Genomic DNA, 111,167 nt, shown 5'->3' on the forward strand with positions numbered 1-111,167 from the left:
GTGCGCGGCACGGGCAAGAGCTCGATGACCAAGGCCGCCTTCATGGCCGTCAGCGCCGCCCACGCCGACCTGAAGCTTGTCGAGGTGGATCGCGACGAGATCGCCGCCCTGCCCCCGCTGTTTGATCTGCTGCGCGGCCGGAGCGAGCGCTTCGTGGTGCTGTGCGACGACCTGTCGTTCGAGGACGGCGCAGCGGCGGCCAAGGCCCTGAAGTCAGCGCTGGAGGGCGGCGTGGCCGGCCCGCCGGAGAACGTGCTGTTCGTCGCCACCTCCAACCGCCGCCACCTGATGCCGCGCGACCACGTCGAAAGCCAGGGCGCCATCGCCGCCGCCGAGGACGCCGAGGAGGAGATGAGCGTCTCCGACCGCTTCGGCCTGTGGATCGGCTTCCCGCCGATGGACCAGCCGACCTATCTCGAGGCCATCCGCGTCTATGCCGAGCGCTTCGATCTGGTCGTCGAGAACCTCGACCGGCGGGCCTTGCAGTGGTCGCAGCTGCGCGGCGCGCGCTCGGGTCGCGTGGCGTGGCAGTTTATCCGCGATCTGGCGGGAGAGTTGGGGAAGAGCTTGCCAGGGTAGGCGTTTGGCGCTGGGACGCCCCCTCCGTCACGTCGCGTATTCGCGCCACGCCACCTCCCCCGCTTCGCATGGGAGGAGAAGCTCTTCATCTCCTCACCCGTGAAACGGGGGAGGTGGCGCGCTCGAATACGCAGCGCGCCGGAGCGGGCGTTCCGACATTGGACGTGGCCCTGCCGCCTGACATATAATGGCCGCCAGAAATCAACCCGGAGCACCCCATGGCCAAGCCGTGGTTTCGGACCAAGCAATACGGTTACGGCGCGAGTCTGCCGTGCAGCTGGGAAGGTTGGGCGGCCTTCATCCTGTTCATGGCCGTGATGATCGGCCTGTCAGCTCTGCCCGAGGCCCTCACCCAGCCTCGCCCCTGGCTCGGCATCGCCGTACGCGTGAGCCTGACCGTCGGTTTCATCGTGCTGGTCTGGCGCAAGAGCGACAAGCCCTGGGGCTGGCGCTGGCGCAAATAGCAAAACGGCCCGCCTGTCTTGAGGCGAGCCGTCTGTAGTCTCTAGTGGTGAGGTTCAGTCGCTTGGAACCCGCCTAAATCCTTCTTGGGAAAGGGATCGAGCGATTTCCAGAGGGACTCAAGCGTCGCGTTCTATCCACTAGCGCGGCAGGACCAGCCCCGGATCAACCGGGCGAGCCTTGTCCTTGACCGTCGGCGCATAGCGCATTTCGAAGTGCAGCTGGGGCTCGTTGACGCCGCCGGTCGAACCCACAGTGCCCAGTTGTTGCCCCTTCGACACCTGTTGGCGCATCTTCACGTCGGTGGAGCCGAGGTGGGCATAGGCCGTGACCCAGCCGTCGGCATGCTTGACCAGCACGAGGTTGCCGAAGGTCGGGACCTGATTGCCGGCATAGGCGATCTCGCCGTCGGCGGCGGATACGACCGGCGCTCCGGCATTTGCGCGGATGTTCAGGCCGTCGTTACGCTGACCCGTGCCCTTGACCCCGAAGCTGGAGATGATGTCGCCGCGCAGGGGCCACGAGAAGCGACCCTTGCCCGAGGCGATGATCTCAGCCTCGGTCGGGGCGGCGCTGCTTTCGATGATCGGACGCACAGAGGTCGACGGTGGCGGGCTGACCGGCATGGCAGCGACCGGACCGCTGGGACGCGGAGTCGAGGGGCCCGGACGATAGGGGATCGGCGCGGCCGGCGTGGTCACCGGAGGCTCCACACGGGCCAGGGTCGGCGCCGGAGCCAGAGCCGGGGAAGGCGCCTGGGCGAACGTCGTCGACGGAGCGGCGGGCCTTGTTGTCGTTGTCTTGATCGGACCCTTATCCTTGTAGCCGTCGGGCAGAAGAACCTTCTGGCCCTTCTTCACGGACGCCGTGGTCTTCAGGTCGTTCTCGGCGGCCAGCGCCTTGGGGGTGACGTTGAAGCGCTTGCCGATGGCGGTCAGGGTGTCGCCGGTCTGGGCGACATAGGCCTTGGCCGTCGTCGCCGGACCCTTGATCTTTGCACCCAGCCTCAGCGCCTTGTCGGCGTCCAGATCATTGGCGTCGGCCAGTTCCTTGACGCTCATGTCGAAGCGCTTGGCGATCGCCGTCAGGGTGTCGCCCGACTTCACCGTGTAGACTTGGCGCGGACCCGCTACGCTGACCACCGAGCCGGTGACGCTGGTCGTCGTCGTGGTGACACTGGCCGAACTGGCGAACGGCGTCGAGGCCGGCTGGGTCATGGTCGGGGTCGAGCCGCGCGGCGTCTCGACGGGGCGGGTGGCCGGCGTCGGCGTCGCGCCGGCGAGCGTCGTCGTCGGAACGCTGGAAGGCGGCGCGGCGATGGCGGTCCTGGTAGGCCCCTTGTCCTTGTAGCCCTCGGGCAGCTGCAGCCTCTGGCCGCGCTTGATGGCCGCGCCGCTTTTGAGGTCGTTCTCGTCAGCCAAAGCCGCGGCCGTGACGCTGAAGCGCTTGGCGATGGCGAACATCGTGTCGCCCGTCTGAACGACATAGGCCTTGGACTTGGGGCCGGCCGGGCCGACGATCTTCTGGCCCAGCTTCAGGCGGTACGGCGGCTCCAGATCGTTGAGCTTGACCAGTTCGGCGCGAGTCGCGCCAAAGCCACGCGCGATGGTGTCCAGGGCGTCGCCCGACGCCACGACGTGGGACTGCGGCTTGCCGGGGACATCAACCACGGGACCGCCAACGGTCGTGACGATGGTCGGCGCGGCCGGACGGACCCGGGCCGGGGGTGGCGGCGAATAGACGGGCGCGGGCAGTTCGGTGCGGGTGACCGGGGGTTCGTTATAGGTCGGCGCGGGCGGCGCGGCCTCGACCGGGATCGACTCGCGACGAATCGTCTCTGAAGGCTGCGGCGTGGTGTCGAGCGGCGCTTCCTGAATGATCGGGAAGTTGGGCGTCTGCGCCCTTGGAGCGGGTCCGCTCGGCTGCCCGTCTCGCGCGGGATACTGCGGCGACGAGGTCGTCTCGCAGGCGGCGAGCGTTCCAGCCGTCAGGGCGATCACCGCCGCGCGCGTCCACAACTGCCTCATAGCCTCTCCTTTCCTCACGGAAGACCAGACGGCCCCGCGAGGGTAAATCAATCATTAACCGCAAGAGCGCCGCGCAAGCCTCGCCCCATTTCCCGCTTCACTGGTCGCGGGCCACGCCGTCGAGCAGCGGCACGAACCGCACGTCGCATAGCGCCTCGACCTTGAAGCCGCCCTTGCCGTCGCCCGCATATCGGCGAAGGCTCTGCACCGGCCCCTTCCCGATCGGCGCCACGAGGACGCCGTTGGGCTTGAGCTGGGACAGCAGTCGTTTCGGATCATCCTCGGCGGCGGCCGTGACCATAATACGGTCAAACGGCGCTTGTTCGGCCCAACCTTCGCCGCCATCGCCGAACTTGGTGATGACATTGGTCAGACCCAGCTTATGGAACCGCGCCTCGGCCTCCTTCATCAGGGTGCGATAGCGCTCGATCGTATAGACGAGGCGCGACACCTTGCTGAGGATGGTCGTCTGGTAGCCCGACCCCGTGCCGATCTCCAGCACGCGCGAGCGCGGCTCGATGGTCAGGGCCTGGGTCATCAGGCCGACGATATAGGGCTGGCTGATGGTCTGGCCGCAGGCGATGGGCAGGGCCGAATCCTCCCACGAGCGTTCCTTGAAAAGGTCCGGCGTGAACAGGTCTCGCGGCGTCTTTTCGATGGCCGACAGCACCTGCGGATCGGTGATCCCCTGATCGCGCAGGGCCTTCATCAGGCGGGGCAGATCGGCGGCCGCCACGGCCTTGGCCTTGCCGGTCATGCGTCCACCCGCTGCTTGGGAGGCGCGCCGCCCAGCACGCCCTTCAGGGCATGGACGGTCTCGTTGTGCGTCAGGTCGATGTGCAGCGGCGTCACCGAGATCTTGCCGTCATAGACCGCTTTCAGGTCGGTGCCCTCGGCCGGGTTCGAGGCCTTGTTGACGAAGCCCATCCAGTAATAGTCGCGGCCGCGCAGGTCCGTGCGCTTGTCCCAGTTGCGCAGGTGACCGTCGCGGAAACCCTGGCGCGTGACCTCGACCGCTGTGACCTGCTCGGGCGGCAGCGGCGGGAAGTTGACGTTCATGATCACGTCGGCCGGCCAGCCCACCTCCAGCAGGCGCTGGATTATTCCAGGAGCGTAGGTCTCGGCGGTCTCCCAGTGGGCGACGACCTCGTCGTGGAAATAGGTCATGGCCTGGGACAGGGCGATCGACCGGATCCCCAGGGCCATGCCCTCGATGGCGCCGGCCACTGTGCCCGAGAGAGTGACATCCTCGGCGAGGTTCTGGCCGCGATTGACGCCCGATAGCACCAGGTCCGGCGCGGGGCCGTCGATCAACTGCTGCACGGCCATCATCACGCAGTCGGTGGGCGTGCCCTCGACGGCGAAACGTTGCGGGTCGATACGGCGCACCCGCAGCGGATCGGCCAGGGTCAGGGCCCGGCTGGCGCCCGACTGCTCGTATTCCGGCGCGCAGATCCAGACGTCGTTGCTCAAGGCGCGGGCGATCTTCTCAAGCGTGACAAGGCCAGGAGCGTGGATACCGTCGTCGTTGGTGAGGAGAATTCTCACGATGCCCTTCTCCCCTTGCGGGAGAAGGTGTCGCGCAGCGACGGATGAGGGATCGCGCGGACAAGGTTGGTAAACCCCTCATCCGACCTGCTTCGCAGGCCACCTTCTCCCGCATGGGGAGAAGGACAGTTAGGCGTAAGGATCACTTCTCGCCCCCGATATGCGTCACGCCGCCCAAATAGGGAACCAGCACCTCGGGAATGGTGATCCGGCCGTTCTCGTCTTGATAGTTCTCCAGCACGGCCACCAGGGTGCGGCCCACGGCCAGGCCCGAGCCGTTCAGGGTGTGGACGTACTGCGTGCCCTTCTCGCCGGCCTTCTTGAAGCGGGCGTCCATGCGCCGGGCCTGGAAGTCGCCGCAGTTGGAGCAGGAGCTGATCTCGCGGAAGGTATTCTGCGAGGGAAGCCAGACCTCAAGATCGTAGGTTTTCTTCGCGCTAAAGCCCATGTCGCCCGTGCACAGCAGCATGGTCCGGAATGGCAGGTTGAGAGCCTTCAGCACCGCCTCGGCGCAACCGACCATGCGTTCGTGCTCGGCCTCGGACTGGTCCGCCGTGGTGATCGAGACCAGCTCGACCTTATAGAACTGGTGCTGACGGATCATGCCGCGGGTGTCGCGACCCGACGCGCCGGCCTCTGAGCGAAAGCTGGGGGTCAGGGCGGTCATGCGAAGAGGAAGCTCTTCCTCGGCGGTAACCTGCTCGCGGATGATGTTGGTCAGCGAGACTTCGGCCGTCGGAATGAGGTAGCGGGCACCTTGGCCGCTCAAAAGCAGGTGTCGGTGACCGCCGTCAGTCGTTGGAACGACTTCGGCAATTTTAAAAAGGTCTTCTTCAAATTTTGGAAGTTGACCTGTGCCATACAGTGCATTTCCACGCACCAAAAGCGGCGGCGACACCTCGATGTAGCCATGCTCGACTGTCTGCAGGTCCAGCATGAACTGGCCCAGAGCCCGCTCCAGTCGGGCGATTTGCCCCTTCAGCACAACGAAGCGCGCGCCGCTCATGCGGGCGGCGGCTTCGAAGTCCATGCCGCCGAGGGCCGCGCCCAGGTCGACGTGGTCCTTGGGGGCGTTCAGGCGACCGGCGGGCAGCTTGGAGGCGTCGCCCCAGCGGCGCACCTCGACATTGCCGGCCTCGTCCTCGCCTGCCGGCACGTCGGCGGCGGGGATGTTGGGCAGGGCCGACAGCAGGTCCTTCAGCTTGGCGCCGGCATCGGCCTCTTCTTCCGAAGCGGCGGCCATGACGCCCTTCAGGGACTCGACCTCGGCCATCAGGCGCGCGGCCTCGGCCTCGTCCTTCTTGCCCTTGGCCTGGCCGATCAGCTTGGAGCTTTCGTTGCGCTTGGACTGGCTCACCTGCAGCGCCGTCTGGGCCGCGCGCAGCCGAGCGTCCAGGGCCACGGCCTCGGCGGCCGCGCCCGAGCGACCCTTGGCCGACCATGCGGCTTCAAAGGCTTCGGGATTGTCGCGGATGGCCTTGATGTCGTGCATCGCAGAGCGCTCGAAAACTAGCGTAGGGAAGCGCCCTCTCTAAGGCGCGTCGGTCAAGGCGCCAACCTTTTCAGGGACCCCATACGAGGCCGTGAACAGGGGCTTGGACCAACAGAGGGCCGGTGGGTCGATTCGTCCAGCAACCCCTTCGCTGCGAAATCGCAGGAACTCGCGTCGACCTAACACGTCTGTATGTATTTCGAAAACCTGATTCCCGTAACGCCGTTATTCTCGAAGACCTCGAAAGCATTGAAAGTGGATAACCAACATTAAGCCCGTTTCTGCACTTCAATTTAATTCCGAGATGAAAAAGGAAACGCCAACAAAACGACCCAACGTTCCTCACCCGGAATTTACAGGATTTACACCGTGAAGAAGTTCGCCGCTCTCGCCGCCCTCGTCACCGTCTCGGCCGCCATCGCCGCCCCCGCGAGCGCCGCCACCCTGGTCCGCGTCTCGCTCGCCGGCAAGAACAGCGTCGAGATCACCAACGAGATCAAGGCCGCCGCCCAGGCCGTCTGCGCCACCGAGAAGGCGACCTCGGTGCTGGCCTGCGTCGAAGGCGCCACCTACGACGCCAACCGCCAGTTGGCCGGCATTCTGAAGGCCCGCACCGGCGCCGTGAAGGTCGATGCGCGTCGCGAGACCGTCTCGGTGGTCCGCGTCTCGCTGAAGGGCAAGTCGACCGAACAGATCCACGCCGAGATCAAGGCCGCCGCCGAAGCCGTCTGTAAGGCCTCCAGCGACTACGTCAGCCGTAACGAACTGCGCGCCTGCGTGGGTGGCACCGTTCGTTCAGCCAAGGCTCGCCTGCAGGCCATGGCTGTCCAGACCAAGCAACAAGCCTAAGCTCTACGGCTTGAGCCCCCAACGGGGCTCGCCTGAAACAGCAAAGCCTCCGCTCCCTTTCGGGGCGGAGGCCTTTTGTTGTTCCATCTGGCTGTCATCCCGGCTCGGCGCGCTTCGCCCCCGGCTCAAGGCCGGGGCTGGATGACAGGTTTAGCGGACTAAACCGCCACGATCTCGGTGCTCTTCTTCTCGTCCTTGGCCTTGCCGCGTTCGATCAGCCACACGCACCAGATGCCGATCTCGTAGAGCAGGCACATCGGAATGGCCAAGGTCAGCTGGCTGATCGGATCGGGCGGGGTCAGGATGGCCGCAGCGATGAACACCCCGACGATGGCGTAGCGACGGCCCTCGCGCAGCATTTTGCTGCTGAGGATCCCGGCCAGGCCCAGCAGCGACACCACCACCGGCAACTGGAAGCACAGGCCAAAGGCCAGCAGCAGCGAGGTCACCAGGGTGAGGTAATCGCTGACCTTGGGCAGAAGCTGGATCGAGATGCCGGCGGTCTGCACCTGCTGGCTCAGCGAGAACCACAGGACGAACGGCAGCATGATGAAATAGACCAGCGCCGCGCCCAGGAAGAACATGAACGGCGAGGCGAGCAGGAACGGCAGGAATGCTCCGCGCTCGTTCTTGTACAGGCCCGGCGCCACGAAGCGATACAGCTGCCAGGCCAGGACCGGGAAGGTCAGAACCACGGCGCCGAAACCGGCCAGCTTGATCTTGGTGAAGAAGAACTCCAGCGCCGCCGTATAGACCAGATCGAGCGCCTTGGTCTGACCCAGCGGGATCTCCTTGAGGCCAACAAGGGCCAGCAGCAGGTCGAACGGACCATGCTTGCCGCCCGAATGCTGGGCGCTCAGCAGCTGCTGGGCCACCGTGAACGGCTTGACGAGGAAGAGGAAGATCTGGTCGGCGAAGGCGAAACAGACGCCAAAGCCGACGAACAGCGCCAGCACGCAGATGATCAACCGCATGCGCAGCTCGACCAGATGGTCCAGCAGCGGCGCGCGCGAGGATTCGATCTCGTCCTCGGGTTCGTGTCCGATAGCGTCCGTCACGAGGCAATATCCGAAGAGGTCGAGGCGCCAGCCTTCACTGTGCGCTTGCGCGGGGCGCGGGCGGCCTTGGGGGCCTCAATGGTGATCTCGGTCTTCGGCGCGCGCTTGCGGGCAGGAGCCTTGGCGGTGGCGGGTTCCACAATAGCCGGAGCCTTGGAGGCCGCAGCCTTGACGGCGCGCGGCTTGCGAGGCTTGGCGCCGACACGCTCGACCGTCGTACCGGGCGGCAGGATCGACGGCTCGCCAGAGGGCTGGGGCGGCTGATAGCCGGCATAGGGGTGAACCTGCATGGTTCCGCTGTTGAGACTGGCGTCGATGTCGGCGAACACTTGGTCGACGCCAACGTCCTTGGCCTGATCGGCGGCCTCGCGCAGCGGCGCAGTGTACTGCCCCGAGCGCATGGCCTCGACCTCGCGGCGCAGGTCGTCCAGCTCGGACTGCCTGGCCATCTCGTCGAAGCTGGCGCGGAATTCCGAGGCCATGCCCCGCATCTTGCCCACAAACTGGCCCAGCTTGCGCAGCAGCATGGGCAGATCCTTGGGCCCCACCACGATCAGAGCGACCGCAGCAATGACCAGAAGTTCTAAGCCGCCGATATCAGGAAGCATGGACGCGCCTTAGAGCGACGCAAGCCGCTGGCCCGCTGTCGCGAAGTGGATGGGACGCGCGCGACGGGCCCCGCCCGCGCGCCCGGAGAAACTTTAAGACTTACGCAGGTCTTCTTCTTCAGCCTTGGTGCGCGGAAGGGCGCCCGTAGCCTTGTTGTCGGCGACTTCGCTGCTCGTGTCGTCCTTCAGGCCGTCCTTGAACGCGCGAATGCCCTTGGCTGCGTCGCCCATGATTCCCGACAGCTTGCCGCGACCGCCGAACAACACGAGGATCACGATCGCAACGATGACCCAGTGAATTGGTCCAAAAGCGCCCATCATCAAACTCCTTGCCGCACGGCCGAATAGCGGGTGCAGCGCTCAGTTACAATATCACTTCGATATAGGCGTTTGAATGGCGTCAGAACACCATCAAAGCGGTGCTTCGGACGGGTTCGTCCCAAGCGGCCTAATTGGCCAACGCCCAAAGGCCAGCACCCAAAGCCCCACAAGGTTGGCAATTGGGACAAAGGCCAGAACCGACCACCATCCGGAAAACCCTATCCGCTTCAGAATCATACCGACAGGTATCCCGATAACTGCCAGCCAAGCCAACACTATGGCCCAGTGGGCAATTGACATGCTGCCCATCGGGCTTTCCCTCTATTGATGTAAGTCCCCCAGGAAGTCCTGGGCAAATTCCGGCGCCTCGTCGCCGTCTTCCAGCGGATCCTCGTCCTCGCCAGGACGCAGGCCCAGCGGGTCGGGGACCGAGAATCCCGGCGGCAGGTTCATCTCCAGCAGACCGGCGGCTTTCATTTCGGTGACGCCAGGCAAGTCGGACAAAGTCGCCAGGCCATAGTGTTCCAGGAAGGCGTCGGTGGTGCCGAAAGTCACCGGCCGGCCCGGCGAGCGGCGCCGGCCGCGCATCCGCACCAGACCCAGCTCCAGCAGGACGTCGATAGTACCCCGGCTGGCCTGAACGCCGCGCACCGCCTCGATCTCGGCCCGGGTGACCGGCTGGTGATAGGCGATGATCGCCAGGGTTTCCTGGGCAGCCTTGGACAGACGGCGCGGTTCCTCGCGCTCCTGCGTCATCAGGAAGGCCAGATCGGTCGCCGTTTGAAACCGCCAGCGATTGGCGACGCAGACTAGCTCGATCCCCCTGCCCTCGTAACGGGCTCGCAAGGCGGCGATTCCGGCCTGGATATCGCAGCCCTCAGGCAGGCGCTTGGCCAGGTCGATATCGCTCAGCGGCTCGGCGGCGGCGAACAGCAGAGCCTCGATGCAGCGCTCGGTGAACAGGAGATCGATCGTCACGCCAGCGGTTCCAGCTCGTAGTCAGGTTCGGGCTCGGCCCGGTTGCGCAGATAGACGTCCGAGAACGCCTCCATCTGCCGCGCTTCCAGCACACCTTCCTTCACCAGCTCCAGGCTCGCGGCCAAGGTGGAGGCCATGTAGGAGGCCGGTGACGGGCCGTCATCCACTTCCAGATAGCGTTCGATGGGCGCCACGGTCGACAGGGTGGTCCAGTCTTCCATCTTTGGCAGCAGGGACCGTAGCCGGTCGCGGGCGTCTTCCAGCGGATAGGCGGTCGGCGGGCGCGGGGCGTAGTGGCGACTGTGCTCGCGCTTGCGCTGGGTGATATAGGCGTTCATCAGGCCATAGAGGTCGCCTTCGAGCCGCGTCGACGAGACGATCTTCACCGCCCCAGGGTCACCGCGCATGAAGACCTCGCGCTTCAGCACCGGCCGGTCCTTCAGAGCCTCCACAGCCTTGCGCATGACGTCCAGCTTGGCCAGGCGAAAGGCCAGTTGCGCCGCCATTTCCTCGGCCGGCGGCTCCTCGGCCTTGGCGCGTTCAGGCTTGGGCAGCAGCAGGCGCGATTTCAGATAGGCCAGCCAAGCGGCCATGACCAGATAGTCGGCCGCCAGCGAGAACCGCACCCGCCGGGCCTGCTGGACGAAGGCCAGATACTGCTCGGCAAGCTTGGTGATCGACAGCTGCAGCAGGTCGACCTTCTGGCTGCGCGCCAGGGCCAGCAGCACGTGCAGCGGCCCTTCGTAGCCGTCGATATCGATGACCAGCGCCGCGCCGTCTTCCGCCGCCTCGTTGGCGGCCTCGAAGTCTAGCGTGGGCTGAAAGCCCGTTGTCACGCAAAGCGGCCATTAAAGGCGGCGTCGAACCGGGCGCGGGCCCCGGGGACATCCAGGGGTTCGACCACCTTCACGAGCCGGCTCATCACCGCCTGCGAGCGACGGCGCGCTTCCTTCGACAGACCGCCGACGCCGGACATCACGGCCTTCATCTCGTCCATGTCGCCATTGCAGTGCAGGACGACATCACAGCCAGCCGACAGGCTGTCCTTGGCGCGCTGCTTGAAGTCGCCCGACAGGGCCTTCATCGACAGGTCATCGCTCATCAAAAGTCCGTCGAAGCCCAAGGATTCGCGGATGATCTTCTTGATGGCTTTCTTGGAGGTGGTGGCCGGGCGCTTGCGGTCGATGGCCGTGTAGACGACGTGCGCCGTCATCGCCATCGGCATGTCGGACAGCACGCGGAACGGCGCGAAGTCGCGGGCGTCAAGTTCGGCCAGCTTGGCCTTCACGACCGGCAGTTCCAGGTGGCTGTCGCTCAGGGCGCGGCCGTGGCCGGGGATGTGCTTGATGATCGGCAGCACGCCGCCGGCCAGCAGGCCTTCGGCCGCCGCGCGGCCAAGCGTGGCCACCTGCTCGGGCGTGTCGCCATAGGCGCGGTCGCCAATGATCTCGTGGCCCAGCGGATCGGGCACGTCCAGCACAGGCACACAGTCGACATTGACACCGATGGCCCGCAGGTCGTGGGCAATCAGGCGCGCGCCGAGACGGGTGATCTCGCGGGCCACCAGCGGGTCATTGGCGACCAGCTCGCCATAGGCGCGGCCGGGCGGATAGGTCTTCCAGTGCGGCGGCTGCAGGCGGGCGACGCGCCCGCCTTCCTGATCGATCAGGATCGGGGCGTCGGGTCGGCCGACCGTGTCGCGCAAAGCCTGGGTCAGGGCCAAAGTCTGTTCGGGCGTGTCGATGTTGCGCTTGAACAGGATGAAGCCCCAGGGTTTCACGTCCCTGAAGAAGGCCACTTCTTCGGCCGAAAGGGTGGTCCCGGCGCAGCCGAGGATCGCGGCGGAAATGCTCAAGCGCCCGCTCCTACTTTACAAAGCAGGACTTGCCCGCAGCCGAGATCGCATCACAGAAGGCCTTGGCGGCTTCGCGGCTGGAAAAGCCGGTCACCGAGGTGCGGTAGAGCGTCGTGCCGTTCTTGTCGATCGCCTCAACCTTCTTGCCCTTGCCCGCAGCCAGGCCAGGGGCCAAACGCGCGGCGTCGCTCCAGGCCTTGTCGGCCAGGGCGGGCGAAGACAGGGCGCCGATCTGGACCATGGCCGAGCCGCTGGCCGAAGCAGCCGGCTTGGGCGTCGTCGCCGCAGCGACCACCACCGGCTTGGGCGCGGGGGGCTTGGGCGCGGGGGGCTTGGGCGCGATGGCGGCGGTGGCGAGGGTCTCGATCGTCGGAACTGGAGCCGGCTTGGCGGCGGCGGGCTTGGCTGCGGCCGGCAGGGCGGCGGGTCGGAGCGGCTTGGCGTCGACCGGCGCGGTCGGACGCGGCAACGGCGTCTCCGGCTGGGCGGCATAGGTCGGCGACGGCTGGTTTTCTTCGTTCTTATAGATCTGCAGACCCGAAGCCGGATCGGTCGGCTGGCTGCCGGCGGGCGGCGGGGTCTTCATCTCGGCGACCTGCGAGCCCACCGTGCGCGGCGGCTCGTTGGGGCCGCGCACGCCGCCGCGATAGATCATCACCACCGCCACGACGAGCGTCATCAGCACAACCGCGCTGATGATCAGGGTCATGGGCAGAGGGCGGGAACCGCGCACCGGCTGACGCGCATCGAAAGACAGCGGCGCATCGGTCGGCGGCGTATAGGCGCCGCGGTGGGGATCGGACATCGCAATTAGGCTCCAGAAGACGACGCACGCGGCTCGGCCCGCCGAATCACACGTGCGCGAACATAGTTTACCGAAGGGACAGCTCAGCCATAACCGCCTGCGCCGTCACGGTTGCAAGGAAACGTCCTTCGCTCCCCAAAAACCGAGAGCATTCGTCGACGGACCCTAGTTCCAGACGTCGAGCTGGAACAGCTTCCTGTGTTCCTCGATCGCGAACCGGTCGGTCATGCCCGCGATGTAGTCGCAGACCACCCGCGCACGCCCGGCCTCGTCGCGGTTCTGCGACTTCTCGAACCAGACGCTTGGCAGAACATCCGGCTCGGCCAGAAACAAGCTGAACATCTCGGCCAGAATGCGACGCGCCTGACTGCGCGTGCGGTTGACGCGCCAGTGGCGATACATGCGGGCGTGCAGGAACTGCCGCAGACGGGCCAGATCTTCGGCCATGTCCGGCGAGAAGGCGACCAGGGCGTGATCCAGCGCCCTCACCGCGTCCGGGGTCTGGACACCGGTGGCGGCGGCGCGCTGCAGGGTTTCGCCCATGACGTCATCGACCATGGCCCCGATCATCCGGCGCACGGCTTCCAGGCGGGTCAAGCGGGTGTCGAGATCAGGACGCTCGCTTTTCACCGCGAACAGGATCGGTCCGATCAGCGGCACGTCGAGCAGTTCGTCCAGATTGAACAGGCCGGCCTCGACGCCGTCGTCGACGTCGTGGTTGTTGTAGGCGATATCGTCGGCCAGGGCCGCGACCTGGGCTTCCGCCGAGGCCCAGGTGCCCAGGCCCAGATTATAGTCGTTGTCGTACTTGGAGATGGCCTTCCACGAAGGCTTGCCCAGCTTCTCGGTCACAGGGCCGTTGTGCTTGATGATGCCTTCCAGCGTTTCCCAGGTCAGGTTCAGGCCCAGGAAGTCGGGATAGCGGTGCTCCAGCTCGGTTACGACGCGGAAGGTCTGGACGTTGTGGTCGAAGCCGCCATAGGGCTTCATCTTGTCTTGCAGCTCGTCCTCGCCCGCATGGCCAAACGGCGGATGGCCGATGTCGTGACCCAGGGCGATGGTCTCGGCGAGGTCGGAGTCGAGCCCCAGAGCCGTCGCCAGCGAGCGGGCCACCTGGGCCACTTCCAGCGAATGGGTCAGGCGCGTGCGAAAATTGTCGCCCTCATGCGCCACGAAGACCTGGGTCTTTTCCTTCAAACGGCGAAAGGCCGAGGTGTGGATGATCCGGTCGCGGTCGCGGGCGAAGGGCGTGCGGGTGCGGCTCTCATCTTCCTTGAACCGGCGTCCGCGCGACTTGGCCGGATCCTCGGCATAGGGAGCGCGCGCGACAAGGTAAGGAGAAGACGTCATGAACAGCTCTTGGACCGCATCTGGACTTTCGCCCCTTCCGTTGGAGCGTCGATATCCTCATATAGGTCAAGGATGAGTTTTCCACAGCCATGACCGACATAACCGTAACCCTTTCCACCAACGCCGCGCGCCGCATTCACGCCATCGGGCAGACCGAAGGGCGGCCCGTCATGCTGCGCGTCGCGGTAGATGGCGGCGGATGCTCGGGTTTCCAGTACCGCTTCGACCTGGTCGAGACCGCAGAGGCCGATGACCTGCGGATCGAACGTGACGGGGCTGCGGCCCTGGTCGACGAGATGTCCCTGGTCCTGCTGAAGGGCTCGGAGATCGATTTCGTCGATGAGCTGGCCGGGGCGGAGTTCAAGGTTCGCAACCCCAACGCCAAGTCCAGCTGCGGCTGCGGCGTCAGCTTCTCGATCTAGCGCGCGCTTTCCGACGAAGTGGACGCCGGTTCGTCGACGAGAAGGCGCGCCGCTATAGTCGTCGCAGGGCCACTGGCCCTACGAGGGAACAAATTGCAGGACGGTCAGGGTCAGAGCCGCCCAGGCGGCCGGCGCGGCCATGGCGGCCCAGGCTTCGGTGCGCTTGCCCTTGCGCCATTGCATCCAGCCAACCAGCGGGGCCAGCATGCAGACCGCCCAGAACAGCGCGCCCAGCACGAAGCCCAGCCAGGCTACGGGGTTGGCCAGATTGCCCGGACCGTCGAAGACAAGCGGAGAGAACACCGCCAGGATGGCCCCGATCACCGCCGCCGCCGACCAGACGAGCGTGATCAGGACCAGCAGCACCTGCTGTCCCTTGTCTGAAATCTTGAAGCCTGGCTTGAGCGTGGTCGTCATGCGCCCTAGCCTTCCGCGCGCCGCCTGGAGCCGTCAATGCGTATCGCCACCTGGAACGTGAATTCCGTCAATGCTCGCCTGGAAGGGGTGCTGGCCTGGTTCGAGGCGCAGGCTCCGGACGTCGCCGTTCTGCAGGAAATCAAGTGCATCGACGAGAAGTTCCCGACCGAGGCCTTCGAACGGCTTGGCTACAATGTCGCCGTGCACGGCCAGAAGACCTATAACGGCGTCGCCCTGCTCTCCAAGCACCCGTTGGAGGACGTTCGGCGCGGCCTGCCCTTCCTGCACGAGGACGGGGTCGATGAGCAGGCGCGCTATATCGAGGCCGTGATCGCCGCGCCGACGCCAGTCCGGGTCTGCGGCATCTATCTGCCCAACGGCAATCCGCTCGGCACCGAGAAGTTCGACTACAAGCTGGCCTGGATGCGTCGCCTGCACGCCCACGCCAAGACCCTGCTGGCCCTTGAGGAGCCCCTGGTCATACTGGGCGATTATAACGTCATCCCCGAGGACGAGGACGTCCACAATCCCGAGGCCTGGCTGGGCGACGCCCTGTTCCAGCCCGAGAGTCGGGGCGCGTTCCGGGCCCTGAAGAACCTGGGCCTCACCGACGCCTATATGCAGGTCGACGGCGCGCCGGGCGGCTATACCTTCTGGGACTATCAGGCCGGCGCCTGGCCGCGAAACCTGGGCATCCGCATCGACCATCTGCTGCTGTCGCCCCAGGCCAGCGACCGGCTGGTCGATGTGGTCATCCACCGCGACGAACGCGACAAGGAAAAGCCATCGGATCACGTTCCGGTGGTCGCCGAGCTGAACCTGTAGACGGACGCTGCGCCTCATGATTGTGTGAGCAAGCCCTCACCCCTCAAGGTGCTCACATGCTGCTGGCCTTGCTTCTGATCGCCGCCGCAGAGGGCCCCCCCAATCATCCAGCGCCCAGCCCTTCACCACCCTATTCCGCTCTGGCCTCACCGACGGAGTCAGCTCGCTACGCACTCGTTCACGGATGTCTGCTGGCCCGGCAAAAGGGCGTGGGCCTCACTCAGGTCCCCAATCACTTCATCCGACTGGACAAGAAAACCGGCGCATATCGGATGACGGGCGCTGGGCGGGTCGAGCTGTCCGAGAAGAACGGTCCGGGCTGTTATATGCGCGTGGGGCTGGGCAATCCCGATCAGCTTCGCGTCATGGTTCTGGGAGTCCTCGCCGCCGAGGGCCGGGTCGGAAAGCTCTTTGACAGCGGTCCCGGCTCACGCGACGGCGGCGGATCGTTCCGCCAGGAAACCCACTGCGCGACGCTCGGCGGCAAGACGACCGTCGCACTGATCTCCACCTCCAACGACCGCAAACGACCGCGCCTGCAATTGAGCCTCGCCGACGACAGCGACGGGTCCTGCGCCCAGATCGCCTGGCCCTAGCCCGCGCCCCCTGTCGCGAATCCCGGACAGCGTCTAGCCTCGTAAGCCATGAGCGACCTCGCCCGCCTTCTGCTGTTTGTCGCTATCGCTGGCTCGGCGGTGACGTTCCTGGGCAGCGCGGCCATCTGGTTCATGGACGAGGACCGACGCATCCGCCGCGCCCTGCGCCATGTCCTGAGGGGCGATCCCGAAGTGCTGATCCTGGCTCGTGGCCGAGGTCGGGGCGCGGGCTTTTCCTTCGCCACAGGCTTGGCCGCCGTCGCCTGGGACAGCGGGGCCTGGTGCCTGATCTATCGCATCGATGAGCTGATGGGCGCCGAGCTGCTGGTCGATGGCCAAGTGGTCGGCCGGGTGTTCCGGGGCGAGAACCGGCGAGCGGTCGATCAGGTCGCGCCGCAATCGGTGCACACCGTCACCCTGCGCCTGGTATTCGACGATCCACGCCATCCCGACTTCGATCTCGACCTGTGGGTCCCCGGCGACGAGCAGCGCCGCGAAAGCCGCTCGCCGGCCGACGCCATGCAGGAGGCCAACCGCTGGCTGGCCCGCTGCGAGGCCATCGTACGCCGGCCGCTGGCGCCGCGTCCGGCCCCCGTCGTAAAGGCGGCGCCGCCCCCGCCGGAACCGCCGCCGGCCCCCGCGCCTCCGCCGAGGCATGAGCCTCCCCGGCCAGCGCCGACGCCTGCCCCGGTCCTCGCGGTCGAGGAGGTCTTCGAAGACGAGGATGACGAGCCCAGTTTCGATCTGGACGAGCCGCCGTGGGAGATCGATCCCTCGCCGCCGCTGACGCCGAGCTACAAGCCCGTGTCCAAGACCAAGCGCGAGCCCGGGGCCAGACAGGACGAGCTGCCCTTTGATCTGGACGACTAGCGGCGCCTTGCATGCTCAATGTGAGGGCGTAAGCTGACGGCCCTCATCGGGAGATTGCCTCATGAAACAGATCGCCATCGCGTCGCTGGCCCTGATCCTGGCCACGCCCGCCGCCGCCCAGCCCCCGCGCCTGACGCTTTCGCTGGCCGACGCCAATCGCGACGGCGCCGTCAGCCAAGAGGAAGCCGCCGCCGTTCTTGTCCAAATCTCCGGCGTCGCCGACTTCAAGATGACCCGGCCACGCGCCGCCGCGCCGGAACCCCAGCCCTCCGTGCTCGAACCGGGCCCGCTGGACCTGGATCGCCGCATCGTGCCCGCGAGCGAGTTCGAGAGGGCCAACGAGCAGGCGTTCCTCATCGAGAAGCGCAGGCGGGACTGACTGGAAGGCCGCGGCCCTCCAGCCATCAAGCTTTACAGATCCGCGTAGATGTGCGTCTCGCCATCCGCGCCCGGATGGGTGGTCGCTCCCAGGTGAGCCGGACCCACCAGCTGGGCGAATTTCCAGATGGCGCCGGAGTTGTAGTTGGTCTTGCGCGGAGCCCAGGCGGCCTTGCGGCGGGCCAGTTCCTCGGGCGCGACTTCCAGATCGATGGTGCCGGCGTCGGCGTCGATATTGATGATGTCGCCATCCTCGACGAGAGCGATGGGGCCGCCGGCCTGGGCTTCCGGACCGATATGGCCGATGCACAGGCCGCGCGTGCCGCCCGAGAAACGGCCGTCGGTGACCAGGGCCACCTTGTCGCCACGTCCCTGACCGGCCAGGGCCGCCGTGGTCGACAGCATCTCGCGCATGCCCGGACCGCCCTTGGGGCCTTCGTAGCGGATGACCAGGACGTCGCCGTCCTGATAATCGCCGGCCGCGACGGCGTCGAAACAGGCGTCCTCGCCCTCGAAGCAGCGTGCCGGACCGCGATGGCTGCGGTGCGAGGTCATGCCGGCCACCTTAACGATGGCGCCATCGGGAGCCAGCGAGCCCCACAGCCCCACCACGCCGCCGGTCGGCGACAGAGGATTGGAGACCGGGCGGATCACCACCTGGTCGTCACGCCATTTCACGTCTTTCAGGTTCTCAGCCATGGTCTTGCCGGTCACCGTCATGCAGTCGCCGTGGATGAAACCGCCTTCCAGCAGGGTCTTGAGCAGCACAGGCATGCCGCCGGCCTCGCCCATGTCCTTGGCCACGAACTGGCCGCCCGGCTTCAGGTCAGCCAGGTAGGGCGTGCGGAGGAAGATCTCGGCCACGTCGCGAAGCGTGAACGAGATGCCGCACTCATGGGCCATGGCCGGCAGGTGCAGGCCGGCATTGGTCGAGCCCCCGGTGGCCGCCACCACGACGGCGGCGTTCTCGAACGCCTTGCGGGTGCAGAGGTCGCGCGGCCGCAGATTGGTCTCGATCAGCCGCATCACCGCCTCGCCCGAGGCCACGGCGTATTCGTCGCGGCTCAGATAGGGCGCGGGCAGCGAGGCCGACAGCGGCAGGGCCAGGCCGATGGCTTCGGAGACGCAGGCCATGGTGTTGGCGGTGAACTGGCCGCCGCACGCGCCGTCCGACGGACAGGCGTGGGTTTCCAGGTCGCACAGGTCTTCCAGCGTCATCTTGCCGGCCGAGTGCATGCCGACGCCCTCGAAGACGTCGACCACGGTGACGTCCTTGCCTTGCCAGCGGCCGGGCAGGATCGAGCCGCCGTACAGGAACACGCTGGGCACGTTGAGGCGCAGCATGGCCATCATCATGCCCGGCAGGCTCTTGTCGCAGCCGGCGACGCCGACCAGGGCGTCATAGCCGTGGCCGCGCATGGTCAGTTCCACCGAGTCGGCAATCACGTCGCGGCTGACCAGGGAAGAGCGCATGCCCTCGTGACCCATGGCGATGCCGTCGGTGACGGTGATGGTGCAGAACTCGCGCGGCGTGCCGCCGGCCGCCTTGACGCCCTTGGACACCGCATGGGCCTGACGCATCAGGGCGGTGTTGCACGGCGCGGCCTCGTTCCAGCACGAGGCGACGCCGACGAACGGCTGGGCGATCTCGCGGGTGCCAAGACCCATGGCGTAATAGTAGGAGCGGTGCGGCGCACGGGCCGGACCCTCAGTCACGTGCCGGCTCGGCAGTTTGGACTTATCCCAGCTTCCGTCGGGTTTCCTGGTCATGGCGCACGCCCTTTAGAATGAAGAGTGGTGGGATTAGCCCACGCGGCGGGCCGACGGAAGGGTTTGACGCCGAGTTTTTGCCCTCGAGAGGCGCTCGAAGGTCGATTTCATTGCGAGTGGTTCGCGATGGACACCCGCATGGCGCATGATCGAACCCTCTTGGCTCCGGGCATGGCCTCGCGACCTCACGCGGAAAACCGCCGAGCTGGTGGGAAGGGTCGCGGAGCGTCCGGGGGCTCTTCTTTCCTTTGAGGACAGATGAGCCAACCCCCGAACGTGTTTTGAGCGCTTGTGTCGTGCCGTCTCGGCTGACGACGAGGACCCAGCCCCGGCTGCGCTGTTTAGTAGTTCTGATGGAGAGCCAATCAGTGAGCCTAGAAGACGCAAGCAACTTGGGCGACCAGCGCCGCACAGCTGGTTAGGCAACGCCAGGGCACTGGCGCCGACAAGTGGACGTCGCCAACTTCTCAGAAGGGTGGAAAGCGGACGTTTCGACGTGATCATCCTAGTCTTCTAGTCCGCCAGAGGCGTGGCGACGACCGATACGTTGCTCAACGCCAAGCGGCGATAGAGACGTCGTCGTCGGACGATCGGCCACCAGTCGTAGAGGAATGTTTCTAGAGCCCGCCAGTTTGCGACCCATCCCAGGATGATGAGACCTTCATCGAAAAAGCGGCCCAAGTAGCCGGCGCCCAGAAGACCCTCGGCCAGTTGTCCGATCAAAATGCACGCAGCAAGAACGACCAGCCCGATGGCCAAGGTCGCTCTGCCAGTTCGGAAAAGCTCTCGAAGCTCCCATCCGAACACCTCGGCGCGATACGCAAAAAAGCTCCGGATTGCGTCCTCGATCAACAGTGCGTCCGGGCGCAGCGTCTCAGAAGGTGGCAGGTGGATAACAATCGAGACCGGATGTCGCCTGGCCATCTCGCCCGCCCAGCGGACAATGAACTGCTCTACCCCTGCATCGAGGTCGCGCTCGCGAAATGGGAGGGGGTCGAGCGTGTGAAAGATTTGCCCGATATTATGGACACGGATCTCGATGCACGCGGGATGTGCCCTGCCATGCAGGCTGGCGCGACGTGAGGATGCCGAGATGATCAGCTCGTCTCCGTCCTAGGGATGCGCCCGGTCATTACCCCTGCCGCAACAGGCGGGACGATGCCGGACCCTGTCCTAGTGAGCAAGGAACAACGGAACCTTCGGATCTCGCAGCATGTGCTCCGTCGCACCGCCGAGTATGAACTCTCTCACGCGAGACCGACCGTAGGCCCCCATCACCAGCAGGTCCGAGCGACAGTCTGAGGCATAATCCTCCAGCACCTGGCCTATGCGTCGGCCGCCGGCTTCCACCTCGTGCGGCACAGCGTTCACGCCATGAGCCTGCAGGTGTCGGACGGCGTCACCACCAAGGCCGGATCGGGCGTCAGACTTCTCGCCGACGACGGTCAGCACTCGCACTTCCCTGGCTTTCAGCATGACCGGTAGTGCGTTCGCCATCGCGCGCGCCGCCGATCGACTGCCATCCCAAGCCAGCACCACAGCGCTGAGCCCCTCGTCGAGGAGGTTTGCGGCCCCCGGACGGAACAGCAGCACAGGACGTCCAGAGCCGAACACGACAGCCTCGGCTACTGAACGCTGTCCATCAGCCCCGTCAGCAACCGGCACGAGACACAGGTCGCGCGTCCGGGCAGCCTTGGCGACAAACTCGCCGACGCAATCCATGTTCGCCTTGCCGTGCAGAGCGGCGCCAAAGACGCCCATTTCGCGGGCTTTGGCAGAGAATATCTCAAGCGCAGCTTTGCAAGACTGACGGCTCTTTTGTTCCTCGTCCTCAGCCAAACGGCCCAACCCGATAAGGTAGTCGGCCAGCGCGTTTTTGGGCGCGCGGATGTCGATCTCGACAGCGAGCCCAGTCAGCAGACCGCCTACGGCAGCCGTAAATCTGGCGGCTTGATCTATCGCTTCAACAGAAGTGGCCTCCGGATAGCTGTCGATCTGTAGCAAGATATCGTTGAAAGGCATAACGGTCGTCCTAAAATGGCAGCGCTGCCTCGGCAAAATTGCTGCACACAGCGAGTAATCGGGGGCGCGGCCATGCGCGCTATTACGGTGAAAGGTTCATTCTTTCTGTATTGGCGCTCGGAATAAGCTGTCGGGCGAGGGACAGAGAAGGGTGGGTGGCGGACCTTCCCTTAACTGAAAGAGGACGAGCCGCGCCTTATGCTTAGTCCATCATCGCCTTGATCCGGTACAACCACTTCTTAGCTAGCTTCCCGTTCTGGAATTCCAGCTTCATAGGCGGTGCGTCTGGATCGCAAAGTCCAAACACGAGGGTCGGAGGTCCATCGACCATCTTGGTGTCCTTCACTTTGGTGGTGTGCTCTACAATTTTGCTAGGGGGCGCTATTTCGGATGCTGCACCCAGCGCTAGAGCCCTTTCCGACCTGATGGCTTCATCAGGGTCGGGCGAAAAGGGCTCTAAATCATAAGTTTAGAGCATTTTTCGATCCGATAACCGTTTCACACTTATCGGAAAATGCTCTAGTCCAACAGGTCCCGCGACCGCTAAGCCCACGACGCCGCGGCCAATCGCGTTTTTTTCTTTTCAACTGCAATTGGGGTTGTGACGGTCCGAGTGAAGTGGATTTCCTTGCTGTCTCTGCGAAGAGCTAGTTCCATAATCGAGTCCAAGGAAATCTCTTTGTCGCTCACCAAGGTCACTTCTTCGCCGGGCGGTAGCTCATAACCCGCAAGACGTTGGCCTCGGCGTTTAGAGCCAGCCAAGCGCGGTGATTTCCAATCCGAACGTCGTCCTCATCTGCAAGTCCGTTCTTTTCCTTGTACTTGTACAAGGCCCGCCGTTCCCGTTTCGCTGCTGCCTTGCGATCTTTCTGATTGGCACTTTGGTTCTCGTTCTCGCGATAGCCGAGATACAGGAAGGCACTACCGAACAGCGCCGTAACGATGACAAGGAAGGTAGCAAGCACTGTCGTCCTCTCTGGCTGCTGGAATCGGCTATCGGCGGCTGGACTTCACCGGCGCAAGGGTGAGCCCAAGGGGCGCAATCACGGCGCCGGGCGCAGGCAGCGCTTCGAGCCGCGATCGCCTGTGAGCGAGAAACCTTCGCGTCCGGACGCGGCGCGCCCACCGGACGGTCAGGGACTTCAGCGCCGCCTGGAAGCGCCCGAGGAGGCGAACGAGTATGATGGACATACAGCCATTCCTTCTCGAAGAGAGCGCGGTCGACGCCAGGCGCCGGTTTTCGGAGGAGGGAAAACCGGACCCCGTCATCGAGCGCACCCGATGCGGTCCGACATCACGATCACGATGATCGCCAGAGGGGCCCGGTCCGCATGGTCAAGATGGCGACCGCGACATGGCATTGCCAATGACAAGGGACGAGACGGCCGATAACCCGTGCTTATGAAAGCCCCTCAGCTTACCGCCGGCCCGCGCTCCAGAGCGCGGAGCACTTCGTGGGCTAGCAGACCCGCCGGACCCTCGGCTGCGCCCCGGGCCGTCACCAGGGCAATTTCGCTGTCCGCGAGGACCGGCAGCGGATCGCCGATCACCACAAGGTCGCGCGGCGCCATGGCTCCGGGCAAGATGCCGACACCGAGGCCCGCGCGCAAGGCCGCCATCTGGCCCGCAAGGCTGGGCGAGGTGAATGCAGCGCGAAACGGGATATCCGCCTCCTGCAGGGCCGCGAGCGCGCGCTTGCGGTAGATGTCGGGCGCGGGCGCGATGATCAGCGGGAGTGGGGAGGCCTCAAGGACGGCGACGTCCAGGGCTACCCAGACGAGGGGCTCACGCCAGACGCGAACGCCAAGCTCCGGGCCCACCGGTTCCCGCTTGATCAGCGCCAGGTCGAGTTGTCCGCGCGAGAGCTGGTCGAGCAGGTTGGCGGTGTAATCCGCCGTCACCGCCAGCGTGATGCGCGGATGGCTGCGCGCGAAGGCGCCCAAAATAGAGGGCAAGTGCAGGGTGGCGATGTCCTCGGGTGCGCCGAACCGCACCTCGCCTTCGAGGTCGCCCTCGCCAAGGCTGGCCACGATCTCGTCGTTCAGTCGAAGCAGCCGCCGAGCCTGCGGCAAAAGTCCGGCGCCTTCAACGGTTAGGCCGGCGCCGTTCCCGGCGCGATCGATCAGGGGCGCGCGAAGCAGGCCTTCCAGGCGGCGGATCTGCAGGCTGACCGCCGGTTGGGTTCGTCCCAATAAGGCCGCAGCTTTGGTGAAGCTGCCCGTCTCCACAACGGTGATGAAGGCGCGCAGGAGCGTGATGTCGAGGTTCGCTATGCGAGGCATTCATAATCATTCTTTATGACAATCATCACCCGAATAAACTGGATTGAGGCTCAGGTCGAGGCCACACAGCGCCGCCTTCAGTCCTCCTGGTGACCTATGCTCGATTTCGCGCCCGGCCTCGCGCTCCTGACTTCGCCGGCAATTCTGTTCTTCTTTCTCGGCGCTGTGGCGGCGTTCGCGCGATCCGACTTGGTCGTGCCGGAGCCCGTCGCCAAGGCCACTTCGCTCTACCTGATGCTGTGCATCGGCTTCAAAGGCGGCGCAGAGGCCAGGACGGCAGGCCTTCACGTCGACTTCATCGTAGCCGCCATAATAGGCGTCGCCTTAAGCGCTGCGATGCCGCTTTTGGTCTACGCGATCCTAAAACGTGTAACGCGCCTCGACCGCGCGACCCTCTGCGCGCAGGCAGCGACCTATGGTTCGGTCTCGGTCGTCACCTTCGCGGCGGGCCGTGATTACCTGACCGTTCTTGGCATGGCGCCCGGCGGCTACATGGCCGCGGTGCTCGCGCTGATGGAAACGCCCGCTATCCTCACGGCGCTGCTGCTGCTGAATGGCGCTGCCGACAAGAGCCCTGGGCGCGGGCGAGCCATTTTGAGTGAGGTGTTCTTCGGCGCCGCGACGGTCATGCTGCTGGGCAGTTTTATCATCGGCCTGGCGTCAGGCCCGGTCGGCATGGCCAAGCTCGATCTGTTTGTCGGGCCTCTGTTTCAAGGCGCCCTGTGCTTCTTCCTGCTTGACATCGGACTGGTCGCGGCACGCCGGTTGATGGCTGGGGGCGGCAAACTAACGCCTACCTTGCTCGGATTTGCCTTGGTGTTTCCCGTGGCGTTGGCGCTCCTGACCCTTGCCATCGCACGGGTGGCCGGTTTGTCGGTCGGGGATGGGGCGCTGCTGGCGATCCTGGCCGCATCCGCCTCCTACATCGCCGTCCCAGCGGCGATGCGCCTGGCCGCCCCGCAGGCCGATACCGGGATCTATATAACCTCGTCCCTGGCCGTGACGTTTCCCTTCAACCTGACGGCGGGGATCGCTTTGTGCGCCACAGCGGCGGCGTGGCTCTGGAGACAATGACTTTCTAAGAGCAGGACGCCCGGCGGGGCAAACCGACCCTTTCGATCGACCGATCACGACCCGCGAACTTTCGCAAACCGACAGCAGACTGACGAACTGGAACGCCTAAAAATGGTAGCTCTCATGGCCTTGGCCTCGGACCCCACGGTCTGGGCTGCCCTTGTCACCCTCATCGTCATGGAGGTGATTTTGGGGATCGACAATCTCGTCTTCATCTCGATCCTGTCCAACAAGCTCCCCGTGGAACAACGCGCAAAGGCGCGCCGGATCGGGATCGCGCTGGCCTTGATCATGCGGTTGGCCTTGCTTTCCACCCTGGCCTTCATTGTCGGCCTGACCGCCCCAGTTTTCGCGCTCCCCTGGCAGGGCCCTGCCAATGAGCACGGCGAACCGGCTTGGGAGCTTATCTTCTCCTGGCGCGACCTCATCCTGATCGTGGGCGGCCTGTTTCTGATCTGGAAGGCGACGACTGAAATTCACAATAGCGTCGATACCAAGCCAGCGCCGGGCCCGCTCAATAAGGGCCGCGTCGTGGCGGTGGGGTTTGGGGCCGCGATCGTCCAGATCCTCCTGCTCGACCTAGTGTTCTCAGTCGACTCGATTTTGACCGCCGTTGGCATGACCGATCATGTGCCGGTGATGGTGATTGCGGTGGTGTTCGCGGTTCTCGTCATGCTCTTGGCCGCCGACCCGCTGTCCAACTTCATCCACAAGAACCCGACCGTTGTGATGCTCGCGCTGGGGTTCCTGCTGATGATCGGCGCCACATTGATCGCCGACGGTTTCGGCGTGCATGTCCCCAAGGGTTACATCTACGTTGCCATGGCCTTCTCGGCCCTCATCGAGGGACTGAACATGGCGTCCCGTGGGGCGGGGGAAAGGCGCCGGTTGGCGCAGGAGACGCAAGGGTAACGAGGCTAGACCATGCTTCAGGCTTGGAGGCGGCCCCCTTCTCCACGGTTTTCGATCAGGTCCGCTTGCGTAGCGGAAGGTCACTTCCAGCGAAGGACCAAACAGCCTTTGTCAGCGCCAAGTCCCGAATAAACCTCTGACTTTGTTCAACAACTGATGGAATCCGGGACTCGACCGATCTCGTAGGTCTCGGAAATTCTCAAACACCATCTAGGACATGGACTTGAAAGGTCCCGGCCCTTTAATCTCGCCATCGCGGCCGAAGACTCACTGAGATGCATATATTTAGTCAAATCAATGGAATGCGGCCGGCGAGACGCCCTGGCGAGGCATTGGGTTTACCTTCACGCCCGACGCCAAGGGTCTGCATGTCACCAGCGTGGAGCCCGGCTCCCCTGTACAGAAAGCCGGCATTGGTCCGGGGGCGCTCCTGCTCCAAATGCGTCTTGATCCGCCGCGTGATGTGTTCGCCCACTTCGAAGGTCGCTTTGAGGTCGCGCAACTTGCGCCGCAGCAGGTAGACTTTCGCTTTACGGTCAAGCCGGGCGGGCCCGAGCGCGAGGCGCGCCGCCTCAATCGCGGCGGGCTATATCTCCGTTTCGATCGCTTCGACCATGACAGTGTCAGCTGGGTGGTGGGCAATCTCCGCACCGCCGGCGATGGACCGGTCATCCTCGACCTTCGCCAGAACGCCGGCGGACCGACAGACGAGCTGAGGCTGTTGGCCGGTGTCTTGTTCGATCGCGATCTTGCCATCGGCTATCGCGTGGCAAGTGGCAAGACGCCCCTGAACGCCAGGTCGCGGGGCGCGGCGTACAACGGGCCGCTGGCCTTGCTGGTCGGGTCCGGCACGGCGAGCGCCGCCGAAGTGCTCTCCGATGCGGTCCTGCACTACAAGCGCGGCCTTGTCGTCGGGGAGAAGACGCAAGGCGCTGTGCTCGAGGCCGAATTTTTCCCGCTGCCGGACGGCGGGCGGTTGGAAATTCCGATCAACGATTTACTCGGGGCAAGCGGGCGGCGGCTGGAGGCGAGGGGCGTTGAGCCCAGCATCCCCGTGACCCTGGACGGCCGATCCTCCGATCGGGATCTGGTGCTCGAAAAGGCCGAGAAAATGCTCGACGCGAGGTGATACCCGCAGGCGCAGGGATCTCGGACGCTCAAATCGCCACGACGAGCGAGTGTCGTTCTCGGTGAACACCCGCCCTGAGGCGCGGACCCGCCGGGCGTCCACAAAGGGTGGAATGCGGCCCGTTAGACCGCTCTAGAAATCGGACATCCACAGTCGGGCTAATCGGACACGGGCGGCGCAACGCGCTGAAACTCAGCCCCCTGCCGCCCACTCCACCGCCAACGCCAAGTCCAGCGCCCGCGCTGCCTCTTCCCCGGTCACCACCGGACGCGGGCTCTCGCCGCGCACGGCGGCCAGGAAGCCGGCGACGCTTTGGCCTAGGGGGTCCTTGCCGGCCGAGGTTTCGGTGAAGTCCTCGATCAGCGGAAACGGGGTGGTGTTGCGGAAGGTGCGGGCCAGGAAGTCGATCTCGACCTCGCCGGAGGGGTAGACGACCTTCATGGTCCGCTCGCGGGCCTCGGCGACGCGCGAGGAGTCGAACACGGCGATGAAGCCGTTCTCGAACATGGCCTCGACCTTCACCCAATCGAGCGATTCCGAGCGGGTGATGGCCCCCTCGCCGTCCACGGTCATCGGCTGGGCTTCGCACAGGGCCAGGGCCAGGTCGATGTCGTGGATCATCAGGTCCAGCACCACCGAGACGTCGAGATTACGGTCCGACGGCGTGCCGCGACGCACGGCTTCCAGGCGCAGCGGCTGTTCGGGAATATCAAGCAGGCCCATGGCCTGGAAGACCACCCGCTCCTGATGGCCACAGGCCAGGGGCACGCCGGCCTTCATGGCGGCGGCGACCAGGGCGTCGCCGTCTTCGGGCGTCACGGCCAGAGGCTTTTCGCAATAGACCGGCTTGCCCGCCTTAAGCGCCGCCAGCGCCGCCTTGGCATGGTGGACGGCCGGGGTGGCGACGGTGACCACGTCGACGGCAGCCAGGAAGGCGGCCATGTCGTCATAGGCGGTCGCGCCCAGAGGCTCGGCCAGGACCCTCGCGCGCTCCAGATCAATGTCGAACACGCCCACCAACTCGACGCCGGGCAGCTCGACATACTTCTTGGCGTGATAGCCGCCGAACACGCCGGCGCCGACAACACCTGCCTTTAGAGTGGGGGCCTTGAGGATCGCTTGGGTCATGGCCGTTGTCTAAACCGCTTCGCCCTTGCTCGGAAGCGCTGGAGCCGCGCGCCGGGACGCGCTAAACAACCGTTTAAATTAGAAACGCACTTCCAATTAGCAACGCACAGGGAGCAGACCCAATGACCGTCTCGCGTGAAATCCGCCTGAAGAACCGCCCCGTCGGAGTGCCCACCCAAGCCGACTTCGAACTGGCGTCCGTCGATCTGGCCGCGCCCGGTCCCGGCGAGGTGCAGGTCAAGAACCTGTGGATGTCGGTCGATCCCTATATGCGCGGCCGCATGTACGACCGGCCCAGCTATTCGCCGCCGTTCGAACTGGGCAAGGCCATGCAGGGCGGCGCGATCGGCGAAGTGGCGGCCTCCAACGATCCGGACTATGCGGTCGGCGACATCGTTAATTCGATGTTCGGCTGGCGCGAGGCTTTCAACGTTTCCCCCAAGGCGATGGCCGCCGCCGGTCCAATGGGCGCCATCACCAAGATCGACACTCACGGCCTGCCGCCGCAGAGTTTCCTGGGCGTGTTGGGCATGCCCGGCATGACCGCCTATGCGGGCTTGCTGCGGATCGCCGCCCTGAAGGACGGGGATGTGGTGTTCGTCTCTGCCGCCGCCGGGGCGGTGGGCTCGATCGTCTGCCAGATCGCCAAGCTGAAGGGCCACACCGTGATCGGCTCGGCCGGCGGACCCGAGAAGGTGGCGTTCCTGAAGTCAATCGGCGTCGACCATGTCATCGACTACAAGGCCACTCCGAATGTGGTCGCCGAGTTGGCCAAGGCCGCGCCCAAAGGCATCGACGTCTATTTCGAGAATGTCGGCGGGGTGCACCTGGAGGCTGCCATCAATTCGGCCCGCCCGTTCGCTCGGTTCGCCCTGTGCGGGATGATCTCGCAATATAACGAGACCGGCACGCCGACCGGCCCATCCAACATCATCCAGGCGGTGGGCAAGAGCCTGCGGCTGGAAGGCTTCATCGTCTCCAACCACTATGACCTCTATCCGGCCTTCGCCAAGGACCTGGCCGAGTGGATCAAGGCCGGCAAGATCACCTGGAAGGAGACCGTCGAGGACGGCGTCGAGCGCGCGCCTGACGCCTTCATCAAGCTCTTCGCCGGCGAGAACATGGGCAAGATGCTGGTGAAGCTGGCCTAGGACGATCAGCGGGCCTTGAGTTCGGTGAGCTCAAGGCCCTCGTCGTTGCGGCGGAACTTGAAGGCCACGCGCGAGCCCGGTTCCAGTGGAGCTTCGGACAGCACGTCGGCGAAGGCCACGAAATCATTGCGGCCCGGCGGCAGGTTCGCGCCGCTCGCGCCGTCGTGATCGAGCGTGAGAATCGAGCCATCCACAGCCGAGATCACGCCCGCCGAGTCGTACTGCGGCGTGGTTTCAAGGGCATGGGCAGCCCTTTCCGAACCATTTTCCTGGGGGGAACTTCCAGGGCCGGGTCCGCAGGCGACTAGTGAAAAAGCACCGAAAATTGCCAAAACAATTTTGTTTTTCATGATCTTACTAACTTTCTCCGTTCGAGCGAGCTAGGCTCGCCCATCACGGATCCCAAGTTTTTTGCCGGAGCTGCGAGATAAGCGTGATTTCTGGTAGCGAATTCGTGATCGAAGTTTTACTCTAGGAGCGCCGGCGGCTCTCCACGTCGGGAAATCGAGCGTCATGAACCCGTCACACGCCGCGACGACCGATCCCTAGCGGACGGTCGCCCGAGCGGAAAGCGCGAACCTCATGCGGCGATGCGCCGGAGAGAGCCCGGCCCCGGCCGGACAGACCGAGACGATGACCACATGAGCGACCGCTCTTCCCTCTTCGACCTGCGCACCTCGACGAGCGTCTCGTTCGATCAGGTCGTTCAGCGCCGCGACACGGTGGAGATCCCCACCGAGGCGCCGTTGGCCATGCCGGTGCAACATCTGTCGATCTGGCAAGGCGGCGCCCGTCGCGCCACCGAGGTCATCAACACCATGACCGCCCGTCGCTGGATGGTGTTCCTGGCCACCGCCTTCATGGGCGTCGCGGGCTGGAAAGCTACCTTCGACACCATCGCCCTGGGCGGCGTCACGCGCCTGGAATTCATTTGCCTGGTGCTGCTGGCCCCGCTGTTTCTGGCCCTGTCGCTGTGGTTCTGCACGGCCGTCGCCGGCTTCGTGATCCTGCTGGGTAAGCCCAAGGATCCGCTGGGCATCGACAGCGCCAAGCCGATGCCCAAGCTGCGCGCCCGCACCGCCATACTGATGCCCGTGCACAACGAGGACGCCACCGCCGTCTTCGCCCGTCTGCGCGCCATGGACGCCTCGATAAGCGAGACTGGCAACAGCCGCGCCTTCGACATCTTCATCCTCAGCGACACGCGCGACGCCGCCGTGGCCCTGGCCGAGCAGGCCTGCTTCGCCCGCTTCCGCCGCGAGGCCAATTCGGCCGTGTTCTACCGCGTCCGCCACGAAAACAAGGGCCGCAAGGCCGGCAACATCGCAGACTGGGTCGCCCGCTGGGGCAGCGCCTATGAGCACATGCTGGTCCTCGACGCCGACAGCCTGATGACCGGCGACGCCATGGTCCGCCTGGCCGACGCGATGGAACGCCACCCCGGCGCCGGTCTGATCCAGACCATGCCGATGCTGATCAACGGCCAGACGATCTTCGCCCGCACCCTGCAGTTCGCCACGCGCCTGTATGGCCGCGTTTCGTGGACGGGCCTGGCCTGGTGGTCGGGTTCGGAGAGCTCGTTCTGGGGCCACAACGCTATCGTCCGCACCCGCGCCTTCGCCGAGACCTGCGGCCTGCCCTCGCTGGACGGCCCCAAGCCGTTCGGCGGCGAGGTGATGAGCCACGACGCCCTGGAAAGCGCCCTGCTGCGCCGCGGCGGCTGGAGCGTCCACCTGGCTCCCTATCTGGAAGGCTCCTACGAAGAGAGCCCCTCCAACCTGCTCGACTTCGCCACCCGAGACCGTCGCTGGTGCCGGGGCAATGTCCAGCACATTCCGCTGGTCGCCCTGCCCGGCCTTCACTGGCTGAGCCGCATGCATCTGGTGATCGGCGTGCTGAGCTACGTGCTATCGCCCCTGTGGTTCATGGCCCTGACGGCCGGCGTCGTCTCGCGCCTGCTGATGCCGTCGCTGAAGAAGGCGGCTTTCACCATGGCCGACCTGCAGGCCGCGGCTCACGCCCTGATCGACTGGAGCGAGATCCAGGCCACCGCCTGGGCCATGATTATCACCTTCGTGCTGCTGTTCGGCCCCAAGATCCTGGGCTCGATCCTGGTCTTCTCGCGTCCCAACGAGCACAAGGGCTTTGGCGGGCGCCGTCGCATCGCCGCCGGCCTCGGCGTGGAGATGCTGCTGTCGGCCCTCGTCGCCCCCATGCTGATGTTCACCCAGACCCGCGCCCTGGTCGAGATCCTGGCCGGCAAGGTCGGCGGCTGGGCCACTCAGCGCCGCGACGCCGACAAGGTAACCGGCAACGAAGCCTTCCGCGCCATGGGCTGGATCACCGTCACCGGCACGCTGCTGGCCTGCGCCTTCTGGTTCACGCCCGACCTGCTGACCGGCACCGCGCCGATCCTGGCCGGCCTGATCCTGGCCGTCCCGCTGACCATGCTGGGCGCCCACAAGGCCGCCGGCCTGCGGGTCAAGGCCAACGGCCTGTTCATGACCCCGGAAGAGCGCCGCCCGCCGGCCATCGTCCGCGCGGCCCTGGGTCCGGTCTGCGAGCCTCCCGCCCGCTGGTTCGCCCGCGACGGCCGCATCGCGCTGCCGGTCGAGGTCGCCGAGCAAACCGCCGCCTAATACGCTTCATGCGCGAACGGCGGCTGGCTCTTGCTGGCTGGGCGGAGTAGAAGCGCGGCTTCGTTCGTTTTCCGACGGAGCCTGCCGTGTCGCGCCTTTTCAGCGCCTATGTGATCGTCGACTGGAGCGCGGCCGCCAAGCCGACCACCGGCGCGGACTCCGTCTGGATCGGCGTGCTCAAGCGCGACGTGCGATTCCGGCTGACCTTCGAGAGCTTCAATCCGGCCACCCGTCAGGAAGCCGAGACCAAGCTGGCCTCCATCCTCGACGACTTCAAGAAGCGCAGCGAGCGGGCCCTGGTGGGCTTCGACTTCCCGCTGGGCTTCCCGCGCGGCTTCGCCAAGGCCCTGAGCCTGCCGGGCGAGCATCCTTGGCGCGCCGTCTGGGACCAGATGAACAAGATGGTCAAGGACAAGGCCGACAACACCAATAACCGCTTTGGTGTCGGCTCCGAGATCAACCGCCGCCTGACCGGCGGCCCCTTCCCGTTCTGGGGCTGCCCGCCCAAGGACGCCCTAACGACCCTGCAGCCTAAGCGCACACGCGAGCATGGCGAGGACGACCTGCCCGAGCTGCGTCACGCCGATGTGGCGGCTAAAGGCGCGTCGTCGATCTGGAAGCTCTATTATAACGGCTCGGTCGGCGGTCAGGCGATCGTCGGCATCCCGGCCGCGCGCCGGTTGAAGGATGCGCGTGGCGACGCCGCTCGGGTCTGGCCGTTCGAGACAGGCTTCAAGGCGCTGACCGAAGCCGATCTGGAAGGTGTGCTGGTCGTGATCGCCGAGGTCTATCCCTCACTGCTCAAGGCCGTCCCTGCAACTGGCGAGGTCAAGGACCTCGCCCAGGTTCGCGCCCAGGCCGAACACTTCGCCAAGCTGGACGAGGCAGGGAAACTGGCGGCGCTGTTTGCTGGCCCGAAGGCTTCGGACGAGGTGGTCGAGGCGGCGCAGAGCGAAGAGGGCTGGATTCTGGGGGCTTAGCAGCAGCTGGTCCCCTCTGGTGGATCTGCGCATATGACCCAAAGAGGTTGTCGTCCCGGACAAGCGCGCAGCGCGCAGATCCGGGACCGACGCCTGAACTTAGCGCTTCCGGCGGTCCCGGATCTGCGCTTCGCTTGTTCCGGGATGACAGCCTTTTTTGCCGCAACTCCGTAGGCGATAGCCCTGCCCTAAAGAAGGAGGAGCTAGAGATCGCGATCCTTCAAATCCAAGATCCGAAACCGCCCCAGCAAAAACGCCGCCGACACAAAGCTGGTCACGATCACCGACCAGACGATACCATCGACGCCCATGCCCATCGGAATGGCCAGCCACCAGGCCAGCGGACCCATGATCACGCCATAGCTGATCAGGTGGGTGATGGTCGGGATCCAGACCTCGCCGCGTGCCCGAAGGGCCTGGGCCGCCACCACCTGCACGGCGTCGGGCGCCAGGAACAGGCAGGTCAGGGCCAGGGCCGGGGCGATCAGGGCGATGGCGTTCTGGTCGGCGGTGTAGGCCGAGGCCACCCACTCGCGCAGCGGGAAGAGCAGCAAAGCCAGGACCAGACCCACCACTGCGGTGAAGGCGAAGGCCACCCACCCGGCGCGGGTCATGGCGGCCGGATCGCGTGAGCCGAAGGCCCGGCCCACCTGCACGGAAGTGGCGGTCGAGATGCCCAGCGGCAGCATGAAGATCACGGCGGCAACATTTATCACCACCGCCCAGGCGGCGATCGACAGTCCGCCGATCCAGCCGGCAACCAGGCTCATGCCGGCAAAGGCGGCGACCTCGAAGAAGTTGGACGCGCCCGCGCCATAGCCGATGCGGCGCTGCTCGATCGAGGACGGACGATCCACAGCCGGCTTGTCGAAAATCCCCAGCGCCCGGGCGTCCTTCAGCCGTACCACGTAGATCGCGAGCATCACCAGCAGCGCCAGCCGCGCCACGAAGGTCGCCCAGGCGCCACCGACCGCGCCCAGGGCCGGCAAGCCGAAGGTTCCGGGCACCAGCACCAGGTTGACCGCCAGGTTGACGAGGTTGGCCACCCACATGGCGATGGTCACCGGACCCGGGCGCGACAGCCCCTCCAGCCAGAAGCTGATCACCACGGTCAGCGCATAAAGCGGCAGCGACAGCGAGAAGACGATCATCGGCGCGGTCGCCCCATCGGCCAGCGCCTTTGGCAGGTGAACCATGTGCAGCAACGGCGGCCCCAGCACCGCCAGGGAAACGCCCGAGGCCATGCCGATCCAGAAGGCGTAGACCAGCCCCCGCCGCAGCACCGCGCCGGTGTCGTGCGGATTGCCGGCGCCAATGGCGCGCGAGGTCATGACCTGTGCCCCGACCAGCAGGCCGACGGTCATGGTCACGAAAACCGAGGACGGCGCCCAGGCCATGGCGTGGAAGCCCAGCTGTTCCGCCGAAAACCGCCCGACGACGATGGCGTCGGTCAGGCCCATGACCATGATGCCCAGGCGTGACAGCACTACTGGCCCCGACAGGCGCATCAGTTCGATCAGATCGGACATCACGGCGCCGCGGGGCGCCGAAGCAGCCGCGTCGCGGGGCATTGGCAGAGGCCTTTCAAAAGGGCCGGCAAGGTCGCTCACAGGACCCCCGGGGGCAAGGCTGCTTTTAAGCCGGCGGGAACATCCCCCTCCGCCAGTGGTTTTCGGGTCGCAGCTTGGAAAGATCCGTGATGGCCGAAACCCAGACCCCACAATTCGAACGTGACGCCGCCGAGGTCGCCGACGCCCAGCGCAACATCCAGGCCCCGCTGGACGCCAAGGAGCAGCGCTCGTTCAAGCCTTCGGAGGACGACAAGCCCGCCATGCAGGCCGGCGCCCGTCCCTATCCAGCCCCGCCATTTCCCGAGCAGCATCAGGTCAAGCCCGGCCTGGAGTCCCGGCTCGATCCCGCCCCCATGTACGACGCACCGTTCTACAAGGGTTCGGGCAAGCTGAAGGACAAGGTGGCCCTGATCACGGGCGCCGACAGCGGCATCGGCCGGGCCGTGGCGGTTCTGTTCGCCCGCGAGGGCTGCGACGTCTCCATCGCCTATCTCGATGAAGAGAGCGACGCGCTGGTTACCAGAGCCGCCGTCGAGGCCGAGGGGCGTCGCGCCATCCTGGTGCCCGGCGATGTCAGTGACCCCGCCTACGCCAGGCTAGCCGTCGCCGCGACGGTCAACGCCCTCGGCAAGCTGGACATCCTGGTCAACAACGCCGCCTTCCAGGAACACGTCATGGACTTCGAGGACATCACCGAAGAGCATTTCGACCGGACGATGAAGACCAACCTCTACGGCTATTTCCACATGGCCCAGGCGGCCGTGAAAGTGATCCCGCCGGGCGGCGCGATCATTAATACGGGCTCGGTCACCGGCCTGCTGGGCAACAAGGATCTGCTGGACTATTCGACCACCAAGGGCGGCATTCACGCCTTTACCCGTTCGCTGGCCACGCACCTGATCGACAGGGGTATCCGCGTCAACGCCGTGGCTCCAGGCCCGGTCTGGACGCCCCTGAACCCGGCTGACAAGCTGGGTCCGCAGGTGGCCGAGTTCGGAGCCAAGACGCCGATGCGCCGCCCGGCCCAGCCGGAAGAAATCGCGCCGGCCTATGTCTTCCTCGCCTCGCCCCAGACCTCCAGCTACATCACCGGCGAGGTGCTGCCGATTATCGGGGGTTATAGCGGGGGGTAGCGCCCGGAACCGGCGCGGCTACGGACCGTTGCTCGTCCAGCATCAACGCCGGCTACCGGCGATATCTCAGGGAAAACCCCATGATCAACCGACACAAGCTGGCGGCGCTCTGCGCTGTCTCCGCCTTGGCGCTCGTCACGGCGGCCTGTTCGAAGACGACCGACGAGCCCAAGACGTCCAGCGAGGCCCCGGCCGCCGCCCCTCCAACACCAGCATCTGGCACGGCCGACGCCGACATGCAGGCCGTGCTGGACAAGCTGGCTTCGCTGGGCGGCAAGCCGGTCGAAGGCCTGTCTCCGCAGGACGCCCGCCTGCAGCCGACGCCCGCCGACGCCGTCAAGGCGCTGATGGCCGAAAAGGGCATAGCGGCCGACACGACCGTCGCTACGCAGGACGTGACCTATCCGACCGCCGGCGGCGTGCAGAAGGCCAGGGTCTACAAGCCGGCCGGCGTCGCGGCCAATGCGCCGGTGGTGTTGTACATCCACGGCGGCGGCTGGGTGATCGCCGACATCGAGGTCTATGATTCCTCACCCCGCGCCCTGGCCAAGGCGACGGGCGCCATCGTCGTCTCAATCGAATATCGCCACGCGCCGGAAGCCAAGTTCCCGGCCGCCCACGACGACGCCAATGCGGCCTATCAGTGGGTCGTGGCCAATGCCGGCAAATGGGGCGGCGACGCCAAGAAGATTGCTCTGGTTGGTGAAAGCGCCGGCGGCAACATGGCGGTCAATGTAGCGATCGCCGCTCGCGACAAGGGTTGGTCCGCGCCTCTGGCCGTCGTAGCGGTATACCCCGTCGCGGACAGCAGTATGGCGACGGGTTCCAAGGTGACGCACGCCGCCGCCAAGCCGCTCAACACGCCGATGCTGGCCTGGTTCTTCACCCACACTCTGAGCAATCCGGCCCAGGCCACGGATCCTCGCCTGAACCTAGTTGGCGCGGATCTGAAGAACCTTCCGCCCACCACCATTATCCTGGCCGAGATCGACCCGCTGCATGATGACGGCGTCAATCTGGCCGACAAGCTAAAGGCCGCTGGCGTGACGACCGATGTGAAGGAATATGCCGGCGTCACACACGAGTTCTTCGGCATGGGCCCGGTGGTCGCCGACGCCAAGGATGCCGAAACCTATGCAGCCGGCAAGCTGAAGGCCGCGTTCGGGATGTAGAAGGATGGCCGCCCGGGCAAGGCTCGGGCGGCTTCAATTCTCAGTGCGGCCAGGTCTCGGTCAGCAGCTTGGCCTCGCCGTTCTTCAGGCTGACCTCGACGGCCGGGGTCTTGGGCTGGCCGGGGGCGAACAGCTCGTAGATCACCATGGCGTCGTTCTGGGTGCTCTCGATGACCCGGACGGGCTGGGCCTTGCCGGCTGCGGCGTGGACGGCGTGAGGCGCATCGGCCCAGGCGATATCGCGCTGGGTCTCGACGATCTCCCAGGCGCCGTTCTTCTCCAGCAGGTCGAACTCGATCTCGGCGCCGCTCGGCAGCACCCCCTCGACGTCGAAATAGCGGCGGTCTTCCCGCTCCTTCAGTTCGGCCTCGACGACCTTCAGGCCCGGAGCGGCCTTGGTGACGACAGCCAGCACGGCGGCCGGCAGGTCGGCGGCGGCCACGGGCGTAATTTTGGTTTCAGGCGCGCCGGCGACAGCGGCGGAGCCGGCCATCGCGAGGGAAAGGGCCAGGGCAAGACGGATCGACATGACGGACATCCTCGAACGGCGGTGGGCCGGTGACAGGCATCATGCACCACCGCGCCCTTCACCAGCGATGCTAAGACTGGATCGCTGACGGTATGAACGCGCCTCTTCAAGGAGTCGCCATGGCCCGCCACCTCGCCCTCACTTCCTTACTCGTCGGCGACTATGAGGACGCGTTGAGCTTCTATGTCGGCAAGCTGAGCTTCGAGCTGATCGAGGACACCGACATGGGCGAAGGCAAGCGCTGGGTCGTGGTCTCGCCCGGCGCGGGCGGCTCGCGCTTCCTGCTGGCCAAGGCGGCCGACGAGCATCAGGCAGCCCGGATTGGCGACCAGGGCGGCGGCCGGGTGTGGCTGTTCCTTCACACCGACGACTTCGCCGCAGACCACGCCCGAATGAGCGCCGCCGGGGTTCGCTTCCTGGAGGCGCCCGCCACGAGCCCTATGGCAGCGTGGCGGTGTTCGAGGACCTCTACGGCAACCGCTGGGACCTGCTTCAGCCCCGCAATTGATATCGATCTAAACGGACGTATCGTCCGCGCCGAACGCCTCGGCTGCGAAGGTGCGCAGCTGGGCGGCGATGTCGGCGGGCCAGGCCGTGATCCGCGCCTCGAACGCCGCGTCGTCGCCCGCGAATAGGGCCCGCATCGCCGCCTCGAAACCTTCGCGGTCTCCGGCCATGACATTGGCGAAGCGATAGGCCGCCTCGCGCGAGCGGCGGATACGGTCGGGGCCCTCGCTCTGCCGGCGCGCCGCCTCGACCAGCTTGCGCAGCGCGACCGAAGCGCCGCCGGGTTGACTGGCCAGCCAGTCCCAGTGACGGGGCAGCAGGGTGACCTCGCGTGGCGTGACGCCCAGCTTAGGCCGACCACGACCACGCGGCGGAGCTTCCTCGGCAGGCTCCAGCCGGACAGTCAGGTCGGCAGGGCCGCCGCTGAGGTCGAAGTCCACCTGCCGGCCCTCGGGATCGAAGATCAGCACCAGCGCGCCCGACGGGTCGCCCGCCAGCCGCAGGGCGGCGAGGGCCACATCAAGACTGGACCCCGCAGCGATGCGCTCGGCGCCCTTGAAGACCACATGGCTCATCGGTTCAGCCCCTTGGCGCCCAGGCTTTCGATCCAGGCGGCGCGACGCTCCTTCAGCAACGAGGACTTGCCGAGCGGGACCAGGTTCTCGTCGTCGATGACTTCCAGCTGCTCGTAGCTGAACGCCGCCTCTCCATGCGCGGTCCAGGCGGCCTGCAGGCTCTTCTCCGGGTGCCCGCCGTGCTTGAGCTCGAACCAGATGCCGTTCTGGCGGATCGCGAGGTCCGGCGTGGCGCCGACCCAGGTCTCGCCGCTCGCGGCGCAGCGCACCGCATAGATCCCGGCCTCGATCTTGCGGTCACGATAGTCGCGCACCAGCGCCTTGCGTCCGTTCATGGGACCCTCCTGCGGCGCGATTTCTACCCGGATAAATTTAGGAGTCAATATTACCCGGATATATATCTTGAGGGCTAGGTAGGACCGGATGCTGGGCGGAACATCACATAGCCCCGCTCGACCATTCGCCGCAGGGCCTCATAGGCTTCGGCGAGTTCTTCATAGGCGATGCGCATCTGGGCCAGCTTCGCAATCTGGTCCGGCGAGGGCGTGTGCGCTGTTTCGGTCATGGCTACGGCAGCCGCCACCCACTGGGCGCGGGCCTGGGCGGCGGCGACAGCCATGTGCTGGAAATGGGCCGCATCGATATGGCCCAGCGATTGGCCGATCAGCGCCTTGTTGGAAGCAAAGGCAGTGTAGTCGATCTGCTCCAGCGTGCCGCGCAGGCGACGCTGGACCTGGGGATCGACATCCTCGGGTTCGAAATGATCCAGGCCGCGACGGCGGAAACTGGATGTGACGGTCGACGACATGGCGTCCTCCCGCCCGGCCATGATGTCTGACGAGAGCCGGGTCTGGGACAGAGCCTGCGCCCGACAACTTAAAAGGTTATTGCCAATCGACCGATTGCCGGCCGCTTGACGCCTCGCGCATCAGATTAATATAACCTACTAGTTATGTAACCGATGAGCTATCGATTATGACGCCCGCCAGCCTCGACGCCACCTTCGCCGCCCTCGCCGACCCCACCCGGCGGGCGATTCTGGCGCGGCTGGCGATGGGCGAGGTATCGGTCATGGAGCTGGCCCAGCCGTTCGCCATGAGCCAGCCGGCGATCTCCAAACACCTGAAGGTGCTGGAGCGCGCCGGCCTGGTCTCACGCGGCCGCGACGCCCAGCGCCGTCCGGTGCGCGCTGAGCCCAAACCGATGGCCGAGGCAGTCGCCTGGCTGGAAAACTACCGGCAGGTCTATGAGGCCCGGTTCGAGGCCATGGACGCCCTGCTTGAGGAACTGAAGGCAAAAACACCCCTAGCGACAAAAGGACCCACGCGATGAGCAAGATGCAGATCACGACCCCGACCGACTGCGAACTGGTCGTCACCCGCGCCTTCGACGCGCCGCGACATCTGATTTTCGACTGCCTGGGCAAGGCCGAGCTGGTGAAGCGCTGGCTGCTGGGTCCGCCGGGCTGGACCATGCCGGTGTGCGAGGTCGACTTCCGGGTTGGCGGCAAGTTCCGCTATGTCTGGCGCAACGCAGATGGTCGCGACATGGGCATGGGCGGCGAGTTCATCGCCATCGCGCCCGAACGGATCGTGCACGAAGAGATGTTCGACGACGACTGGACCGGCGGCCGCACCCGCGTGACCACCGACCTCGTGGAGGGCGGCGGCAAGACGACCATGGTCATCACCGTTCTCTATGCTTCGAAGGAGGCCCGCGACGGCGCCAAGGCCAGCGGCATGGCAGACGGCATGGAGTTTGGCTATGCCCGCCTCGACGACCTGCTGGGCGAGCTCGTCTGAGCGATGGCGGAGCCCCAGTCTCAAGAACGCGCTGCGCGATCTGACCCGTCCGACCAAGATGCGGAAAGGGAGCTATCCAATTGATCCGTATACACAATTTTGCGCGCGGCGCCCGAGGCCTGCGGGTCTTCTGGACCTGCGAAGAGATGGGTGTGCCCTATGAGGCCGTCGCCATCCCGTACCCTCAACCCGCCGACTATCTGGCCATGAACCCGTTGGGCACAGTACCGTTCCTGGAGGGCGAGGAAGGGGTGGCGATACACGAGTCGGTGGCGATCATGCTCTATTTGGCCCAGCGCTATGGACCCACGCCGCTGCTGCCCGCGCCGACCGATCCCGTCCTGGCCAAGGTGTTGCAACTGACGGTCTTTGGTGAAGCCTCCATCGGCGCGGCCCTTAACACCCTGCTGGCCGCCAAGTTCGGCGCGCCCGAGGCCGAGAAGGACAACTGGTCGGCTCGCATGACCCAGGGTCGCATGGGAGACCTGATCGCCGACGTCTCGGCCAACCTGGGCGACAAGCCCTTTCTGGTCGGCGACCACCTGACTCTGGCCGACATCTCGGTCTCCTGCGGCCTAGGCATCTGGGCCGGGGCGTTCGGCGGAGTGCTGCCGGATAATCTGGTATCGTGGCGCGCGGGACTGGCGGCGCGCTCAGCCTATCAGCGGGCCCGGGCGAAGTCGGTCTAAAGTTTCGGAGTTCTCGAATGCCTTTCGCCATCCATCGCGGACAGCGGATCCATTATACGGTCGAGGGCGCCGGCCCACTCGTCGTCCTGCAGCACGGCCTCCTGATGGACGCCGAGAGCTGGAAGCCGAGCGGGATCGTCGAGGCGCTGGCTGGCTTCCGGGTCGCCTGCGCCGACTCGCTGGGTCACGGGCTCAGCGACAAGCCGGTCGATCCCGCGCTCTATGATCAGGACCAGCGCGCTGGCGACATCGTCGCGGTGATCGACGACCTCGGCGCCGATCGCGCTCACCTGATCGGCTATTCGATGGGCGGGTGGATTTCGGTCGGCGTGGCCAGACGGTATCCGCAGCGCCTGTCATCCCTAATCGTCGGCGGCTGGGACCTGATCAATGGCCTGCCGCCGGGGCCCAAGGGGCCTGTGAGTTTCGACATGTTCATGGCGTTTGCCGGGCGAGCGGCACCGGATCTGGTCGCATGGGTCACGCCGGATATCGAGCCCGGCGTTCGCGCCTGCTTCGACGCCCTCGGCAAGCTCCAGGGCGCATCGGAAGCCGTGCTGACCGCGGGCGTTCCCGTGATGCTCTGGGACGGCCGGGACGATCCTTATCACGCCCAGATGCAGGCCTTCGCGGCGGCCAACGGGCTGCCGTTTCTGTCGGTCGCTGGCGACCATCTGGCGGCGAACCTGCGTCCCGATGCAGAGACCCTCACGGCGCTTCGCGCCTTCTTGGACAAAGCCTAGGCCCGCAGCGCCTTCCAGCCGAATTCCAGCAGCGGCCGAGCGTGGACAGCGAAGTCGGCAATGATTGCGGGCAGCGCCGTCCCGCCTATCTCCGGGCCGGTGAGGTCGCGGCGCACCAGCCAGCGGGTGCGCTTGATCGCCGCCTCCAGCGGACCGCCGACCTGGTCCTCGAAGCCCTTGGGCATGCGCTTGGTCGGCTCGCCCGGTTCGAATGGCAAGCCCTTGGCGGTCAGGGCCTGCTCGACCGCCTTCCAGCCCTTGGGGTCAGCGACGAGGGCGCGGCGGAAGGCGTCGATGTGCGGGCGCTCCGACAGGTAGAACCCCGCCGCCGCGAACGGTCCGTGGCCGGAATAGCCGGCATCGGCGTCGTCGCCCGACGGGAAGGTGGTTGGGTCGAGGGGATCGATGGTCTCGGGATCGAAGGCCGGCTTGCTGCCACCTTCCGGCTCGATGTGCACATAGAGCATGCCCGGCGACATCTTCTGCCCGTCGCGGGTCAGGGTGGCCGAGACGTGGGTCTTGTAAGGGCGCTTGTCCTTGGAAAACCGCACGTCGCGATGGATGCGGAACACCGTGGTCTTGGGATGGCCCGCCAGCGGCAGCCCCCGGTCGTCGAGCGCCTCATTCAGGGCCAGGATCAGGGTTGCCAGGGTGGGCTTGAGGCCCTCGTCATAGGGCGCGCGGTTGGCGGTGAACCACTCTCGGTCATTGTTGACGGCAAGGCCAGTCAGGAAAGCGAGGTCGGCGGGCGCGAAGCCGGGAAACGGGGCCTGAATCATAGGCAATAGCTTAGCGTTCAAATCGCTGGATGCAGCAGACTGGTGGGTGTACGCCCTCGCCCGGCAGGGCGAAGGCGTCTGCTCGGATAGGTCTAGTAGTCGCGCGTCGCCGAAGGGGTCGCGGCCGGACGATCCGTACGGCCATTGTCGTCATCGGTCAGCCCATCGCTACGGTCGCTGCCGGCGAAAGAACGGTCTTCGCTACGGTAGAGATCGCGCTCGCGTGTGACCTGTTCGGTGCTGAAGGGGCCAGCGTTGTGGTCGAACTGGGTCCAGCCGGACTGGCGATAGGCCTCGCCGCGTTGACCAGCATCGACGCCGCGTCGGCCATCCAGAACCTGCTGGATTTCGACGGCCCGATCCTCATCGGCCTTGACGCTGACCAGCGTACCGCCACGGCGAACGCCTTCGGAATAGACATTGGCCTCTTCGTCGGTGTGGCCTGCCTCTTTCAGCGCGCCCAGCAGGCCGCCAGCCGCACTGCCCGCCGCTGCGCCAACCAGCGCGCCGACCGCCGTCGAGGCCAGCCAACCGGCTGCGACCACGGGACCCAGGCCGGGAATGGCCAGCATGCCGAGGCCGGCCAGCAGGCCAGCGCCGCCGCCGAGCAGGCCACCGGTCGTGGCGCCCTTGCCTGCGCCATCGGCGACGTCGTTCTCACCGTCGCCATTGGCGTCACCGAGCGGGCCGGATTTGCCGTCATGCCAGTTGTCGCTGTTGTTGGAGACCAGGCTGATCTGGTCGCGGTCGACGCCTGCGCGCTCGAGATCCTGAACGGCGCTCAGGGCTTGGGCGCGATCGTCGAACAGGCGGGTGATGGTCTTGCTCATCGGATTTCCAATCTTGCTGATGTTCGAAGGCGGGATCAGAGCGCGGTGACCGCGCCCTTGTAATCGACGGACACGGTGACGGCCTTGCCGTCCTTCATCGCCGAGCCCTGCCAGATGCCGTTGGCGTTCTGGGTCAGGGAGCCGATTTCGGCGTAGCCGGCCGACTCGATGGCGCTCTTGGCCTGGGCTTCAGTGTAGGAGCTGGCGCCTGGGGTGGGGCCGCTCTCGCCGGTGGTGGGCGTGGTGTCGACCGCTTCGTTGCGCGGGGCTTCCGAGGTCGAGACCACCGGACCTTCGGTTCGCGAGGCGTCGCTGGCGTTGGTGTCGGTCTTGGGACCGCAGGCGGTGAGCACGGCAGCGGCGGCCGCTACGATGGCGATAGATCTGATCATGACTTGTCCTCCCAGAAGGTGGAAGGAAAAGCCTTCAAGTCATGACCAGTTCCTTGGAAATCGAATGGTTAGCAAAAAGCCTCAACGTCACCATTAGCTTGACCATAGACATCTCTTCCGATGCGAAAGATTTGCCTTTGATGTCGAGTTACTGTTCCGCACCGTGCCCGATCACGGTGACGAAGCCCCACCCGCGCTAAAGCGCTAGGAAAGTCTCGAAACCGCCGGTAATCATGCGTTTGCCGTCGAAGGGCATGTTGTCCATGTCCGGCTTCATGCGCTCGTCGGCCATGACCTTGGCTATGACGGCGTCGCGCGAGGCGCGGTCTATATAGGTGATCCAGGAAAAGACGATGAACTCGTCGTCCGTCGCCTGCACGGCGCGTGGGAACGAGGTGACCTCGCCATAGGGCACGTCCTCGCCGAAGCATTCGACGTAGGACAGGGCGCCGTGCTCCATCCAGACCTTGCCGCCCAGACGGGCCATGTCCTTGTAGGCCTCGAGATTGGCCTTTGGGACCGCGAGTACGAAACCATCGACGTATGCCATGGGAAGTCCTCCATATCGTTGTTGACGATACTAGGACGACTGGCGGCGGCGTCGTTCCGACGAGGCGGCTTAAAATCCTTCTCCCCTTGCGGAAGAAGGTGGCCGCGAAGCGGACGGATGAGGGGTTTCCCTGATCCGTCCGCGCGACCCCTCATCCGTCGCCTGACGGCGATTCCTTCTCCCGCAAGGGGAGAAGGAAGCCCCTACTCCGTCTTCAGATAGATCTCCGAGCCCTGTTCGCGGAACTTGTCGCTCATCTGGGCCATGCCCAAGGCTGCCGCTTCGTTCGGGGCCTGAGCGGCCGCGAACTCCCGCACTTCGTGGCTGATCTTCATCGAGCAGAACTTGGGACCGCACATCGAGCAGAAGTGCGCGGTCTTGTGCGCCTCCTTGGGCAGGGTCTCGTCGTGGAACTTGCGGGCGGTTTCCGGGTCGAGGGCCAGGTTGAACTGGTCTTCCCAGCGGAACTCAAACCGCGCCCGGCTGATGGCGTCGTCCCACATGGCCGCGCCCGGGTGACCCTTGGCCAGATCGGCGGCGTGGGCGGCCAACTTGTAGGTGATGACGCCGGTTTTTACGTCGTCGCGGTCGGGCAGGCCCAGGTGCTCCTTGGGCGTGACGTAGCAGAGCATGGCCGTGCCAAACCAGCCGATCATCGCCGCCCCGATAGCGCTGGTGATGTGGTCGTAGCCAGGGGCGATGTCGGTGGTCAACGGACCCAAGGTGTAGAAGGGGGCCTCGTGGCAGTGCTTGAGCTGCTCGTCCATGTTGGCCTTGATCTTGTGCATGGCCACGTGGCCCGGCCCTTCGATCATCACCTGGACGCCCTTGCTCCACGCCACCTTGGTCAGCTGCCCCAGGGTGCGCAGTTCAGAGAACTGGGCCTCGTCATTGGCGTCGGCGGTCGAGCCCGGACGCAGGCCGTCGCCCAGTGAGAACGACACGTCATACTCGCGCATGATGTCGCAGATCTCGTCGAAGCGCTCGTAGAGGAAGTTCTCCTTGTGGTGCGCCAGGCACCACTTGGCCATGATCGAGCCACCGCGCGAGACGATGCCCGTCACCCGCTTGGCGGTCATCGGAATGAACGGCAGGCGCACGCCGGCGTGGATGGTGAAATAGTCCACGCCCTGCTCGGCCTGCTCGATCAGGGTGTCGCGGAAGACTTCCCAGTTCAGGTCCTCGGCCACGCCGTTGACCTTTTCCAGCGCCTGGTAGATCGGCACTGTGCCGATCGGGACGCTGGAATTGCGAATGATCCAGTCGCGGATGTTGTGGATGTTGCGGCCCGTCGACAGGTCCATGACCGTGTCGGCGCCCCAGCGGGTGGCCCAGACCAGCTTGTCGACCTCGTCGGCGACAGTGCTGAGCACCGCCGAATTGCCGATATTGGCGTTGATCTTGACCAGGAAGTTGCGGCCGATCGCCATCGGCTCCAGCTCGCCGTGGTTGATGTTGGCCGGGATGATGGCGCGGCCGCGGGCCACTTCCTGGCGCACAAATTCGGGGGTCACGAAATCGGGGATCGAGGCGCCGAAGTCGTCGCCGTCGCGCACGCACGGGCGGTCCTGCTCGCGGCGCAGGTTCTCGCGGATGGCAACATATTCCATCTCGGCGGTGATCTTGCCGGCGTTGGCATATTCGTACTGGGTGATCAGCGCGCCCGGCTTGCCGCGATAGATGGTGCGGCCGATGGCGGGAAACTGCGGGGCCAGATGCTTGCCTTGGGCGAAGCCGTTGTCCTCTGGCTTCACGGCGCGGGGCTGGGCCACCACATCGACGTCGCCGCGGGCGACCACGACGGCTTCGCGCGTGCGCTCCAGGCCCTTCTCGATGTCGATCGTGACGGTTTGGTCGCTATAGGGACCGGACGGGTCATAGATCGTCACCGGCGGCTCGTTGGCCGACGGGTGGACGGCCACCTCGCGGAACGGCACGCGGATATCGGGGAACAGCTCGCCGGCCTGATAGACCTTGCGCGAGCCCGGGATAGGGCCGGTCGAGATGGTCTCAGCGACGGACTTGATGGTGGTCTGGACGTTCATTTCGGGCGCTCCTCAAGCGATAAGGAGACCCGGACGTGTCGTGCTAAGTCGGTGTGCGGACGGACTGTAGGCCCCGCTCGCGTTCCCTCCCTTCGCCGGCATGACCCGGATCAGGTTCGACGGGTCAGGGCGAAAGCCCAATCTCAGCCGCGCGAAGCGACCCCCCGGTGAACAGGTCGGACACTAGGCCGACTGACGTAAGGGTCAAGGCATAAGCCCCACATCCGCCGGAGCGATCATGGGCGTATACCCTCTCGCCCTAGAGCCGCGACGCGCTGAAGGTGTCGCAAACAGACGGCTCGCCGCGCTCATAGCCGCGGGTGAACCACCGCATCCGCTGCTCACTGGTGCCGTGGGTAAAGCTGTCGGGCACCACCCGGCCCTGGGTGCGCGACTGGATGGTGTCGTCGCCGACCGCCGCCGCCGCGCCCAGGCCGTCCTCGATGTCGCCCGGACGGATGACGATCTGGCCGTTCGAGGTCTCGCCGGCATGCGAGGCCCATACACCTGCGTAGCAGTCGGCCTGCAGTTCCAGCCGCACCGCTCCGCTCTCGGCGCCCTGCGCGCCCATCCGGCGCGCCTCTTGGGAGGCGCCCAGCAGGGTTTGCACGTGGTGGCCGACCTCGTGGCTGATCACATAGGCCCGGGCGAACTCACCCTTGGCTCCGTACTTGGATTCCAGCTCGTTCCAGAAGGTCAGATCCAGATAGACCTTGCGGTCGGCCGGACAATAGAATGGCCCCATGGCCGATTGGCCCGTGCCGCAGCCCGTTCGCGTGGCGTTGTCGTAGATCACGACCGACTCCGGCGGAGCATATTGAACGCCCTGCTTGGCGAAAATCGGACCCCAGACCGCAGTATTGGAGGTCTCGATGGCGTCGACGAACTGGCCATTGGGATCCTTGACCTGCCCCTCCGCGACCTCCTGCTGGGTCTGGCCCTGCAAATGCTCGGTCACTTGCATCGTGGTCTGCGGGTCGATGCCGAAGACGAAATAGCCGATGGCCGCCAGGACCACCGCCCCGATGCCGCCGCCCGCTATGCCGACGCGCCCCATGCCTCGCCGGTCCTCGATATTGCCCGAGCGACGCGCGCCTCTCCATTCCATGCGGTTGTCCTTGTTGCTGTCAGTGATCGCTGGCCGGGCGAACGGCCCGGACGGGCGCATTGCTTCGCGCCAACGCATTCTGCGTCAGGCCTTCCATCCGGTCCATTTGCGCGTGAAACGAGTCCGGCCCGGTTTCGGGCGGCGGCGCGGGCGGCGGGATGATCAATCCATTCGATCCAGGCGGGGTTGTGCGCGCCGTGTCGAGCTCGCGCAGCATCAGGGTGGTTTGCAACTGGTCCTGGCGAGCCACGATCTCGCGCTGGGCCGCAAGCGCGTCCCGCCACGCGATTTCCGCGCTTTGCTGGGCGGCGTTCCGGGCGCGCAGTTCGCGCAAGGCGTCTTCCTGCGCCGTCGCGCCGCTGGCTGCGGCGAAAACGGCCAGGCTGGCGCCCGTGGCCCATCCGATCCTGCGCATCACGCTCCTCGTCTCACAATGCCGGCGCGGAGCGTCAGACGCTTAAGGCCGCTTGACGGTGAAACGCATAAGTTCCTTTTTCGGCGCATCCCACTCGGGATCCAGTTCAGCCGCCTTGGAATAGTCCTGATAGGCCGACTTCAGATCGCCCAGCCCCTCATTGGCCATGCCCCGGTTGAACCAGGCCTTTTCAGGGTCCTTGACGCCCAGCGACAGCCCCTTGTCGATCTGGCCGAGGGCGTCGTTGTAGCGCTCCTCGCCGACATAGGTCGCCCCGCGATTGACCCACGCTTCGCCGAGATCCGGATCGATTTTCGACGCGGCGTCGAAGTCGGCGCGCGCGGTCGGAAAGTCGCGCTGCCGCATTTGCAGCACGCCCCGGTTCACATAGGTTCGCGCCCGGTCGCGGAAGTTCAGGTTTTCGGTCTCCAGCGCCGTCGTGCACATCAGCACCGACTTTTTGTCGGAACGCCCGCCGATTGCGGCGATCGAGCAATCCTTGGCCGCGCCGCCGCCGAGGACCAGGGTCGAGGCCACCGCCCCGCCGCTTGCGAAAAGGGTCGCGGTCAATGCACCGGCGACCAGAAGGCTTCTTGACGTCATGTCTTCCTCCCTTGTGTCGCGGTCCTTCTGACGGCGTCTGGCGGGAGATGACTTCAGGTCCGCCAAGGCGCGCCGGGCCGCGCTCCACGATGGCCAACCATGCTCCGGTCAAGCCTCATCGTCGATATGGATAATACGCCCCTGTCGCGCCACGTGCTAACAGAACCGCGAGTCATTTCAGGGACCCGCTCGATGCACCTTGCTCGCTTTCCTCGCGCCCGTTTCGCCCACCTGCCCACGCCGCTGGAGCCCCTGCCCCGACTGGGCGCGGAGATTGGGATCGACCTTTGGGTCAAGCGCGACGATTGCACGGGACTGGCCGGCGGCGGAAACAAGACCCGCAAGCTGGAATTCCTGCTGGGCGAAGCCCTGGCCCAGGGCGCCGACACCCTGGTGACCCAGGGCGCCGTGCAATCCAACCATGTACGCCAGACCATCGCCGCCGGCGCGCGCCTTGGCCTGGCCTGCGAGATCATCCTGGAGGAGCGCACGGGATCGAAAGCCCACGACTATGTCGGCAACGGCAATGTGCTGCTCGACCGCCTGATGGGAGCCTCGATCCGGTTCGTGCCTGGCGGGACCGACATGGTCGCCGAACTGGAAGCCTCGGCCGACGCCGTTCGCCAGCGCGGCGGCAAGCCCTATGTGATCCCCGGCGGCGGCTCCAACACCATCGGGGCCCTTGGCTATGTCGACTGCGCACGCGAGCTGGTGGTTCAGGCCGACGAGCGGGATCTCAGGATCGATCGCCTGGTCACCGCCACCGGCAGCGCCGGCACCCATGCAGGCCTGGTCGCCGGTTTCGCGGCCCTGTCGATCGACATCCCGATCCTGGGCTTTGGCGTGCGCGCGCCCAAGGCCAAGCAGGAAGAGAACGTCTATAATCTGGCCGTCGCCACCGCCGAGACCATCGGCGCGGCCGGTCGCGTGACGCGCGAGATGGTCTTCGCCGACTGCGACTATGTCGGCGAAGGCTACGGGCTGATCGACCAGGGCGTGATCGACGCCCTGACCCTGGCGGCTCGCACCGAGGGCCTGCTGCTGGACCCTGTCTATTCGGGTAAGGCGATGAAGGGCCTGATCGATCAAGCTCGCAAGGGCGCGTTCGAGGGCGAGCGGGTGGTCTTCCTGCACACTGGCGGCGCCCAGGGCTTGTTTGGCTATCACACCCAGATGGAACCGGCGCTGCTCCAGGCCCATCAACCATGACCAAGACCCTCGGCGTACTGGGCGGCATGGGGCCAGCCGCCACTCTGGACTTCCTGGCCAAGCTGCAGGCGGCGACGCCGGCCCAGCGCGAACAAGACCACCTGCGGGTGTTGGTCGACATCAATCCCAAGGTGCCGGACCGCAACACCAGCGACTCCGATCCGGGTCCAGTACTGGCGGCCATGGCGGCGGGCCTGCGCGATGGCGGCGCCCAGGTCCTGACCATCGCCTGCAACACGGCCCACGCCTTCGCCAATGATGTCCGCGCCAGCGGCCTGCCGCTGGTCGACATGCTGGAAGTCGCTGGCCAGGCCGCCAAGGCCGTCGGCGCAGCACGTGTCGGGGTGCTGGGCACCGGGCTGGCGCTCGGCCTCTATCGCGACAGGCTTGCGCACCAGGATCTGGAGGTCGTCACACTCGACGACCACGAACAGGTCGAGTTCATGGCCCTGCTCTACCGGATCAAACTGGGCGCCCTGGGCCAGGAGTCGCGTGAGACCATGACCGCCCTCGCCCGTCGCCTGATCGGCAAGGGCGCCCAAGCGGTGGTCGCGGGATGCACGGAGGTTCCGCTAGTGCTGGGCGCCGAGGACTTGGCCGTGCCGTTCATCGACGCCACCGAGGCCCTCGCGCGGGCCTGCGTCGCGGCGTGTCTGGAAAACTAGACGTTAGAGAAGCGCGCCTGCGAAATCCTCGTCGCACGCCTCGATCATCCCCACCAGCGCGGCGGCGCCGCGCGAGGCTTGGGCCATGCGGCGCAGCGCGGCGCGAGCATGGGCGTTGTCGGCGATTTCCGCCTGACGTTCCAGCCGCTCGGCTTCGTGGATGTGTTCAGTGCGCGTCGGCATGAGATGAATGTTTACTGAACGAAAAACTTTTCGCCATGCGACCGCTGGACGCACGCCATTCGGAATTTCAGCAACTTCCCAGATAGCGCCCTGAAATCAAAACACCCCCGAACCCTGTGCGGGTTCGGGGGTGTCGTCCTGTTCCCCAACAGGACGGCGTCGCGCGCGCTAGACAGGGCGCGGCGGCGTCGCCTCAAAGCACCACTGTTCTTCGCCGAACACGGGTCGTCGCGCAAGGTGACGCCCTGTCGCAGCGGAGCGGTCGGCCGAACGCTGTTGCGTGAAAACCACCTAGCCAAGACGTGACACCGGTGTCACAACAGGTCAAGAATTCGCCGCCTGAAGGTGGTGGAATCGACTTGTCTGGTCCGGGAGGACGCAACGGAACCGCCAAAGGCGCTGGTCAGGGAACCAGCCTATGACGGCCCACCGCCCCCGAACCGGCCAAGATCAACGCCAGTTGGAGCGCCACATGCCGCTTAGCCCCATTTCCCGCCGTCGCCTGTTGGCAACCTCGGCCGCCGCCTTCGCCTCGATCGGAGCTTTGTCTCCGCTCAAGGCCTTCGCCGCAAAGGTCCCGACCAAGGCCCAGGCGTTGGAGACCATGAAAAAGGCTACGACCTTCATGGTTGAAAAGGCCGCCTATAATGGCGGCTATGTCTGGAGCTACTTGCCCGATTTCTCGCGCCGCTGGGGCGAGATGGAGGCCTTCCCGACGATGATCTGGGTGCAGCCGCCCGGTACGGCCACCATGGGCCATCTCTTCCTCGACGCCTATCACGCGACTGGCGACGAATACTATTATCAGGCCGCCAGGAAGGCCGCCAAAGCACTGATCGCCATCCAGCATCCGGCTGGCGGCTGGAACTATCTGGGCGACCTGGCAGGCGAGGCCTCGCTGAAAAAGTGGTACGACACCATCGGCAAGAACGGCTGGCGCCTCGAGGAATTCCAGCACTATTACGGCAACGCCACCTTCGACGACGCCGGCACGGCCGAAAGCTCGCAGTTCCTGCTTCGCCTGTATGTCGAGAAGAAGGAGAGGCGCTTCAAGCCGGCGCTGGACAAGGCCCTGGCCTTCGTTCTGAACAGCCAGTACCCGGTCGGCGGTTGGCCCCAGCGCTTCCCGCTGAGGGACGAATTCCATCATCATGGCAAGGCCGACTACACCGGCTTCATCACCTTCAACGACGACGTCGCGGGTGAGAACCTCAAGTTCCTGATCATGGTCTGGCAGGCCTTGGGCGACGCGCGCGTGCTGCCGTCGATCCGCAAGGCCATGGACTCCTTTGTCGCCTGCCAACAGCCGCAGCCGCAGCCAGCCTGGGGCCTGCAACACCGGGTCAGCGACCTGAAGCCGACCGGCGCCCGCACCTATGAGCCGGAAGCCTTCGCTACCCACACCACCGCTGGCAACATCGCCTCGTGCATGGACTTCTACGAGCTGACCGGAGATCCGAAGTTCCTGGCGCGCCTAGGCGAGGCCCTAGACTGGCTGGACAGCGTGAAACTGCCCGCCGAGCAGATCAAGGGCGGCCGCGCCTATCCCACCTTCGTCTCGATCGGCGAAGGCAAGCCTCTGTTCATCCACCGCACCGGCAGCAATGTGGTTAACGGCCGCTACTATGCCGACCACAATCCCGAGAACACGGTCATCCACTATTCCTCGACCCGCTCGGTGAATGTTGAAGGCCTGCGCAAGCGGCTCGCCAAGCTGCAGGCCACGCCGCCCGAGATCGCCAGCAAGGACTCGCCGCTAAAGGGCGGTCGCAAGGCCCTGCCCCGCTATTTCACTACCGGTGACATCTCGGTGTCCGACCTGAACGTTGACACCCTCAAGGCCGACGCGGGCCAAGCTTCACCTGACAAGGCCGCCGCCCTGGTGGCCACGCTGAACAGCGAAGGCTGGTGGCCGGCCGAACTGAAGGCGACAAGCAACCCCTATATCGGCGACGGCTCGCCCACCCCCGCGCCCGGCGACTTCAGCCAGACCCGGGTTGGCGACGCCACCGACACCTCGCCGTTCATCACCGACACTCCGAAAATCGGCATCTCGACCGGCGGCTACATCGAGAACATGACGGCCCTGATCAAATACATCGGCGCCGCCTAGCCGCCTTCGCAGGCCCTGCGCAGATTGCCCAAGACCTTGGGCGTATCCTTGCGCAGGGCTTGGCGCATCATGCCCTTGGGCACAGGCCAGTCGACGGCCAAGCGGTTCTCATAGAACACTCGCGTGCGCTTGCCGCCAGCCAGGGGCTGCAGCCGCCACTCGCCCTGCTCGACCTTGAGGTCACCCTCCACCAGCTTGAAGCGGATGCGGCTGACGGGTTCGTAGTCGGAGCGGAACACGATCCGCATACCGGGAAAGATCAGGTTTCGCTTGGTGATGTGCTCGCGTACGTCCCAACCGCGTTGCTGGTCACCCGACAGCACCTTGCAACTGGCCAGATTGGTCATCAGCTTTCGCGCCGTGGCGCAGTCGGTCATCACCGCCCAGACACGCTCAGGCGGCGCGTCGATATCCACCACCCCGCGCACCCGGCCCGAAATCCCGTCGGGATCGGCTGAGACATCGGCCCAGGCCTCGCCCCGCGCCAGCGCCTCTTGGGCCTTGGTCGAGAGTTCGTAAGCGCGACCGCCGCCAGCCATAACCACCGCCGCCGCCAGCCCCATGACCGCCGTCACCCATTGCCTTGCCATGTCGCATTGCCTGAGAAGGGCGCCGGTGTGCGCTCGGGACAGCTACGCGCTCTGCCCGCCCCCGGACGCTGCAAAACGTGCGCTGGTCACCCGACCGAGGGATTTCAGAGCGAGGCGATCCTTCGATTCCATTCGCGCGAAAGAAGAGCGGAGAGGCGCGAATCGTCCGTCTATGCGTGTGTCGAGCGCGTCTTTTCCTAGCGGAAATCAGGCGTGAGCGAGCGCGTCGGTGAAGACACGGGAGGCTGGATGCCGGGACGGATCACCGACGTAACCCAGCTCGAAGGATACATCCTGCACTCTCGCCGGGTCGCCCTGACCCGGCTGGTGCTGGTCGCCTGTTTCGTCGTCCTGCTGGCGATCTTCACCCCGTGGCGCATAGCCATGCTGGGGGTTCTGGAATTTGGCCTGTATCTGGCCCTGTTCGCCGCAGCGGAAATCGCCGCCCGCGAGCCGACCAGGACAAGGCTTTCAAGCGGCTGTGCTGGCAATCGGATGTCCTGATGTTCCTGCTGGTCAGCAACGCCTGCTGGCAGGCGGTTCAGATCCGCCTGTACGAGGGCCCGGTCGCGCAGGTCGAGGCCGGACTACTGGCGATCTGCGTCCTGCTGTTCGTGGCCCTGCGCGTCCACATCACCCCTATCAGCTATGTCATCGGCGCCGTTCCGCCAGCCCTGACCCTTATCTGGAGCGCCATCGACTGGGGCAATCCCCTGGCCCTCAACCACTACGCCCTGTCGATGATCCTGTTCGTGGCCGCTGGGCTGCTGGTGACGTGGCGTCAGCAGGCCACCGACCGGACCTTGACCCAGGCCCTGCGCGACCTCACCCGCAAGAACGTCGCCCTGACCCAGGCCATCGACGAGGCAAAGGCCGCCAGCCGCGCCAAGACCGATCTTCTGGCCGTGGCCAGCCACGAGATCCGCACTCCCCTGAACGCTGTGCTGGGTTTCGCCCAGATCCTGCGCGAAAAGGACCTGACCCCCGAGCAGGCCGACCTGTGCAGTGGCGTACTTGAGGGCGGCGAGCAACTGACCCGGCTGCTGGACGGCATCCTTGACCTGGCCAATCTGGAAGGCCGCCAAGCGCGTCTAAATCCCGTTCCGGTCGATCTTCGCCGCATGATCCACGCAGTGATGCGCGTGTGGAGCGCTCATGCGCGCGACATTGGGGTGGACTTCAGGTTCGAGGACGCCGACCCGACCCTGTCCTTCCATGTGCGGGCGGACGAAGTGCGGGTCGAGCAGACCCTGGTCAATCTGGTCTCCAACGCCATGGGCGCGGCGGCGTCTGGCGGCCGGGTCGCCGTGCGCCTGGCCGGCACGCCGAAGGGTGAGGACCTCAGCGTCCTAATCGAGGTGAGCGACACGGGTCCGGCCGTGCCACCCGAAGACCGCCTGCGCCTGTTCGAGGCCTTCCACCAGACGGCGCGGGGTCTCCAGCAAGGCGGTAGCGGCCTGGGTCTGTCAATCTGCGCCCGCAACACGGCCCTGATGGGCGGGGAGATCGGGATCGCCGATCCTGCTTCGGCCGCGACCGGGGGCGCGGTGTTCTGGTTCGCCTTCGCCGCGCCGGTCCACATCCCGCCCCTCGCCGCCCCGGCTGGGACGGCGCGCGACCTGAGCCAGATCCGCCTGCTGGCCGCCGAGGACAACCCCGCAAACCGCAAGGTGCTCGCGTTCTTGCTCAAAGAGACACCGGTGTCCCTGACCTTCGCCGAGGACGGCGCCCAGGCGCTGGACGCCTGGCGAGCCCAGCCGTTCGACCTGATCCTGATAGACGTCAACATGCTGGTTCTCAGCGGCCTGGACGCGGTGCGCGAGATCCGCAAGGCCGATTCGCCCGGGACGCGCACGCCGATCTGGATGCTGACTGCCAAAGTCTTCGACGACGATATCGCCCTCTATCGGGAGACCGGCGCTGATGGCGTGCTGCGCAAGCCGATCAACCTGCCCGCCTTGTTCACGCTGCTGGCCCAAGTCGCCGAAGGTCTGACGGAGACACCCGCCTGACCTTGCGTCAGCGTTGCCCACTAGGCGCCTCGTGCTAGCCTGCTCGCAAACACAAACGGGAGAACGCGCATGGCGAAGGTGTCTTACTACACGGTCGGGTCTAACAAGCTCGAAGAGGCCAAGGTCTTCTACGACGCCCTGCTGGGCTCGATCGGCATGACGCCCATGTTCGAACATCCCTCGGGCGGCCGCCTCTACCGCGGCAAGGGCACGGGCCTGTTCGGCGTACTGGGTCCCTATGACGGCAATCCCGCCTGCGTCGGCAACGGCTCGATGGGCGGCTTCAGCTTCGAGACGGTGGAAGAGGTCGCGGCCTTCCACGCCAAGGCTCTTGAACTGGGCGCTACCGACGAGGGCCCGCCGGGCGACCGCATGCCCGGCGTCAATTTCGCCTATTTCCGTGACCTCGATGGCAACAAGCTGTGCGGGTACAAGTTCGGTTAGACCAACCCGACGTCTACAGTCCGGCGCGCTCCAACGCGTCGCGCACCACGTCCGGAGCATGGTCGATGACCCTCAGATAGGCTGTCAGGGCGGCGTCGGGGCGGGCGTCGCCATGCTCGAGCGCATCAAGCGTGGCGGGATCGATATGAAAGGCGCTGGCGAACTGGTTGGCCGACAGGCCGCTGCGCCAGCGCACCGCGCGCACCAGGGCACGGGCCGAATAGGCCTGGGCCGGGGTGGCGGCCTCGTCGATGGCGGGATCCGTCGAATGGGCGGGCATGATCATTGGGACGCTCCTCTACTGGAGCCCTTGTAGGCCGCCTCGATTGCAGAAATTCGACGGCTTTGAGTCCGACTTGAGATCAGCGCTGGGAGATCATCGAGCGCGCCTTCAGCTCGACCTGTTCGACCCCGCGCTGAGCGTCGCCCGAGGCTTCCAGAAGGGCGTTGAAGGTCTTGAGGTCCGCGGTCTTGATGCGCTTGATCCGGCGGTCCCGGGCCCATTCCATGCCGATCATCTGGCCCAGACGACAGGCCTTTGGCAGCAGGGTGGCGCGTTCGGCCGGGCCGCCCTTGATCAGCAGCTTGCCAACGATGTCGTTCCAGTTGGGCGAGCCAGACATGCACATGCTGAGGTCCGCGCACGATCCCGTCCAGAACCGCTTGTACCAAAGCGCATGCTTGGGATCCTCGAACTTCAGCGCATGGGTCGCCTGCACCGTCGAGCGGCAGTCGTTACGGACGAATTCCTGTGCGTTGGCCCCGCCCGCCACCAGAGTCGCCGCAAGGACCAACCCGAAAAATCGAACCACGCAACCTCCCAACACCTTCCCCCCGGAAGGAACACTTTACCGAGCGACCACTAAACCGACGCTTCCGTCAAAAATGCGGCGGTGGCCTCTATGGCATCAACCAGACACAACCGCTCGACGGTAACACCCTCGGGCAGGCCAGAAAAAAGGCGCGTCGGCGCCGCGGCGTCAAGCATCACGAACATGCCGCGATCATCCGCGCGACGGATCAATCGGCCAAAGGCCTGGCTGATGCGCGCCCGCGCCGTGGAGTCGTCATAGCCCTTGCCGCCGAACCGGGCGCGGCGGGCCTTGTGAAGGATGTCGGGCCGGGGCCACGGCACCCGGTCGAAGACCAGCAGGCGCAGCGACCGGCCCGGCACGTCGATCCCATCGCGGATGGCGTCGGTGCCCAGCAGACAGGCGTCCTGCTCGGCCCGGAAGATGTCGACCAGGGCTCCGGCTTCCAGAGGATCGACGTGCTGGGCGTAAAGCGCCAGACCCCGGTCGGCGAGAGGCGCGGCGATCATCTCGTGCACGGCCTTCAGACGTCGGATGGCGGTGAACAGCCCCAGCCCGCCGCCGCCGGCTGCCAGGAACAACTCGCGCATCGCCGCCGAGACCTGGCGAGCGTCCTCCTTGTTGACGTCGGTGACCACGATGGCGCGGGCATTGTTCTCGTAGTCGAAGGGCGAGACCAGCCGCAGCACCTTGGGTGACTGTGGCATCCGCGCCGCGCCGGTCCGCATCTCGGCCAGGGCAAAGGGGTCCTCAAGAGCCGGATCGGTCAGGGTGGCGCTGGTCACCAGCACGCCATGGGCGGGGCTGAGCACCGCCGCCCGCAGCGGTTCGGTGGGATCCACCCAATGACGTCGGCAGGCGGCGTCCACCACACGCCCGTATAGGAACGTGGCCTCGAACCAGTCGACGAAATCGGGATCGTCCTCGGCGTCCTCGTCAATAGCCTTGAGGATCGAGCGCCAGGCCGGCAGGGTCATGCGCGCGCGCCGGTCGAGACCGCGGAGCGCGCCTTCGATACGGGCGCGTTCGGACGCCCCCAGATGCTCGGCGTCCTCGTCGAGCACGTCTTCCAGCTGGCGGGCCAGGGCGAGCAGCGGAGCCTCGACCCCGGCCAAGGCCTTGGCTGCTTCTCCGGCTCGCTCGCGGACGAGGTCGATCGCCGGGCGGGCAGCGCACTGCAGTCCCTGCTCCACACCGCCCCGCTCGCTGCTGCGGGCTCGCAGCTGTTCGATCACCGCCACCAGATAGGTCTCGATGGGTCCGATCGGATTGACCTGACCGTCCGGCGGCGCGACCCGGCCCGACCAGCCTTCGCCCGGCAAGGCGGCAGCGGCGTGCAGCACGGCGGTCAGAGCCTGACGCGCCCCTTCGCGGTCACCGAGAATGTCGAGCAACCGCGCTTCCAGCCCCCGGCCGCGACGGCCACGGCCTTCAGGCCCCCGGATCCAACGGCGAAGCTCGGCCGCCTCGGCGCCGGATAAGGCCGCCGAGAAGGCGCTGTCGGCCGCGTCGAACAGGTGGTGGCCCTCGTCGAACACCACCCGCTTGACCGCCGTGGTCTCGTTATCGCCCTTCAGCCCCCGCGCCGCCCGCGCGCCATCGAAGGCGGCCTGGGTCAATACGAGCGCATGGTTGGCGATGACGATGTCGGCGCGCTTAGAGGCCCGCACGGCCTTCTCGATGTAGCAGATGCGATAGTGCTGGCAGCCCGCGTGCACGCACTCGCCGCGCCGGTCGACCAGGTTGGCGGGGCTGGCCTGCAGGGACGGCGCGATGGAAAACAGCGTCGGCAGCCAGGCCGGAAAATCGCCGCCGGTCATGTCGCCGTCGCGCGTCGCGCGCGCCCAGCGGGCGGTCAGGGCCAGGCCGATCAGGTCGCCATTGCCCAGTTGGGCGCCGTTGACCTGCTCCTGGAAATTCAGCAGGCAGACATAGTTCTCCCGCCCCTTGCGAACCACCGCCTTGCGGGCGCGGACGGCGGGGTCGGGATAGATCGACTGGCTCTCGCGCTCGATCTGGCGCTGCAGAGCGCGGGTATAGGTGCTGATCCAGACCGAAGGCCCGTTCATCTCGGCCCACAGCGAGGCTGGCGCCAGATAGCCGAGCGTCTTGCCGACGCCGGTCCCGGCCTCGGCCAGCATCATGTTCGGCTCGCCCTCGCGGTCGCGCGGCTGGAAGACGAAGGCCGCCTCGCGGGCATAGGTCGCCTGGGCCTCACGGACTTCGTCCAGACCCGAGCGTTGCAGCAGCTCAGTCAGGCGCTCGCCGGCTCGCTCGGGGTCGATCGGCTTGGAGCCCGGCTCGCCCAGAGGCGCCTGGTCTTCCCACTCGACGATGCGCGACCAGACATCCAGACCAGAGCTACGAAACTGGTTGCCCGTTGGGGCCGACCGCAGCGCGCCGATCACGGCGGGACCCCAGGCCCAGCCGGCCTTGGCCAGGGTTTCGGCGACCGCCAGAGCCTCCTCCCGCGAGGGCTGGGGCGTCAGGCGAAGTTCGCCCAGCAGCGCGTCGGCCGAGATCCGCAGGCTGGCCGCCTGCTCGGCCGCGCCCTTCGGCTCGGCCAGGCCCAGCGCCATGGACAAACCCACCGCCGACGGGGCGCAGAAGGTCGCGGGCCGGGTGAAGGCATAGAGCTCCAGCACGTCGAACGTTCGGCCGCTTCGGGCCGGCGCATACAGGTTTAGACGTTTGGCGGTCATCGCCGCGTGGGCGACCAGGACCGGGCCGTGCTCCAGCAGGTCTCGCGCGTCGGGCGCACGCAGCATCCGGCCTTCGCCCTCGCCGTCCGCGTATCCGGCGCGGGGCCCGGGCAGAACGACGAGCGCGGGAGCAAGATCGAGAGTCGGCGGCGAAGCGGTCACGCGAGTCTGTTAGCACCTTGGCGGCGGAAACAGAATGCGAACAGCGTCACACTATGCGCGGGTCTTCCTCGTCGCCGCGTTCCAGCCGGTCGATGGCCTTCTGGGCGCTCTGACGGACGGCGGGGTCGTCGCTCTCGGCGGCGCGGCGATACATGCTCAGCGCGGTTTCCCGGTCGAATCGGACGCCTTCGCCGGCTTCGCACATCGCGCCCAGTCGGTAATAGGCAGGCAGATAGCCGTGATCAGCCGCAAGTTGATACCAGCGGATCGCCTCGACATAATCGACCGGCACCCCCTCGCCGTTGTGGTGCACCACCGCGACATTGGCCATGGCTATTGCCCAGCCGTTGCGGGCGGCGGCGGTGAACAGCCTCAGCGCCTCAGTGTCGTCCTGGGGCACCCCCTCGCCGTTGGAATAGAGCGCGCCGAGGTCGTTCATGGCGGACGATGAGCCCGCCGTGACAGCCTTGTTTAGCCAGAACACGGCCTTTTGCATGTCCACACGCACGCCGCGCCCGTGATGATAGGCGTTGGCTACCTGGAACATGCCGACCTCGGATCCCGCGTCGGCCGCTTTTCGATACCAGCGCAGAGCCTCGGCGAGGTTTTCCTCTATGCCTCCACCGCCTTCAAAGACGATGCCGACATTGTAGAGGCCGTCCAGATCGCCCAAGGCCGCGGCGCGGCGGTAAAGGTCCAGCGCCTTGCGGCGGTCCTGTGGAACGTGTTTGCCGTCGAAATGAAGGTTGCCCAGCTCGAGCATGGCCTCGGAAATGCCGGCAGCCACGCCCGTCGTGAGCCACAGCTCGGCGGCTTTAACGTCGTGTCGACCGCCGTCTTCGTCGAGATATTCGAAGGCTAGATCGACATAGGCCGCAACGTCCCCCGCCTGGGCGCGCTTCAGCAAGGCCAGGAATGCCGGATCCTGGACCTGTTTTTCTCCTGGTGGAGGTGCGGGCTGACGCGCCTGGGCCGGGATCGCTCCCCCCATCGCGATCAGTCCCAACAGGACCACGAGCGCCTTCGAAATCATGACCACCCCGGACAACTCCAGCGATTGTTGGCGCCGGGCGGCGGGCGTCAAGCGTTGCAGCCTCACAGGCGAGTAGCGCCCGGTCTGGCGCACGCCGACTGGAAACGGAACGGGAACATGCTATATCCACAGGCAATGCATGCGGCCGCCGCCCTACCTCCCCGTTTTCGCAACTGGTTCGCCGCACGCGGCTGGTCGCCGCGTCCTCATCAACTGGAGATGCTGGCCAAGGCGCGCGAGGGTCGCAGCGCCCTGTTGATCGCGCCCACCGGCGGCGGCAAGACTCTGGCAGGCTTCCTGCCCAGCCTGATCGAGCTGTCAGAACGCGCGCCGCGCAACACGCCGGCCGGTATCCACACCCTCTACATCTCGCCGCTCAAGGCCCTCGCGGTCGATGTCGAACGCAACCTGATGACCCCGATCCGCGAGATGGGTCTGAAGGTCATGGCCGAGAGCCGAACCGGCGACACCGGCGAGTCCCGGAAGGCTCGCCAGAAAACCCGGCCGCCGGACATCCTGCTGACCACGCCAGAGCAACTTGCGTTGTTCTGCGCCTGGGAAGGTGCGCGGGAATATTTCGCCGACTTGTCCTGCGTGATCATCGACGAGGCCCACGCGATCTGGCCCTCCAAGCGCGGCGACCTGCTGTCCCTGCACCTGGCGCGGCTGCAGAAGTTCGCGCCGAACTTGCGGCGGGTGGGTCTGTCGGCGACCGTTGACGATCCGGGGCTGGTGCGGCGATGGCTGGGCCCCGGCGGCGAAGACAGCGTCGACCTAGTCCTCGGCTCCGGTGGCGCGCCGCCCCTGGTCGAGGTGCTGGTGTCCGGCGGACGCGTGCCGTGGGCCGGACACACCGCCGAGCACGCGATGGCCGAGGTCTATGAGATCATCAAGGGTTCGAAGACCGCCCTGGTGTTCGTCAACACCCGCTTTCAGGCCGAGTTCGCCTTTCAGAAGCTGTGGGAGCTGAACGACGCGGACCTGCCCATCGCCCTGCATCACGGCAGCCTGTCGGCCGAGCAACGCCGACGGGTCGAGGCCGCCATGGCCAAGGGCGAACTGCGAGCCGTGGTCTGCACCTCGACGCTGGACATGGGCATCGACTGGGGCGACGTAGATCTGGTCATCCAGTTGGCCGCGCCCAAGGGCGCCTCGCGGATGGTCCAGCGCATCGGTCGCGCCAACCACCGCCTGGACGAACCCAGTCGCGCCCTGTTCGTGCCCGCCAGCCGCTTCGAGATGCTAGAATGCCGCGCCGCCGCCGACGCCATCCTGGAAAACCATCTCGACGGCGAGCCCGAGCGGATCGGGACCCTGGACGTGCTGGCCCAGCACATCATGGGCTGCGCCTGCTCCGAACCCTTCGACCTCGTGGCCCTGCACGACGAGATCTGCACCGCCGGACCCTATGCCGACCTGTCGTGGGAAGATTTCGAGACGGTGGTCGATTTCGTCTCGACCGGCGGCTACGCCCTGAAGACCTACGACAAGTTCCGCCGCATCGTGCAGGGAACGGACGGCCTTTGGCGCGCGCGCAACGCCCAGACCGTGCAGCGCCATCGTATGAACGTCGGCACGATCGTCACGGCGGCCACGGTCAATATCCGCGTCGGTGGAGGGCGCAAGCCGTCGCGCCCAAGAGGCGCGCCAACCTTCAGTGGCGCGCAATCAGCCGCAAAACCAGCATCCACTTTTGCTGATGGCGCGCGCGGCGGACGCAAGATCGGCGAGGCCGAGGAAGGCTATTTCGAACAGCTGACGCCCGGCGACACCTTCGTCTTCGCCGGACAGGTCTGGCGGTTCAACGGCATCGTCGGCGCCGACGCCTTCGTCTCGCCAGCCCCCAATGATGACCCCAAGATGCCAAGCTGGGGCGGCTCGAAGTTTCCGCTATCGACCTATCTGGCCAGCCGTGTTCGCACGATGATGCACAACGAGTCCGAGTGGACCGCCCTACCCCCGGATGTGCAGGAATGGTTGGCGTGGCAGAAGGTGCGCTCGGCCCTACCCGAGGAACACGAGATGCTGCTGGAGACCTTCCCGCGCGGGAAGCGCTTCCACATGGTCTGCTATCCCTTTGATGGTCGCATCGCCCACAATACCCTCGCCATGCTGCTGACGCGCCGGCTGGACAGACTGGGTGTCGGGCCTCTCGGCTTTGTCTGCAACGACTATGCCCTGAATATCTGGTCTCTGAAACCGATGGACGACCTGGATCTGGACGAGCTGTTCGACGAGGACATGCTGGGCGACGATCTCGAAGCATGGCTGGAGGAGAGCTTCATGATGAAGCGCACCTTCAAGGCCTGCGCCCTGATCGCCGGCCTGATCGAGCGGCGCTATCCGGGCGAGGAGAAGTCCGGCCGGCAGGTCACCTTTTCGACCGACCTGATCTATGACGTCCTGCGTCGCCACCAGCCAGATCATCTGCTGCTGCGTTGCGCCCGCCAGGACGCGGCCAGCGGCCTGCTGGACGTCGCGCGCCTGGGCGACATGCTGGCCCGCGTGAAGGGCAATGTCCGGCATGTTCGACTGGATCGCGTCTCGCCCTTCGCCGTGCCGCTCATGCTGGAGATCGGTCGCGAGCGCGCGCCCGGCGACGCGGCCGGCGAGATGATCCTGGCCGAGGCCGAGGAAGACCTGATTGCAGAGGCCATGGCTTGACCCGTTTTGAAACCAGCGCCTGCGGTGGGCTGCATATCGAGCTGTTTGGCGCCACCGTGACCTTGCGCGGGTCCGGAGCCATGTGGCTGGAGGTCGAGCGGACCTTGGTGGTCGCTGACCTGCACTTCGAGAAGGGCAGCAGTTACGCCTCCCGCTTTGGCCAGATGCTGCCGCCCTACGACACCCGCGATACGCTCGACCGGCTGGATCGGGAGATCACCGCGCTCGCGCCAGCGCGCCTGATCTTCCTGGGCGACAGCTTTCACGACGGCGCGGGCGAGGCTCGGTTGGCCGACGACGACGCCCAACGTCTGTGTGGACTGGCCCGGGGCCGAGAGCTGGTCTGGGCAGTCGGCAATCACGACCAGGACGGTCCCCGCGTCTTGCCGGGAGAAGTCATCGTCGAGGCGAACATCCTGGGCCTGACCCTGCGCCATGAGCCCGAGGCGGGCGATCAACCCGGGGAAGTCGCCGGCCATTTGCACCCGGCGGCCAAGGTTTCGAGCGGACGCGGCAGTGTGCGGCGGCGCTGCTTCGTGACTGATGGCTCGCGGCTGATCCTGCCGGCTTTCGGGGCCTATGCGGGTGGGCTGAATGTGCTGGATCGGGCCTTTTCCGGCCTGTTCGGCGGTCCCGTTCTGGCGGCCGCGTTGGGAAAACAGAAGGTTCACGCGATCGGGCCACGCTCCCTGCGTCCCGACTGAAGGCTACATGTGAAGGGCCTGCTCGAGCGCGAAGGCCAGGGAGATGGCCGCGCCCGAGGTGAGCACGGTTCGCATCCGGGGTCGCCAGGCCGGACCATCATGATCGGTCACGTCCCAGACCCATTGCAGCAGGAAGACCAACAGGAAGCCCGAGAGTTGCCAGGCCGGCTCAAAGCGAATTTCGCCGAGCAGAAGACCGAAACCCGCCAGCGGGAAAAGCAGGGAAAGGCCGAGAACCACCCAGCGTGGGCTAGGATTTTCGATCTCGAGCCCGGTACGCACGCCGCCGAAATACGACACAATGGCCGTCGAATAGGCAAGTAGCGCGAGCAGCGCTCCGCTACGCGCCGCAGGCGGCCCGTAGCAGAACAGGCCCGAAGCCACGAAGAAGGGTATCAAGGTCGCGAGCCCGAACACCCAAACCGCCGGCGGCGCCGGTACGCGATCCGCCACTGGCTCGCTCATGAATCAACTCCTCCGGAAGGCCGCCCCCGCGACCTCCCTTACCTCGGGCGCGACTATAACCAGACGCGCTCAGAGGTCCACGGACGATATTTGACGAATGGATTCAGCGCGCCCCGCGAACGGCTCGCGGCGCGGCGATCAGCGCGTGTAGACCGAAAGCCGGTTCAGGGTCTCGCCGTCCAGCGCGCCCGAAGATGGCAGGCCCTGATCGCGCTGGTAGGCGGCGATGGCCATGCGCAAGGCGGGCGAAGCCACGCCATCGCGCGGTCCCTGGTAATAGCCCAGCTGTGACAGCACACGCTGGGCGGTGCCAAGTCCCGCTGACGCAGGCGCCGCGGCGGTGTTGGCCGCGACCGAGGCGTTCACGGTCTGGGCGCGGAAAGCGAGCGCCGAACGGTCGGCGGTGCGCTGGGCTTCGGCGGTCAGTTGTGAGCGCAGGGCGGTGGCGCGAGCTTTGGAGGTGCCATCCCCGGCCCGGCCGGCGATCACGTACCACTTGTAGGCCTCGGCCGAGTTCTGGCTGACGCCCCAACCCCCTTCATAGAGCTGGGCCAGGTTAAACTGGCTGTCGACCAGACCCTGGTCGGCGGCCTTGCGGAACCAGCTGGCGGCGGTCGTCGAGTTCTTCGCGCCGCCTTCGCCCTTGAAATAGAACAGGGCAAGATTGTGCATGGCGCGCGGATCGCCTGCGGTGGCGGCCCGTTCGGTCCAGCGGCGGGCCTCAAGGAGATCCTTCTTCACGCCGCCCTCGCCCATCTCGTACATCTTGCCGAGATAGAACTGGGCGCGCGGCAGGCCGAGATTGGCGGCCCTGCGCATGATCTCGACGCCGGAGCGATCCTTCGCCTCGATCTTGCGGACGCCGTCGTCGAACAGCGCCTGGGCGTTCTCCTGCGGCGGCGCGGGCGGCGGCGGGGTGGCGTCGGTGGTGGTCGAGGTCAGCAGTTGCGGCGACAGCGCGACGGCGGCGCGTGGCAGACCGGGCGTGGTGTCGGCTTCCGCCGTGCGAATCTCGACCTCGGACTTGCGGCCAGCGATAGATTGCGCCACGCGGTCAGGAGTCTGGCTGGCGCCGCCGGTGGGAAGCAACAACAGGCCCACGCCGCCGCCCAGGGCGCCGGCGACGCCGAACACGATCAGGGCTGTGGTCCAGGACGAGCCGATCCGGCGCTTGGACTTGGCCTTGGACCCGAAACCCGCGAACAGCGAGGTGCGAGCGGGCTTGTCCCTGGTCTTGTCTTTCTTGTTGTCCTTCTTGGCCTTCACGTCGATTACAGCCGCGGCGCGAGCGGCGGCGCGAGCCTGCTCGATCACTTCGCGGGTCGACAGCGGACGCGACGGATCGGTCGGCTCTGGCGCCGAGAAGGTGCCAAAGTCGGAGGCCGGCGGGAAGCTTTCGACGGCTTCGGAAGGCTGCTGGCCAACAAAACCGTCGGCGGACTCATAGTCTTCGTCATCGAAGCTCGGGGGTTCGGGATCGACCGCCGGGAAGGCGGCGACCTCGAACACGGGCTTTCGGGCGGCCGGGGGCGGAGGCGCGTTGAACACGTCCTCGTCCACTGCGGGCTCGCCACCGAAGGAATAGCTGCTGGTTTCGAACGGCGAGACAGCCGGGGCGCGAAGGACGGAGGCCGCCGCGGCGATAGCCGGCTGGACTGGAGTCTCGGCCAGCTTGCGCTGGGCGTCGCTCAGGCGGGTGTCGATCTTCTCGCGCGCCTCGTCGAGCATCCGCGCAGTGCGCTCTTCGCTTTGGCGGATGCGGTCGATCAGTTCCTGCGACGAGCGCTCGTGGCGCTGGTTCAGACGGTCGGTGACACGGGTAACCTGCTCGCCGACATCGTCGATGGCCAAAGCGTTGCGGCGTTCGGCGTTGCCGATGCGCTCGGCCAGCTTCTCGGTAATGCGGGCGATTTCCGTGCCCAGCTTTTCCAGAGCCTGAGCCTGGACGCTGTCAGCGCGGTTCAGCTTGTGCTCGACGGTCGAGGCGATGCGAGCGACTTCACCGCCCACTTGCTCGATGGCGGCGGCGTTGCGGCTTTCGGCGGCCTGGACGCGACGATTGAAGGCCTCGGCGACGCCGACAACTTCGCGGCCCATGCGCTCGATGGCCTGGGCCGAGCGCTGCTCGGCGACCTGGACGTGCGCGGCCATCTCGCCGAGCTTCTTTTCCATGCGGTCGAAACGGCCATCGGCGCTCTCGCGCAGCTTGGTCGCCATTTCGAGGCGTGCGGCTTCCATGCGCTTGGTCAGGTCGCCGGCCAGTTGGTCGAGGCGTTCCTGCACGCCTGACGTTGGATTGACCCCCTCAACCGCTTGGAGGCGGCCATCCAGAGCGGAGAAGGAGGAGCCTAGGTCGCGCAGGGCGTCAGCCGTGCGAGATTCGGCGGCTTCCAGACGTTGGCCCAGACGCGCGACGACCTCTTCGACGACAGCCGTCGGATCGCTGGCGGCGGCGACCGGTTGGGCGTCCAGGCGAGCTTCCAGAGCTGCGATAGCTTCGCGGGTGCGAGCCTCGCCGTCATAAAGATGCCCGGCGACCTTGCCGAGCGCGCCCTCGAGAGCGCGCATGCCCTCGGCCGAGCGGGGTCCGACCGCCTCGGCTTCCATGCGGCGCAGGCGTTCGGCGGAACGGGCCTGTTCGGTCTTGATCTCGTCGACCGCGCCCTCGAAACGGGCGGCGACGGCGATCTGTTCGCGTTCGGACAGGGCCAGACGGCTGAGCGCGCCGCGCACCGACTGGTCGATGCCATTGATAGCAGCGGCCGAACGGCCCTCGGCGGCTTCGATGCGGTCGGTCAGACGGTCCAGGGCGATCGCTACGCGACCGACTTCGTCAGCGGGATGTTCTGCGATCTCGATGCGGGGCGGCGTGTCGCCTTCCGTCGCGATATGCAAATAGGGTTTGGGCGAACGATCCTGCGCGCCGCTGCCAAAGGCGTCGACAACAGCAGCGGTCTCGCCCTGCCCTTCACCCTCGATAATCATGCGGTTGAGCCACTCGCCCAACGTCATGCCGGAGCGACGCGCGAGGTCCTTTGCGACCTCACGTGCCTTGGGATCAATTCCCTTTACGCTCCATGGCGCTGCGGCCGTCATACGAATCGTTCTCCCCGTACTTGGGGACCAACGCTAGTCATCGATTCCTGGGGTGTAAACGCGACCAAATAGCTAAATCTAGTAGGTTTGCGATTCACAGGTGGAGGAATCGGGACACAGCTTTAACCATGTTTACCTTGGTTAAAAAGCAAGAGGGTTAACGCACGTTAACTGTTTGCAAGGCCGATTGTCGCAGGGCATGGAAGGCCATGGACCTTCCGGTAACCGTCACGACCCTGATCGTTCTGCTCGGCCTCGCAGTGTTCTGCGGATGGCGCGGCGCGCGCCCGGCCAATATCCTCAAGGATCCGCGCATGGTGCCGTGGCGGCCGCTGATGATGGTTTGCGTGGTCGCGATGATGCTGTTTCTGGTCCACCTGCTGAACCTCCTGGGCATGCAAACCGGCAATCAGACGCGCTATTAGGTCGCGGGCCGTTTTGGACGCTTGGTCAGGCCGCTAACGCCGCCTGACGACAGCAGACCGATGTCGGCGAGCAGAAAAGGGATGGTCCACTTGTTCGGCGCGGCAATATAGCGCGGCTGCCAGACGGGGTCGTACTTGTCCTTGTAGCGGCGCACGCCCTGGAAATTGTAGATTTCTTCTCCGCGCTCATAGAGCAGCCGGCCCACGCGCGACATGATCGGAGCCAGCGGACGATCCTGCAGACCCGCCAGCGGCGCCATGCCGAACTCGAACGCCAGATAGCCCTCCTCGCGGCCCCACTGCAAAAGCTCGACGAACAGATAGTCCATGACGTTCTTGGGCGCGTCGTCGGAGTAGCGCATCAGGTCCATAGAGAAGGCGGACTTGTGCGCCGTGGTCCACAGCGTGGCGAAGGCGACGATCTTTCCCTCGGACCTGACCAGCGCCACCGGGAATTCGGCCACGTAGCGTGGATCGAAACCGCCCATGGAAAAACCCTTTTCACCGCCTGCGTGATGGCTGAGCCAGGCGTCGGAGATCGCCTTCAACTCTTCCATCGACGCCTGACCGGCGGGCAAGACCTCGAAGGCTGCCCCGCCCTCGCCGGCCTTGCGCCAGTTGCGGCGCAGGACCTCTCGGCGTCGGCCAACCAATGAAAAGGCGGCCAGCGGCACGGCGGCGCTTTCGCCGGTTTTCTGGATGGCCAGTCCAAGATCGACCGTGTCGGGCAAATCGTCGGGACCCAGGGCGTAGAAGCCGGCTCGCGCCGCGTGGGCGTCGGCCAGTTCTCGGAAGCGCCAGAACAGCTCCATGCGCTCATCGCGTCTTCCGATCGGCGGCCCCAGGGCGATCCACGAACGGCGCCGCACGCCGAACATCAGAAAACTCTCGCCGGAAGCCGAGAACAGGAAGCGCTTGTCACCCAGCAGGGCCAGGTTCGAACCGGGCTCGGCGTCCTGCGCCTTGGCCAGGATCGCCCGGACGCGATCGAACTGCGGATCGGTGTCATCGACCACGGGCGGGGTGGCCGGCGTCGAGATCATGCGCCAGACGCCGATGGCCAGTAGCACGATGGCCGCCGCCACCGACGAGCGGATCGCGCGCGCGGCGTCCTGGTCGCCCATCAGGCGCATCCAGGATTTGTCGGCGTATTCGGTGTGAGTGAAGGTCCACCAGCCGCAGAAGCCGACATAGACGAGAGCGGCTGCAGCAGAGAGAAGCCAGGCTGGCGTAATCTCCATGCGAAAGAGCGCCGCCTTGCGAAAAAAGGCCTCGTGGAACGGTACGATCAGCAGGAAACACGCGGTCAGCGCCGTGGTCTCTTCCCAGTTCAAGCCCTTGAAAAGCGCTAGCACCGCGGCTGCGGCGAGGGTGATGACGGCGGCCCACCACGCCGCGTCGAGACGTGAGCGCAGGCCGAACGCCAACACCAGCAGGACGAGACCCAGGATAGACGAGACGAAGTGGCTGATCTCGATCAGCAGATCCGGCGCGAAGGCCAGCAGCAGCGCGAAACGGGTCGGTTCAGACGGCGTCGCCCCCGAGGCCAGCAGCATCACGCCAGCTGAGACTGCCAGAATCGCTGACAGGGTCGGCGCGATAGCCAGCATCGCAGGTCGTAGTACAGGCGCGGACATCAAGATCCCGGATCGGCGAATCCCCTGCGGGATCCCACGGCGTCGTTCTCTATAGTCCTGAATAGGTGAAGCGGTCGCCCGCCCTCACGATAAACGATTGTTTGAATCGACTTGCCCGCCGCGCGCTGTCGCGTAGTCTGGCAGAAGCGGCGTGGTCCAAAACGCCGAAAATGGGAGAGACGACCATGGCCGACTTCGGTGGAACCGAACTCGACGCCTTCCGCGCCGAAACCCGCGCCTGGCTGGAAGCCAACTATCCGCCGTCGCTGCATGCCCCGATGGGCGAGGACGACGCGCCGTGGGGCGGTCGCAAGATGGTCTGGAAAAATCCCGACGCCAAACTGTGGCTGGACCGCATGGCCGAACGCGGCTGGACCGCGCCGGTGTGGCCCAAGGAATACGGCGGCGGCGGCTTGTCCAAGGCCGAGAACAAGGTGCTGGAGCTGGAACTGCGTCGCATAAAGGCGCGCCCGGCATTGATGAGCTTCGGCGTCTGGATGCTTGGCCCCGTGCTGCTGGAATACGCCACCGAAGAGCAGAAGCAGAAGTTTATCCCCTTGATCGTGCGCGGCGAAACCCGGTGGTGCCAGGGCTATTCCGAGCCAAGCGCGGGCTCCGACCTCGCCGCCCTGCAGACCAAATGTGAAGATAAGGGCGACCACTATCTGATCAACGGCCAGAAGGTCTGGACCAGCTACGCCGACCAGGCCGACTGGATCTTTTGCCTGGTACGCACCGATACGACGAAAAAGCACGAGGGTATCTCGTTCGTGCTGTTCGACATGACGACGCCGGGGGTCGACGCCCGGCCGATCAAGCTGATCAGCGGCTCCTCTCCGTTCTGCGAGACCTTCTTCGACAATGTAAAGGTTCCCAAGGACCAGTTGGTCGGCAAGTTGAACGGCGGCTGGGACATCGCCAAGCGTCTGCTGCAATACGAGCGCCAGAACATCTCGGCCAGCGGGTTCGGCGGCGGCGCCGGGCTGGACCTCGTGGATGTGGCCAAGAAGGAGATCGGCGTCGACGAGACCGGCCGCCTGGCGGATGGCGACCTGCGCGCCCGGATCGCCGCCCATCGGATGGACGCCCACGCCTTCGCCCTGACGGTGCGCCGCGCCGAGCAGGAGTCCAAGACCGGCAACGGTCCCAGCGCCGCCGTCTCGATCATCAAATACGCCGCCGCCAAGATGAACCAGGAGCGCTATGAGCTGATGGTCGAGGCCATGGGCCTGCAGGGCCTGGGCTGGGAAGGCGAAGGCTTCACCAAGGACGAGTTGACCGTGACGCGCGGCATGCTCCGCTCGAAGGGCAATTCCATCGAGGGCGGCACCAGCGAGGTCAATCTCAACGTCGTCGCCAAGCGCGTACTTGGCCTGCTGGACCATCAGTAGTCATGCTGACCTTCTGGTACGAATTCGCCTCGACCTACTCCTACCCGACGGCCATGCGCATCGAGCGACTGGCCGCCGAAGCCGGGGTGGCTGTTGCATGGCGTCCGCTGTTGATCGGACCGCTGTTCCACGAACAGCAGGGCCTGACCGACAGCCCCTTCAACACCTACCCCGTCAAGGGTGCCTACATGTGGCGCGACATGGAGCGGGTCTGCGATCTCGAGAACCTGCCGCTGGTCCGCCCCACGCAGTTTCCCCGCAACGGAATGCTGGCGGCCCGGGTGGCTATCGTCGGTCTGGAAGACGGCTGGACGCCCGCCTTTAGCCAGGCCGTCTATCAGGCCAACTTCGTCGATGATCAGGACATCAGCGACCCCGCCGTCCTCGCCCCGCTGATCGCGGCGGTCGGTGCAGGTCCCGAACATGTGATGGCCGCGGCAACCAGCGACCCCATCAAGGCTCGCTTGAAGGATCATGTCGCCGAGGCCCGTCGTCAGGGCGTGTTTGGCGCGCCAAGTTTCGTCACAGCAGACGGCGAGCTCTTCTGGGGCAACGACCGTCTCGAACAGGCCCTCGACTGGGCCGTCCAACATCAATCGAGGGAGCACGCCTGACATGGCCGTCCTGACCGAAGAACAGACCATGCTGCGCGACGCGGCCAAGGGCTGGACCACCGACAGCGCACCCGTCGGCGCGCTGCGTAAGCTCCGCGACGGCCAGTTGGGCGCGAGCTTCGACCCCGCCGCCTGGGCCGAAATGGGCCAGATGGGTTGGGCTGGCGTGATCGTCCCCGAAGAGCACAACGGCTCGGCCTTTGGCTATCTGGGCCTGGGCCTGGTGCTGGAAGAGACCGGCCGCAATCTGGTGGCCTCTCCCCTGCTCTCCACCGCCCTGATCGCGGCTTCGGCCCTGAACCTGGCTGGCACGGAAGCGCAGAAGTCGGCTTGGCTCGACAAGATCGCCTTGGGCGAGGCCGTGGCGACTCTGGCTATCGACGAGGCCTCGCACCACGCCCCGGCCAGAACCGCGCTTGCCGCTACCAGGAACGGCGACGCCTTCACGCTGACCGGTTCCAAGACCTTTGTCATCGATGGCGAAGCCGCCGATCTGCTGATCGTGGCGGCGCGAACCAGCGGCAAACCGGGTGACACCGACGGCCTGACCCTGTTCCTTGTGCCGGGCGACGCAGCCGACGTTACCCGGACGCACCTGGCCCTGGCGGACTCGCGTGGCGCGGCGCAGATAGTTTTCGCAGATGTCTCGGTCGGCGCCGACGCCGTCCTGGGCGAAGTCGACAAGGGCTGGGCTGTTCTGGAGCCGACGCTCGACCGCGCCTATGCCGGCCTCGCCGCCGAAATGCTGGGGACAGCCAACGCCGCCTTCGAGATCACCCTGGAATATCTGAAGACCCGCACTCAATTCGGCCAGGTCATCGGCACGTTCCAGGGGCTGCAACACCGCGCTGCCAAGCTGTTCACCGACCTGGAGACCACCCGCTCCTGCGTCGAAGCGGCCCTCGAAGCGATCGACGCCGGTGGTGACACCCGCGCCCTGGCTTCGCTGGCCAAGGCCAAGGCCAGCGAGGTGTTGCACCTGGCATCCAACGAGATGGTCCAGATGCACGGCGGCATCGGCATGACCGACGCCCACGACTCCGGCCTTTATATGAAGCGCGCCCGCGTGGCCGAGGCGCTGTTTGGCGGCGCTGCGTTCCATCGCGACCGCTACGCGCGGTTGCAAGGCTTCTGATCCTCTCCGCCCATCCCCCCTGAACGGGGGATGGGCGGCCCCGGGCTCCCCACATACCGTCGTTCTGTATCGGCCAGCGCGACGCGTTCCGCGCTCGTGGCCAAACCGGGGAGCTACCAATGAACACCACCACCACGCGGATCATCGCGGGCCTTGCGGTTGCCAGTTCTGTCGTTCTGTCGGGCGTCGCGAGCGCCCAAACGCTGCAACTCAGCTATCCGACCGACGGGACCATGACCTGCGAGCAGATCAACGCCGAGATCGCTCGCATGGACCAGCTGACGAGCGCTTCCAATAGCGCCATCGCCAGTGCAGACGGCACGGCGAAGGCGGCCAATCTCGGGGCCACCGTCGCGGTTGAAGCCGCCCTTCGCTCGGGCGCGCTAGGGCGGATGCCGGGCTTGGGCCGGTTCGCCAGCATGGCCGCCGCTCAAGCCCAGTCCTCGGCCGCCGCCAGGGCCGAGCGTGAAAACCAGAACATCCAGCTTGCCCAGCAGCGTCGCGCCATCATGGGCGGTCTCTATCAGGGGCGCAGCTGCAACACGCTGGCGGCGACGCCGGTGTCCATGACCATGACCACCACCACGACAGCAGCGCCGGCCGCGCCCACGTCGCTCTCCGCCAGTCAGGACGTTTCCCTGCGCGCCTCGGCGGCGCCGACTGCCGCCGTCGTTGGCGCGGTCAAGAGCGGCGGGGCCCTCTATCCCACCGGCAACCGCAACGGCGTCTGGATGGAAGTCGACGACGAGAACGGCGAGCGGGGCTGGATGTCGTCCGCCTTCGCCAAGCCGCGCTGAGGGTTTGCCCCGGCCAGTTACGCACGGGCCGGGGCAAGCGTGCATGGGACCAGGCCGGGTCACCCCCGGACTCGACCCGACCTGGAGCGTCGGAACCGCCATCCGCGCTGCTGGCTCTTCCTTGCGATCTCACGGTCGCGAGGAAGACCCCCATGTGGCGCCGTACGGCGCGGCTACGAGCGGTTACTACCAGCGCCTTTCGGCTAGCGTTTGCGGATCGGCATCGGCGCGTGGGCCAGACGCAGCAGGTTGGCCGCGCCCGGCGCGCCAAACGGCGTGCCCGCCACGATCAACAGGCGCTCGCCTGGCGCCACCAAACCCAGTTCCAGCGCGCGGCTGGCGGCGTCGGTGGTGACGACCTCAAGACTGTCGGGCTGGGCGCTGACGCGGGGCTCGATGCCCCAGACCAGTGTCATACGGCGTACCGCGTTGATCTCGGGCGACAGGGCCAGCACCGGTTGCAGAGGCCGCTCGCGCGCCAGACGGCGTGCTGTGGCGCCGGTGGTGGTGAAGGCCACCAGGCACTTGGTCGATCCGGCCTTGGCGGCGCCCGCAGCGGCGACCACCAGCACGTCGGCGTCGTCGTCCTGATGGGGTTGTTCAGCCTGCATCAGCTCGGGCCAGCGCGGATCGCGCTCAACCCGCTCGATAATGCGGTTCATCATCGAAACAGACTCTTCGGGATAGTCGCCAGCAGCAGATTCCGCCGACAGCATGACTGCATCGGCGCCCTCATAGACGGCGTTGGCGACATCGGACGCCTCGGCCCGGGTGGGGGTCGGCGAGCTGGTCATGGATTCGAGCATCTGGGTCGCGACGATCACCGGGATGCCGCGTTCCCGCGCGGCGCGCAGGATGATCTTCTGGGCGACCGGCACTTCTTCGGGGGCCATCTCGACGCCCAAGTCGCCACGCGCGACCATGACGCCATCACAGAGATCCATGATCGCGCCGAGGCATTCAAGCGCCTGGGGCTTCTCGATCTTGGCCAGCACGGCGGCGCGGCCTTCGACGATGCGGCGCAGTTCGGCCATGTCCTCGGGAGCCTGCACGAAGGACAGGGCGATCCAGTCGACGCCCAGGCGCAAGGCAAAGGCCAGGTCCTCGCGGTCCTTCGGCGTCAAGGGTGACATCGGGATCACCACGTCAGGCACCGCCACGCCCTTGCGCTCCGACAGCTTGCCGCCGTTGACGACCTTGGTGTCGGCGTAGCCCGGGCCGGCGTCGGTGACCGTCATGCGCAGCTTGCCGTCGTCCAGCAGCAGGGTGGCGCCGGGGCGCATGGCCGTCAGGATTTCCGGGTGAGGCAGGTGTACGCGGGTCTCGTCGCCCGGCGTCGGATCGGAGTCGAACCGGAACGCCTGGCCAGCCTGAAGTTGCACCGGCCCATTGGCGAACTTGCCGACCCGCAGCTTGGGGCCTTGTAGGTCGGCGAGGATACCCAGCGGTCGGCCAACAATCGGCTCGGCCGCGCGGATCGCCGCATAGACGGCCGCGTGGGTCTCGTGGGCGCCGTGGCTGAAGTTCAGGCGGAAGACGTCAGCCCCGGCCTTGGCCAGGGTAATGATCATCTCCGGCGAACTGCTGGCCGGGCCGACAGTGGCGACAATGCGGGAACGACGCGCGCGGATCATGCGCCCGCTCCTTGTGTGACTAGGGGCAGACGGCGTCGCCCTCGTTGGAGGCGAGCCGGATTTCGGTGAAAGCCAGAGCGAACCGCCCCGTCGTCGACAAGGCGAAGGGGGACGAAACATGCTCCATGTCCGCGCCCTTGGCCTTGAAACAGGAAAGTTTGATCTTGGCAGTACGCCATTCGCCGATTTTCGCGCTTGAGAAAGTTGACGTTACGTCTAGCTCCGCGCCGCAGGATTCGCCACAGCCGATCGCGAGGGTAACCGGTTTCTGTGGGGCGGCGTCGACCCGGTAGCGGATCATCACCGCCATATCGCCGGTGGTCTGGCGCGACAGGTCGACCGGTTGGCCGATGACGTTCAACGATCCGACGCCCTCCCCGCTCCATTCGGCCAGGCGCGCATTTTCCTGAGCTCCGGCATCGATAGGCTTCACCGACAGCGCGCCGCCAACGTTCAAAGTCCAGGGCGGCGGTGCGCGACCGGCGACGAAATAGCGATCGACATTAATCGCAGCCGAAACCACGCCCGGATCTTCCGACAGCTTCTCGACCTTGCCGGGCTTGGCGTAGCTCAAGCCGTAGCCATAGGCGAACTGCGGGTCATAGCCGGCGTCGCCACGATTGAGCGGAACCTGATTGGCGCGCTTGGGCCAGGAGAACGACAGTTTTCCCTTGAAGTCGTTACGCGGCTTGCCGGCCTTGTCGCCGACCAGCACGTCGGCCACCCCTGCGCCTTCGCTGCCCGGTAGCCAAGCGGCGACGAAGGCGTCGGCGGCGTTGATCTCCGGATTGGTCCACAGCGGGCGGCCGCTCAGAAACACGGCGACCACGGGGATGCCTTGGGCTTTCAACTTCCGGATCAGCGCCAGGTCGGTCTTGTCGCCCGGCTGGTATTCGAGATTGGTCAGGTCGCCCTGGAACTCGGCATAGGGGTTCTCGCCGAACACCACCACCGCGACATCGGGCTTGTCCTTGAACGCGCCGTCCTTGCCCAGTTCGGCCTGACCGCCGCCGGCCTTCACAGCCTGCGCGATGCCGGCATAGATCGACTGGCCGTGCGGGAAGTCGCTGTTCTTGTTGCCCGTGCCCTGCCAGGTCAGGGTCCAGCCGCCGGCCTGTTTGCCGATGTCGTCGGCGCCGTCGCCGGTCACCAGCACCTTGGCCGAGCTCTTGACCGGCAACACGCCCTGGTTCTTCAGCAGCACCAGGGACTTGCGGACAGCCTCCCGCGCCACGGCGCGATGCTTGGGCGCGCCCAGCAGCTCGAACTTGCCTTCCAGCGGACGCTTGCCCTCGAACAGGCCGGCCTTGACCTTGACCCGCAGGACGCGGCGCACAGCGTCGTCCAGCCGCGCCATCGGGATCGTGCCGTTCTTGACCTGGGCCAGGGTGTTGTCGAACAGACCCTTCCAGCTGTCGGGCGCCATGACCATGTCCATGCCCGCGATATAGGCTTGCGGGCAGTTGGTGTTGGTGCAGCCCTCGACTTGGCCGTGGGCGTTCCAGTCGCCGACGACGAAGCCTTCGAAGCCCATCTTGCCCTTCAGAACGTCGGTCTGCAGGCTCTTGTTGCCGGTGAGCTTCACGCCGTTCCAGCTGGAGAACGAGACCATCACCGTCAGGATGCCCGCGTCGATGGCGGGCGGGTAACCTTGGGCATGCAGGCGGATCAGGTCCTGCTCGGAGATCAGGGCGTCGCCCTGATCCTTGCCGCCCTCGGTGCCGCCGTCGGCCAGAAAGTGCTTGGCCGAACCGACCACGCGGTTGGTCGCCAGCGGCTTCCCGACTTTAAGTTTGCCCTGCAGGCCCAGGGTCATGGGGCCCGCATAGGTGCGAACGACTTCCGGATCCTCGGCATAGCCCTCATAGGCCCGGCCCCAGCGCTCGTCGCGTGGCACGGCCACGGTGGGCCCGAAGGTCCAGTCAGCGCCGGTCGCAGCGACTTCGGCGGCGGTGACCTCGCCGATCCTGCGGATCAGGTCCGGGTCGCGCGCAGCCCCCAAACCTACATTGTGCGGAAACACCGTCGCCCCGACGATGTTGTTGTGACCGTGCACAGCGTCGATGCCGAAGATGATCGGGATCGCGTTGTGGCCTTCGCGTTTCTCAAGCGCCACGGCGCGATAGGCCTTGATCCAGTCGACCCACTTCGTCGGCGCCGCGCGGTCGTCGCCGCCTGGCGCGGTGTTGCCGCCGGCCTCGACCGAACCGAGCGGATACTTGCGTAGCTCATCCGGGGTGATCGAGGCGCCGTCGGCCTGGATGGTTTGCCCGACCTTCTCCTCGATGCTCATGCGCGACATCAAGTCGGTGATGAACGCCTCGGTCTTGGTGTCGGTGATCGCCTTGGGGCTGGCGGCCTTTGGCCAGAGTTCGGGATGTGCGACCGCCGACGGCGTCTGGGCGAACACCGCGCCGCCGAGACTTCCGGCCAGCAGAAGAGCGAGAACCGAAGCGTGGGCATAACGGCGATAAGCGGACATGAAACTTCCCGTGGTGTGCGGAGCCGGCCCTATCGAGCCGGCAGACAGAAAAGGCTCGACGCAGCGCGCAGGTGCGCCGCGTCGAGAAGCACGCGCCTAGGCGTCCCCGACAGGAGACGCCGACCAGCGACGAGCGCGGTCCGGCGAAAAGAGCGACGAGATCAAGGTCTCCTCCAGACGTCGCTTGAGAGCGACGTTCTTGCTTGAACGCATGACAACGTAACCAGACAGCGCTGTCAACAATGAACTTCTACTCCGTCGAAGGGTCGCCTCAGCTCGCCGCAGGTCCTGTGGATTCGCGGACCACCAGTTCGAAATCCAGCAGCTTAGAGGGCGGAAGCTCCCCTTCCTCCCAGGACACACCGTTCAGCAGCATGTCGGCCGCCGCCCCCGCCATCGCCGCGATAGGCTGGCGAACCGTGGTAAGTTGTGGCCAGACGACCTTGGCGCCCGGCGTGTCGTCGAAGCCGGCCACGGACAGGGTTTCAGGGACGTTGAGGCGAAGGCGGTTGGCGACGGCCATGACGCCCAGCGCCATGTCGTCATTGCTGGCGAAGACCGCAGTAGGCCGGTCGTCGCTGGTCAGCAGACGCTCGGCGGCCTCGAAGCCGGAGCGGAACGAGAACCAGCCCTGCTCTACCCGCTCCGGACGCACGGCCAGACCGCTGTCGGTCATGGCGGCCATGAAGCCCTCGTGACGCAGATGCGAGGCGCCGTGATCGGGGTGACCGATGATGAAGCCGATATCGCGGTGGCCCAAGTCGATCAGGTGCTTGGTCATCTCATACGCGGCCAAGCGGTCGTCCATGCCGACCCGGGCTGAGCGATCCAGTTCGCTGCCAGGCGAGATGCGGACATAGGGCACCTCTTCCCGCTCCAGCGCCGCCAGCACCACGGGGTGGTCGCAAACCGGCGCGGTCAGGATGACGCCATCCATGCGCAGGGTCGCCAGCATGGGCGCGACCTGTTCCTCGACATTGTCGGCGGTGGAGTCGAGAGGCTCGACGATGAGGTGATAGCCCTCCTCCCGACACCGCGCGATGGCGCCCAGCTGGACATCGGTGATGTAGCCGGGGCTGGGGTTGTCGAAGAAGACGCCGATCAGATAGGCCTTCGAGCCCGCCAGGCTGCGGGCCGAGATGTTGGGGCGGTATTTTAGCGCGGCCACCGCCGCCTGCACCCGATCACGGGTGTCGGCCTTGACGTTGGGCTCGCGGTTGAGGACGCGCGAGACAGTCTTGATCGAGACGCCCGATTGCCGGGCGACGTCATGGATCGTGATCTTCGAGCTCAATTCCGCCCCTCGCGCTTAGAGTCTTTTGAAAAAAGGCTCTAAATCTATAGTTGGAGCGTGGCAGGCGCCGAAACCGGCATCCACTTTCGGCTGCCACGCTCTCACCGATTCATTCGGCTTGGCAGGCAATAAGCCATGACAGCCTTGTCATGGCGAGACCTTCCGCGCGCGGGGGTGCTAAAGCTTTGCTAGGAGATCGAGGCTCGCCCGTCCGGCGTCATCGCCACGGCGGCGCCGATCAAGGCTGTATGGGGATGCAGGATCACGTGGGTCGGGATCGCCTGCATGTAGTCGACGAACCGGCCCTTGGCCTCGAACCGTTCGCGGAATGGGCCTTTTTCCAGCAGATCGATGATCTTGGGTCCGATACCGCCGGCGATGAACACTCCGCCTCGCGCGCCCAGAGCCAGGGCTAGATCGCCGGCCGTCGAGCCGAGCACGGCGCAGAAACGGTTCACGGTCGCCAGGCTGTCGGCGCAGCCTTCCAGCGCGCGCTCGGTGATCTGCTTGGCCTCGAGCGGAGCGACATCTCGCCCTTCGGCGTCGCCGAGGGCGACATGCAGGTCTTCCATGCCGGGACCCGACAGGATGCGCTCGACCGATACGCGGCCATACTTCTTGGTCAGCAGGCGCAGAATCTCGATCTCGACCTCGTCGGTAGGCGCGAAAGCGATGTGACCGCCCTCGGTGGTCAGCGGCGTGTCGACCCCATGACGACGAGCCATGCCGGCGACGCCAAAGCCAGTGCCAGGGCCGAGGATTGCCAGATCCCCTTCACCCGAGGTCGGCAATGGACCGATCTGGCGCAGATCCCTGGGCGAGAGGCGCGGCGCGGCCAGGGCCTGGGCGGTGAAGTCGTTGATCAGCGTCGCCTGCCGGAAGCCGCCGGCGCGACGCAGGCTGTCCTCGGAAATCCGCCAGTCCAGATTGGTCATGTGGACCGAGCCATGGTCGATCGGCCCCGCGACGGCGACTACCGCCTGGTCGGGATGCTTGACCCCGACCTTATGCAGGTACTCTTCGATGGCGTCCTCGGCCGTGCCGTAGTCCTCGCCCTTATAGGTGGTCGGCTCGATCAGCCGCGGATCGGGTCCGTCGAATTCCACCAGGGCGAATCGCGCATTGGTTCCGCCGATGTCGCCGACCAGGCCAAGCCCGCCGCCATTCAAACCGCTCATCAAGACTGCTTCCTCAAGCAAACAGCACGGAGGCGCCGTGGTCGGCGGGGCCGACTCCCGCGCGCATCCAGCCGAACAATTCCCGCCCAAAGCCCGGCTTGGACGCCGGGACGTTTGCCGGCGTGCGAGCGCGAAGGGTCGCGTCGTCCACCAGCAATTTCAGATCGCCATTCGCGGCGTCGACCGTGATCAGGTCGCCGTCCTGGACATAGGCCAGCAGGCCGCCCTTGGCCGCTTCCGGCGTCACATGGATCGCCGCCGGCGTCTTGCCCGACGCGCCCGACATCCGGCCGTCGGTGACCAAGGCCACCTTGAACCCGCGGTCCAGCAGCACCGAGATCGACGGCGACAGGTTGTGCAGCTCAGGCATGCCGTTGGCGGCCGGCCCCTGGAAGCGCATCACCACCACGACGTCGCGGTCGAGTTCGCCGCGCTTGAAGGCGGCGATGAAGTCTTCCTGCTCCTGGAAAACCGCCGCCGGGGCGGTGATCGTGTGGTGCTCGGGCTTCACGGCCGAAATCTTCATCACGCCGCGACCGATATTGCCGCCCAGCATGCGCAGGCCGCCTTCGGGGCTGAACGCGTCGGAGACGGGGCGGACAATGGCGGTGTCCAGCGACTCCACCGCGCCGTCGCGCCAGCTCAGTTCGCCGTCCACGAGGACAGGCTCCTGGGTGTAGCGCGACAGGCCGGGGCCGGCGATGGTCAGGACATCCTCGTGAGCCAGACCGGCCTTCAGCAGTTCGCGGATCACCAACGCCATGCCGCCGGCGGCATGGAAGTGGTTAACGTCGGCCGAGCCGTTGGGATAGACCCGGGCCAGCAGCGGGGTTGCCTTGGAGATCTCGTCCAGGTCTTCCAGCGTCAAGATCACCCCGGCGGCGTGGGCCATGGCGACCAGGTGCAACGCCAGATTGGTCGAGCCGCCAGTGGCCATCAGGCCGACCACGCCGTTGACGACCGACTTCTCGTCGATCATCCGGCCGACCGGGATGAATTCGTTACCCTTGTTGGTGACGGCGGCGGCGCGACGTGCGGCTTGCCTGACCAGGGCCTCGCGCAGCGGCGTGTTGGGATGGACGAAGGCCGAGCCGGGCAGATGGAAGCCCATCAACTCCATCAGCATCTGGTTGGTGTTGGCGGTCCCGTAGAAGGTGCAGGTGCCCGGGCCATGATAGCTGGCGCTCTCGGCCTCCAGCAGTTCAGCGCGACCGACCTTGCCCTCGGCATAGAGGGCGCGGATGCGGGCCTTTTCCGAATTGGGCAGGCCCGAGGTCATCGGACCGGCGGGCACGAACAGCGCCGGAAGGTGGCTGAAGGTCAGGGCGCCGATCACCAGACCCGGCACGATCTTGTCGCAGACGCCCAGATACAGAGCGCTGTCGAAGGCGTCGTGGGTCAGGGCGATGCCCGTGGCCATGGCGATGACGTCGCGCGAAAATAGCGACAGCTCCATGCCCGGTCGGCCTTGGGTCACGCCGTCGCACATGGCCGGCACGCCGCCGGCGAACTGGGCGGTGGCCCCCACTTCGCGCGCGGCGACCTTGATCAAGGCCGGATAGTTTTCCAGCGGCTGGTGGGCCGACAACATGTCGTTATAGGCCGAAACGATGCCGATATTGGGCGCGTTGGGATCCATCGCCCGCACCTTGTCGACGCCCGGCGAGGCGGCGAACGCGTGGGCCCAGTTGGCGCAGGACAGCTTGGCCCGGCCCGGTTGGTTGGCGATCGCGGCTTCCATATTGGCCAGATAGGCAGCGCGGCTGTCTCGGCTACGCTCGATGATCCGGGCCGTGACCCTGGCGATGACGGGATTGAGGCTCATGGCGCTTACTCCGCCCACAGGATGCGGACCATGGCGCGGTCCTGCTTCAGGATGGACGCGACAGGCAGGGCCGGATCAATGGGGCCTTCCAACAACGCGCGCTTGGCCTCTCCGGTCACCAACAGCATAATCAGGTCGGCGCGGGTCAGGGCGGCGAAGGTCAGGCTCAAACGCGGAATATCTGGCGCGGGGTGTCCAGCCGGAGCGGCCAGCACCAGACGATGGGTTTCCGGATCGAGGCCCTGAGCCAGCACCGGCGAGCCTGGGAAGAGCGAGGCGAAGTGGCCGTCGGCTCCAACGCCCAGCAGAACGGCTCCGAACGGTGAGGCGGCGGCGACGCCCTCCTCCGCCTTTAACGCGGACTCTTCCTGGCTGGCGCCCTCGAAATAGAGCGGCGCGAACTCGGCCTTGGCGGCCTCGCCGACCAGCAGGTGGCGGCGAACCAAGCCTTCATTGCTGCCGGCGTGCGAGGGCGGCACGAAGCGGTCGTCGCTAAGCGTCACCACCACCTTGTCCCAGGGCGCGGTCATGGTCGCAAGACGGTCATAGACCGGAGCAGGCGTGGTGCCGCCCGTGGCCGCGAATCCCGCTTGCCCGCGCTCGGCGACAGCCGTTGTCAGGGCCGAGACAAGAACCGAGGCCGCGGCGTCATAGAGGTCTTCGCGCGAGCTGAAGGCTTCAATCGGGGGTCGGTTCATGATCAAGCCTTCCACGAGCGGCCGCCGGGCGCGATCAGCCCGTTCGACGATTGGGGACCCCAGGTGCCAGCCGCATAGGGCGCGGGCTCGATATTGGCGGCGGCCCAGGCGGCCGAAACGCCGTCGATGAACTTCCAGGCCTGCTCGACCTCGTCGCGACGCACGAACAGGGTGCGGTCGCCGCGGAAGACGTCGAGGAACAGCTTCTCATAAGCGATCCGGCGGCGGCCGCCGCTCTGGCTGAAGGACAGGGACAGAGGCAGCGACTGTAGACGCATGCCCTCCTCCGACAGGCCCGGACGCTTGTTCATCAGGGTCAGGACGATATTCTCGTCCGGCTGCAGGTCGATGACCAGGCGGTTGGAGACCAGATCGCCGTCGGTCGCTTGGCCGAAGATGTTGTGGGGCAGCGGCTTGAACTGCACGACGATCTGGGTGCGTCGGTCGGGCAGGTTCTTGCCGGTGCGCAGGAAGAACGGCACGCCGTCCCACCGCCAGTTGTCGATCGCCACCTTCATGGCCACGAAGGTCTCGGTCCGGGTGGCCTTGCCGACTTCCTGCAGATAGCCTTCGCGCGCGCCACCTTCGACCACGCCGGCCACATACTGGCCACGCACGGTGTCGTGGGCCACGGTGTCCTTGGTGAAAGGCCGCAGGCTGCGCAGAACCTTGACCTTCTCGTCGCGGACAGCGTCGGGATCGAAGCCGGACGGCGCCTCCATGGCCACGAGACAGAGAAGCTGCAGCATATGGTTCTGCACCATGTCCCGCAGTGCGCCGTATTCATCGTAATAGGGCCAGCGCTCGCCGACCTTTTCGGTCTCGGCAATGGTGATTTGCACATGGTCGATCGTGTTGCGATCCCAAAGGGGCTCGAACAGCACGTTGGCGAAGCGCAGGGCCGTCAGGTTCTGGACGGTTTCCTTGCCCAAATAGTGGTCGATCCGGAAAATCTGCTCTTCGCCGACCACCGCGCCCACGGCGGCGTTGGTCTTGCGTGAGCTTTCCAGGTCCCGGCCGATGGGCTTTTCGAGGACGAGACGCGACTTCGGACCCGTCAGGCCGGCGGACTGAAGCGCGTTGCAGACCGGGCCATAGAGGCTGGGCGACAGGGCGAAGTAGATGACCAGTGAACCATGCTCACCGACGCGCTCGGCCAGCTTGGCCGCGCCCTCGTCCTTGGTGATATCGACCGCAAGGTAATCCATTCGGGCGGCCAGACGGTTCCAGGCGGCCTCCTCGACGGCGGCGCGCTTGCCGAGTTGCTCGCGAACCAGGGTCTTGTAGCTTTCGCCGTCACCTTCGCCGCGCGCGACGCCGATGATCCTCAGGTCATGAGGAAGGAGGCGATCGACCTCCAGAAAATAGAGCGAGGGCAGCAGCATGCGCAGCGCCAAGTCCCCGGCGCCGCCGAGCAGCACCAGAACTTCGCGGCCATTTTCGCCGTCGTTGGTCATATTCACTAAATCTTCCACCCTATGACAACGTTGTCATGACATGCCTGCTAACGCTTTGCAAGCGGCCGTCGACCGACGTCCCGCCCGGGAAGTCGGGCGGCGCACTAACTAGGCCAAACGCGCGTAGCTCGCCATAAGACCAATCGAGTTTTGCGGATGTTTGACGCGCGCGGGCAATGGGGGCGAGCAGGGTTCGCGCGGGCGGGGCGTTTTTGGACAGTTAAAGACTGCCTTACGGACTAACCGCGAGCCGGCGAGCCGGCGGGACGCGCTGCCCGGAAGCGGTCCTTCATCTTGGCTACCCAGCCTCCGAAGGCTTCGTTGTCGGCGGTGACTCGGCCGAAGTCGGCGCTGGACAGCGATTCGACGTTCATGCCCGAAAGGGCGATGCGCAATCCTTCGGGGTTGCGAGCGCCCTCGACGAAACCCGTATAGCGCTGGCGTAACCGGTCCAGCGAGGCGTTGTCATCAGCCAGACTATAGGCGACACCGGCGCGCAGCAGACGCGCCTCCTCGCCGACAGCCAGCGCCCCCTGTCCCTTCCAACGCTCGCCTAGCGACTTCTCATAAAGCGCAGCCGCTGCCGGCCAGGTGCGCTGCTTCCAGGCGATGTCGGCGCGGATATCCTGGGAGTCGCGACTGTTGTCGTTCTCGACCAGTTCCAGCGCCGCGTCATAGCGGCCAAGACTCATATAGGCCCGCGCCGTGGCCAGGCGACGCTCGGCGTTCAGGGCCGGCGGCAGGATCGTCGTGCGGGTCTCGTTGATCGCCTGCAGCGCGCTCTCAGGCTGCTTGTTCATCAGGTAGATCCAGGCCAGATCGGTGGCCACCTGGGCTTTGGGCACGCCATCCAGACGATTGTTGACCTGGTACTTCAGCAGCTTGCCGGCTTCGTCGAGCAGGTCGACATCCACCAGACGCCGCACGAGATTGCGCACCATCTGGTCGCCATCGGCGCCCAGCGGGGTCAGGTCCTGAAAGTCGTAGAACAGGCCCACGGCCTGGATCGGTTGCATGCCGTCGGCCAGACCGTCAAGGAACAGAGCCCGGAACGCGCCACTGAGGTCGCTGCGCAGCGCGATAGCCTCGGGGTGATCGGGCTGGTTGTTGCCTGCCGAATGCAGAACTTCCAGCGCCTCGCGATAGCGACCCTGGTCGATGAAGAGCTTTCCAAGACCGCGAATGGTTTCCAGCTCGACGCCGTCGCCCCGCCAGCGGAAGCGAAGCTGATTGAGCTCGTTTGCCGCCGCAGTCGCATCGATCTGCCCCTTGGCCAGACGGATCTGCGTGGCGTGCAGCATGGCCGGCGCGGCGATGCGATCGATCGGAGCCTTGGCGATGGCCTGGAACATGCGCAGGGCGCGAGTCTTCTCGCCCTTGGCTTCGAAGATGCGCGCCTGGGTCAGACGAATGTCGAGTTGGTCCCCAACGGGAACCTTGGGCTGCTTCAGGGCGTCGGCGACGAGACGGGCGGCCCCGACGAGGTCGCCGGTTCCCAGCGCGGCCTCGGCCTGGGCGTGCAGGAAGCGAGCGCGCCAGAGCGCGGGGAAGAGGTCTAGCGCGCGGCCGCCGGTGGCGAACTTGGCCCGCGCATCGGTCCATTCGCCCTGCTGGGCGGAAATGTAGCCGCGCCACTGTGCGCTAGAGGCGTCGTCGGCCAGGACCGGCGAGGCAAAATCGGTTTCGGCTTCGGCCAGGCGATTGGCCATGGCCCGGGCCACGCCGCGCAGACCGCGGAACTCGGCGTCGCCCATCAGGGTCTGATGCTTGCGGGCGGCGGCGTTGAGCACGCCGATGGCTTCATAGGACAAGCCCGAGCCGACCAGGAACCGGGCCAGAGCCATGCGCGCGCCTATGTCGCCGTTCTTGTCCTCGCCCTCGCTGGCGGCGGGGATGGCGCCCTGCAGCGCGTTATAGCGCGCAAGGAAACCACCTGAACCGGTCTTGGGCCAGTTTTCCAGGTCGATCAGGGCCGGCATAGCCATGGGCTGAGGCGCACCGGCGGCGGCCTCTTCCGCAGGTTTGGCGGCAGACAGCGGCGAGAGCACCAGCCCCTTGGGCCGGCCGATCCGCAGCAGGTCCCCATCGGTCGAGACCATCAGGTCGCTGGCATAGGTCTCGGCGGCAAGGCCTTGAGCTGAAGGCAGCAGCGCCATCTCGACATATTCACGGCGCGACGGCAGGCCCTTGGAGGGCGCAAGCGCCGGTGCGACCAGCAGACGGTCGCCGACAGCCGGGTCATTGACCCAGACCGCCTTGGTGACGCCGGCTACGGCGGCCGTCAGGGTGGCGGGGGTGACGGTTTCGTCGCGGGCCACGCGGATGGCGTCGGGCGTGGCTTGCGAGCCAGCCCCCAAACTGATCGTCCAAAGGCCGCCCTGCCCTTCGGCGTAGTACGGCGTGCCATGCGGAGTGACGATGCGCAGGGCGCTATAGTCTGCGCCCTTGAAGACCTGGATCCTGGAATAGTGGGCGCTGGCGCCCGGGATCTTCGAGATGTCGAGGCGCGCGGGAGTGTCGAACACCACCCAGACCGCCTCGCCGCGACGGAACACGGCGGCGCCAGAGGGCGCGGCCCAATTGAAGGTCAGCCGGGCCTGGCCATCGGCCTTTTCGTATCCGCCCTTGACCACGCCGCCCGGCGGCATCGGGTTGGGACGACCGACCGGCGCGACATGCGCCGCCGGCGCTGCGGCGCTGGCCATGGCGCCCGCGCGGGGAAAGATATTGACGAAGTCGGCGCCGTCCGCGTTGCCCACGCGGGCCTCGGCGTCGTCGGCCAGGGTGATGACGATTTCCAGCGCGCCGCCCGTGTGACGAGCCTCGGCGGATTTCACCCAGCGCGGCGGGTTCAGCCGCAGGGTCGACATGTCGGGATTGGCGTCGCGGCTGAAGCGCAGGGTCAGGACCTGACCATCGCGCTTTGACGTCATGCGGGCGCCGCCGGCCCAGTGGAATTCCAGGCGGCTGAACTCCGCCGCCTGGGCGACGCGCAAGTCGAGAGATCCGCGCGATGCGGCGACCGGGCCGGCGGCATAGACCGACGGCGCCGCCACGCTGGCGATGCAAACCGCCGCGACGCTGGACCGCAGGATCGCGCTAAGGCCCATCGAGCGCCCTAACCGGCCTTCTTGGGCGCGGCGGCCCCGGCCAGCGGCGCGGCCGCGGCTTGCTTGCCCTGGGCGTCAGCCGGAGCAGCCGCTCCGCTGTCGGCGATGGCGGCCTTGCCCTTGTTGATGGCGTCGTTGGCGAAGCGATTGGCCAGACGCTCGGTCAGGACCTTCGCGTCGATGGGGGCCATGTTCGCCAGGATCATGCTGAGCGTCCGCTCCTTCATTTTGGCGGCGATCGGCAGACGCACGTTGTCGTCGAGGATCGTCATCCGGGCGGCGGCGTCCTTGGGCTTCATGCTTGAGAACACGGTGACCATGCGATCGACCTCGGCCGACTTCCGGGTGTCGGCCTGACCGAGCAGGCCCTGGATGTCGCCTTTCAGGCCACTCAGAGCCTTGACCTTGGCGTCGAGCTTGGCCTCGGCGGCGGCCAGCAATTGCAGTTGCACGTCGATGTCCTGTTCGCGCTGGTCCAGCTGACCGCGGCGGGCGCCCAGGCTTTGCAGGATGCGCAGTTCGGCGGGCGACAAGCCGGCTTCGCGAGCCAGATCCGTAGAGGACGGTGCGCAGACACGCGGCGGAAGCGACGAAGCCGCCGAAGCGGCGGCGTTTTGACCGGCCGACTCGGCCGACTTGGCCTCTTCGCCATGCCCGGCCTTGGCGTCCGGCTTGGCGATGCCCTCGGCGAAAGCCTTGGCCCCACCCAGCATGTCGGGCAGCGACTTGGCGCCGGCCAGGGCGTTGACGGCCAGGACGCCGCCGACCGCGACGCCGACGAGCGGGAGGATACGAGGCATGTTCTTCATCACCGGGCTCTGAAACTGGGTCCGGGACGCGGCGGATCGACCGGGCCCTCGAAGAGGTCATCATCAACCCGCGCTCGTGAACGCGGGGTTTCCGTGGCGGCACTGGGTCGCGAAATGGGGGCCGGACGCACGGCGGGCTCGATCGGCCGGCTGGCCTGAGCCTCGCGGTCTAGCAGGCGCTCGAAATCCTCCGCCTTCAGGCGGCGATCCGCCTTGGGTTCCGGCGGCTCCTTGCGCGCAGCCACCGGGGCCGCTGCGGCGGGCGGCGGCGTGACCGTCGGACGGTTCAGCCGCTCGTCGAGCTTGGCGGCCAGGGCAGTGGCGCGCTCGATGCGGTCGGCGAGGGCCTCAGAAGCCTCGTCGGTGGCGGCGCGCAGATCGGCTAGGCCCTGCTCGGCCCGCGCGGCGGCGTGATCCAGATCGGCCACGGCCTTGGCGAAGCCGACATGGCTGTCGCGCAAGGCCTTGAGCCGGCGTTCCAGGCGCCAGCCAAAGCCCAACGCCACGATCAGCAGGATCGCGAGCAGAACGTTCATGGCGACGGCGATCAGGCTCATTTCAGTTTCTGAACCGCTTTCTTGGCCGCAGGTGTCAGCGGCGCCTCGGCCCGGATGGCGATGGAGTGGTTGCGACGGCCCATGCGGCCGCGCGTCAGCGGGATGGCCCCGGCGCGCAGTTCGACCAGGCTGTCGGGCGTGGCGTTCAGCATCATCGTGTCGCCGACTTTCAGGTCCAACACGCGCGACAGCGGCAGTTGCTGTTCGTCGAGCACGGCGCGGACCTCCATCTGAGTAGTCCAGAGTTCGGTGGCCAAGTGGCCTTCCCAGATGTTGTCGCGGCCGAACTTCTCGCCCATGAACTGCTGCAGCAGCATCTTGCGGATGGGTTCCAGCGTCGCATAGGGCAGCAGCAGCTCGATGCGACCGCCACGGTCTTCCATGTCGATGCGCAGCTTGACCAGGATGGCGGCGTTGGCGGGCCGCGCGATAGCGGCAAAGCGCGGATTGGTTTCCAGGCGGTCCAGCGTGAAGCCGACCGGATGCAGCGGTTCGAAGGCGGCCTTCAGGTCGTGCAAGACCACCTCGATCATCCGCTGCACCAGCACCCGCTCGATGGTGGTGTAGGGCCGACCCTCGATCCGCATCGCGGCGGTGCCGCGACGGCCGCCCAGCAGCACGTCGACGATCGAATAGATCAGGTTGGAGTCGACGGTCAGCAGACCGTAGTTGTCGAGTTCCTCGGCCCGGAACACCGCGAGGATGGCCGGCAGCGGGATCGAATTCAGGTAGTCGCCGAAACGGATCGAGCTGATGTTGTCGAGGCTGACTTCGACGTTGTCGGAGGTGAAGTTCCGCAGCGAGGTCGTCATCAACCGCACAAGGCGGTCGAAGACGATTTCGAGCATCGGCAGACGCTCGTAGCTGACCAGGGCCGAATTGATGATCGCCCGGATGCCGGTGCGGTCGTCATTGCCGTCGCCTGACAGGTCGAAGCCCAGCAGGCTGTCGATTTCGTCCTGGTTCAGGATCCGCTCGGATCCCGCCATGTCGCCGCCGCCATCGTCCCAGCCGCCGCCCATGCCACCGCTGAAATCGCCAAATTCGCCCGGCTTGTCGCCGCCGGCCGGTTGCTCGAAAGCGCCCGGAGGGTTCTGCGAAGCCCATTGGGCCATCGCGGCCTGGTCGTCGAGTTCGTCCGCCATGTTGGTTTGCCCAACCAGCTCCCGAAGGGGCTAGTTAATCAGCATCTCCTCGATCAGGACAGCGTTCACCTTTGACGGCGCGGCAACGAGATTGACCCGGCGCAGCAGCTCGACACGAAGCTGGAAGGTGCCCTGACTGCCGTTCAGGTCTTCCGGCCGCAGCTCGCGCAGGAAGGTCTGGAACATGTCCTGCAGCCTGGGCAGATTCGGCGTTAGAACCTCGGCTGTTTCCTCGTCGGGCAGCTCGAAGGTCAGCTTCAGCTTCAGGAACGTCGACTTGCCGTCGGCGGTCTGCATGTTCACGACGATGTCGGGCAGGGTGTAGAAGACGATCCCGTCGGGACCTTCCTTGATCACCGGCGTTCCGGCCGCCCCCTCGGCGGCGGCGCCTTCGCCTTCCTTTTTCTTTTCGTCCTTCTTCTTTTCCTTTTTCTTCCCGTGATCCTCCGCGCCCTTTTCGCCTTGGGCTTCGGGCTTTGGCTTCATCAGGAAGAAAGCCGCGGCTCCGCCGCCGCCCAGCACCAGCACGCCAGCAGCGGCCGCGATCAGAACGATCGGCGGCTTCTTCTTGGCAGGAGCTTCGCCCTCGACAGCGCCCTCTTCACCTTCGGGGGCGGGAGCTTCCTTGGGGGGTTTCTTGGCCACGCGCGCGGTTCCTTGGAATCTACCCGCATACTCATGCTCGACCATGGTTAACGATGTGTTTTGGCGGCCATTTCGCCGCAGGCAGAATCCACCCGGCAGACTCCGACCAATACCCTCGCGTTAACCTTGTTGCTCCTTGTTTTCACTGATCTTTTCACGTTGGCACGATGGTTGCTAACAGGACTGCGGCGCATTTGTCGCGCCAGCCGCCCGAGTTAACTCGTCATGGACAACGCGCTGTATGTCGGCCTTTCGCGCCAGATGACGCTCCGTCGTGAGCTGGACATCGTCGCGAACAACATCGCCAACGCCAATACGACGGGCTTCAAGACCGAGGACCTGATGGTCCGCACCGAAGCCGCCAAGCCGGCCCGCACCCTGGGCGGGACCAACCCCGTCAAGTTTGTGCTCGACGACGGCGTGGCGCGGAACTTCTCGCAAGGCGCCATGACCAAGACCGGCGGCGACTTCGATCTGGCCATTGAGGGCCTGGGCTTCTTCAAGGTCCAGACCGCCGGCGGCGAGCGCTACACCCGCGACGGCCGCTTCACCACCAATCCGGAAGGCAAGCTGGTCACCCAGACCGGCAACCCCGTGCTGGACGAGGGCGGCGGCGAGATCCTGATCGATCCCAAGCAAGGCCCCGTCACCGTCGGCAAGGACGGCATCGTCAGCCAGGGCCCGCTGGCCCTCGGCAAGATCGCCGTGGTTCAGGCCGATGACTTGGCCTCGCTGAGCAAGGACGGCGACAACCTCTATCGCAACACCTCCAACGCCACGCTCCAGCAAGCGCCCAACGCCGTCGTGCACCAGGGCATGCTGGAATCCTCCAACGTCCAATCCGTCGTCGAGATCACCAAGCTGATCGCGGTGCAGCGCGCCTACGAGAGCATGGCCAAGATGATGGACAACGCCGCCGAACTGACGCGCTCCGCCGTCGAACGCCTCGGCAAAGCCAACTAAGGGAACCTAGACCATGCAAGCTCTGCGCACCGCCGCGTCCGGCATGTCGGCCCAACAGCTGAACGTCGAAGTCATCTCCAACAACATCGCCAACATGAACACCGTTGGCTTCAAGCGTCAGCGGGCCGAATTCCAGGACCTGCTCTACCAGACCATCGAGCGGGCCGGCGCGCAGTCGTCCAGCGACGGCAACGTGGTGCCCACCGGCGTCCAGATCGGCGGCGGCGTGAAGGCCGGCTCGGTCTATCGGATCACCGAGCAAGGCACGCCCACCATGACCAACAACGAGCTGGACGTGGCCATCCAGGGCAAGGGCTACCTGCAGATCCTAATGCCCTCGGGCGAGACCGCCTATACCCGCGCCGGCAACTTCTCGTCCAATGACCAGGGTCAAGTCGTCACCGACGACGGCTACGCGGTCCAACCGGGCATCACCATCCCGCAGAACGCCACCGCCATCACCATCGGCAAGACAGGCCTGGTGCAGGTGACCCTGTCCGGCCAGACCGATCCCCAGACCATCGGCCAGATCGAACTGGCCAACTTCATGAACGAAGGCGGCCTGGAGGCCATCGGCGACAATCTGTTCCTGGAAACCGGCGGCTCCGGCCCAGCCAACATCGCCGCTCCCGGCCAGCCGGGTTTCGGCACCCTGCTTCAGAACTACACCGAATCCTCGAACGTCGACGCCGTCAGCGAAATCACCGCCCTGATCGTCGCCCAGCGCGCCTACGAGATGAACTCAAAAGTCATCACCACGGCCGACCAGATGCTCCAGGCCACCTCGCAGCTGAGGTCCTAAGCTCATGAAGCGCCTCCTGATCACTGTCTGCGCCCTGGCCCTCGCGGGTCCCGCGTTCGCCGGTCAAGCCGTATCGTTGAAGATGGACACCACCGACGCCGATGGCCGCGTCACGCTGGGCGACCTGTTCGACGGCGCTGGCTCGGCCTCGAACGTCCTCGTCGCCACCCGGGTGGGCTCTACCGCCGTACTTGACGCCGGTCAGGTGCAATCGGCCGCCCGCCGCGCAGGTCTAAACTGGACCAATTCGCAAGGCCTGCGCCGGATCATCGTTCGCCAGGGTATCGACGGCGGCGGCAATGGCGTCGGTGTGGTCCGCGCCCGGGGCAATGTGGAAGTTCTTGCCTATGCGCGCAGCCTCTCGGCTGGCGAGATCGTGCAGCCCCAGGACCTGATCTGGGTAAAGATGGCCGCCTCGCCCAGCGACGCCCCCCAGGACGCCGACGCCCTGATCGGCATGAGCGCCAAGCGCCCCCTGCGTGAAGGCGCCGCAGCCTCGCTTCGCGATGTGTCCGCCGCCCAAGTCATCAAGAACGGCGACATCATCACGGTGACCTACGAAAACGGCGGCATTACCCTTGCCCTGCAAGGAAAAGCCATGACCGCCGCCGCCGCGGGCGAGGTCGTGTCCGTCCAGAACACGCTGTCCAAGAAAATCATCCAGGCCGTCGCGACGGGTCCTGGGTCGGCAATGGTGGGCCCGCAGGCCCAGTCCTTGCAAACCCGCTCTTCCATCCGTTACGCCGCTCGCTAGAGGTCCCTCGCATGCGCCCCGCCCTGATCGCCGCCCTCGTTCTGCTCGCCCCGCTCGCCGCCTGCTCGACCGTCACCGAAGCGGTGAGGGGTCCTGAACTGGCTCCCGTCGGCTATCCCGCCCAGCTGGCGCCGATGACCCAGCAGTTCGCCTCGAATCGCGAGGCTGCGCCGCAGGCCGCCTCGGCCAACTCGCTGTGGCGGGTCGGCGCCCGCGCCTTCTTCAACGACCAGCGCGCCGGCAAGGTGGGCGACATCCTGACTGTCCAGATCGATATCGACGACAGCGTCAGCACCAAGAACACCACGGCCAGTTCGCGGACCTCCAGCACCCAGGCCGGCGTCAGCAACTTCCTGGGACTGGAATCCAGCCTCGGCAAGATCTTGCCGGGCGGCTTTGATCCGGGCAACGCCATCGGCACCAACTCGACCTTCAGCAACAACGGCGGCGGCAGCGTCAGTCGCTCCGAGAAGATCAGCCTGACCATCGCCGCCGTGGTCAGCCATGTCATGCCCAACGGCAACATGGTCATCCAGGGCACGCAGGAAGTGCGCACCAACGCCGAGCTGCGCCAGCTGACCGTCGCGGGCATCGTGCGGCCGGAAGACATCTCCTCGGCCAACACCATCAAGCACACCCAGATCGCCGAAGCCCGCATCAGCTACGGCGGCCGCGGCGATATCAGCCGCGTGCAAAAGACCCCCGCCGGCCAGGCCCTGGTCGAGCGCTTCTCGCCCTTCTAGATCGCTGGCAAGACCCTCAAGACCTTCAGGCGCGGCCCTCGCAGGGTCCGCGCCTGAAGCATTTTTGGAGCGCGCGAAACCACAGCGCCCCCGCCGCGTTCTCCCCGGTAGGAGAAGCGCTAATGGCACGCCCGACCGCCGCACTTGCCGTTCTGGGGCTGGCCGCCAGCCTCGCCGGCTGCGCCCACGAGAGGGTTGCGGACAGTGGCTATCGCTGGGCGTTCCTAAGCGATAGCAGCGAAGCGCCCCGCCTAGCCTATGGCCGGCCTCACAGCGACGACGTCGTTCTCATGCTCAGCTGCTCGCCGGGCGCCGATAGCGTACGGATTTCGGCCGTCGGTCTGAATGACCGCGAAATCGTTCTGGCGTCGAACCGCATCGAGAGCCGCTTTCCCGCCCAGAAGGCCGAAAGCGCCCTGGCCGAGACTGGCCTGCTGGAAGCGCGCGGCAGGATGAGCGCGCCCGCCCTCGTCGGCTTCCAACATACCGGTGATCTGGCGGTGCTGACGAAGGGCCAACGCCATAATCTCCGCGCCAAGCGTGAAGACGAAGGCCAGGTGAAGGCCTTCTTCAGGTCGTGCGCGGCGGCCTGATCAGGCCCGGCGGCCCGCTGCCGAGATATTGTCGATGCCGAGCGCCGACAGCGCTCCGCGCATGATGCCCTCGGCGTCGAGACCGGCCTGGGCGTACATGACCTCGGGCTTGTCCTGGTCCTGGAAGATGTCGGGCAGGACCAGGGTGCGGATCTTAAGGCCGCGATCCAGCGCGCCATGCTCGGCCAGGGCCTGCAGCACAAAGGCGCCGAAGCCCCCCATGGCGCCTTCTTCCACCGTGATGATCGCTTCGTGCTCGCGAGCCAGACGTAGCAGGAGATCCACATCCAGCGGCTTGGCGAAACGGGCGTCGCAGACGGTGGCCGAGAGGCCGCGCGCGGCCAGCAGATCGGCGGCCTTCAGGCTTTCGGTCAGACGTGTGCCGAACGAGACGATGGCGACGCTGGTTCCTTCGCGGACTATGCGGCCCTTGCCGATCTCCAGCGGGTCGGCGCAGCCCACCGGCATTTCAAGGCCAAGGCCCTCGCCACGCGGATAGCGGAAAGCGCTGGGGCGGTCGTCGATCTCGACGGCGGTAGCGACCATCCGGGCCAGTTCCACCTCATCGGCGGCGGCCATCAGGATCATGCCGGGCAGAGCGCCCATGAAGCCGATGTCGAAGGTGCCGGCATGGGTCGGGCCATCGGCGCCGACCAAACCAGCCCGGTCCATGGCGAAGCGCACAGGCAGGCGCTGGATGGCCACGTCGTGGACCACTTGATCGTATCCGCGCTGCAGGAAGGTCGAATAGATCGCCGCGAAGGGCTTCATGCCATCGGCAGCCAAGCCGGCGGCAAAGGTCACCGCGTGTTGCTCGGCGATGCCCACATCGAAGGTGCGCTCGGGAAAGGCTTTCTGGAACAGGTCAAGGCCCGTGCCAGACGGCATGGCGGCGGTGATGGCGACGATCTTCGTATCCCGCTCGGCCTGCTTGACGAGTTCCTGAGCGAAAACCTTGGTGTAGCTAGGCGGACCGGCGGCGGCCTTTTGCTGTTGGCCGGTAATGACGTCGAACTTGACCACGGCGTGCAGCTTGTCGGCAGCGCCCTCGGCAGGGGCATAGCCCTTGCCCTTCTGAGTGACGACGTGGACCAGCACCGGCTTGTCCTCGAACTGGCGGGCGTTCTTCAGCACGCTGACCAGGGCGTCCATGTCGTGGCCATCGATGGGGCCGACATAGTGGAAGCCCAGCTCCTCGAAAAAGGTGCCGCCGGTGACCATGCCGCGCGCGTATTCCTCGGCCTTGCGGGCCGCTTCACGCATCGGGGTCGGCAGTTTCTCGACGACGGTCTTGCCGAGCTTGCGAACTTTTCTGTAGGCGCCGCCCGAAACCAGATTGGCCAGATAGGCGCTCATCCCGCCGACCGGCGGGGCGATCGACATGTCGTTGTCGTTGAGGATGACGGTCAGTTGCTTGGTGGTGTCGGTCGCCGCGTTCATCGCCTCATAGGCCATGCCGGCGCTCATCGAGCCGTCGCCGATCACGGCCACGACCTTGTTGGTCTCGCCCTTCTGGTCTCGCGCGGCGCAGAAGCCCAGCGCCGCCGAGATCGAGGTGGCCGCGTGGGCCGCGCCGAACGGGTCGTATTCGCTCTCGGCCCGCTTGGTGAAGCCCGACAGCCCGCCGCCCTGGCGCAGCGTCTTGATACGATCGCGGCGGCCAGTGAGGATCTTGTGCGGATAGGCTTGGTGGCCGACGTCCCAAATTAGGATGTCCTTGGGCGTCTCGAACACATGGTGTAGGGCGACGGTCAGCTCGACCACGCCAAGGCCGGCGCCCAGATGCCCGCCGGTCACCGACACGGCGTCGATGGTCTCGGCGCGCACCTCGCTGGCCAACTGCTTCAGTTCGGCCACGGAGAATCCGCGCGTATCGGCGGGCGAGGCGATCTTATCGAGGAGAGGAGTCACGGGGGTCATGTCCGAAGAAAGCGCGGTCAGCTGCGCCGGTCCAGCACGAAATCAACGCTGTGACGCAGATGATTGGCGCGTTCGCCGAAAATATCGAGGTGAGACTTGGTTTGGGCCGCCAGAAGATTCACTCGTTCCTTGGCCGCATCCAGACCCAGCAGGGTGACATAGTTGGTCTTGCCCATGGCGGCGTCCTTGCCGCCGGCGGCCTTGCCCAGCAGGGCTTCGTCGCCCTCGGCGTCCAGAATGTCGTCGACGATCTGGTAGGCCAAACCGAGGTCCTGGGCGAAGCCCATCAGGGCGGCGCGCTCGCAATCTTTTGCCCGGGCGATGATCAGCGGAATTTCGAAGGCGAAGGCGATCAGCGCGCCGGTTTTCAGGCGCTGCATGCGGGCCACGGCTCCCAGATCGTCGCGGACGCCCAGAATGTCGATCATCTGGCCGCCGGCCATGCCCCTGGCGCCGGACGCGATGGCCAGCTTGCGAACCAGCTCCGAGCGGACATGACCGTCGTCGTGGGTGTCGGGGTGGGCCATGATCTCGAAGGCGGCGGTCTGCAGGGCGTCGCCGGCCAGAATCGCGGTGGCCTCGTCATATTGGATGTGCAAGGTCGGTCGACCGCGACGCACATCGTCATTGTCCATCGCCGGCAGGTCGTCATGCACAAGGCTGTAGGCGTGGATACATTCCAGCGCGCAGGCGGCGCGCAGCACCGGGCGCTCGGGCAGGTCGAACATCTTGCCGGTCTCGAGGGCGAAGAACGGCCGCAGTCGCTTGCCAGGCCCCAGGGCCGCATAGCGCATGGCCTCGGTCAGCCGGCTTTCGGGACCTTCGGCCCGGGGCAGGAGCTCGTCGAGCGCCACGGTGACGATATCCGCCGCCTGGACGATGCGCCGTTCCAGATCCATCAAAACAGCTTCCCCCCGTCTGGCGCGGCGCGGTCCACGCTGACCAGCACAACCTCGCCGTCGGCGTCCGGAAAGCCCAGACACAGAACCTCCGACATTACCGGACCGACCTGCCGAGGCGGAAAATTGACCACCGCGGCGACCCGGCGCCCGACCAGTTGATCCAGGGCGTAGTGCTTGGTCACCTGGGCCGAGGAGCGCTTGATCCCGATCAGCGGGCCAAAATCGATGGTCAGCTTGTAGGCGGGCTTGCGCGCTTCCGGAAACGCTTCGGCGCTGGTCACCGTGCCGATGCGGATATCGACCTTGTCGAAGTCGTCATAGGTGACCGGAACCGAACCCATCAGGCGAAGTCCGCCGGTTCCGCGCTCACGGCGCCGCCTTGGCCCAACACGATCTTCTCGACCTTCAGGCGGGCGGCTTCCAGCTTCTTTTCGCAGTGGGCTTTCAGGGCCGCGCCACGTTCATAGATGTCGATGGACCGTTCCAGCGGCGCCTGACCGGACTCCAGCTCGGACACGATCTTCTCCAGCTCGGCCAAGGCCTGCTCGAAGCTCAGTCCGGCGAGATCTCCATCCATGGCTTTCGAGGCGTCGGTCATTTCAACTCCGAGGGGAACGGCCGCACCCTAGTGGGGCGGGAAGGTAGGGGCAACGACCTAGAATGGGCCGTGGTTAAGGGCAGCCGGACGGGTTGTCGTGCCTCAGGCCAGGGTGAAGCGCTTGATGCTCCAATAGGCGTGGCCTTCGTCGACCAGCTGGAGGGCGCCCTTCTTCCTCAGCGATCGGGCGACCATCCAGTTGAAGAAGCCATGAGCGAGGACCAGCACGTCCTGGCCGCCAGCGGCCAGATCAATCAACAGGTCGGCGGCCCGGTCGGAACGGAGCTCGGCCTGGGCCCGGGTCTCCAGCCCACCGTGATTGTTGAAGAACCACCACCAGAAACGGGCGAAGAACCCCAGATGGCTGGGCTTCATCCTGATCCAGGACGGCCAAGGCGGGGGCGGCAACGGCGCTTCCACAAAGAGCGGATCGGTGGCGAACGCCCTGCCGCCACAAACGGCTTGGGCGGTCTCGATGGACCGGCGGCGGGTCGAGGCAATCACGACGGACGCCTGACGGCAGGTCTCGACGAGAGATTCGGGCGGCGTCTGGCCTGCCTTTAGCCCGCCCACCTCATAACGCGCCCACCATTCGCCATAGGCGTGGGCGTTGAAGATAATCTTGCGCGACAAGGCCGGTTCGCCGTGACGCGCCAAGGTGATGACGCCCGGACGCGCAGGCCTGGCCTCGGCGAGGATGTGGTCGGCGTTGGTTGCGTCGGCCATGTTCGCGAGGGAGCGGCGGTCGCCCGCCAATCCCTTCATCCCTCCTGCAGAGCGCTGACATGCGCGGCGGCTGAGCGCCCCAGCGCGTGTAGGTCGTAGCCGCCCTCGAGCGAGGAAACAATACGGCCCCGCGACCGGGCGTTGGCGACCGAGACGATGGCCCGCGTCGCCCAGGCGAAATCCTCAGCCTCCAGGTTCTGCTCCGACAGCGGATCGCGAACATGGGCGTCGAAACCGGCCGAGACCAGGATCAGGTCGGGCGCGAAACCATCGACCAGGTCCATCAGCCCCTCGAACTTCGCCCGCCAGGTCTGGCTCGAGGCGCCCGGCGCGACGATGGCGTTGGCGATATTGCCCAGCCCGGTCTCGGACGGATCTCCGGTGCCCGGATAGAGCGGCGATTGGTGGATCGAGGCGAAGAAGACGGTCGGGTCGTTTTCGAAGGTCGCCTGGGTGCCATTGCCGTGGTGGACGTCGAAATCGACGATGGCCACGCGCTTCAGGCCCGAAGCCTGGGCGACCCGCGCCGCGACGGCGACATTGGAGAAGACGCAAAAGCCCATGGCCGTGCCCGGCTCAGCGTGATGGCCCGGCGGCCGCACGGCGCAGAAGGCTCGGGCGCCCTCCCCGGCCGCGATCTGGCGCACCGCCAAAACCGCCGCGCCGGCCGCCCGTCGGGCTGCGACCAGGCTGCCGGGGGTCAGGATGGTGTCCGGGTCCAGCGCATAGCGACCGACGTGCGGGGCCGAAGCCAGGATGCTGTCGATGAAGGCCTGCGGGTGCACCAAGGCCAGGTCGGCGATATCGACCAGCGGAGCTTCGATAGTCTCCAGATCAAGGGTCGCATCGTCGCTCAAGGCGTCGATCACCGCTTGCAATCGCCCGGGGTGCTCGGCGTGACCCTCGCCCGGCCGGTGGTCGAGCATGTCGGAATGGGTGAACAGGCTGATGCTCATGCTGACAGGGTATCGCGGACAGCCATTGGACGAAACCGGCTGATCGCGGTTATCAGGTGCGACATGAGCCTTTCCCTGCGCCGCGCCACCGTCGAAGACGCCGATACGGTCTCCAGTCTGGGAGCCCGCACCTTCACCGAGACCTTTGACTATCTCTATCCGCCGGAGGATCTGGAGACCTTCATCGCCTCGGCCTATGGGCTGGAGAAGACCCGCGAAAGCCTGATCCATCCAGGCAAGGCCACATGGCTGCTGGAGGACGACGGCGAGGCCATCGGCTATGCCCTGTCCGGCCCGTGCGACCTGCCGCATGACGACGTGAAGCCCGGCGATGGCGAGCTAAAGCGCGTCTATGTGTTGAAAGAGCGCCAAGGCGGCGGCAGGGGCTCGATGCTACTGAAAGCGGCGCTGGAGTGGCTGGAGAAGGACGGCCCTCGTCCGCTCTGGATCGGGGTGTGGTCGGAGAACTTCGGCGCTCAGCGGCTCTATGAGCGGATGGGGTTCACCAAGGTCGGCGAGTACTTCTTCCCTGTCGGTGAGATCAACGATCTGGAGTTCATTCTGCGGCGCGGATAACGCCGCTGCGGTTGCGTCCCCTTTCAGAACCCTCCACACTCCGAACATCTGTTCGAAAGCCCGCGCCGATGTTCCTTCGCTTCTTCTCCGAGCTCCGCCAGGCCAAGGTGCCCGTGTCCCTGCGCGAGTACCTGATGCTGATGGAGGCCCTGGACAAGGACGTCATCGACCGCTCGGTCGAGGACTTCTATTTCCTGTCCCGCGCCAGTCTGGTGAAGGACGAAAAGAACCTCGACAAGTTCGACCGCGTGTTCGGCCACGTCTTCAAAGGCCTGGAGACGGTCAACGACGGTCTGACCGCCGACATCCCGGAAGAGTGGCTGAAAGCCCTGACCGAGAAGTTCCTGACCGACGAGGAAAAGGCCGCCATCGAGGCCATGGGCGGCTTCGAGAAGCTGATGGAGACCCTGCAGGAGCGCCTGAAGGAACAGCAGAAGCGCCACGAGGGCGGCAACAAGTGGATCGGCTCGGGCGGCACCAGTCCGTTCGGCAATAACGGCTACAATCCCGAAGGCGTCCGCATCGGCCAGGACAAGAGCCGCCACGGCCGGGCCGTGAAGGTCTGGGACAAGCGCGAATACAAGAACCTCGACGACAGCGTCGAACTGGGCACCCGCAACATCAAGGTCGCCCTGCGTCGCCTGCGCAAGTTCGCCCGTGAAGGCGCCGCCGAGGAATTGGACCTGAACGGCACCATCCGCGGCACGGCCGAAAAGGGCTATCTGGACATCCAGCTGCGCCCCGAGCGGCGCAACAAGATCAAGGTGCTCTTGTTCTTCGATATCGGCGGCTCGATGGACGGCCATATCAAGCTTTGCGAAGAGCTGTTCTCGGCAGCCAAGACCGAGTTCAAGAACCTTGAGTTCTATTACTTCCACAACTGCCTCTACGAGTCGGTCTGGAAGGACAATCGTCGTCGGCAGGTGGAAAAGATCCCGACCTGGGACGTGCTCCACAAGTTCCCCAGCGACTACAAGGTAATCTTCGTGGGCGACGCCACGATGAGCCCCTACGAAATCACCTATCCGGGCGGCAGCGTCGAACACTGGAACGAAGAGCCGGGCGCGGTCTGGGTGGAGCGCGTGGCAGACATCTATCAGAGCTGCATCTGGCTCAACCCCACCCCAGAGCGGCACTGGGACTACACCCAGTCGATCGGCGTGATGAAGACCCTGATGAACGACCGCATGTTCCCTTTGACCATCGAGGGGCTGGACAAGGCGATGCGCGAGCTGGTTCGGGGCTAGGCGGCGCCTGTGTCCTCAGAGGGTCGGCTACGCCTCGCGCCTCATGCTGAGACAGTCATTGACGCGTCGCCGCCCCACGTTCTGGGCTTCTGAAATTTCAGGCAAGGCAATTGCCCGATTCTGCGTCGGAATGCCGCGTCGGCAATCGCCGTAATAGCGGGTAGCCGACACTTCCAGTCGCCAGCGGTTAACCTTCCTCGCCGATACAATCTACACCTCAAGAGGCGCCCAGCACGGAGGCTGAGCGACCATCTATACCTGAAACCGGCAATATACGCGGGGGAAGCGACATGAAACTGACCATTAAAGCGCGCTTATTGGCCTGTCTTGCCGCGCTGGCTCTAGAGCCCTTTCCGACCTGATGGCTTCATCAGAGTCGGGCGAAAAAAGCTATAAATCAGGAGTTTAGAGCATTTTTCGATCCGATAACCGTTTCACACTCATCGGAAAATGCTCTAGGCATGGTGGCGATCGGCCTCAGCGGTCTGATCTCGAACATCCTTACCGGCCGGGCCATCCACTCGATCATGGTTGACCGCCTTGAGCCGATGCAGCGTCTGAAGGTCGTCAGCGACATGTACGCGGTCAACATCGTCGACACCGCCCACAAGGCCCGAGCCGGTTCGATGTCGGCCGACGAGGCTCAGAAGAGCATCGCCGGCGCCCAGGCCGCCATCCGCGAAAACTGGGACGCCTACCGAGTCACCAAGATGACCGCCGATGAGGCGGCCTTGGTCGAACAGGCGACCGAGGCGATGCCAGCCGCCGAGAAGGCCGTGACCGAGTTGGGCGCAATCATCAAGGGGGGCGACACCGCCGCGCTCGCGACGTTCAACGATGCCAACCTCTATCCCGCCATCGACCCGGTGACTGCCCAGATCACCGCCCTTGTCGACCTCCAGACCAACGTCGCCCGTCAGGAAACCAAGGCCGCCGGAACCGTCTCCAGCATCGCCCTGGCCGCAATGGGGGTGATCGCCCTGATCGCCGCCGGCCTGCTGGCCTTCGCCACCAACACGGTCATTCGCAAGGTTTCCGCGCCGCTGCAGGCCATGACCGCCGCCATGCGCCGTCTGGCCGACGGCGACAACGACATCGTCATTCCCGCAATGGGCCAGTCCGATGAACTTGGCCAGATGGCCGATGCGGTGGCGGTCTTCAAGGATGCCGCCATCGCCAAGATCAAGGCCGACGCGGACGTCATCGCGGCTCGCACCCAGTCAGAGCGCGACCGCCTGGCGGCTAGCGTGGCCGCCATCGCCGAGCAGCAAGGGCTGGTGGTCCGCTCGTTCGGAACCGGCCTGGAGCGCCTCGCAGACGGCGACCTGACCTATCGCGTCAATGACGACCTGCCCGAGCAGTACGAGACCCTGCGCGCCAACTTCAACAGCGCCATGACCAAGCTGCAGGACACCATGAAGGTGATCGTCGGCAACGCCGACGGCATCCGCAGCGGTAGCCGCGAGATCACCAACGCTTCAGACGACATGGCCCGCCGCACCGAGCAGCAGGCCGCAGGTCTGGAGGAAACCGCCGCGGCGCTGGAAGAGATCACCGCCACGGTAAAGCGCACCGCCGAGGGGACTCAGGAAGCCCGTCAGGTGGTGGCGGCCGCCAAGGTCGACGCCGAGACCGGCGGCGAGATCGTCGGCAAGGCTATCACTGCGATGGGCGCGATCGAGCAGTCCTCCAGCCAGATCAGCCAGATCATCGGCGTGATCGACGAGATCGCGTTCCAGACCAACCTTCTCGCCCTGAACGCCGGGGTCGAGGCGGCGCGCGCTGGCGAAGCTGGTCGCGGCTTCGCGGTCGTCGCTCAGGAGGTGCGGGCGCTCGCCCAGCGCTCGGCTGAAGCGGCCAAGGAGATCAAGACCCTGATCACCGCCTCGACAGAGCAGGTCAGCGCCGGGGTCGATCTGGTCGGCCAGACCGGGAAGGCCCTGCACAACATCCTGGAGCAGGTCTCGCGGATCAACGGCGTGGTCAGCGAAATCGCCGCCTCGGCGCGCGAACAGGCCACTGGTCTGGACGAGGTCAATGTCGCCGTCACCCGGATGGATCAGGTAACCCAGCAAAACGCCGCCATGGTCGAGGAAAGCACCGCCGCCAGCCACGCGCTGTCGAAGGAAGCCGACACCCTGGCCCAACTGATGGCCCAGTTCCAAACTGGCGCCCGGTTGTCGTCCGCCGCCCCGGCCCGCGCGCGCGGGCAGTAGGGGCCCCTGCCGGCCGCCCCGCCTATTCCGGCCACCCCGGCTCGGCCGCAATCAAGGTCGAGAGTTGGGAAGAGTTCGAGCCTCTGACAGGAGAGACCCGTCCCCAATCCCCTCCGGGGCGGGTTCTTCTCCTCCTGAAGGCGTCGCGCGCATCTGCCGAAGCGCATCGCCACGCCGATCATCGCCGGCCGTCCATCGCGTGTGAGTGGACCTCGAAAGCTTCGGCATGGCCGAAAAGTCAGGTCCGCATCGCAGCCTACATGGGCAGGCTCCGGGTATTTCGTCTGGCCCCGGCTCATCTTGACGCTTGCGCCAAATTCGAACGCCCGTAAGACTTCCCCACGGGTAAAGGGGAATACCGTAGTGAGTTCGACCACCGACGCCGCCGTCTCTCCCATTCTTCACGAGGGGAGCGCCGAGGCCGCCGAAACCGAAGCCGCGACCAAGAACCTGGTGTTCGTCGCCGCCGAGCGTCTGTTCGCGCTGCATGGCTTCCAGAACGTGTCGGTACGCGACATCACGGCGGCGGCCGGCGTCAATCTGGCCTCGGTGAACTATCACTTCGGCTCCAAGGACGCCCTGCTGTTCGAGATCTTCCGTCGTCGCACGGCCGAGCTGAACCGCGAACGCGCCCGCATGCTGCACGAGGCCAACGACCGCAACGCCGGCAAGCCGCCCGTGCGCGAGGTGCTGGCCGCCCTGCTGACCCCGCCCCTGCGTTGGCTGGCCCCCGATCACGAGCGCCGCATCTCGCTGCAGTTCCTGATCCGCGCCCGCAGCGAGGGCACCGACGAAATCCGCCAGATCCTGAAAAGCGACGTCTCGCACCTGCGCCGCTTCTCCGACGCCCTGCTGGTGGCCCGCCCCGACCTGCCGCCGGAGGAGGTCTATTGGCGCCTGCACTTCACGCTGGGCATGCTGCACAACAACCGCTTCGCCGAGTTCGACCGCCTGAACGTTCTGTCGGACGGAACCACCAGCGAAGCCGACGTCGTGGCTCTCCTGGCCCGCATGCTGGCCTTCGCCGAGGCGGGATTCGCGGCGTAGCTTGCACTTGAAGCCATCCCGTCGGTTACTCCCCGCAAGGCGGAGGACGGACGTACGGACGAGCAGACCAAGACCCTGACGTCGGCGATTGAGCTGGCGCGCCTGAACCCGGTGCGCATCCCCAATGAGAGCCCGGAGTATCGCGCCGCTCGCATCGCGCTGTTGGCCGAGGAGATCGAGCTTCGCCGCCACATCGAGCGCGTCGCCGCTCAGCGCCGCGCCCTGCCGCCGGGCGGGCCGGTGATCGGTGACTACCGCTTTCAGGGCGAGGACGGCCGCGAGACTGACCTCGCGGGCCTCTTCGCCGACAAGCAGACCCTGGTGGTCTACAGCTACATGTTCGGACCCCAGCGCGAACGCCCGTGCCCGATGTGCACCAACCTGCTGGGCTCCCGGGGAGGGCAACGCCGCCTCGGTCAACGCACGTCGCTGGTGGTCATCGCCCGTTCGCCGATCGAAAAGCTGATCGCGTGGAAGGAAACGCGCGGCTGGAAGAACCTGCGCCTCTACACCGACCTCAACGACGCCTATTCGCGGGACTATTTCGGCGTTACGCCCGATGGCGACGAGGTCCCGGGCCTCAACGTCATTAGCCGCCGTGACGGGCCGATCCGGCACTTCTGGGCTGGCGAGATGGCCGACGAGACCTCGGATCCGGGTCAGGGTCCACGCGGCGCGCCTGATCCCGCGCCGCTGTGGATGGTGCTGGACTGCACGCCCGAAGGGCGCGGCGCCGACTGGTATCCGAGCCTGGACTACTAGGCCGCCAGACCCTTGGCCAGCTTCAGGTCGGCGACCAGATCGGCATAGGCTCGCGCCTTGGCGTCGGGGTCGGGAACCCGCAGCAGGTAGGACGGGTGCCAGCTGACCACCAGCTGGGCGCCGCCGTCCAGGGCGATGGCCGCGCCGCGCGCCTTGGCAATCGGCATGGATTTGCCCGTCACCCCCATCACCGCCGTCGCGCCAAGCGCCAGGATCACTCTGGGTTTAACGATCCGGCGCTCGGCGTCCAGCCACCATCGGCAGGCCTGGACCTCGCCCCGGTCCGGCGTCTTGTGCAGCCGGAACTTGCCGCGCGGCTCGTGCTTGAAGTGCTTGACCGCATTGGTGACGAAGGCCTTGCGGCGGTCGAAATCCGCCTCGGCCATAGCCTTCTCGAGCAGGCGTCCAGCCGGCCCCACGAACGGACGACCGGTCAAGTCCTCCTCGTCACCGGGCTGCTCGCCGACGATCATGATCCTGGCCCGCGCCGGCCCCTCCCCCGCCACAGCCTGAGTGGCGTCGCGCCACAGGTCGCAGCGACGGCAGACCTGCTCGGCGGCGGTGGCTTCTTCCACGGTTAGCGGATCGGCCTCGCCATATGAGCCGTCGCGGGCGTGGCGCAAGGCGGCCTTCAGCACGCGCTCCGAAGGCGGGTTGGGGCGGGCGGCGACCATGTCGGCGGTCCTCTGCCGGGCGGTTTCGATCAGTTCTGGAATGAGCCGCGCCTCGGGCAGGTTGCGCCAATATCGCTTAGGCATCTCTTGCTGCATCATGCGCGGGTTGAGCCGCGCTGGGTTGAAGATCGAGGCGTAATAGGTGCGCCACAGCTCTTCCTGTGCATCCTCGCGCGGAGCGTCGGTAGGATCCGCGCCCTCCGAGACCTTGAGGGTCTCGCCGTCCCAGGCCACGCAGGCGTCCGGCGTCAGGATCGACCAGTTCATCGCCGTGAAGCGCCGGGCGAAGAACGGGGCGACGGCCTCGGTTACCCGATGAGCCGGCTCAAACCAGGCCATGAAGGTTTCGGGCTCGACACCCTCGACCAGCCGGAAGCGGACGAAGGCCTTCATCTTGTGGGCCGCACGACTGACGCCCTTGGCCATGTCGCGGGCCCGGGTGAGATCGGGATCGGCGGGATTGTCGATCAGGCGCGGCTCGCGCTCCAGCCGCCACAGCAGCTTGTAGAGCAGCGCGAAGCGCTCGTTGGAGCGGTGAAGGACGACCTGTCCGGCAAGGTCGATGAAGGGTTTTGGGACGGTGAAGGGCTTTTCCCCTTCATTGTCATCCCGGCCGTAGCGCGGCGCAGAGCCGGGACCGCCGGAAACGCCGACGCTTCCGGCGGTCCCGGATCGCCCCTTCGGCTCGTCCGGGATGACAGGGCTTGTTGGCTCGGCGAACAGATCGTACTCCACCGTCCAGACCACCGCCTCGGGCGGCACGCCTTCGGCGCGCAACGCTCTTGCGGCCAGTCTCCAGCCGTCGAAGTCGATCTCGGAGGCCAGGCGAACTACGCGCATCAGAACAGGCTGAGTTGCTCCGCCGCGACGAGATTGGCCTTCAACCCGCCGCCATCGGTCAGGCCGCCCGGCGTCCAGTCGGCGGTGACGATAAAGGGCTGGGCGCGCTTGGTCGAACCGCAGACCCGCTTGACGTCGGCCAGGGTCAGCCGCGTCAGGCGGCGGGCCGCCAGGATGCGGTCGACGCCCCGCGTACCAAGACCCGGCGTGCGCAGCAGCGTGTCGCGGTCGGCGCTGTTCACATCGACCGGAAAGTCGCCGCGATGGCGCAGGGCCCAGGCGGTCTTGGGATCAACGGTCAGGTCGAGGTCCTCGCCCGGCTCGACGATCTCGCCCTGGGTGAAGCCGTAAAACCGCATCAGCCAATCGGCCTGGTACAGCCGATGTTCGCGCATCAGCGGCGGCCGCATCGACGGCAGGCGTGAGGCAGCATCCGGGATCGGGCTGAACGCCGAGTAATAGACCCGTCGAAGCTTGTAGGCGCCATAGAGGTTGGCGCTGCGGGCCAGGATGTCGCCGTCGCGGGCGGCGTCGGCGCCGACGATTAGCTGGGTGGACTGGCTGGTTGCGAACTTGCGCCTGCCGGCCTTCTTCGCTGGGTCGGCGTGATCCTCGATCGACAGCCGCATACGTCCCATGGCCCGTTTGATGCCGGCCGGGTCTTTTTCCGGCGCCAGGATGGTCAGGCTCTCGTCCTGGGGCAGTTCGATATTGATCGACACCCGGTCGGCATACAGCCCCGCCTGCGCCGCCAGTTCGGGCGAGGCCTCCGGGATAAGCTTCAGGTGGATATAGCCCCGGAAGTCGTGGTCCAGACGCAGGCTTTTGGCGACCCGCACCATCTCTTCCATCGTGTAGTCGCCGGTCTGGATGACGCCCGACGACAGGAACAGGCCCTCGATATAGTTGCGCTTATAGAAGTTGAGGGTGAGATCGACGACCTCCTTGACCGTAAACCGCGCGCGCGGCGTGTTCGAGCTGACGCGGTTGATGCAATAGGCGCAGTCATAGATACAGAAGTTGGTCAGCAGGATCTTCAGCAGGCTGATGCAGCGTCCGTCCGGCGCATAGGCGTGGCAGATGCCCATGCCCTCGGTCGAGCCCACGCCCTTGCCGCGCCCCCCAGGACCAGAAAGGGAGTTTCGCTTTTCGGCGCCGGAAGACGCGCATGAGGCGTCATACTTGGCGGCGTCGGAGAGAATGGCGAGTTTACGCTTCAGATCGAGGACAGCCATGAGGCATATGATAGAGTTCTCTATTTGTTCTGTCGACTTCAATCTCACGCGCGCGACGGAACGAAGCTCCGCCGCCGGGGGTTTGTTGAGTTGATGGCTAGGCTCCGTATCCTTCACGAGACGCGCTACTATTACGACCACCCAGTCAGTTTCGGGCCGCAGCGCTTGCTGCTGCGCCCGCGCGACAGCCATGCCCTGCGTATCGTCGAAGCCTCGATGACCCTGTTTCCGTCGGGCGACACCCGCTGGAGCTATGACGCCAACGGCAATTGCGTTTGCCTTTTCCATCCCGAGGGCAAGGCCGACGCGATGCGGGTGGCCAGTGTGCTGGTCATCGACCGCTACCCCGCGCCCCTCGTGCCGCAGCGGGTCGCCAACCCACATACCCTGACGCCTATCGTCTATTCCCGCGAGGACCGCGCCACTCTGGAGCCGTTGATCGCACCGGTGACCGACGATCCAGACGCGGTGCTGTTGAGCTGGCTCCGCAGTCTTTCGGGAAAACACGACGAGCCGGCCCTGGCCTTCCTGTTGCGCATCAACGACGTGATCCATCGCCAGTTTGACTACTGCGCGCGCTACGAGGAAGGTGTGCAGAGCCCGGCCGAAACCATTCTCAAGCGCAAGGGAGCCTGTCGCGATCTGGCATGGCTGATGGTCGAGGGTTTGCGGCGCTTGGGTTACGCGGCGAGGTTCGCGACCGGCTACATCCACTCGAACGGAACGGTGCGCGGCGCGGGAGCGACCCACGCCTGGTGCGAGGTGTTTCTACCCGACCTGGGCTGGATCGAGCTGGATCCCACCAATGGCCTCGCGGAGTCGCCAGATTTGATCCGGGTGGCCACAACCCGGACCCCGTCCCAGGCCCAACCGGTTTCGGGCGCCATCCTGGGCGATCCCGGAACCGCCCGCCTTCACGTTTCCGTGGATGTGCAGTTGATCGACACGTTCTACGAGGCCGCGTGATAAATTGAGTGTTCAATAAGGGGGAAAAGCCATGACCAGTGGCTTCCAAAACCAGAATCCCACGACGAACCTCAGCATTCCGAAATCCGAGCCCAAGGCGCAGCATGGCCGCAAGCCCGATCAGGATGTGCTGAAAATCAAGGAAAGACGCAGCTTCGAGCCCAAGCCGGGCCACTGACGACAAGCGACGTTTTTCGAAACTTTTACAAGTCGCGCGACGGCGCGTTTACTACCCTGAGACGAATTCGCTTGGGGGAGCGCGCACGTGAACGAGACCAGAGATCCATCGATCGTTTTCGCGATCGGTCTGGCGCGTGTGCTGCTGTCGATCCTGGTCGTCTATGCGTTTCTGGCCACACTGATAACGGCCTCGGCTCAGCAGTCGATCTCCGCCGGTCTCAAGGATGTCAACAACGAGGACGGCAAGCTCGTCACCTATAGCCAGGCCTATCTGGCCTACAAGAAATCCGACCTGCTGAAAAAGACCCGCGATCAGGCCTGGCGCGAGCATGACGCCGAACGCAGGGCGATGGAGAAGGCCAGGTCGCTCCGAGCCGGTCTGGAGCCAGCGATCTCGGCCGAGTCCGACGCCTTCTTCAGCTTCCGCGACCGCCTCCGGTCGCAGGCCCTGTGCGAGTTCAGCCCCACCGCCAGCAAACTGCAGGACTGGGAGACGGTCCAAAGCTGCGAGTTGAAGCCCCGCGACCAGAAGATTTGGGACGGGCTAGTCGCGCGCCCGCCCAACTTCAAGCAGGTGATGGAGAACGCATCGCGCGCGGAGGCGGCCTATTACGAGGCCAAAAGCAGTGTCGAACGTTCCAAGGAGGCCCTCGACGAGGCCGACAAGCAGGGCCAGTGGGCGCTTCAGGTGGCCCGCAAGTTTGGCGACTTCGATCTGCTGCGCGGCTCCTGGATGGCGGCGGGCGGGCTGTTCGAGGGCTTTCCGCCGGCCACCCTGCAGATCCTGCTGGCCTTCATGTCTGGCGCCTTCGGCGCCCTGATCGCTCAGATCCTGATCGTCTATCCCGAGAACCAACTGGGCCTGACCAAGGGCGAGGGCTTCGAGGCCCGTATTGGCCTGGGCGGTATGGTCGCGGTCTGCGTCTATATCATCCTGGGAAGCGGCGCGGTGCTGCTGGGCGACTCCTCGTCGCTGGAGGGCGACGCCAACGTCATGACCTTCGCCGGGGTGGGCGTTCTGGCGGGCATGTTCTCCGACCGGGTCGCCGCCTGGCTGTCCGAACGCGCCAACTTCTTCTTCGAGGCGCGCGGCAAATCGGGCGCCGATGACGAAGAGGCCGCGGAGCCCAATCCGCACCTGCCTTCAAAGCCGCTCGAAAAGCGGGCGCGAACTTAAATTCACATTTTCTCTGCCTGATCGGCCTGTACAGCTGTCACAGGGTTCAGCATAAGTTAACGCGCACGCTGGGGGACGCGAGCGCTGGGGACGTTCGGATCGATGCGGGGTCGTATCATCATATGGGGCGCGCTGGTCGCGGCCGGGCTGGGGGTGGTCGCCACGACCGCCACGGCCCTGTCGAACCACGCGCCGACGCCGTATGACGGGACCCTGACCTTGGCCGGTGGCGAAGCCGCCATCGATCCGGACGCACCTATCGCCACCGCGCGCTATGGCGACGCGCCGCACAAGCCGGCAGCCCTGCTTCCCTCCGCCCTGCCCCCCTCGCCCATCGACCTGGCCGGAGCCGCCGCGCCCTTGGCTGGCGGCCCGGCGCCAGGCCCCGCCGCAGCGCCGGTTCAGGTGGCCGAAGCCCAAACCCCTCCGCCTTCGATCCAGGCCGTGGCCGCGCCCCGTTCGCGCACGCCGGTGACTATGGGCCTCGTCCGCTCGTCCGAGCGCCGCGTTCGCGTGGTCAAGGTCGAGGACATCCAGGTTCAGCCCTTTTCGTCGTTTAGCGGAAAAGCGTCCCGCGGAGTGTCGATCGACGCCTCGTCCCTGATCGGCAAGATGAGCGGTGTCGCCCAGGACCCGCGCCGTGGCCGCTGGGTGCTGTTCGCGGCCAGCTCGGGCCAGGCGCTGAGCTGGAACGTAATTCGCAGCTCTGTTGCGGGTTGGCGCGGCTCTGGTTGGTCGCAGGAGCGCCTGACGCGCTTCGGCACCCATCAGGTGGGCGTGGGCTGGCGCAAGGGCGGCAAGCAATTGTCGCTCAGCGCCACGCGTCGCAAGCTACAGGCCGAGGCCTATTCAGACCGCGACATCGTCTACGGCGTCACGCTGTCGATCAAGCCGAAGCGCTAACGCTTCAGGTCTTGCGACGGCCGCCGCGCGAGTGGCCGGTGGTCATAGGGTCGGGCTTTTTAGGCGGAACCCAGTCCTCGGGCGGCGCATAGACCTGCTGGTCGGTGCCCAAACCCATCTTTCCCGGAACCTGTCGCTGAAAGTACGACGCCTGCGGGGCTTCCCCGACGCCCCGTACGAGATTGCCGTGGCGCACGCTCTCGATCTGGTCGCGCAGCTTGCCCGCCGTCTCAAAATCCTCGGCGGCGACCGCCTCTTCCATCTGTTGTTTCAGGTCGTCGAGATGGGTGTTGGGCATGGCGCGCTCCCTGTGGCGCAGGGAGAACGCGCGACCGCGCCGAAAGTCAGCGCGCCTCCGCGATGCGCGCCCGGGCGATCTCGTCGGCCACCAGATTGGCGGGACGCTTTTCGGCGATGGACTGGTCGATGACCTCGCCCAAGGTCTGGGCCAGGCGGTCCAGCTTTGTCGCCACCCACTGGCCGTCGAACGAACCGCCGGCTTCCAGCGCCCGGATCTCGGCTGCGACATTAATGATGCCGCCGCCGTTGATGACGTAGTCCGGGGCGTAGAGGATGCCGCGATCGAACACGGCTTGGCCGATCATCGCGTCGGCCAGCTGGTTGTTGGCGCCGCCGGCGATCACCTTGACCTTCAGGCGCGGCAGGGTCGCGGCCGAGATCGCGCCGCCCAGGGCGCAGGGCGCAAAGACGTCGGCCTCGACATCGAATA

At 66.0% G+C, this 111,167-nt stretch carries 111 protein-coding genes, 1 pseudogene and 1 riboswitch (2 of these 113 only partly in view); of the genes and pseudogenes, 48 read left to right on the forward strand and 64 right to left on the reverse strand.

All coding sequences use genetic code 11. The features are described from left to right. Positions 1-579, forward strand: partial view of an ATP-binding protein gene (locus ACP69S_RS06735; RefSeq protein ID WP_425995803.1) — the 3' portion only. Its footprint begins 261 nt before the window's first position; 579 of the gene's 840 nt are visible here — the last part of the coding sequence; its start codon lies beyond the left edge, outside the window; it ends in the stop codon at positions 577-579. A gap of 218 nt (positions 580-797) precedes the next feature. Next, positions 798-1,043, forward strand: a complete 246-nt coding sequence (locus ACP69S_RS06740; RefSeq protein ID WP_425995804.1) for a hypothetical protein — start codon at positions 798-800, stop codon at positions 1,041-1,043. A gap of 138 nt (positions 1,044-1,181) precedes the next feature. Here ACP69S_RS06740 and ACP69S_RS06745 read toward each other — a convergent pair whose 3' ends face one another. The 4 genes from ACP69S_RS06745 to serS form a co-directional block, all read right to left on the reverse strand. Next, on the reverse strand, positions 1,182-3,068 hold the full coding sequence (locus ACP69S_RS06745; protein WP_425995805.1) for a LysM peptidoglycan-binding domain-containing protein: 1,887 nt from the start codon (positions 3,066-3,068) through the stop codon (positions 1,182-1,184). Between the two features lie 97 nt (positions 3,069-3,165). Next, positions 3,166-3,825, reverse strand: a complete 660-nt coding sequence (locus ACP69S_RS06750) for a protein-L-isoaspartate(D-aspartate) O-methyltransferase (RefSeq protein WP_425995806.1) — start codon at positions 3,823-3,825, stop codon at positions 3,166-3,168. Further along, positions 3,822-4,616: a 5'/3'-nucleotidase SurE gene (gene surE, locus ACP69S_RS06755; RefSeq protein WP_425995807.1), complete on the reverse strand. Its 795-nt coding sequence runs from the start codon at positions 4,614-4,616 to the stop codon at positions 3,822-3,824. Before surE ends, ACP69S_RS06750 begins: the two co-directional genes overlap by 4 nt. Before the next feature lie 142 nt (positions 4,617-4,758). Next, positions 4,759-6,108, reverse strand: a complete 1,350-nt coding sequence (serS, locus tag ACP69S_RS06760) for a serine--tRNA ligase (RefSeq protein ID WP_425995808.1) — start codon at positions 6,106-6,108, stop codon at positions 4,759-4,761. A gap of 369 nt (positions 6,109-6,477) precedes the next feature. Between serS and ACP69S_RS06765 the strand changes: the two genes are divergently transcribed. After that, positions 6,478-6,957, forward strand: coding sequence for a hypothetical protein (locus ACP69S_RS06765; RefSeq protein WP_425995809.1), 480 nt, complete (start codon positions 6,478-6,480; stop codon positions 6,955-6,957). Between the two features lie 158 nt (positions 6,958-7,115). On the opposite strand, the gene tatC is transcribed toward ACP69S_RS06765, so the two are convergent. From tatC to ACP69S_RS06805, 8 genes are all read right to left on the reverse strand, one after another. Continuing rightward, complete coding sequence (tatC, locus tag ACP69S_RS06770) at positions 7,116-8,015, reverse strand: twin-arginine translocase subunit TatC (RefSeq protein ID WP_425995810.1); 900 nt, start codon at positions 8,013-8,015, stop codon at positions 7,116-7,118. After that, entirely contained in the window at positions 8,012-8,623 is a 612-nt protein-coding gene (gene tatB, locus ACP69S_RS06775; protein ID WP_425995811.1) for a Sec-independent protein translocase protein TatB, read from the reverse strand. Before tatB ends, tatC begins: the two co-directional genes overlap by 4 nt. A gap of 93 nt (positions 8,624-8,716) precedes the next feature. Continuing rightward, on the reverse strand, positions 8,717-8,941 hold the full coding sequence (tatA, locus tag ACP69S_RS06780; protein ID WP_425995812.1) for a twin-arginine translocase TatA/TatE family subunit: 225 nt from the start codon (positions 8,939-8,941) through the stop codon (positions 8,717-8,719). Between the two features lie 324 nt (positions 8,942-9,265). Further along, a complete protein-coding gene (scpB, locus tag ACP69S_RS06785) occupies positions 9,266-9,922 on the reverse strand; it encodes an SMC-Scp complex subunit ScpB (protein WP_425995813.1) in 657 nt (218 codons plus the stop codon). After that, positions 9,919-10,758, reverse strand: coding sequence for a segregation and condensation protein A (locus ACP69S_RS06790; RefSeq protein WP_425995814.1), 840 nt, complete (start codon positions 10,756-10,758; stop codon positions 9,919-9,921). Before ACP69S_RS06790 ends, scpB begins: the two co-directional genes overlap by 4 nt. Beyond that, a complete protein-coding gene (gene nagZ / locus ACP69S_RS06795; protein ID WP_425995815.1) occupies positions 10,755-11,777 on the reverse strand; it encodes a beta-N-acetylhexosaminidase in 1,023 nt (340 codons plus the stop codon). Before nagZ ends, ACP69S_RS06790 begins: the two co-directional genes overlap by 4 nt. A gap of 10 nt (positions 11,778-11,787) precedes the next feature. Further along, the gene (locus ACP69S_RS06800; protein ID WP_425995816.1) at positions 11,788-12,582 is read right to left on the reverse strand and encodes an SPOR domain-containing protein; all 795 of its coding nucleotides are present in this window, start codon (positions 12,580-12,582) and stop codon (positions 11,788-11,790) included. A gap of 165 nt (positions 12,583-12,747) precedes the next feature. Continuing rightward, a complete protein-coding gene (locus ACP69S_RS06805) occupies positions 12,748-13,932 on the reverse strand; it encodes a deoxyguanosinetriphosphate triphosphohydrolase (RefSeq protein ID WP_425995817.1) in 1,185 nt (394 codons plus the stop codon). 89 nt (positions 13,933-14,021) lie between these two features. Here ACP69S_RS06805 and erpA point away from each other — a divergent pair, with 89 nt between their 5' ends. Continuing rightward, positions 14,022-14,354 carry an iron-sulfur cluster insertion protein ErpA gene (gene erpA / locus ACP69S_RS06810; protein ID WP_425995818.1) on the forward strand — a complete coding sequence of 111 codons (333 nt, stop codon included), beginning with the start codon at positions 14,022-14,024 and terminating at the stop codon, positions 14,352-14,354. Between the two features lie 78 nt (positions 14,355-14,432). On the opposite strand, the gene ACP69S_RS06815 is transcribed toward erpA, so the two are convergent. Beyond that, positions 14,433-14,771, reverse strand: coding sequence for a hypothetical protein (locus tag ACP69S_RS06815; protein WP_425995819.1), 339 nt, complete (start codon positions 14,769-14,771; stop codon positions 14,433-14,435). A gap of 36 nt (positions 14,772-14,807) precedes the next feature. Between ACP69S_RS06815 and xth the strand changes: the two genes are divergently transcribed. The 4 genes from xth to ACP69S_RS06835 all read left to right on the forward strand — a co-directional run bounded on the left by xth (position 14,808) and on the right by ACP69S_RS06835 (position 17,441). Then, positions 14,808-15,596, forward strand: coding sequence for an exodeoxyribonuclease III (gene xth / locus ACP69S_RS06820; RefSeq protein WP_425995820.1), 789 nt, complete (start codon positions 14,808-14,810; stop codon positions 15,594-15,596). 56 nt (positions 15,597-15,652) lie between these two features. Beyond that, positions 15,653-16,192, forward strand: a complete 540-nt coding sequence (locus ACP69S_RS06825; protein WP_425995821.1) for a hypothetical protein — start codon at positions 15,653-15,655, stop codon at positions 16,190-16,192. 48 nt (positions 16,193-16,240) lie between these two features. Further along, entirely contained in the window at positions 16,241-17,062 is an 822-nt protein-coding gene (locus ACP69S_RS06830) for a hypothetical protein (protein ID WP_425995822.1), read from the forward strand. A gap of 61 nt (positions 17,063-17,123) precedes the next feature. Next, complete coding sequence (locus tag ACP69S_RS06835) at positions 17,124-17,441, forward strand: hypothetical protein (protein WP_425995823.1); 318 nt, start codon at positions 17,124-17,126, stop codon at positions 17,439-17,441. A gap of 32 nt (positions 17,442-17,473) precedes the next feature. On the opposite strand, the gene ilvD is transcribed toward ACP69S_RS06835, so the two are convergent. From ilvD to ACP69S_RS06860, 5 genes are all read right to left on the reverse strand, one after another. Then, positions 17,474-19,210, reverse strand: coding sequence for a dihydroxy-acid dehydratase (ilvD, locus tag ACP69S_RS06840; protein ID WP_425995824.1), 1,737 nt, complete (start codon positions 19,208-19,210; stop codon positions 17,474-17,476). 513 nt (positions 19,211-19,723) lie between these two features. Further along, positions 19,724-20,134, reverse strand: a complete 411-nt coding sequence (locus tag ACP69S_RS06845) for a hypothetical protein (RefSeq protein ID WP_425995825.1) — start codon at positions 20,132-20,134, stop codon at positions 19,724-19,726. Positions 20,135-20,383: 249 nt separating this feature from the next. Continuing rightward, positions 20,384-21,232, reverse strand: coding sequence for a universal stress protein (locus tag ACP69S_RS06850; protein ID WP_425995826.1), 849 nt, complete (start codon positions 21,230-21,232; stop codon positions 20,384-20,386). A 695-nt stretch (positions 21,233-21,927) separates the two neighbouring features. Beyond that, a complete protein-coding gene (locus ACP69S_RS06855; protein WP_425995827.1) occupies positions 21,928-22,197 on the reverse strand; it encodes a hypothetical protein in 270 nt (89 codons plus the stop codon). A gap of 447 nt (positions 22,198-22,644) precedes the next feature. Then, positions 22,645-23,514: a LysR substrate-binding domain-containing protein gene (locus tag ACP69S_RS06860; RefSeq protein WP_425995828.1), complete on the reverse strand. Its 870-nt coding sequence runs from the start codon at positions 23,512-23,514 to the stop codon at positions 22,645-22,647. 96 nt (positions 23,515-23,610) lie between these two features. Here ACP69S_RS06860 and ACP69S_RS06865 point away from each other — a divergent pair, with 96 nt between their 5' ends. The 3 genes from ACP69S_RS06865 to ACP69S_RS06875 all read left to right on the forward strand — a co-directional run bounded on the left by ACP69S_RS06865 (position 23,611) and on the right by ACP69S_RS06875 (position 26,629). After that, complete coding sequence (locus ACP69S_RS06865; RefSeq protein WP_425995829.1) at positions 23,611-24,588, forward strand: sodium-dependent bicarbonate transport family permease; 978 nt, start codon at positions 23,611-23,613, stop codon at positions 24,586-24,588. Between the two features lie 111 nt (positions 24,589-24,699). Next, complete coding sequence (locus ACP69S_RS06870; RefSeq protein WP_425995830.1) at positions 24,700-25,500, forward strand: TerC family protein; 801 nt, start codon at positions 24,700-24,702, stop codon at positions 25,498-25,500. A gap of 379 nt (positions 25,501-25,879) precedes the next feature. Next, positions 25,880-26,629 carry a S41 family peptidase gene (locus tag ACP69S_RS06875; RefSeq protein ID WP_425995831.1) on the forward strand — a complete coding sequence of 250 codons (750 nt, stop codon included), beginning with the start codon at positions 25,880-25,882 and terminating at the stop codon, positions 26,627-26,629. A gap of 192 nt (positions 26,630-26,821) precedes the next feature. Here ACP69S_RS06875 and ACP69S_RS06880 read toward each other — a convergent pair whose 3' ends face one another. Then, on the reverse strand, positions 26,822-27,757 hold the full coding sequence (locus ACP69S_RS06880; RefSeq protein WP_425995832.1) for a Gfo/Idh/MocA family protein: 936 nt from the start codon (positions 27,755-27,757) through the stop codon (positions 26,822-26,824). A gap of 122 nt (positions 27,758-27,879) precedes the next feature. Here ACP69S_RS06880 and ACP69S_RS06885 point away from each other — a divergent pair, with 122 nt between their 5' ends. Next, positions 27,880-28,908 carry an NADP-dependent oxidoreductase gene (locus tag ACP69S_RS06885; RefSeq protein WP_425995833.1) on the forward strand — a complete coding sequence of 343 codons (1,029 nt, stop codon included), beginning with the start codon at positions 27,880-27,882 and terminating at the stop codon, positions 28,906-28,908. A gap of 5 nt (positions 28,909-28,913) precedes the next feature. On the opposite strand, the gene ACP69S_RS06890 is transcribed toward ACP69S_RS06885, so the two are convergent. After that, positions 28,914-29,258, reverse strand: a complete 345-nt coding sequence (locus ACP69S_RS06890; protein WP_425995834.1) for a copper-binding protein — start codon at positions 29,256-29,258, stop codon at positions 28,914-28,916. Positions 29,259-29,549: 291 nt separating this feature from the next. Between ACP69S_RS06890 and mdoH the strand changes: the two genes are divergently transcribed. Continuing rightward, positions 29,550-31,547 (forward strand): glucans biosynthesis glucosyltransferase MdoH, encoded by a 1,998-nt coding sequence (gene mdoH, locus ACP69S_RS06895; RefSeq protein ID WP_425995835.1) that lies wholly within the window; start codon positions 29,550-29,552, stop codon positions 31,545-31,547. Positions 31,548-31,633: 86 nt separating this feature from the next. Continuing rightward, positions 31,634-32,527 carry a cobalamin biosynthesis protein CbiG gene (locus ACP69S_RS06900; protein ID WP_425995836.1) on the forward strand — a complete coding sequence of 298 codons (894 nt, stop codon included), beginning with the start codon at positions 31,634-31,636 and terminating at the stop codon, positions 32,525-32,527. A 203-nt stretch (positions 32,528-32,730) separates the two neighbouring features. Here ACP69S_RS06900 and ACP69S_RS06905 read toward each other — a convergent pair whose 3' ends face one another. Continuing rightward, entirely contained in the window at positions 32,731-34,098 is a 1,368-nt protein-coding gene (locus tag ACP69S_RS06905) for an MATE family efflux transporter (RefSeq protein ID WP_425995837.1), read from the reverse strand. A 128-nt stretch (positions 34,099-34,226) separates the two neighbouring features. Between ACP69S_RS06905 and ACP69S_RS06910 the strand changes: the two genes are divergently transcribed. Both ACP69S_RS06910 and ACP69S_RS06915 read left to right on the forward strand, forming a co-directional pair. After that, positions 34,227-35,231, forward strand: a complete 1,005-nt coding sequence (locus ACP69S_RS06910) for an SDR family oxidoreductase (RefSeq protein ID WP_425995993.1) — start codon at positions 34,227-34,229, stop codon at positions 35,229-35,231. Between the two features lie 80 nt (positions 35,232-35,311). Then, entirely contained in the window at positions 35,312-36,403 is a 1,092-nt protein-coding gene (locus ACP69S_RS06915) for an alpha/beta hydrolase (protein WP_425995838.1), read from the forward strand. A 40-nt stretch (positions 36,404-36,443) separates the two neighbouring features. On the opposite strand, the gene ACP69S_RS06920 is transcribed toward ACP69S_RS06915, so the two are convergent. After that, positions 36,444-36,896 carry a hypothetical protein gene (locus ACP69S_RS06920; RefSeq protein ID WP_425995994.1) on the reverse strand — a complete coding sequence of 151 codons (453 nt, stop codon included), beginning with the start codon at positions 36,894-36,896 and terminating at the stop codon, positions 36,444-36,446. A 155-nt stretch (positions 36,897-37,051) separates the two neighbouring features. Here ACP69S_RS06920 and ACP69S_RS06925 point away from each other — a divergent pair. Then, positions 37,052-37,440 (forward strand): annotated as a pseudogene (locus ACP69S_RS06925) (VOC family protein). Positions 37,441-37,447: 7 nt separating this feature from the next. Here ACP69S_RS06925 and ACP69S_RS06930 read toward each other — a convergent pair. The 3 genes from ACP69S_RS06930 to ACP69S_RS06940 form a co-directional block, all read right to left on the reverse strand. Next, positions 37,448-38,014, reverse strand: coding sequence for a DUF2239 family protein (locus ACP69S_RS06930; protein ID WP_425995839.1), 567 nt, complete (start codon positions 38,012-38,014; stop codon positions 37,448-37,450). Next, positions 38,011-38,349, reverse strand: a complete 339-nt coding sequence (locus tag ACP69S_RS06935; RefSeq protein ID WP_425995840.1) for a GIY-YIG nuclease family protein — start codon at positions 38,347-38,349, stop codon at positions 38,011-38,013. The genes ACP69S_RS06930 and ACP69S_RS06935 overlap by 4 nt, the downstream gene beginning before the upstream one ends. 74 nt (positions 38,350-38,423) lie before the next feature. Beyond that, a complete protein-coding gene (locus tag ACP69S_RS06940; RefSeq protein ID WP_425995841.1) occupies positions 38,424-38,822 on the reverse strand; it encodes a hypothetical protein in 399 nt (132 codons plus the stop codon). 167 nt (positions 38,823-38,989) lie between these two features. On the opposite strand from ACP69S_RS06940, the gene ACP69S_RS06945 reads away from it, so the two are divergent. The 4 genes from ACP69S_RS06945 to ACP69S_RS06960 all read left to right on the forward strand — a co-directional run bounded on the left by ACP69S_RS06945 (position 38,990) and on the right by ACP69S_RS06960 (position 41,248). Beyond that, positions 38,990-39,346 carry an ArsR/SmtB family transcription factor gene (locus tag ACP69S_RS06945; RefSeq protein WP_425995842.1) on the forward strand — a complete coding sequence of 119 codons (357 nt, stop codon included), beginning with the start codon at positions 38,990-38,992 and terminating at the stop codon, positions 39,344-39,346. After that, entirely contained in the window at positions 39,343-39,816 is a 474-nt protein-coding gene (locus tag ACP69S_RS06950) for an SRPBCC family protein (RefSeq protein ID WP_425995843.1), read from the forward strand. The genes ACP69S_RS06945 and ACP69S_RS06950 overlap by 4 nt, the downstream gene beginning before the upstream one ends. 80 nt (positions 39,817-39,896) lie before the next feature. After that, positions 39,897-40,505, forward strand: coding sequence for a glutathione S-transferase family protein (locus ACP69S_RS06955; protein WP_425995844.1), 609 nt, complete (start codon positions 39,897-39,899; stop codon positions 40,503-40,505). 17 nt (positions 40,506-40,522) lie between these two features. Further along, positions 40,523-41,248 (forward strand): alpha/beta fold hydrolase, encoded by a 726-nt coding sequence (locus ACP69S_RS06960; RefSeq protein WP_425995845.1) that lies wholly within the window; start codon positions 40,523-40,525, stop codon positions 41,246-41,248. Here the strand turns inward: ACP69S_RS06960 and ACP69S_RS06965 are convergent. The 8 genes from ACP69S_RS06965 to ACP69S_RS07000 form a co-directional block, all read right to left on the reverse strand. Further along, the gene (locus ACP69S_RS06965) at positions 41,245-42,027 is read right to left on the reverse strand and encodes a DUF2461 domain-containing protein (RefSeq protein ID WP_425995846.1); all 783 of its coding nucleotides are present in this window, start codon (positions 42,025-42,027) and stop codon (positions 41,245-41,247) included. The two genes, ACP69S_RS06960 and ACP69S_RS06965, sit on opposite strands and share 4 nt — an antisense overlap. A gap of 92 nt (positions 42,028-42,119) precedes the next feature. Further along, positions 42,120-42,857, reverse strand: a complete 738-nt coding sequence (locus ACP69S_RS06970; RefSeq protein WP_425995847.1) for a hypothetical protein — start codon at positions 42,855-42,857, stop codon at positions 42,120-42,122. 35 nt (positions 42,858-42,892) lie between these two features. Then, positions 42,893-43,249: a hypothetical protein gene (locus ACP69S_RS06975; RefSeq protein ID WP_425995848.1), complete on the reverse strand. Its 357-nt coding sequence runs from the start codon at positions 43,247-43,249 to the stop codon at positions 42,893-42,895. 196 nt (positions 43,250-43,445) lie between these two features. Beyond that, on the reverse strand, positions 43,446-43,799 hold the full coding sequence (locus tag ACP69S_RS06980; protein WP_425995849.1) for a DUF1428 domain-containing protein: 354 nt from the start codon (positions 43,797-43,799) through the stop codon (positions 43,446-43,448). 203 nt (positions 43,800-44,002) lie between these two features. After that, the gene (gene thiC / locus ACP69S_RS06985) at positions 44,003-45,844 is read right to left on the reverse strand and encodes a phosphomethylpyrimidine synthase ThiC (protein WP_425995850.1); all 1,842 of its coding nucleotides are present in this window, start codon (positions 45,842-45,844) and stop codon (positions 44,003-44,005) included. A 70-nt stretch (positions 45,845-45,914) separates the two neighbouring features. Next, a riboswitch (TPP riboswitch) is annotated at positions 45,915-46,021 on the reverse strand. A gap of 82 nt (positions 46,022-46,103) precedes the next feature. Further along, positions 46,104-46,952 (reverse strand): KPN_02809 family neutral zinc metallopeptidase, encoded by an 849-nt coding sequence (gene ypfJ / locus ACP69S_RS06990; protein ID WP_425995995.1) that lies wholly within the window; start codon positions 46,950-46,952, stop codon positions 46,104-46,106. A gap of 19 nt (positions 46,953-46,971) precedes the next feature. Further along, the gene (locus ACP69S_RS06995; RefSeq protein WP_425995851.1) at positions 46,972-47,367 is read right to left on the reverse strand and encodes a hypothetical protein; all 396 of its coding nucleotides are present in this window, start codon (positions 47,365-47,367) and stop codon (positions 46,972-46,974) included. A 42-nt stretch (positions 47,368-47,409) separates the two neighbouring features. Then, positions 47,410-47,970, reverse strand: coding sequence for a tetratricopeptide repeat protein (locus tag ACP69S_RS07000; RefSeq protein ID WP_425995852.1), 561 nt, complete (start codon positions 47,968-47,970; stop codon positions 47,410-47,412). Positions 47,971-48,162: 192 nt separating this feature from the next. Here ACP69S_RS07000 and ACP69S_RS07005 point away from each other — a divergent pair, with 192 nt between their 5' ends. Further along, entirely contained in the window at positions 48,163-49,179 is a 1,017-nt protein-coding gene (locus tag ACP69S_RS07005; protein ID WP_425995853.1) for a D-cysteine desulfhydrase, read from the forward strand. Further along, positions 49,176-49,844 carry an aspartate/glutamate racemase family protein gene (locus ACP69S_RS07010; protein ID WP_425995854.1) on the forward strand — a complete coding sequence of 223 codons (669 nt, stop codon included), beginning with the start codon at positions 49,176-49,178 and terminating at the stop codon, positions 49,842-49,844. The genes ACP69S_RS07005 and ACP69S_RS07010 overlap by 4 nt, the downstream gene beginning before the upstream one ends. A gap of 3 nt (positions 49,845-49,847) precedes the next feature. On the opposite strand, the gene ACP69S_RS07015 is transcribed toward ACP69S_RS07010, so the two are convergent. After that, positions 49,848-50,027, reverse strand: coding sequence for a hypothetical protein (locus ACP69S_RS07015; RefSeq protein ID WP_425995855.1), 180 nt, complete (start codon positions 50,025-50,027; stop codon positions 49,848-49,850). A 472-nt stretch (positions 50,028-50,499) separates the two neighbouring features. Between ACP69S_RS07015 and ACP69S_RS07020 the strand changes: the two genes are divergently transcribed. Beyond that, the gene (locus tag ACP69S_RS07020; RefSeq protein ID WP_425995856.1) at positions 50,500-52,140 is read left to right on the forward strand and encodes a pectate lyase; all 1,641 of its coding nucleotides are present in this window, start codon (positions 50,500-50,502) and stop codon (positions 52,138-52,140) included. Here the strand turns inward: ACP69S_RS07020 and ACP69S_RS07025 are convergent. After that, positions 52,137-52,730 carry an SRPBCC family protein gene (locus ACP69S_RS07025; protein WP_425995857.1) on the reverse strand — a complete coding sequence of 198 codons (594 nt, stop codon included), beginning with the start codon at positions 52,728-52,730 and terminating at the stop codon, positions 52,137-52,139. The two genes, ACP69S_RS07020 and ACP69S_RS07025, sit on opposite strands and share 4 nt — an antisense overlap. A gap of 213 nt (positions 52,731-52,943) precedes the next feature. Here ACP69S_RS07025 and ACP69S_RS07030 point away from each other — a divergent pair, with 213 nt between their 5' ends. The 3 genes from ACP69S_RS07030 (at position 52,944) to ACP69S_RS07040 (ending at position 55,186) form a co-directional block, all read left to right on the forward strand. Next, positions 52,944-53,234 (forward strand): hypothetical protein, encoded by a 291-nt coding sequence (locus ACP69S_RS07030; protein WP_425995858.1) that lies wholly within the window; start codon positions 52,944-52,946, stop codon positions 53,232-53,234. Next, the gene (locus tag ACP69S_RS07035) at positions 53,234-54,742 is read left to right on the forward strand and encodes an ATP-binding protein (RefSeq protein WP_425995859.1); all 1,509 of its coding nucleotides are present in this window, start codon (positions 53,234-53,236) and stop codon (positions 54,740-54,742) included. The genes ACP69S_RS07030 and ACP69S_RS07035 overlap by 1 nt, the downstream gene beginning before the upstream one ends. A gap of 69 nt (positions 54,743-54,811) precedes the next feature. Continuing rightward, positions 54,812-55,186: a VOC family protein gene (locus tag ACP69S_RS07040; protein WP_425995860.1), complete on the forward strand. Its 375-nt coding sequence runs from the start codon at positions 54,812-54,814 to the stop codon at positions 55,184-55,186. 13 nt (positions 55,187-55,199) lie between these two features. Here ACP69S_RS07040 and ACP69S_RS07045 read toward each other — a convergent pair whose 3' ends face one another. The 4 genes from ACP69S_RS07045 to ACP69S_RS07060 form a co-directional block, all read right to left on the reverse strand. Beyond that, positions 55,200-55,472 carry a helix-turn-helix domain-containing protein gene (locus ACP69S_RS07045; RefSeq protein WP_425995861.1) on the reverse strand — a complete coding sequence of 91 codons (273 nt, stop codon included), beginning with the start codon at positions 55,470-55,472 and terminating at the stop codon, positions 55,200-55,202. A gap of 76 nt (positions 55,473-55,548) precedes the next feature. Next, positions 55,549-55,998, reverse strand: a complete 450-nt coding sequence (locus ACP69S_RS07050; RefSeq protein ID WP_425995862.1) for a hypothetical protein — start codon at positions 55,996-55,998, stop codon at positions 55,549-55,551. Between the two features lie 50 nt (positions 55,999-56,048). Continuing rightward, positions 56,049-58,862, reverse strand: a complete 2,814-nt coding sequence (locus tag ACP69S_RS07055; RefSeq protein ID WP_425995863.1) for an ATP-dependent DNA helicase — start codon at positions 58,860-58,862, stop codon at positions 56,049-56,051. A 46-nt stretch (positions 58,863-58,908) separates the two neighbouring features. Continuing rightward, positions 58,909-59,895, reverse strand: a complete 987-nt coding sequence (locus ACP69S_RS07060) for a tetratricopeptide repeat protein (protein WP_425995996.1) — start codon at positions 59,893-59,895, stop codon at positions 58,909-58,911. Between the two features lie 135 nt (positions 59,896-60,030). On the opposite strand from ACP69S_RS07060, the gene ACP69S_RS07065 reads away from it, so the two are divergent. Both ACP69S_RS07065 and pdeM read left to right on the forward strand, forming a co-directional pair. Beyond that, positions 60,031-62,559, forward strand: coding sequence for a ligase-associated DNA damage response DEXH box helicase (locus tag ACP69S_RS07065; protein ID WP_425995997.1), 2,529 nt, complete (start codon positions 60,031-60,033; stop codon positions 62,557-62,559). After that, positions 62,556-63,263, forward strand: a complete 708-nt coding sequence (gene pdeM / locus ACP69S_RS07070) for a ligase-associated DNA damage response endonuclease PdeM (protein ID WP_425995864.1) — start codon at positions 62,556-62,558, stop codon at positions 63,261-63,263. The genes ACP69S_RS07065 and pdeM overlap by 4 nt, the downstream gene beginning before the upstream one ends. A gap of 3 nt (positions 63,264-63,266) precedes the next feature. On the opposite strand, the gene ACP69S_RS07075 is transcribed toward pdeM, so the two are convergent. Both ACP69S_RS07075 and ACP69S_RS07080 read right to left on the reverse strand, forming a co-directional pair. Next, positions 63,267-63,728 carry a DUF3429 domain-containing protein gene (locus tag ACP69S_RS07075; protein WP_425995865.1) on the reverse strand — a complete coding sequence of 154 codons (462 nt, stop codon included), beginning with the start codon at positions 63,726-63,728 and terminating at the stop codon, positions 63,267-63,269. Between the two features lie 138 nt (positions 63,729-63,866). Then, on the reverse strand, positions 63,867-66,824 hold the full coding sequence (locus tag ACP69S_RS07080) for a peptidoglycan-binding protein (protein WP_425995866.1): 2,958 nt from the start codon (positions 66,822-66,824) through the stop codon (positions 63,867-63,869). A gap of 209 nt (positions 66,825-67,033) precedes the next feature. Between ACP69S_RS07080 and ACP69S_RS07085 the strand changes: the two genes are divergently transcribed. Continuing rightward, positions 67,034-67,249: a hypothetical protein gene (locus ACP69S_RS07085; protein ID WP_425995867.1), complete on the forward strand. Its 216-nt coding sequence runs from the start codon at positions 67,034-67,036 to the stop codon at positions 67,247-67,249. Here the strand turns inward: ACP69S_RS07085 and ACP69S_RS07090 are convergent. Next, positions 67,246-68,886, reverse strand: coding sequence for a phosphatidylglycerol lysyltransferase domain-containing protein (locus ACP69S_RS07090; protein ID WP_425995868.1), 1,641 nt, complete (start codon positions 68,884-68,886; stop codon positions 67,246-67,248). The two genes, ACP69S_RS07085 and ACP69S_RS07090, sit on opposite strands and share 4 nt — an antisense overlap. A gap of 185 nt (positions 68,887-69,071) precedes the next feature. Between ACP69S_RS07090 and ACP69S_RS07095 the strand changes: the two genes are divergently transcribed. The 4 genes from ACP69S_RS07095 to ACP69S_RS07110 all read left to right on the forward strand — a co-directional run bounded on the left by ACP69S_RS07095 (position 69,072) and on the right by ACP69S_RS07110 (position 72,823). Beyond that, positions 69,072-70,277 (forward strand): acyl-CoA dehydrogenase family protein, encoded by a 1,206-nt coding sequence (locus ACP69S_RS07095; protein ID WP_425995869.1) that lies wholly within the window; start codon positions 69,072-69,074, stop codon positions 70,275-70,277. Positions 70,278-70,279: 2 nt separating this feature from the next. Beyond that, positions 70,280-70,891, forward strand: coding sequence for a 2-hydroxychromene-2-carboxylate isomerase (locus ACP69S_RS07100; protein WP_425995870.1), 612 nt, complete (start codon positions 70,280-70,282; stop codon positions 70,889-70,891). Between the two features lies 1 nt (position 70,892). After that, entirely contained in the window at positions 70,893-72,026 is a 1,134-nt protein-coding gene (locus tag ACP69S_RS07105) for an acyl-CoA dehydrogenase family protein (protein ID WP_425995871.1), read from the forward strand. Positions 72,027-72,145: 119 nt separating this feature from the next. Next, positions 72,146-72,823: an SH3 domain-containing protein gene (locus ACP69S_RS07110; protein WP_425995872.1), complete on the forward strand. Its 678-nt coding sequence runs from the start codon at positions 72,146-72,148 to the stop codon at positions 72,821-72,823. 203 nt (positions 72,824-73,026) lie between these two features. Here ACP69S_RS07110 and pyk read toward each other — a convergent pair whose 3' ends face one another. From pyk to fliL, 12 genes are all read right to left on the reverse strand, one after another. After that, a complete protein-coding gene (gene pyk / locus ACP69S_RS07115) occupies positions 73,027-74,457 on the reverse strand; it encodes a pyruvate kinase (protein WP_425995873.1) in 1,431 nt (476 codons plus the stop codon). 19 nt (positions 74,458-74,476) lie between these two features. Next, positions 74,477-76,939, reverse strand: a complete 2,463-nt coding sequence (locus ACP69S_RS07120) for a glycoside hydrolase family 3 protein (RefSeq protein WP_425995874.1) — start codon at positions 76,937-76,939, stop codon at positions 74,477-74,479. Positions 76,940-77,210: 271 nt separating this feature from the next. Then, the gene (locus tag ACP69S_RS07125; protein ID WP_425995875.1) at positions 77,211-78,233 is read right to left on the reverse strand and encodes a LacI family DNA-binding transcriptional regulator; all 1,023 of its coding nucleotides are present in this window, start codon (positions 78,231-78,233) and stop codon (positions 77,211-77,213) included. Positions 78,234-78,421: 188 nt separating this feature from the next. Continuing rightward, a complete protein-coding gene (glk, locus tag ACP69S_RS07130) occupies positions 78,422-79,411 on the reverse strand; it encodes a glucokinase (protein WP_425995876.1) in 990 nt (329 codons plus the stop codon). Between the two features lie 13 nt (positions 79,412-79,424). Next, complete coding sequence (gene edd / locus ACP69S_RS07135; RefSeq protein ID WP_425995877.1) at positions 79,425-81,236, reverse strand: phosphogluconate dehydratase; 1,812 nt, start codon at positions 81,234-81,236, stop codon at positions 79,425-79,427. 5 nt (positions 81,237-81,241) lie between these two features. Further along, positions 81,242-81,934: a 6-phosphogluconolactonase gene (gene pgl / locus ACP69S_RS07140; RefSeq protein ID WP_425995878.1), complete on the reverse strand. Its 693-nt coding sequence runs from the start codon at positions 81,932-81,934 to the stop codon at positions 81,242-81,244. A 2-nt stretch (positions 81,935-81,936) separates the two neighbouring features. After that, positions 81,937-83,391: a glucose-6-phosphate dehydrogenase gene (gene zwf / locus ACP69S_RS07145; protein ID WP_425995879.1), complete on the reverse strand. Its 1,455-nt coding sequence runs from the start codon at positions 83,389-83,391 to the stop codon at positions 81,937-81,939. Between the two features lie 239 nt (positions 83,392-83,630). Continuing rightward, positions 83,631-86,501, reverse strand: a complete 2,871-nt coding sequence (locus tag ACP69S_RS07150; protein ID WP_425995880.1) for an endoglucanase — start codon at positions 86,499-86,501, stop codon at positions 83,631-83,633. Positions 86,502-86,509: 8 nt separating this feature from the next. Further along, positions 86,510-87,310: a MotE family protein gene (locus tag ACP69S_RS07155; protein WP_425995881.1), complete on the reverse strand. Its 801-nt coding sequence runs from the start codon at positions 87,308-87,310 to the stop codon at positions 86,510-86,512. Then, the gene (locus ACP69S_RS07160) at positions 87,310-87,867 is read right to left on the reverse strand and encodes a DUF6468 domain-containing protein (RefSeq protein ID WP_425995882.1); all 558 of its coding nucleotides are present in this window, start codon (positions 87,865-87,867) and stop codon (positions 87,310-87,312) included. Before ACP69S_RS07160 ends, ACP69S_RS07155 begins: the two co-directional genes overlap by 1 nt. After that, the gene (gene fliM / locus ACP69S_RS07165) at positions 87,864-89,012 is read right to left on the reverse strand and encodes a flagellar motor switch protein FliM (protein ID WP_425995883.1); all 1,149 of its coding nucleotides are present in this window, start codon (positions 89,010-89,012) and stop codon (positions 87,864-87,866) included. Before fliM ends, ACP69S_RS07160 begins: the two co-directional genes overlap by 4 nt. 30 nt (positions 89,013-89,042) lie before the next feature. Continuing rightward, positions 89,043-89,657, reverse strand: a complete 615-nt coding sequence (gene fliL / locus ACP69S_RS07170; protein ID WP_425995884.1) for a flagellar basal body-associated protein FliL — start codon at positions 89,655-89,657, stop codon at positions 89,043-89,045. A 225-nt stretch (positions 89,658-89,882) separates the two neighbouring features. Here fliL and flgF point away from each other — a divergent pair, with 225 nt between their 5' ends. The 5 genes from flgF to ACP69S_RS07195 all read left to right on the forward strand — a co-directional run bounded on the left by flgF (position 89,883) and on the right by ACP69S_RS07195 (position 93,512). Continuing rightward, the gene (flgF, locus tag ACP69S_RS07175; RefSeq protein ID WP_425995885.1) at positions 89,883-90,620 is read left to right on the forward strand and encodes a flagellar basal-body rod protein FlgF; all 738 of its coding nucleotides are present in this window, start codon (positions 89,883-89,885) and stop codon (positions 90,618-90,620) included. A gap of 13 nt (positions 90,621-90,633) precedes the next feature. Continuing rightward, complete coding sequence (gene flgG / locus ACP69S_RS07180) at positions 90,634-91,422, forward strand: flagellar basal-body rod protein FlgG (protein WP_425995886.1); 789 nt, start codon at positions 90,634-90,636, stop codon at positions 91,420-91,422. Between the two features lie 4 nt (positions 91,423-91,426). After that, positions 91,427-92,176, forward strand: a complete 750-nt coding sequence (flgA, locus tag ACP69S_RS07185) for a flagellar basal body P-ring formation chaperone FlgA (RefSeq protein WP_425995887.1) — start codon at positions 91,427-91,429, stop codon at positions 92,174-92,176. An 11-nt stretch (positions 92,177-92,187) separates the two neighbouring features. Next, positions 92,188-92,919 (forward strand): flagellar basal body L-ring protein FlgH, encoded by a 732-nt coding sequence (flgH, locus tag ACP69S_RS07190; RefSeq protein WP_425995888.1) that lies wholly within the window; start codon positions 92,188-92,190, stop codon positions 92,917-92,919. Positions 92,920-93,041: 122 nt separating this feature from the next. Next, positions 93,042-93,512, forward strand: coding sequence for a hypothetical protein (locus tag ACP69S_RS07195; protein ID WP_425995889.1), 471 nt, complete (start codon positions 93,042-93,044; stop codon positions 93,510-93,512). On the opposite strand, the gene dxs is transcribed toward ACP69S_RS07195, so the two are convergent. The 6 genes from dxs to ACP69S_RS07225 all read right to left on the reverse strand — a co-directional run bounded on the left by dxs (position 93,513) and on the right by ACP69S_RS07225 (position 98,614). Then, positions 93,513-95,432, reverse strand: coding sequence for a 1-deoxy-D-xylulose-5-phosphate synthase (gene dxs / locus ACP69S_RS07200; protein ID WP_425995890.1), 1,920 nt, complete (start codon positions 95,430-95,432; stop codon positions 93,513-93,515). Between the two features lie 17 nt (positions 95,433-95,449). Further along, a complete protein-coding gene (locus ACP69S_RS07205) occupies positions 95,450-96,334 on the reverse strand; it encodes a polyprenyl synthetase family protein (RefSeq protein ID WP_425995891.1) in 885 nt (294 codons plus the stop codon). Then, positions 96,331-96,675, reverse strand: coding sequence for a tRNA-binding protein (locus tag ACP69S_RS07210; protein ID WP_425995892.1), 345 nt, complete (start codon positions 96,673-96,675; stop codon positions 96,331-96,333). The genes ACP69S_RS07205 and ACP69S_RS07210 overlap by 4 nt, the downstream gene beginning before the upstream one ends. Next, entirely contained in the window at positions 96,675-96,932 is a 258-nt protein-coding gene (locus tag ACP69S_RS07215; protein ID WP_419254842.1) for an exodeoxyribonuclease VII small subunit, read from the reverse strand. Before ACP69S_RS07215 ends, ACP69S_RS07210 begins: the two co-directional genes overlap by 1 nt. Before the next feature lie 102 nt (positions 96,933-97,034). Next, positions 97,035-97,697 carry a histidine phosphatase family protein gene (locus ACP69S_RS07220; protein ID WP_425995893.1) on the reverse strand — a complete coding sequence of 221 codons (663 nt, stop codon included), beginning with the start codon at positions 97,695-97,697 and terminating at the stop codon, positions 97,035-97,037. Then, positions 97,694-98,614 carry a histone deacetylase family protein gene (locus tag ACP69S_RS07225; protein ID WP_425995894.1) on the reverse strand — a complete coding sequence of 307 codons (921 nt, stop codon included), beginning with the start codon at positions 98,612-98,614 and terminating at the stop codon, positions 97,694-97,696. Before ACP69S_RS07225 ends, ACP69S_RS07220 begins: the two co-directional genes overlap by 4 nt. A 63-nt stretch (positions 98,615-98,677) precedes the next feature. On the opposite strand from ACP69S_RS07225, the gene ACP69S_RS07230 reads away from it, so the two are divergent. The 5 genes from ACP69S_RS07230 to ACP69S_RS07250 all read left to right on the forward strand — a co-directional run bounded on the left by ACP69S_RS07230 (position 98,678) and on the right by ACP69S_RS07250 (position 104,462). Further along, positions 98,678-99,190 (forward strand): GNAT family N-acetyltransferase, encoded by a 513-nt coding sequence (locus tag ACP69S_RS07230; RefSeq protein ID WP_425995895.1) that lies wholly within the window; start codon positions 98,678-98,680, stop codon positions 99,188-99,190. A gap of 68 nt (positions 99,191-99,258) precedes the next feature. Continuing rightward, on the forward strand, positions 99,259-100,437 hold the full coding sequence (locus ACP69S_RS07235) for a vWA domain-containing protein (protein ID WP_425995896.1): 1,179 nt from the start codon (positions 99,259-99,261) through the stop codon (positions 100,435-100,437). 461 nt (positions 100,438-100,898) lie between these two features. Further along, positions 100,899-102,653, forward strand: a complete 1,755-nt coding sequence (locus tag ACP69S_RS07240) for a methyl-accepting chemotaxis protein (protein ID WP_425995897.1) — start codon at positions 100,899-100,901, stop codon at positions 102,651-102,653. 363 nt (positions 102,654-103,016) lie between these two features. Further along, positions 103,017-103,700: a TetR/AcrR family transcriptional regulator gene (locus ACP69S_RS07245; RefSeq protein WP_425995898.1), complete on the forward strand. Its 684-nt coding sequence runs from the start codon at positions 103,017-103,019 to the stop codon at positions 103,698-103,700. Between the two features lie 111 nt (positions 103,701-103,811). Beyond that, a complete protein-coding gene (locus ACP69S_RS07250) occupies positions 103,812-104,462 on the forward strand; it encodes a DUF899 family protein (protein WP_425995899.1) in 651 nt (216 codons plus the stop codon). Here ACP69S_RS07250 and ACP69S_RS07255 read toward each other — a convergent pair. Further along, a complete protein-coding gene (locus ACP69S_RS07255; protein WP_425995900.1) occupies positions 104,459-105,976 on the reverse strand; it encodes a UdgX family uracil-DNA binding protein in 1,518 nt (505 codons plus the stop codon). The genes ACP69S_RS07250 and ACP69S_RS07255 overlap by 4 nt on opposite strands. Further along, positions 105,976-107,211, reverse strand: coding sequence for a putative DNA modification/repair radical SAM protein (locus ACP69S_RS07260; protein WP_425995901.1), 1,236 nt, complete (start codon positions 107,209-107,211; stop codon positions 105,976-105,978). Before ACP69S_RS07260 ends, ACP69S_RS07255 begins: the two co-directional genes overlap by 1 nt. Positions 107,212-107,304: 93 nt before the next feature. Here ACP69S_RS07260 and ACP69S_RS07265 point away from each other — a divergent pair, with 93 nt between their 5' ends. From ACP69S_RS07265 to ACP69S_RS07280, 4 genes are all read left to right on the forward strand, one after another. After that, entirely contained in the window at positions 107,305-108,177 is an 873-nt protein-coding gene (locus ACP69S_RS07265; RefSeq protein WP_425995902.1) for a transglutaminase family protein, read from the forward strand. Between the two features lie 31 nt (positions 108,178-108,208). Then, on the forward strand, positions 108,209-108,355 hold the full coding sequence (locus tag ACP69S_RS07270; protein ID WP_425995903.1) for a hypothetical protein: 147 nt from the start codon (positions 108,209-108,211) through the stop codon (positions 108,353-108,355). 87 nt (positions 108,356-108,442) lie between these two features. After that, positions 108,443-109,534 (forward strand): hypothetical protein, encoded by a 1,092-nt coding sequence (locus ACP69S_RS07275; protein WP_425995904.1) that lies wholly within the window; start codon positions 108,443-108,445, stop codon positions 109,532-109,534. 102 nt (positions 109,535-109,636) lie between these two features. Continuing rightward, entirely contained in the window at positions 109,637-110,437 is an 801-nt protein-coding gene (locus tag ACP69S_RS07280) for a hypothetical protein (RefSeq protein WP_425995905.1), read from the forward strand. A gap of 4 nt (positions 110,438-110,441) precedes the next feature. Here the strand turns inward: ACP69S_RS07280 and ACP69S_RS07285 are convergent, their stop codons facing one another. Then, on the reverse strand, positions 110,442-110,735 hold the full coding sequence (locus ACP69S_RS07285; RefSeq protein ID WP_425995906.1) for a UvrB/UvrC motif-containing protein: 294 nt from the start codon (positions 110,733-110,735) through the stop codon (positions 110,442-110,444). 46 nt (positions 110,736-110,781) lie between these two features. Next, positions 110,782-111,167, reverse strand: partial view of a Leu/Phe/Val dehydrogenase gene (locus ACP69S_RS07290; protein ID WP_425995907.1) — the end only. 673 nt of this gene lie beyond the right edge of the window; the window shows 386 of its 1,059 coding nt (coding positions 674-1,059); the start codon falls outside the window, past its right edge — the gene reads right to left on this strand; it ends in the stop codon at positions 110,782-110,784.

Source organism: Caulobacter sp. DWR1-3-2b1, assembly GCF_049895765.1.
In the GTDB taxonomy this organism is placed as follows: Bacteria; Pseudomonadota; Alphaproteobacteria; order Caulobacterales; family Caulobacteraceae; genus Caulobacter.

Coding starts and splice junctions, on each gene's coding strand:
- thiC (WP_425995850.1), bottom strand. CDS start 45,844: ATGAACGTCCAGACCACCATCAAGTCCGTCGCTGAGACCATCTCGACC.
- ACP69S_RS07040 (WP_425995860.1), top strand. CDS start 54,812: ATGGCGAAGGTGTCTTACTACACGGTCGGGTCTAACAAGCTCGAAGAG.
- ACP69S_RS07280 (WP_425995905.1), top strand. CDS start 109,637: ATGCGGGGTCGTATCATCATATGGGGCGCGCTGGTCGCGGCCGGGCTG.
- dxs (WP_425995890.1), bottom strand. CDS start 95,432: ATGACCCCCGTGACTCCTCTCCTCGATAAGATCGCCTCGCCCGCCGAT.
- ACP69S_RS07090 (WP_425995868.1), bottom strand. CDS start 68,886: ATGTCCGCGCCTGTACTACGACCTGCGATGCTGGCTATCGCGCCGACC.
- edd (WP_425995877.1), bottom strand. CDS start 81,236: ATGAGCCTCAATCCCGTCATCGCCAGGGTCACGGCCCGGATCATCGAG.
- flgF (WP_425995885.1), top strand. CDS start 89,883: ATGGACAACGCGCTGTATGTCGGCCTTTCGCGCCAGATGACGCTCCGT.
- ACP69S_RS06800 (WP_425995816.1), bottom strand. CDS start 12,582: ATGTCCGATCCCCACCGCGGCGCCTATACGCCGCCGACCGATGCGCCG.
- ACP69S_RS07215 (WP_419254842.1), bottom strand. CDS start 96,932: ATGACCGACGCCTCGAAAGCCATGGATGGAGATCTCGCCGGACTGAGC.
- ACP69S_RS07220 (WP_425995893.1), bottom strand. CDS start 97,697: ATGAAGGGATTGGCGGGCGACCGCCGCTCCCTCGCGAACATGGCCGAC.
- ACP69S_RS06965 (WP_425995846.1), bottom strand. CDS start 42,027: ATGATTCAGGCCCCGTTTCCCGGCTTCGCGCCCGCCGACCTCGCTTTC.
- flgA (WP_425995887.1), top strand. CDS start 91,427: ATGAAGCGCCTCCTGATCACTGTCTGCGCCCTGGCCCTCGCGGGTCCC.
- ACP69S_RS06880 (WP_425995832.1), bottom strand. CDS start 27,757: ATGACCCAAGCGATCCTCAAGGCCCCCACTCTAAAGGCAGGTGTTGTC.
- ACP69S_RS06815 (WP_425995819.1), bottom strand. CDS start 14,771: ATGACGACCACGCTCAAGCCAGGCTTCAAGATTTCAGACAAGGGACAG.
- ACP69S_RS06960 (WP_425995845.1), top strand. CDS start 40,523: ATGCCTTTCGCCATCCATCGCGGACAGCGGATCCATTATACGGTCGAG.
- ACP69S_RS06860 (WP_425995828.1), bottom strand. CDS start 23,514: ATGCCTCGCATAGCGAACCTCGACATCACGCTCCTGCGCGCCTTCATC.
- ACP69S_RS07265 (WP_425995902.1), top strand. CDS start 107,305: ATGGCTAGGCTCCGTATCCTTCACGAGACGCGCTACTATTACGACCAC.
- ACP69S_RS06950 (WP_425995843.1), top strand. CDS start 39,343: ATGAGCAAGATGCAGATCACGACCCCGACCGACTGCGAACTGGTCGTC.
- pgl (WP_425995878.1), bottom strand. CDS start 81,934: ATGAACCGACCCCCGATTGAAGCCTTCAGCTCGCGCGAAGACCTCTAT.
- ACP69S_RS07035 (WP_425995859.1), top strand. CDS start 53,234: ATGTTCCTGCTGGTCAGCAACGCCTGCTGGCAGGCGGTTCAGATCCGC.
- ACP69S_RS06975 (WP_425995848.1), bottom strand. CDS start 43,249: ATGATCAGATCTATCGCCATCGTAGCGGCCGCCGCTGCCGTGCTCACC.
- ACP69S_RS07285 (WP_425995906.1), bottom strand. CDS start 110,735: ATGCCCAACACCCATCTCGACGACCTGAAACAACAGATGGAAGAGGCG.
- ACP69S_RS07260 (WP_425995901.1), bottom strand. CDS start 107,211: ATGGCTGTCCTCGATCTGAAGCGTAAACTCGCCATTCTCTCCGACGCC.
- ACP69S_RS06995 (WP_425995851.1), bottom strand. CDS start 47,367: ATGCGCAGGATCGGATGGGCCACGGGCGCCAGCCTGGCCGTTTTCGCC.
- ACP69S_RS07230 (WP_425995895.1), top strand. CDS start 98,678: ATGAGCCTTTCCCTGCGCCGCGCCACCGTCGAAGACGCCGATACGGTC.
- ACP69S_RS07235 (WP_425995896.1), top strand. CDS start 99,259: ATGTTCCTTCGCTTCTTCTCCGAGCTCCGCCAGGCCAAGGTGCCCGTG.
- ACP69S_RS06935 (WP_425995840.1), bottom strand. CDS start 38,349: ATGAACGGACGCAAGGCGCTGGTGCGCGACTATCGTGACCGCAAGATC.
- flgH (WP_425995888.1), top strand. CDS start 92,188: ATGCGCCCCGCCCTGATCGCCGCCCTCGTTCTGCTCGCCCCGCTCGCC.
- ACP69S_RS06835 (WP_425995823.1), top strand. CDS start 17,124: ATGAAACAGATCGCCATCGCGTCGCTGGCCCTGATCCTGGCCACGCCC.
- ACP69S_RS07160 (WP_425995882.1), bottom strand. CDS start 87,867: ATGAGCCTGATCGCCGTCGCCATGAACGTTCTGCTCGCGATCCTGCTG.
- erpA (WP_425995818.1), top strand. CDS start 14,022: ATGACCGACATAACCGTAACCCTTTCCACCAACGCCGCGCGCCGCATT.
- ACP69S_RS06865 (WP_425995829.1), top strand. CDS start 23,611: ATGCTCGATTTCGCGCCCGGCCTCGCGCTCCTGACTTCGCCGGCAATT.
- ACP69S_RS06970 (WP_425995847.1), bottom strand. CDS start 42,857: ATGAGCAAGACCATCACCCGCCTGTTCGACGATCGCGCCCAAGCCCTG.
- ACP69S_RS07095 (WP_425995869.1), top strand. CDS start 69,072: ATGGCCGACTTCGGTGGAACCGAACTCGACGCCTTCCGCGCCGAAACC.
- ACP69S_RS06750 (WP_425995806.1), bottom strand. CDS start 3,825: ATGACCGGCAAGGCCAAGGCCGTGGCGGCCGCCGATCTGCCCCGCCTG.
- ACP69S_RS06910 (WP_425995993.1), top strand. CDS start 34,227: ATGGCCGAAACCCAGACCCCACAATTCGAACGTGACGCCGCCGAGGTC.
- ACP69S_RS06845 (WP_425995825.1), bottom strand. CDS start 20,134: ATGGCCAGGCGACATCCGGTCTCGATTGTTATCCACCTGCCACCTTCT.
- ACP69S_RS06915 (WP_425995838.1), top strand. CDS start 35,312: ATGATCAACCGACACAAGCTGGCGGCGCTCTGCGCTGTCTCCGCCTTG.
- ACP69S_RS06885 (WP_425995833.1), top strand. CDS start 27,880: ATGACCGTCTCGCGTGAAATCCGCCTGAAGAACCGCCCCGTCGGAGTG.
- ACP69S_RS07065 (WP_425995997.1), top strand. CDS start 60,031: ATGCATGCGGCCGCCGCCCTACCTCCCCGTTTTCGCAACTGGTTCGCC.
- ACP69S_RS06805 (WP_425995817.1), bottom strand. CDS start 13,932: ATGACGTCTTCTCCTTACCTTGTCGCGCGCGCTCCCTATGCCGAGGAT.
- ACP69S_RS07020 (WP_425995856.1), top strand. CDS start 50,500: ATGCCGCTTAGCCCCATTTCCCGCCGTCGCCTGTTGGCAACCTCGGCC.
- ACP69S_RS07100 (WP_425995870.1), top strand. CDS start 70,280: ATGCTGACCTTCTGGTACGAATTCGCCTCGACCTACTCCTACCCGACG.
- ACP69S_RS07240 (WP_425995897.1), top strand. CDS start 100,899: ATGGTGGCGATCGGCCTCAGCGGTCTGATCTCGAACATCCTTACCGGC.
- ACP69S_RS07105 (WP_425995871.1), top strand. CDS start 70,893: ATGGCCGTCCTGACCGAAGAACAGACCATGCTGCGCGACGCGGCCAAG.
- ACP69S_RS06980 (WP_425995849.1), bottom strand. CDS start 43,799: ATGGCATACGTCGATGGTTTCGTACTCGCGGTCCCAAAGGCCAATCTC.
- ACP69S_RS07225 (WP_425995894.1), bottom strand. CDS start 98,614: ATGAGCATCAGCCTGTTCACCCATTCCGACATGCTCGACCACCGGCCG.
- serS (WP_425995808.1), bottom strand. CDS start 6,108: ATGCACGACATCAAGGCCATCCGCGACAATCCCGAAGCCTTTGAAGCC.
- ACP69S_RS07075 (WP_425995865.1), bottom strand. CDS start 63,728: ATGAGCGAGCCAGTGGCGGATCGCGTACCGGCGCCGCCGGCGGTTTGG.
- ACP69S_RS07085 (WP_425995867.1), top strand. CDS start 67,034: ATGGACCTTCCGGTAACCGTCACGACCCTGATCGTTCTGCTCGGCCTC.
- ilvD (WP_425995824.1), bottom strand. CDS start 19,210: ATGACCAGGAAACCCGACGGAAGCTGGGATAAGTCCAAACTGCCGAGC.
- xth (WP_425995820.1), top strand. CDS start 14,808: ATGCGTATCGCCACCTGGAACGTGAATTCCGTCAATGCTCGCCTGGAA.
- glk (WP_425995876.1), bottom strand. CDS start 79,411: ATGAGCGGTTTGAATGGCGGCGGGCTTGGCCTGGTCGGCGACATCGGC.
- ACP69S_RS07150 (WP_425995880.1), bottom strand. CDS start 86,501: ATGGGCCTTAGCGCGATCCTGCGGTCCAGCGTCGCGGCGGTTTGCATC.
- flgG (WP_425995886.1), top strand. CDS start 90,634: ATGCAAGCTCTGCGCACCGCCGCGTCCGGCATGTCGGCCCAACAGCTG.
- ACP69S_RS07255 (WP_425995900.1), bottom strand. CDS start 105,976: ATGCGCGTAGTTCGCCTGGCCTCCGAGATCGACTTCGACGGCTGGAGA.
- tatB (WP_425995811.1), bottom strand. CDS start 8,623: ATGCTTCCTGATATCGGCGGCTTAGAACTTCTGGTCATTGCTGCGGTC.
- ACP69S_RS06930 (WP_425995839.1), bottom strand. CDS start 38,014: ATGAGCCATGTGGTCTTCAAGGGCGCCGAGCGCATCGCTGCGGGGTCC.
- ACP69S_RS06945 (WP_425995842.1), top strand. CDS start 38,990: ATGACGCCCGCCAGCCTCGACGCCACCTTCGCCGCCCTCGCCGACCCC.
- ACP69S_RS07155 (WP_425995881.1), bottom strand. CDS start 87,310: ATGAAGAACATGCCTCGTATCCTCCCGCTCGTCGGCGTCGCGGTCGGC.
- mdoH (WP_425995835.1), top strand. CDS start 29,550: ATGAGCGACCGCTCTTCCCTCTTCGACCTGCGCACCTCGACGAGCGTC.
- ACP69S_RS06830 (WP_425995822.1), top strand. CDS start 16,241: ATGAGCGACCTCGCCCGCCTTCTGCTGTTTGTCGCTATCGCTGGCTCG.
- ACP69S_RS06850 (WP_425995826.1), bottom strand. CDS start 21,232: ATGCCTTTCAACGATATCTTGCTACAGATCGACAGCTATCCGGAGGCC.
- ACP69S_RS07210 (WP_425995892.1), bottom strand. CDS start 96,675: ATGGGTTCGGTTCCGGTCACCTATGACGACTTCGACAAGGTCGATATC.
- ACP69S_RS07045 (WP_425995861.1), bottom strand. CDS start 55,472: ATGATCATGCCCGCCCATTCGACGGATCCCGCCATCGACGAGGCCGCC.
- ACP69S_RS07015 (WP_425995855.1), bottom strand. CDS start 50,027: ATGCCGACGCGCACTGAACACATCCACGAAGCCGAGCGGCTGGAACGT.
- ACP69S_RS07005 (WP_425995853.1), top strand. CDS start 48,163: ATGCACCTTGCTCGCTTTCCTCGCGCCCGTTTCGCCCACCTGCCCACG.
- ACP69S_RS07025 (WP_425995857.1), bottom strand. CDS start 52,730: ATGGCAAGGCAATGGGTGACGGCGGTCATGGGGCTGGCGGCGGCGGTG.
- pyk (WP_425995873.1), bottom strand. CDS start 74,457: ATGATCCGCGCGCGTCGTTCCCGCATTGTCGCCACTGTCGGCCCGGCC.
- ACP69S_RS07110 (WP_425995872.1), top strand. CDS start 72,146: ATGAACACCACCACCACGCGGATCATCGCGGGCCTTGCGGTTGCCAGT.
- ACP69S_RS06745 (WP_425995805.1), bottom strand. CDS start 3,068: ATGAGGCAGTTGTGGACGCGCGCGGCGGTGATCGCCCTGACGGCTGGA.
- ACP69S_RS07010 (WP_425995854.1), top strand. CDS start 49,176: ATGACCAAGACCCTCGGCGTACTGGGCGGCATGGGGCCAGCCGCCACT.
- ACP69S_RS07080 (WP_425995866.1), bottom strand. CDS start 66,824: ATGACGGCCGCAGCGCCATGGAGCGTAAAGGGAATTGATCCCAAGGCA.
- ACP69S_RS06920 (WP_425995994.1), bottom strand. CDS start 36,896: ATGGCCGGCTCCGCCGCTGTCGCCGGCGCGCCTGAAACCAAAATTACG.
- tatA (WP_425995812.1), bottom strand. CDS start 8,941: ATGGGCGCTTTTGGACCAATTCACTGGGTCATCGTTGCGATCGTGATC.
- ACP69S_RS06940 (WP_425995841.1), bottom strand. CDS start 38,822: ATGTCGTCGACCGTCACATCCAGTTTCCGCCGTCGCGGCCTGGATCAT.
- ACP69S_RS06890 (WP_425995834.1), bottom strand. CDS start 29,258: ATGAAAAACAAAATTGTTTTGGCAATTTTCGGTGCTTTTTCACTAGTC.
- zwf (WP_425995879.1), bottom strand. CDS start 83,391: ATGACCAACGACGGCGAAAATGGCCGCGAAGTTCTGGTGCTGCTCGGC.
- ACP69S_RS07000 (WP_425995852.1), bottom strand. CDS start 47,970: ATGACGTCAAGAAGCCTTCTGGTCGCCGGTGCATTGACCGCGACCCTT.
- ACP69S_RS06870 (WP_425995830.1), top strand. CDS start 24,700: ATGGTAGCTCTCATGGCCTTGGCCTCGGACCCCACGGTCTGGGCTGCC.
- ACP69S_RS07060 (WP_425995996.1), bottom strand. CDS start 59,895: ATGATTTCGAAGGCGCTCGTGGTCCTGTTGGGACTGATCGCGATGGGG.
- ACP69S_RS06905 (WP_425995837.1), bottom strand. CDS start 34,098: ATGCCCCGCGACGCGGCTGCTTCGGCGCCCCGCGGCGCCGTGATGTCC.
- fliM (WP_425995883.1), bottom strand. CDS start 89,012: ATGGCGGACGAACTCGACGACCAGGCCGCGATGGCCCAATGGGCTTCG.
- ACP69S_RS06825 (WP_425995821.1), top strand. CDS start 15,653: ATGCTGCTGGCCTTGCTTCTGATCGCCGCCGCAGAGGGCCCCCCCAAT.
- ACP69S_RS07195 (WP_425995889.1), top strand. CDS start 93,042: ATGGCACGCCCGACCGCCGCACTTGCCGTTCTGGGGCTGGCCGCCAGC.
- ypfJ (WP_425995995.1), bottom strand. CDS start 46,952: ATGGAATGGAGAGGCGCGCGTCGCTCGGGCAATATCGAGGACCGGCGA.
- ACP69S_RS06740 (WP_425995804.1), top strand. CDS start 798: ATGGCCAAGCCGTGGTTTCGGACCAAGCAATACGGTTACGGCGCGAGT.
- ACP69S_RS07120 (WP_425995874.1), bottom strand. CDS start 76,939: ATGTCCGCTTATCGCCGTTATGCCCACGCTTCGGTTCTCGCTCTTCTG.
- ACP69S_RS07270 (WP_425995903.1), top strand. CDS start 108,209: ATGACCAGTGGCTTCCAAAACCAGAATCCCACGACGAACCTCAGCATT.